Source organism: Streptomyces mashuensis (genome assembly GCF_014654785.1).
Classification (GTDB): domain Bacteria; phylum Actinomycetota; class Actinomycetes; order Streptomycetales; family Streptomycetaceae; genus Streptomyces; species Streptomyces mashuensis.
In genome coordinates this window covers 115,344-230,686 of the sequence record NZ_BNBD01000002.1, presented here as the reverse complement: position 1 = coordinate 230,686, position 115,343 = coordinate 115,344, and the positions used below count along the sequence as shown (strand labels likewise).

The 115,343-nt window shown below is 72.9% G+C and carries 99 protein-coding genes and 1 pseudogene (2 of these 100 cut by a window edge); 41 read left to right on the top strand and 59 right to left on the bottom strand.

Features of this window, described 5'->3' with window-relative positions; all coding sequences use genetic code 11:
- The 10 genes from IE305_RS06175 to IE305_RS06130 form a co-directional block, all read left to right on the top strand.
- On the top strand, positions 1-2 hold a 2-nt sliver of the coding sequence (locus IE305_RS06175; protein ID WP_190128413.1) for a hypothetical protein. Its footprint begins 403 nt before the window's first position; a 2-nt sliver of its 405-nt coding sequence is all that appears in the window; its start codon lies beyond the left edge, outside the window; the stop codon is cut by the window's left edge — 2 of its three bases fall inside, at positions 1-2.
- A 255-nt stretch (positions 3-257) separates the two neighbouring features.
- Positions 258-1,889, top strand: coding sequence for a hypothetical protein (locus tag IE305_RS06170; protein ID WP_190128412.1), 1,632 nt, complete (start codon positions 258-260; stop codon positions 1,887-1,889).
- 139 nt (positions 1,890-2,028) lie between these two features.
- The gene (locus IE305_RS06165) at positions 2,029-2,451 is read left to right on the top strand and encodes a hypothetical protein (RefSeq protein ID WP_190128411.1); all 423 of its coding nucleotides are present in this window, start codon (positions 2,029-2,031) and stop codon (positions 2,449-2,451) included.
- A 75-nt stretch (positions 2,452-2,526) separates the two neighbouring features.
- Entirely contained in the window at positions 2,527-3,039 is a 513-nt protein-coding gene (locus tag IE305_RS06160) for a hypothetical protein (RefSeq protein ID WP_190128410.1), read from the top strand.
- A 71-nt stretch (positions 3,040-3,110) separates the two neighbouring features.
- Positions 3,111-3,668, top strand: coding sequence for a hypothetical protein (locus tag IE305_RS06155; RefSeq protein ID WP_190128409.1), 558 nt, complete (start codon positions 3,111-3,113; stop codon positions 3,666-3,668).
- A gap of 106 nt (positions 3,669-3,774) precedes the next feature.
- Entirely contained in the window at positions 3,775-4,395 is a 621-nt protein-coding gene (locus IE305_RS06150; RefSeq protein WP_190128408.1) for a hypothetical protein, read from the top strand.
- A gap of 84 nt (positions 4,396-4,479) precedes the next feature.
- Entirely contained in the window at positions 4,480-5,409 is a 930-nt protein-coding gene (locus tag IE305_RS06145) for a hypothetical protein (RefSeq protein ID WP_190128407.1), read from the top strand.
- A gap of 167 nt (positions 5,410-5,576) precedes the next feature.
- A complete protein-coding gene (locus IE305_RS06140) occupies positions 5,577-5,981 on the top strand; it encodes a hypothetical protein (RefSeq protein WP_190128406.1) in 405 nt (134 codons plus the stop codon).
- 81 nt (positions 5,982-6,062) lie between these two features.
- Positions 6,063-6,356: a hypothetical protein gene (locus IE305_RS06135; protein WP_190128405.1), complete on the top strand. Its 294-nt coding sequence runs from the start codon at positions 6,063-6,065 to the stop codon at positions 6,354-6,356.
- A 79-nt stretch (positions 6,357-6,435) separates the two neighbouring features.
- Entirely contained in the window at positions 6,436-7,491 is a 1,056-nt protein-coding gene (locus tag IE305_RS06130; protein WP_229890639.1) for a phosphoadenosine phosphosulfate reductase family protein, read from the top strand.
- Between the two features lie 87 nt (positions 7,492-7,578).
- Here the strand turns inward: IE305_RS06130 and IE305_RS06125 are convergent, their stop codons facing one another.
- The 4 genes from IE305_RS06125 to IE305_RS06110 form a co-directional block, all read right to left on the bottom strand.
- Positions 7,579-8,307, bottom strand: coding sequence for an alpha/beta hydrolase (locus IE305_RS06125; RefSeq protein WP_229890637.1), 729 nt, complete (start codon positions 8,305-8,307; stop codon positions 7,579-7,581).
- A 160-nt stretch (positions 8,308-8,467) separates the two neighbouring features.
- A complete protein-coding gene (locus IE305_RS06120) occupies positions 8,468-9,646 on the bottom strand; it encodes an MAB_1171c family putative transporter (protein WP_190128403.1) in 1,179 nt (392 codons plus the stop codon).
- Complete coding sequence (locus IE305_RS06115) at positions 9,643-10,158, bottom strand: hypothetical protein (protein ID WP_190128402.1); 516 nt, start codon at positions 10,156-10,158, stop codon at positions 9,643-9,645. Before IE305_RS06115 ends, IE305_RS06120 begins: the two co-directional genes overlap by 4 nt.
- Before the next feature lie 183 nt (positions 10,159-10,341).
- A complete protein-coding gene (locus IE305_RS06110) occupies positions 10,342-10,941 on the bottom strand; it encodes a hypothetical protein (protein ID WP_190128401.1) in 600 nt (199 codons plus the stop codon).
- 195 nt (positions 10,942-11,136) lie between these two features.
- On the opposite strand from IE305_RS06110, the gene IE305_RS06105 reads away from it, so the two are divergent.
- The 3 genes from IE305_RS06105 to IE305_RS06095 all read left to right on the top strand — a co-directional run bounded on the left by IE305_RS06105 (position 11,137) and on the right by IE305_RS06095 (position 15,277).
- Complete coding sequence (locus IE305_RS06105) at positions 11,137-11,622, top strand: hypothetical protein (RefSeq protein WP_190128400.1); 486 nt, start codon at positions 11,137-11,139, stop codon at positions 11,620-11,622.
- Between the two features lie 1,770 nt (positions 11,623-13,392).
- Entirely contained in the window at positions 13,393-13,602 is a 210-nt protein-coding gene (locus IE305_RS06100) for a hypothetical protein (RefSeq protein WP_190129016.1), read from the top strand.
- Positions 13,603-13,813: 211 nt separating this feature from the next.
- Positions 13,814-15,277: a flavin-containing monooxygenase gene (locus IE305_RS06095; protein ID WP_229890635.1), complete on the top strand. Its 1,464-nt coding sequence runs from the start codon at positions 13,814-13,816 to the stop codon at positions 15,275-15,277.
- A 67-nt stretch (positions 15,278-15,344) separates the two neighbouring features.
- Here IE305_RS06095 and IE305_RS06090 read toward each other — a convergent pair whose 3' ends face one another.
- The 3 genes from IE305_RS06090 to IE305_RS06080 form a co-directional block, all read right to left on the bottom strand.
- Entirely contained in the window at positions 15,345-16,919 is a 1,575-nt protein-coding gene (locus tag IE305_RS06090; protein ID WP_190128399.1) for a long-chain-fatty-acid--CoA ligase, read from the bottom strand.
- Positions 16,920-16,981: 62 nt separating this feature from the next.
- A complete protein-coding gene (locus tag IE305_RS06085; RefSeq protein ID WP_373311526.1) occupies positions 16,982-21,559 on the bottom strand; it encodes a type I polyketide synthase in 4,578 nt (1,525 codons plus the stop codon).
- Positions 21,556-21,843, bottom strand: a complete 288-nt coding sequence (locus IE305_RS06080) for an acyl carrier protein (RefSeq protein ID WP_229890631.1) — start codon at positions 21,841-21,843, stop codon at positions 21,556-21,558. Before IE305_RS06080 ends, IE305_RS06085 begins: the two co-directional genes overlap by 4 nt.
- Positions 21,844-21,987: 144 nt before the next feature.
- Here IE305_RS06080 and IE305_RS06075 point away from each other — a divergent pair, with 144 nt between their 5' ends.
- Complete coding sequence (locus IE305_RS06075; protein ID WP_190128397.1) at positions 21,988-23,451, top strand: CoA transferase; 1,464 nt, start codon at positions 21,988-21,990, stop codon at positions 23,449-23,451.
- Between the two features lie 43 nt (positions 23,452-23,494).
- Positions 23,495-24,067, top strand: coding sequence for a carboxymuconolactone decarboxylase family protein (locus IE305_RS06070; protein WP_190128396.1), 573 nt, complete (start codon positions 23,495-23,497; stop codon positions 24,065-24,067).
- 68 nt (positions 24,068-24,135) lie between these two features.
- Here the strand turns inward: IE305_RS06070 and IE305_RS06065 are convergent, their stop codons facing one another.
- The gene (locus IE305_RS06065; RefSeq protein WP_190128395.1) at positions 24,136-24,915 is read right to left on the bottom strand and encodes a thioesterase II family protein; all 780 of its coding nucleotides are present in this window, start codon (positions 24,913-24,915) and stop codon (positions 24,136-24,138) included.
- Positions 24,916-25,050: 135 nt separating this feature from the next.
- Complete coding sequence (locus IE305_RS06060) at positions 25,051-25,629, bottom strand: hypothetical protein (RefSeq protein ID WP_190128394.1); 579 nt, start codon at positions 25,627-25,629, stop codon at positions 25,051-25,053.
- Between the two features lie 187 nt (positions 25,630-25,816).
- Between IE305_RS06060 and IE305_RS06055 the strand changes: the two genes are divergently transcribed.
- The 3 genes from IE305_RS06055 to IE305_RS06045 all read left to right on the top strand — a co-directional run bounded on the left by IE305_RS06055 (position 25,817) and on the right by IE305_RS06045 (position 29,789).
- On the top strand, positions 25,817-27,316 hold the full coding sequence (locus tag IE305_RS06055) for an alkaline phosphatase D family protein (RefSeq protein ID WP_190128393.1): 1,500 nt from the start codon (positions 25,817-25,819) through the stop codon (positions 27,314-27,316).
- A gap of 107 nt (positions 27,317-27,423) precedes the next feature.
- On the top strand, positions 27,424-28,749 hold the full coding sequence (locus IE305_RS06050; RefSeq protein ID WP_190128392.1) for a multidrug effflux MFS transporter: 1,326 nt from the start codon (positions 27,424-27,426) through the stop codon (positions 28,747-28,749).
- Between the two features lie 23 nt (positions 28,750-28,772).
- Positions 28,773-29,789, top strand: a complete 1,017-nt coding sequence (locus IE305_RS06045; protein ID WP_190128391.1) for a small ribosomal subunit Rsm22 family protein — start codon at positions 28,773-28,775, stop codon at positions 29,787-29,789.
- 19 nt (positions 29,790-29,808) lie between these two features.
- On the opposite strand, the gene ddaH is transcribed toward IE305_RS06045, so the two are convergent.
- The gene (ddaH, locus tag IE305_RS06040; RefSeq protein ID WP_373311525.1) at positions 29,809-30,633 is read right to left on the bottom strand and encodes a dimethylargininase; all 825 of its coding nucleotides are present in this window, start codon (positions 30,631-30,633) and stop codon (positions 29,809-29,811) included.
- A 282-nt stretch (positions 30,634-30,915) separates the two neighbouring features.
- Between ddaH and IE305_RS06035 the strand changes: the two genes are divergently transcribed.
- Entirely contained in the window at positions 30,916-31,647 is a 732-nt protein-coding gene (locus tag IE305_RS06035; RefSeq protein WP_190128390.1) for a bifunctional DNA primase/polymerase, read from the top strand.
- Positions 31,648-31,663: 16 nt separating this feature from the next.
- Here IE305_RS06035 and IE305_RS06030 read toward each other — a convergent pair whose 3' ends face one another.
- The 6 genes from IE305_RS06030 to map all read right to left on the bottom strand — a co-directional run bounded on the left by IE305_RS06030 (position 31,664) and on the right by map (position 37,838).
- Positions 31,664-32,683, bottom strand: coding sequence for an SCO2278 family lipoprotein (locus IE305_RS06030; protein ID WP_190128389.1), 1,020 nt, complete (start codon positions 32,681-32,683; stop codon positions 31,664-31,666).
- Positions 32,631-33,527: an iron uptake transporter permease EfeU gene (gene efeU, locus IE305_RS06025; protein WP_190128388.1), complete on the bottom strand. Its 897-nt coding sequence runs from the start codon at positions 33,525-33,527 to the stop codon at positions 32,631-32,633. The genes IE305_RS06030 and efeU overlap by 53 nt, the downstream gene beginning before the upstream one ends.
- Before the next feature lie 31 nt (positions 33,528-33,558).
- Complete coding sequence (gene efeB / locus IE305_RS06020) at positions 33,559-34,824, bottom strand: iron uptake transporter deferrochelatase/peroxidase subunit (RefSeq protein WP_190128387.1); 1,266 nt, start codon at positions 34,822-34,824, stop codon at positions 33,559-33,561.
- A gap of 19 nt (positions 34,825-34,843) precedes the next feature.
- The gene (gene efeO, locus IE305_RS06015) at positions 34,844-35,977 is read right to left on the bottom strand and encodes an iron uptake system protein EfeO (RefSeq protein ID WP_190128386.1); all 1,134 of its coding nucleotides are present in this window, start codon (positions 35,975-35,977) and stop codon (positions 34,844-34,846) included.
- Positions 35,978-36,151: 174 nt separating this feature from the next.
- On the bottom strand, positions 36,152-36,829 hold the full coding sequence (locus IE305_RS06010) for a biliverdin-producing heme oxygenase (RefSeq protein WP_229890629.1): 678 nt from the start codon (positions 36,827-36,829) through the stop codon (positions 36,152-36,154).
- Between the two features lie 151 nt (positions 36,830-36,980).
- Positions 36,981-37,838, bottom strand: coding sequence for a type I methionyl aminopeptidase (map, locus tag IE305_RS06005; protein WP_190128384.1), 858 nt, complete (start codon positions 37,836-37,838; stop codon positions 36,981-36,983).
- 55 nt (positions 37,839-37,893) lie between these two features.
- On the opposite strand from map, the gene IE305_RS06000 reads away from it, so the two are divergent.
- A complete protein-coding gene (locus IE305_RS06000; RefSeq protein ID WP_190128383.1) occupies positions 37,894-38,130 on the top strand; it encodes a hypothetical protein in 237 nt (78 codons plus the stop codon).
- Between the two features lie 46 nt (positions 38,131-38,176).
- Here IE305_RS06000 and IE305_RS05995 read toward each other — a convergent pair whose 3' ends face one another.
- Positions 38,177-39,508 (bottom strand): MFS transporter, encoded by a 1,332-nt coding sequence (locus IE305_RS05995; RefSeq protein ID WP_229890627.1) that lies wholly within the window; start codon positions 39,506-39,508, stop codon positions 38,177-38,179.
- 103 nt (positions 39,509-39,611) lie between these two features.
- Positions 39,612-40,226, bottom strand: a complete 615-nt coding sequence (locus IE305_RS05990) for a hypothetical protein (protein ID WP_190128382.1) — start codon at positions 40,224-40,226, stop codon at positions 39,612-39,614.
- A gap of 102 nt (positions 40,227-40,328) precedes the next feature.
- On the opposite strand from IE305_RS05990, the gene npdG reads away from it, so the two are divergent.
- Entirely contained in the window at positions 40,329-41,033 is a 705-nt protein-coding gene (gene npdG / locus IE305_RS05985; RefSeq protein ID WP_190128381.1) for an NADPH-dependent F420 reductase, read from the top strand.
- A 74-nt stretch (positions 41,034-41,107) separates the two neighbouring features.
- A complete protein-coding gene (locus tag IE305_RS05980) occupies positions 41,108-41,296 on the top strand; it encodes a hypothetical protein (RefSeq protein ID WP_190128380.1) in 189 nt (62 codons plus the stop codon).
- Here the strand turns inward: IE305_RS05980 and IE305_RS05975 are convergent.
- Positions 41,286-42,116, bottom strand: a complete 831-nt coding sequence (locus tag IE305_RS05975; RefSeq protein WP_190128953.1) for a site-2 protease family protein — start codon at positions 42,114-42,116, stop codon at positions 41,286-41,288. The genes IE305_RS05980 and IE305_RS05975 overlap by 11 nt on opposite strands.
- Before the next feature lie 118 nt (positions 42,117-42,234).
- Here IE305_RS05975 and IE305_RS05970 point away from each other — a divergent pair, with 118 nt between their 5' ends.
- The gene (locus IE305_RS05970; protein WP_190128379.1) at positions 42,235-45,750 is read left to right on the top strand and encodes an AfsR/SARP family transcriptional regulator; all 3,516 of its coding nucleotides are present in this window, start codon (positions 42,235-42,237) and stop codon (positions 45,748-45,750) included.
- 35 nt (positions 45,751-45,785) lie between these two features.
- Here IE305_RS05970 and IE305_RS05965 read toward each other — a convergent pair whose 3' ends face one another.
- The 3 genes from IE305_RS05965 to panB form a co-directional block, all read right to left on the bottom strand.
- Positions 45,786-46,613, bottom strand: coding sequence for an ABC transporter permease (locus IE305_RS05965; protein ID WP_190128378.1), 828 nt, complete (start codon positions 46,611-46,613; stop codon positions 45,786-45,788).
- Positions 46,610-47,659: an ATP-binding cassette domain-containing protein gene (locus IE305_RS05960; RefSeq protein ID WP_190128377.1), complete on the bottom strand. Its 1,050-nt coding sequence runs from the start codon at positions 47,657-47,659 to the stop codon at positions 46,610-46,612. The genes IE305_RS05965 and IE305_RS05960 overlap by 4 nt, the downstream gene beginning before the upstream one ends.
- Positions 47,660-47,832: 173 nt before the next feature.
- Complete coding sequence (gene panB / locus IE305_RS05955) at positions 47,833-48,723, bottom strand: 3-methyl-2-oxobutanoate hydroxymethyltransferase (RefSeq protein WP_229890626.1); 891 nt, start codon at positions 48,721-48,723, stop codon at positions 47,833-47,835.
- A gap of 203 nt (positions 48,724-48,926) precedes the next feature.
- Between panB and IE305_RS05950 the strand changes: the two genes are divergently transcribed.
- Together IE305_RS05950 and IE305_RS05945 are read left to right on the top strand one after the other, a co-directional pair.
- Complete coding sequence (locus IE305_RS05950) at positions 48,927-50,564, top strand: MFS transporter (protein WP_190128376.1); 1,638 nt, start codon at positions 48,927-48,929, stop codon at positions 50,562-50,564.
- Between the two features lie 348 nt (positions 50,565-50,912).
- Positions 50,913-51,827: an endonuclease/exonuclease/phosphatase family protein gene (locus IE305_RS05945; protein ID WP_373311544.1), complete on the top strand. Its 915-nt coding sequence runs from the start codon at positions 50,913-50,915 to the stop codon at positions 51,825-51,827.
- 198 nt (positions 51,828-52,025) lie between these two features.
- Here the strand turns inward: IE305_RS05945 and IE305_RS05940 are convergent, their stop codons facing one another.
- Positions 52,026-52,490 carry a peptidoglycan-binding domain-containing protein gene (locus tag IE305_RS05940; RefSeq protein WP_190128374.1) on the bottom strand — a complete coding sequence of 155 codons (465 nt, stop codon included), beginning with the start codon at positions 52,488-52,490 and terminating at the stop codon, positions 52,026-52,028.
- Between the two features lie 338 nt (positions 52,491-52,828).
- Here IE305_RS05940 and IE305_RS05935 point away from each other — a divergent pair, with 338 nt between their 5' ends.
- On the top strand, positions 52,829-53,074 hold the full coding sequence (locus tag IE305_RS05935) for a DUF2277 domain-containing protein (RefSeq protein ID WP_190128373.1): 246 nt from the start codon (positions 52,829-52,831) through the stop codon (positions 53,072-53,074).
- A gap of 29 nt (positions 53,075-53,103) precedes the next feature.
- On the opposite strand, the gene IE305_RS05930 is transcribed toward IE305_RS05935, so the two are convergent.
- The 4 genes from IE305_RS05930 to IE305_RS05915 all read right to left on the bottom strand — a co-directional run bounded on the left by IE305_RS05930 (position 53,104) and on the right by IE305_RS05915 (position 58,134).
- Entirely contained in the window at positions 53,104-54,033 is a 930-nt protein-coding gene (locus tag IE305_RS05930) for a hypothetical protein (protein WP_190128372.1), read from the bottom strand.
- Between the two features lie 162 nt (positions 54,034-54,195).
- Positions 54,196-55,950, bottom strand: coding sequence for an NAD+ synthase (locus tag IE305_RS05925; RefSeq protein WP_190128371.1), 1,755 nt, complete (start codon positions 55,948-55,950; stop codon positions 54,196-54,198).
- A 27-nt stretch (positions 55,951-55,977) separates the two neighbouring features.
- Entirely contained in the window at positions 55,978-57,621 is a 1,644-nt protein-coding gene (locus tag IE305_RS05920; protein WP_190128370.1) for a multicopper oxidase family protein, read from the bottom strand.
- 66 nt (positions 57,622-57,687) lie between these two features.
- Entirely contained in the window at positions 57,688-58,134 is a 447-nt protein-coding gene (locus IE305_RS05915) for a DUF6153 family protein (RefSeq protein WP_190128369.1), read from the bottom strand.
- 194 nt (positions 58,135-58,328) lie between these two features.
- Between IE305_RS05915 and gadC the strand changes: the two genes are divergently transcribed.
- The 4 genes from gadC to IE305_RS05895 all read left to right on the top strand — a co-directional run bounded on the left by gadC (position 58,329) and on the right by IE305_RS05895 (position 65,425).
- Positions 58,329-59,837 (top strand): glutamate/gamma-aminobutyrate antiporter GadC, encoded by a 1,509-nt coding sequence (gene gadC / locus IE305_RS05910; protein ID WP_190128368.1) that lies wholly within the window; start codon positions 58,329-58,331, stop codon positions 59,835-59,837.
- Positions 59,838-59,872: 35 nt separating this feature from the next.
- Positions 59,873-60,772 carry an alpha/beta fold hydrolase gene (locus IE305_RS05905; protein ID WP_190128367.1) on the top strand — a complete coding sequence of 300 codons (900 nt, stop codon included), beginning with the start codon at positions 59,873-59,875 and terminating at the stop codon, positions 60,770-60,772.
- A 175-nt stretch (positions 60,773-60,947) separates the two neighbouring features.
- The gene (gene glnA2, locus IE305_RS05900) at positions 60,948-62,309 is read left to right on the top strand and encodes a gamma-glutamylpolyamine synthetase GlnA2 (RefSeq protein WP_190128366.1); all 1,362 of its coding nucleotides are present in this window, start codon (positions 60,948-60,950) and stop codon (positions 62,307-62,309) included.
- A gap of 23 nt (positions 62,310-62,332) precedes the next feature.
- The gene (locus tag IE305_RS05895; protein ID WP_190128365.1) at positions 62,333-65,425 is read left to right on the top strand and encodes a bifunctional [glutamine synthetase] adenylyltransferase/[glutamine synthetase]-adenylyl-L-tyrosine phosphorylase; all 3,093 of its coding nucleotides are present in this window, start codon (positions 62,333-62,335) and stop codon (positions 65,423-65,425) included.
- A 48-nt stretch (positions 65,426-65,473) separates the two neighbouring features.
- Here the strand turns inward: IE305_RS05895 and IE305_RS05890 are convergent, their stop codons facing one another.
- From IE305_RS05890 to IE305_RS05865, 6 genes are all read right to left on the bottom strand, one after another.
- Positions 65,474-66,331: a phosphatase PAP2 family protein gene (locus IE305_RS05890; protein ID WP_190128364.1), complete on the bottom strand. Its 858-nt coding sequence runs from the start codon at positions 66,329-66,331 to the stop codon at positions 65,474-65,476.
- A gap of 131 nt (positions 66,332-66,462) precedes the next feature.
- Positions 66,463-67,485: a LacI family DNA-binding transcriptional regulator gene (locus IE305_RS05885; protein ID WP_190128363.1), complete on the bottom strand. Its 1,023-nt coding sequence runs from the start codon at positions 67,483-67,485 to the stop codon at positions 66,463-66,465.
- A 34-nt stretch (positions 67,486-67,519) separates the two neighbouring features.
- Positions 67,520-69,166, bottom strand: coding sequence for a glycoside hydrolase family 13 protein (locus IE305_RS05880; protein ID WP_190128362.1), 1,647 nt, complete (start codon positions 69,164-69,166; stop codon positions 67,520-67,522).
- Between the two features lie 80 nt (positions 69,167-69,246).
- Positions 69,247-70,107 (bottom strand): sugar ABC transporter permease, encoded by an 861-nt coding sequence (locus IE305_RS05875; protein WP_190128361.1) that lies wholly within the window; start codon positions 70,105-70,107, stop codon positions 69,247-69,249.
- Positions 70,104-70,985, bottom strand: coding sequence for a carbohydrate ABC transporter permease (locus IE305_RS05870; RefSeq protein WP_229890724.1), 882 nt, complete (start codon positions 70,983-70,985; stop codon positions 70,104-70,106). Before IE305_RS05870 ends, IE305_RS05875 begins: the two co-directional genes overlap by 4 nt.
- Before the next feature lie 123 nt (positions 70,986-71,108).
- Positions 71,109-72,410, bottom strand: a complete 1,302-nt coding sequence (locus IE305_RS05865) for an extracellular solute-binding protein (RefSeq protein ID WP_190128359.1) — start codon at positions 72,408-72,410, stop codon at positions 71,109-71,111.
- 405 nt (positions 72,411-72,815) lie between these two features.
- On the opposite strand from IE305_RS05865, the gene IE305_RS05860 reads away from it, so the two are divergent.
- Both IE305_RS05860 and pulA read left to right on the top strand, forming a co-directional pair.
- The gene (locus IE305_RS05860) at positions 72,816-74,162 is read left to right on the top strand and encodes an alpha-amylase (protein ID WP_190128951.1); all 1,347 of its coding nucleotides are present in this window, start codon (positions 72,816-72,818) and stop codon (positions 74,160-74,162) included.
- 220 nt (positions 74,163-74,382) lie between these two features.
- Positions 74,383-77,019 (top strand): annotated as a pseudogene (pulA, locus tag IE305_RS05855) (pullulanase-type alpha-1,6-glucosidase); the annotation flags it as partial.
- On the opposite strand, the gene IE305_RS05850 reads toward pulA, so the two are convergent.
- The gene (locus IE305_RS05850; RefSeq protein WP_229890623.1) at positions 77,007-77,732 is read right to left on the bottom strand and encodes a TetR/AcrR family transcriptional regulator; all 726 of its coding nucleotides are present in this window, start codon (positions 77,730-77,732) and stop codon (positions 77,007-77,009) included. The pseudogene pulA and the gene IE305_RS05850 sit on opposite strands and share 13 nt — an antisense overlap.
- 66 nt (positions 77,733-77,798) lie before the next feature.
- Positions 77,799-79,760, bottom strand: a complete 1,962-nt coding sequence (locus IE305_RS05845) for a hypothetical protein (protein WP_190128357.1) — start codon at positions 79,758-79,760, stop codon at positions 77,799-77,801.
- Between the two features lie 129 nt (positions 79,761-79,889).
- On the opposite strand from IE305_RS05845, the gene IE305_RS05840 reads away from it, so the two are divergent.
- Complete coding sequence (locus IE305_RS05840) at positions 79,890-80,774, top strand: NmrA family NAD(P)-binding protein (RefSeq protein ID WP_190128356.1); 885 nt, start codon at positions 79,890-79,892, stop codon at positions 80,772-80,774.
- Positions 80,775-80,809: 35 nt separating this feature from the next.
- Here the strand turns inward: IE305_RS05840 and IE305_RS05835 are convergent, their stop codons facing one another.
- The 3 genes from IE305_RS05835 to sph all read right to left on the bottom strand — a co-directional run bounded on the left by IE305_RS05835 (position 80,810) and on the right by sph (position 83,638).
- Positions 80,810-81,607, bottom strand: coding sequence for a tyrosine-protein phosphatase (locus IE305_RS05835; RefSeq protein WP_190128355.1), 798 nt, complete (start codon positions 81,605-81,607; stop codon positions 80,810-80,812).
- A 134-nt stretch (positions 81,608-81,741) separates the two neighbouring features.
- Positions 81,742-82,341 (bottom strand): winged helix-turn-helix domain-containing protein, encoded by a 600-nt coding sequence (locus IE305_RS05830; protein ID WP_190128354.1) that lies wholly within the window; start codon positions 82,339-82,341, stop codon positions 81,742-81,744.
- A 295-nt stretch (positions 82,342-82,636) separates the two neighbouring features.
- Complete coding sequence (gene sph / locus IE305_RS05825) at positions 82,637-83,638, bottom strand: sphingomyelin phosphodiesterase (protein ID WP_229890622.1); 1,002 nt, start codon at positions 83,636-83,638, stop codon at positions 82,637-82,639.
- A 169-nt stretch (positions 83,639-83,807) separates the two neighbouring features.
- On the opposite strand from sph, the gene IE305_RS05820 reads away from it, so the two are divergent.
- Positions 83,808-85,079 carry a flavin monoamine oxidase family protein gene (locus tag IE305_RS05820; RefSeq protein WP_190128352.1) on the top strand — a complete coding sequence of 424 codons (1,272 nt, stop codon included), beginning with the start codon at positions 83,808-83,810 and terminating at the stop codon, positions 85,077-85,079.
- Between the two features lie 13 nt (positions 85,080-85,092).
- On the opposite strand, the gene IE305_RS05815 is transcribed toward IE305_RS05820, so the two are convergent.
- Positions 85,093-85,848, bottom strand: coding sequence for an ArsR/SmtB family transcription factor (locus tag IE305_RS05815; protein ID WP_190128351.1), 756 nt, complete (start codon positions 85,846-85,848; stop codon positions 85,093-85,095).
- Positions 85,849-85,913: 65 nt separating this feature from the next.
- On the opposite strand from IE305_RS05815, the gene IE305_RS05810 reads away from it, so the two are divergent.
- Positions 85,914-87,353 carry an MFS transporter gene (locus IE305_RS05810; RefSeq protein ID WP_190128350.1) on the top strand — a complete coding sequence of 480 codons (1,440 nt, stop codon included), beginning with the start codon at positions 85,914-85,916 and terminating at the stop codon, positions 87,351-87,353.
- On the opposite strand, the gene glnA is transcribed toward IE305_RS05810, so the two are convergent.
- A complete protein-coding gene (gene glnA / locus IE305_RS05805; protein ID WP_190128349.1) occupies positions 87,350-88,759 on the bottom strand; it encodes a type I glutamate--ammonia ligase in 1,410 nt (469 codons plus the stop codon). The genes IE305_RS05810 and glnA overlap by 4 nt on opposite strands.
- Positions 88,760-88,963: 204 nt before the next feature.
- On the opposite strand from glnA, the gene IE305_RS05800 reads away from it, so the two are divergent.
- On the top strand, positions 88,964-89,431 hold the full coding sequence (locus IE305_RS05800; protein ID WP_190128348.1) for an RDD family protein: 468 nt from the start codon (positions 88,964-88,966) through the stop codon (positions 89,429-89,431).
- Between the two features lie 97 nt (positions 89,432-89,528).
- Here IE305_RS05800 and IE305_RS05795 read toward each other — a convergent pair whose 3' ends face one another.
- The 4 genes from IE305_RS05795 to lipB form a co-directional block, all read right to left on the bottom strand.
- Positions 89,529-90,212: a DUF4191 domain-containing protein gene (locus tag IE305_RS05795; protein ID WP_190128347.1), complete on the bottom strand. Its 684-nt coding sequence runs from the start codon at positions 90,210-90,212 to the stop codon at positions 89,529-89,531.
- Between the two features lie 10 nt (positions 90,213-90,222).
- On the bottom strand, positions 90,223-90,483 hold the full coding sequence (locus IE305_RS05790; protein ID WP_229890620.1) for an SCO2195 family GlnR-regulated protein: 261 nt from the start codon (positions 90,481-90,483) through the stop codon (positions 90,223-90,225).
- 304 nt (positions 90,484-90,787) lie between these two features.
- A complete protein-coding gene (lipA, locus tag IE305_RS05785; protein ID WP_190128346.1) occupies positions 90,788-91,747 on the bottom strand; it encodes a lipoyl synthase in 960 nt (319 codons plus the stop codon).
- Between the two features lie 118 nt (positions 91,748-91,865).
- Entirely contained in the window at positions 91,866-92,825 is a 960-nt protein-coding gene (lipB, locus tag IE305_RS05780; RefSeq protein WP_229890618.1) for a lipoyl(octanoyl) transferase LipB, read from the bottom strand.
- A 259-nt stretch (positions 92,826-93,084) separates the two neighbouring features.
- On the opposite strand from lipB, the gene IE305_RS05775 reads away from it, so the two are divergent.
- A complete protein-coding gene (locus IE305_RS05775) occupies positions 93,085-94,536 on the top strand; it encodes an NsdA family TPR-like regulatory protein (protein WP_190128345.1) in 1,452 nt (483 codons plus the stop codon).
- 26 nt (positions 94,537-94,562) lie between these two features.
- Here IE305_RS05775 and IE305_RS05770 read toward each other — a convergent pair whose 3' ends face one another.
- The 3 genes from IE305_RS05770 to IE305_RS05760 form a co-directional block, all read right to left on the bottom strand.
- A complete protein-coding gene (locus tag IE305_RS05770; RefSeq protein ID WP_190128344.1) occupies positions 94,563-95,885 on the bottom strand; it encodes an NAD(P)/FAD-dependent oxidoreductase in 1,323 nt (440 codons plus the stop codon).
- A 178-nt stretch (positions 95,886-96,063) separates the two neighbouring features.
- Positions 96,064-96,963, bottom strand: coding sequence for a TIGR01777 family oxidoreductase (locus IE305_RS05765; protein WP_190128343.1), 900 nt, complete (start codon positions 96,961-96,963; stop codon positions 96,064-96,066).
- Positions 96,960-97,478, bottom strand: coding sequence for a DUF4240 domain-containing protein (locus IE305_RS05760; RefSeq protein WP_190128947.1), 519 nt, complete (start codon positions 97,476-97,478; stop codon positions 96,960-96,962). Before IE305_RS05760 ends, IE305_RS05765 begins: the two co-directional genes overlap by 4 nt.
- Positions 97,479-97,665: 187 nt before the next feature.
- Between IE305_RS05760 and IE305_RS05755 the strand changes: the two genes are divergently transcribed.
- Positions 97,666-98,607: an SDR family oxidoreductase gene (locus IE305_RS05755; RefSeq protein ID WP_190128342.1), complete on the top strand. Its 942-nt coding sequence runs from the start codon at positions 97,666-97,668 to the stop codon at positions 98,605-98,607.
- 40 nt (positions 98,608-98,647) lie between these two features.
- Here IE305_RS05755 and IE305_RS05750 read toward each other — a convergent pair whose 3' ends face one another.
- The 6 genes from IE305_RS05750 to IE305_RS05725 form a co-directional block, all read right to left on the bottom strand.
- Positions 98,648-99,661, bottom strand: coding sequence for a helix-turn-helix transcriptional regulator (locus tag IE305_RS05750; protein ID WP_190128341.1), 1,014 nt, complete (start codon positions 99,659-99,661; stop codon positions 98,648-98,650).
- 269 nt (positions 99,662-99,930) lie between these two features.
- Positions 99,931-100,563 (bottom strand): GntR family transcriptional regulator, encoded by a 633-nt coding sequence (locus tag IE305_RS05745; protein ID WP_190128340.1) that lies wholly within the window; start codon positions 100,561-100,563, stop codon positions 99,931-99,933.
- Positions 100,564-100,702: 139 nt separating this feature from the next.
- Entirely contained in the window at positions 100,703-102,475 is a 1,773-nt protein-coding gene (gene sucB, locus IE305_RS05740) for a 2-oxoglutarate dehydrogenase, E2 component, dihydrolipoamide succinyltransferase (protein WP_190128339.1), read from the bottom strand.
- Positions 102,476-102,523: 48 nt separating this feature from the next.
- Positions 102,524-103,912, bottom strand: coding sequence for a dihydrolipoyl dehydrogenase (lpdA, locus tag IE305_RS05735; protein WP_190128338.1), 1,389 nt, complete (start codon positions 103,910-103,912; stop codon positions 102,524-102,526).
- A gap of 331 nt (positions 103,913-104,243) precedes the next feature.
- The gene (locus IE305_RS05730; protein WP_190128337.1) at positions 104,244-105,773 is read right to left on the bottom strand and encodes a leucyl aminopeptidase; all 1,530 of its coding nucleotides are present in this window, start codon (positions 105,771-105,773) and stop codon (positions 104,244-104,246) included.
- A 222-nt stretch (positions 105,774-105,995) separates the two neighbouring features.
- Entirely contained in the window at positions 105,996-106,793 is a 798-nt protein-coding gene (locus IE305_RS05725; protein WP_190128336.1) for an adenosylcobinamide-GDP ribazoletransferase, read from the bottom strand.
- Positions 106,794-106,905: 112 nt separating this feature from the next.
- Between IE305_RS05725 and IE305_RS05720 the strand changes: the two genes are divergently transcribed.
- Positions 106,906-107,643, top strand: a complete 738-nt coding sequence (locus IE305_RS05720) for a hypothetical protein (RefSeq protein ID WP_190128335.1) — start codon at positions 106,906-106,908, stop codon at positions 107,641-107,643.
- On the opposite strand, the gene IE305_RS05715 is transcribed toward IE305_RS05720, so the two are convergent.
- Genes IE305_RS05715 through IE305_RS05700 form a run of 4 tightly spaced genes read right to left on the bottom strand, consistent with a single transcriptional unit; the run spans position 107,610 to position 112,420 of the window.
- Positions 107,610-108,329 carry a hypothetical protein gene (locus IE305_RS05715; RefSeq protein ID WP_190128334.1) on the bottom strand — a complete coding sequence of 240 codons (720 nt, stop codon included), beginning with the start codon at positions 108,327-108,329 and terminating at the stop codon, positions 107,610-107,612. The genes IE305_RS05720 and IE305_RS05715 overlap by 34 nt on opposite strands.
- Positions 108,326-110,092 (bottom strand): phosphatidylglycerol lysyltransferase domain-containing protein, encoded by a 1,767-nt coding sequence (locus IE305_RS05710; protein WP_190128333.1) that lies wholly within the window; start codon positions 110,090-110,092, stop codon positions 108,326-108,328. The genes IE305_RS05715 and IE305_RS05710 overlap by 4 nt, the downstream gene beginning before the upstream one ends.
- Positions 110,093-110,144: 52 nt before the next feature.
- On the bottom strand, positions 110,145-111,191 hold the full coding sequence (cobT, locus tag IE305_RS05705) for a nicotinate-nucleotide--dimethylbenzimidazole phosphoribosyltransferase (RefSeq protein WP_190128332.1): 1,047 nt from the start codon (positions 111,189-111,191) through the stop codon (positions 110,145-110,147).
- Between the two features lie 29 nt (positions 111,192-111,220).
- Positions 111,221-112,420: a bifunctional adenosylcobinamide kinase/adenosylcobinamide-phosphate guanylyltransferase gene (locus IE305_RS05700; RefSeq protein ID WP_190128331.1), complete on the bottom strand. Its 1,200-nt coding sequence runs from the start codon at positions 112,418-112,420 to the stop codon at positions 111,221-111,223.
- A gap of 109 nt (positions 112,421-112,529) precedes the next feature.
- On the opposite strand from IE305_RS05700, the gene IE305_RS05695 reads away from it, so the two are divergent.
- Entirely contained in the window at positions 112,530-112,742 is a 213-nt protein-coding gene (locus IE305_RS05695; RefSeq protein ID WP_190128330.1) for a hypothetical protein, read from the top strand.
- Between the two features lie 507 nt (positions 112,743-113,249).
- On the opposite strand, the gene IE305_RS05690 is transcribed toward IE305_RS05695, so the two are convergent.
- Together IE305_RS05690 and IE305_RS05685 are read right to left on the bottom strand one after the other, a co-directional pair.
- Positions 113,250-114,005, bottom strand: coding sequence for a class I SAM-dependent methyltransferase (locus IE305_RS05690; RefSeq protein WP_190128945.1), 756 nt, complete (start codon positions 114,003-114,005; stop codon positions 113,250-113,252).
- Positions 114,006-114,034: 29 nt separating this feature from the next.
- Positions 114,035-114,631, bottom strand: coding sequence for a DUF3043 domain-containing protein (locus IE305_RS05685; RefSeq protein WP_229890614.1), 597 nt, complete (start codon positions 114,629-114,631; stop codon positions 114,035-114,037).
- Between the two features lie 202 nt (positions 114,632-114,833).
- Here IE305_RS05685 and IE305_RS05680 point away from each other — a divergent pair, with 202 nt between their 5' ends.
- A protein-coding gene (locus tag IE305_RS05680; protein ID WP_190128329.1) for a PspA/IM30 family protein crosses the window boundary here: on the top strand, positions 114,834-115,343 show its 5' portion. It continues 288 nt past the right edge of the window; the window shows 510 of its 798 coding nt (coding positions 1-510); the start codon lies at positions 114,834-114,836; its stop codon lies off the right edge, out of view.

Genomic DNA, 115,343 nt, shown 5'->3' with positions numbered 1-115,343 from the left:
GACCCGCTGAATGCCGGCCCCGCCCGCCCCCTAGCTGGGGGTCGGGTGTCGGCCACCTTGCACAGTTCTCCCCGCGCGCCGCCAGAGACCCCCCATAGGCTCTCTGACCTGCGCGCGGGGCCCTTCCGACTGGTCTGGTCACGTGCCAGGCCCCACCCGCCCGTGAGGTTCCGTTGAGTCCACCTGCCAGCACACTCGCCCATCGCTCCGTATTCGCCGTGCCAGAGGCGGAGACACTGCTTGACACCGTCCGAGGGGTGTCGGGGGCGTGGCTGAGGAAGAAGTTCCCGCGCGCGACCGTGCAGCTCGGCACCGGGCAGCACACGCTCGACCGGTCGTCCCTGCTGCTGTCGCAGGCCGCATACGACGACGATGGTGCCGAGTACGCCACCCGTATCCAGCTCCGCGAGGACAAGACGGAGGCGACCTGGCGCACCACAGTGACGGCGGTTCGCTCCAGCACGGGCGGCACGGTGAGCGTCGACCTGGAGTGCTTCCCGAACAGCGCGCAGACCTTGCGCACCGGCAAACCCCGGCTCATCCGCGACCTGGTGGCGAAGCTGGAACCGCGCGACGGCATGGCGAGGCTGAGCGTGAACGCGCTGCGCGTCCCCCACGACCGCGTGCACTTCCTTGTCGACGTGCTGCGCGACCCCCAGCGGCAGACGCCCACGGTCGTTGCCGCACGGCCCACCCAAGCCGATCCGCTGTGGTCGGAGCGCGTGGCCGGCACGATGCGGCAGCTCGCCGGGGACGCGTCCATGTACCTGCTATGGGACCTGGCCACGGTCGACGCCTTCCGGGAAGAGATCGGCCACGACCATCGTGTCGGCCCTGGCTGCGTGCGGACATTCCTGCCGCTGGTCGATCCGGCCTGGGCGCCGGATGCCGCCCGTCACCGGTTCATGGGCCCCTCACGGTTGACCGATCCGGCTGACCAGGCGTGGCGCGGCATTGCCCGCCGTATTTACGCCCTCGCTCTGGAACGCCCCCTGCCCCCGCAGCTTTCCGCCGTGGCGTTCCCCGACCGCTTCGCCGAGCAGCAACGGCAAGAGCGCCGCGAAACCATGGACAAGGCCCGGCTCCTGACCTCCGTACCGGCGCAGCGGAAGGGCGAGCACGACGAAGAGCTGCGCGTCGAGGTGACCCTGCTGAACGGTCTGCTGGAGCAGGCCGACAAAGAGCTGTCGGAACTGGGTCGTACCGTCGAGTTGGCAGAGCGAACGAACACGTCCATGCAGGGCCAGCTCCAGGCCGTCATCGTCGAGCGGGACAACGAGATCGAGGACCACCTGACGACGCTTGACGCGTTGCAGCGGGCGCGGGCCGAGGCGGACCGTCTCCGGCTTCTGTTGCTGCGCCAGGGCCGCTCCGAGGAGGTCGCCGAGGCGGCCGAGAGCTTGCCGGGCGTTCCCTCGTCGTTCGAGGAGCTGTGGGAGCGCCTGGCGGAGCTCGAGCACCTGACAGTGACGGCGGATCGGCGGATTACGTTCGGGCTCGACGAACACGCCATGTCGCGCACCTGGGCGGCGAAGTGCTGGACGGCGCTGGTATCGCTCGACTCGTACGTCGCGGCGGCGAAGGCCGGATTCAACGGTGGCTTCTACCAGTTCTGCACGACCACGCCCCCAGGCGCGAAGGCGTACCCGTTCCGGCAGGTCGCGATGACGGAGACCGGGCAGACGATGGCGCAGTACGGGCATGAGCGGCAGTTCCCGGCCCTGGACGGCGGCCGTGTCGGGATGCAGGCGCACCTGAAGCTCGCCACACGGGGCATCGCTCCGCGGGTGTACTTCCTGGACGACGTAAAGGGGACGCAGGGCTGGAGTGCCGGCCGTCTGGTCGTCGGGTATATCGGGCCGCACCTGACCAACACGAGGACCAACTAGATCGGCGCAGCGCGTGGCGCGGCGGGGGTGGGTGGCTCGAATTTCCGGGGACCACTATCGCCCCACGTGACGTGTGCTGTAGTATTTCTGGTGTTGGCGGAGAGCAACCGCCACAGACCCAAACCGAAAGGGGACCATCGTGTCCTTGACCCTGACCCTGCCCACCATGGACGAACTCACCGCCCGGTGCGGGCCCCTGCGCACCGTCCTCGCCGACTCCGGACCCGTCGACATCCAGGCCGAGCACGATGCCGTGTACTCCCTGGAGATCCTGGGCGGCAAGACGCTGCGCGAGTCCGTCATCAGCGACAAGGCCCGGCCGGTCCTGATCATCCGACTCGTTGAGTACCGCGACCCGGTCACCCACACCACGCGGTACGGCGTCGAGAAGTGGAGCGCCGTCGGCTTCCGCACCGTCGACCACACGGTGCGCCTGGTCTCCGACGCCGAGTACGAGCGTCAGGTCCGCGCCGAGCGCTCCGAGCCGAGCCTCGCCATAGGCCGGGAGCGGTCCACCGGCGGCGGCCTGGCCGCCTTCTACGACGTCACCGACGTCATCTGACCACCAGCCCACACCGGGGCGCAAGGCGAACACATCTTGCGCCCCGCCCCTCGGCACCGAAGGACCACCATCACCATGGCCACCGCACACAAGCCCCCGGCCCCCGCACTCAAGATCCCCAAGACCCCGACCCCCGCACACCGCCGCGCGCTGCTCGCCGCACTCGCCGACGACAAGGGCCGCGTTCCGCAGAGCACGGACACCCGAGTCCTGGACGCCATCTGCCTCGCCTGCTGGGTGACCGCAGTGACCAACACCGGGCGCGCCGCTGCCAGCGCGCGCTGGGCCGGGTACGACGGGCCGGTCTTCCACGCCCTCAACAGCCGGGGCCGCCGGGCGCTGCTCACCGACGCCGGGAACACCGCGCTCCGAAGCGCCGGCCCGGACGGGCGCCTGCCCGAGGACACCTCGCGGCCGACGGTGAAGACCCTTCACCGTGACGGCCTGGTCGAGTTCCGTGACGGGGACGGCACCACGCGCCCCAACAACGGCGATGACGGCGTACGAGGTCCACTGCACGCCCCCTACGTGACCGAACTGGGCCGCCGACTGATCACGGGCTTCCCTCAGTCCTACCGGTCCGCCTGACGTCCTTCCCAGAGCCGCGCCGCCCACACCGGCTGTGCAGCCTGCCCGCACACCGAATGGAGACACCAACGATGAAGCCCCTCGACGCCGACGCCGCGCTCGCCCTCGTCCGCGCCAAGGCCGCCGAATGGCAGGAGAACGCCGCCCGGACCCGCACGCTCGGCGCGGACGAGTCCCTGGGCTGGCACGTCGACCGCATGGGCGAGCGCGACGACATGGCCATGGAACTGATCGAGACGTGGCGGATCCTCGACGAGACGATGACCCGCAACCACGGCCTGGACCGGCCCGAGGCGTGGCACGTCCCCCAGCTCACCGACGAGCAGTTCGCCCACGCGTTCGCCGACTGGCCGGAGCTGGCTGTGTTCGGCAAGGACCTGGTCAAAGACCTGTGCCGCCACCACGGCATCCGGTACGTCCGCTGGCTGGCGCAGTGCGCCGTGAAGAACGCCCCCGCGCTCGCCGCCCCGAGCTCCAGTGCTGACGAGGACGCGTGCACCTGCGTCACCCACTGCGACGAGGCGGAGGGCGGATGCAGGCTGGCCGGGCGCCGCCACGTCCACCCCCGCACTCGCACCGGGCAGTACGGGCCGTGCCCTGAGCACCCCGATGCCCCCGGCGACTTGTAGCCCAGCCCACGGGAGCGCCCGCTGCGGCGCCCCGGCACCGCCTCACCCCCCCCCGGCGGAGAGCAACCGCCGACAGACCCGAAGGAAGAGAACCATCAGCATCCGCATGTTCAACGCCATCGCGCTTGGAGCGCTCACCGCTGCCGGCATCCCCGCTTTCCTCGACAAGGAGGAGGGACTGCTCATTGCGCACCCCACCGACGTCCCGCAGGATCAAGCGACGACCGGTCATCACGTCACAGTGGCCTCCCTCCCGTACGGGGGCGGCTACTGGGCCACGGCGTGGGAGTGCGCTGGCAAGTCCGACTTCATCGAGGTCGCCACCGTGTTCAAGGCGGAGGACCTGGCCTTGTGCGTGCAGGCCGTCGCCGAGTGGTTCACCACGCCCCGCCCGACCGCCGGGGCCGTGTTGCTCGCCGCGCTCGCCAAGTGGGGCATCACCGCGCACAGCGACGACATCGGCATGAGCTACGCCATCCCCGTGGACCAGACGACCCCCGCCGCGGACGCCCGCAACCGCCCGCACCTGTCGGTTGGCGATCGTTCCCCCTCCATAGAGCACGTCCCCGCCGCGCACACCGGCTGGACGATGTTCCTCCACGACGAGAACGGCGAGCCCATCGGCGAGCCGCTGTACATCAGCGGCAAGGGGGGCCCGGTGGACTGCGACACCGACTCGGCGACCATCGCCGAACTCATCGCCGACATGGTGACCTACCCGATCTGACCGCACACTGGGGCGTAGCACGCGCTGCGCCCCGGCCTCCCTCGGCGGAGAGCAACCGCCGGAAGACCCGAACCGAAAGTCCCCATGCCCCCCGAACTCAACCTGTCCTACACCACCCAGAAGATTCCGAACGGACAGCGCCGCGCCATACTCGCCGCCATCGACACAGGTGGCTACCTGCCCACCCGCACCCCCCGCCGGGTCCTCAACTCGCTCCCCGAGGAATGGGCCCGCACCGATCCCCGGACTGGGTTGCGACGGCTCACCGACGCAGGATGGGGCGCGCTGATGACGGTCGACCGCTTTCATGCGCTGAGGCGCGCCAACCCGGAGACGGGTGTCGTGCCGGGCCTCAACTACGCCGAGGGACGCGGCCTGAGCCGTGACGGCCTGGTCGTCTTCCGTGACCGGACTGGAAAAAGCGTGGAGGCCACCGACCGGTGGCGCACTGGTGCCAGCGCGTACATCACCACACGCGGCCGGAAGCTGGTGGGCATGCCGCTCACGGGCCCGGCGTTCGCCACGCGGCTTCCGGTGAACTCCCGGGGCATCTGGAAGCGCCCCGGGCAGCCGGACACGCGCGTTCAGATCAACGGCTGGCCTATGGCTGACGGCAGCGTGCGCGTGTGGCCGCTCACCGGGGCATGGGCGGCCAAGCGCGAGCGCGAGGTGCCCGCGGCCGAGCTGCGGCCCGAACCCCGCCGGATCCGTGGCCTTCTCACGCCGTCCCCTGCGGGCAGGCCGGTCAGGGCCGCCCGTGCCCGCTTGGCCCGCACACACAGCACGGCCATTCGCAGCCGGCACCCCTACCTGCGCACGATGGCGCTCCGTGGCGAGTTGCGGCACAGCGCTCAGGAAGCCGCCATCAGGGATTTCGGCGTAGGTGACGCGACCGCGAGGCGCAGCGGCGCATACGGCCGCCCCGTACCGCGTCCGCCCGTTGACCGCTCCGCGCTCCCTCGGGAGAAGCGGACGGGCACCGCTCGCCAGATCGGCCGCCCCGGTCGCCCGTAAGCGTCCCAGTCCCACCGCCAGGGCGCAGCCGAGCCGCTGCACCCTGGCCCGTTCCGGCGGGAGAGCAACCCGCCGTAGAGTAGACCCAAGGCGACGCGTGCTGTAGTATTTCCGTTGTTGGCGGAGAGCAACCGCCGACACAGACCCGAACCGAAGGACCCAGCGCCATGACCACGCCGTTCCTGTCCACGTTCCTGCCCGACACCACCCGCAACCGTGAAAGCCTCGCCGCCGCCTGGCTGCGGATGCTCGAACTCGGCTACACGCCCCGTACCACTCCGGTCACCGAACCCGAAGGCTGCACCCGCACCCGGTGCGCGGGCGTCCACCACGGCTACCCGGGCAGCGAGCACCGTTGGGCCCTGACCGACCTGCTGTGCGGCGAGGACATCGACGTCTTCTACAGCCACATGCGGGAGCGGAAGGGCGTCAAGCCCGCCCCGCCGCGCCGCCACAAGGGCTGCCCGTACTCCGGGCCCGGCAACGCCGCCAAGCGCGCCGCCCGCTACCTCGAACTCGGCCTCGCCGTCCCCGACTGGGACACCGACGCCCGCGCCGCGCTCGCGGCCTGACCACCTCCCGACGGGGCGCGACGCAGACCGCCGCGCCCCGGCACCCTCACCGCCACTCCACCACGACATCGCGAGGTAGTCATGATCACCACTCCCAACGTCACCGTGAAGGACTCCAGCCAGCTCGCCGAGGGCGACATCGTCCTCACCCACGGCATGCGGGTCCGGCTCGATTCCTGCACCACACGCAAGGACTCCGGGTGCACCGTCTTCACCTGGTCCGGGACCGTCCTGAATCTCGACGAGGTCCGCGAAGAACGGCACGTGCCCATGCCCTGGCTGCGCACCTGGAAGGGCGGGCTCGTCGACCGCGAGGACGCGTGGACGATCCAGGGCAACAGGTTCGCGAACTGGCTCGTCGAGAACCCCTCGTAGCGCTCCCCGCCGGGGGCGCAGCCACCACGCCCCCGGCCCCTCTCCACCTTCCGTCCCTCATTTTCCCGACGAGGACACTGTGAGCGCCCAACTGACCCTGTTCGCCGAGACAGCCCCCGCCCCGAAGAAGCGCGCCCGCCGTACCCACCCCTCCGTGCCCGCAGTGCCGGCCACGACCATCCCGACGGCGCTGCTGCGCGCCGCCGACTGGATACTCCTGAACTCATCCGGTGGGAAGGACTCGCAGTCGATGGCCTCCCACGTTTGCCGCCTGGCCGCGAAGCTGGGACTGCTCCACCGTGTTGTGATCGTTCACGCCGACCTCGGCGACGTGGAGTGGGGCGGCACCCGCACGCTCGCCGAGGAGCAGGCCCGCCGCCTCGGAGTCCGCTTCGAGGTGGTCAAGGCCGAGGGCGGCGACCTCTTGGCGCGCACCGTTGCCCGGTTCTTCAAGCTCAAGGCGAAGGCTGAGGAGGAAGCCCGCGACGAGGGCCGCGACCCCGCCACTGCGAAGGTCGCTCCGGCTTGGCCTTCGAGTACAGCTAGGTGGTGCACTTCGGATTTGAAGCGGGGGCCGATCCGGAAGCTGATGACGCGGCTCGTGGCCGAACTCGGCGATCTGGGGCGCCCGGTGCGCATCCTGAACTGCATGGGCCAGCGGGCCGCCGAGAGCGCGCCGCGCGCCAAGCTCGCGGCCGTCGAGATCGACCGCCCGGCAAGCAACGGCAAGAGGCATGTCACGACGTGGCGGCCCATTCACGGCTGGACGGATGCCGAGGTCTGGAAGGAGATCGCCCGCTCCGGCCTGCCGTACCACGAGGCGTACGACTGGGGCATGAGCCGCCTGTCCTGCTCGTTCTGTGTCCTCGGGTGTGAGGCGGACGTCGTCCTCGCCGCGCGGCTGCGCCCGAGGAAGGCCGCCCAGTACGTCGCCGTCGAGAAGAAAGTCGGCGCCGACTTCAAGAACGGCCTGTCCGTGCGGACGATCATCGAGCGCGCCAAGGCCCTGGACGCCGAGTACGGCGAACTGCGCCGACCCCCGCGAGGGACCGCGCTCTCCGGCTACGTCGGCAAGAAGGCCACCCGCACGTACCTCGATCGCCTCGAACGAGGGCGTCTCGACCTGGCGGCCTGACCCGCCGCCCACAGTGGGGCCCAGGCGTAGAACTACGCCTGGGCCCCACTACTGTCGATGCTCCCGGTCCGCTCGAGCGGCGGACGACTACTTCGTGGCCGCCCCGGTTTCGGCGGCGAGAATGAGGGACTCCGCCGTGACTCGGCCTCCCTCGACGGCCGACGGGGATGCCGTCGGGACGCACCGGTTCAGCTCCAGGTTGTACTCGGTCATGATGACGCCAGCATGGTCGGTGGCGACTTCATCCAGGTGAACGGGCCAGCCGCGAGCCACCAGCGCCTCAGCGAAGTCACGGGAATTCTGCACGTCCAGGATGATGTCGCCCCTGCCATGGACCAGCCGGATCGGAACCGGGTCCGCACTCGTGGCCGCGAGGTCGTCCAGGGGCGTTTCGCCCGTCGTGCGGGCAGGGAGCTCGTAGTGGCCCGCGATCCCCACCGCGGCAACAGGCCGCCACCCGTCGAGCAGCTCGGGCCGCAGCGCAACGCTTATGGCGGCCCCGGCGCCGGCAGACCAGCCAGCGAGCACGAAGTGCTTGGGGTCGCCGCCGAACGAGGCCGCCTGTGCGAGCACGAAGCGAATCGAGTTCAGGAGATCGGCGCGGCCGCCATCCGGAGCATCGGAGCGCCAGTCGGAGGCGAATACGACGGCCCCCCGCGCCACGACCTCCTCGGCGAGCGGCTGCAGGATGTCCCGTTCATCAGGGCCGAGGCCGTGCCAGATGAGGATGACAGGAAGTGGCCGCTCGGGGCGCTCGCCCGGCTGGTAGACGTCGATGAGCTTGCCGCTCTCGCCCTTGGCGAGCGTCTTGATCACAGGAACGTGGGAGGGCATATGGGGATCTCCTGGAGCATCGGTTCAAAGCTCACACCGTAGGGGCCGGGCAGGCTTGGGTCCCGGCTGCCCGAGCGCACCGGCCTGTCTGCCTGGAGCGCGCCAGCGGCCAAGGTGCACGTCACCTTGGCCGCAGCGTCCGTCAACTAGGTACAGGCGTTGTGACCTGCGCCGGCGGCGGCGTGAAATACCGGGCAATGCGCAAGAGGAGGTGCTTGTCCTCGTCGGTGGTCTCGGGGCTGACCCGCGCGTCGGCGTACTCAGTCAGCTCGACGGCCGCCTGCTTCTGGCTGTGACTGGCGAGAGCCTGCCGGATCTGTTCTGCGACGACTGCCGCCGCCAGGTCCGGGTCCTTGAGACCCTGCGTGCCGTGCCGGTGCTCCGCCTCTTCCCGCACGTCGGCGTGGAGATACGGACGAAGCTCGATCATGCCGTCCCGGATCTCGGTAATGCGACGGTACAACGAGAAGCTGATGGGCCGAAGCTGCACGAGCGACCGGAGCTGAGACTCGGCCGGAACCGCCGCGATCGAAGGGGTCGCGGCGTAGAGGGCCTCCCACAGAGGGGCGAGCCGCTTGTACACGTAGTGGTCGTTCGCCCACCCGTATACCCCGCGCGCCCGGTCAACCAGGGTCGGGAGGAAGTAGCCGAGGAGGGTCAGCAGGGCCCCGGCGTCGCCGCAAAGCCACGCAAGGGCCAGCCAGCTGTCGGCGCTGGACCCGAAGGCGTCTGCAACCAGGTCGGCAGTGCGGATGACGCTCTGCCCCACGGTGATGACCGCACCCACGGTGATGATGCGCAGGCTCGCAGTGACCCAGGAATTTACAGACCGGCGCGCCTGCTGCCAGCACTTCACGGCCAAGTACGTCTGCGCGAGCGTGTATGCGGCGATGTAGATGCCGAGGTACGCCTTATAGAAGGTGCCCCGCACCAGGAAGTGCGAGAAGTCGTCCGGATCAATCTGGGAGAACGTCGCGAACAATCCGGCGATAGCAGCGGCACCGGCGATCCCGAATATCTTGGACCTGCGGCGGGCCTCGGCCGGCGGGAACGCCCAGTAGGCAACCACGCTCGTCTGGAAGACCAGAACCAGCATGACGCAGCTCTGCGCGAGAGGGACCGCGATGCTGGGTACGCCGAGTGCAGCGTCAATCTGCTTCCAGATGGGAGGCAGGGCAATGATGAAGCTGAGAGCTGAGGAGAGGAAGACCAGACTCAGCAGGACGAGGGCCCGGTCTTTCCTGTTGTTCTTCAAGTCCCGTAGAAGAAAGAGGAATCCCATACTCGCGATGACGAGACATATGGGGTGCAGTTCACTCACGGACTTGGCCTTCGGCGTAGAAATGTTCTTGCAACCCGATCGGACTCCGTTTCGTCGGAGATCGCGACCTGGTACTTCTGGTGATGGTGGACGTGTGCCTGGAGGTAGGTTCCTACCAGCTCGGCTTCGAGCTCTTCCGCATCGTCGTACTGCGCACGGCCGAGCACCGACTGGATCAGTTCCGGGTCCAGAAGGGTCAGGAGCCCCTCGGTTGCCTCGACCGGCACCTTCCTCTGGCCCTGGTGACGCTTGAGGATGTGGGCTACCTCGTGAGCAATGATGTGGTCCTGATGCGCGATGCTCGTTCGCGGGTCGTAGAAGATGTAGTGCGTCTCCGCAGTCGCGACCCACATTCCGCAGGGGGCTGACCATCCAACCTCAGCCGGTTCAAGCTTGACAGCCCGCTGCGTTCGGCGCTCAACCTCCGGCAGGAGGTCCCGAATTCCAGTGACCGAGGGGAGGCTCAGGCTACGCACGAAACGCTCGCTGGCCCGCTGTACAGATGCAGACACGAAAGCACCCCTCCCTAATTGATCAAGGAAACTTGAACCCGCAGAGCGCCTTACAAGATCAAATAAGGCCCCTGACGGCTGAAGACTCGCAATAGCATAATGAATACAGACGCGCGAGTAACAACCCAGGGGCCGGTTCCTGCGCTAGCGGTCGGCATTTCCCAGGCGGGTGCGGGTGAGATCTTAAGACTCGGCCGGCAGTCCTTCGAGTCGGCGAACCTGGTCGATCATGGCCGCGGCCGCGGTGAGGCCCTTGTCGGACAGACCAACGGCTCTCATCGCAATATCGGTGACCCGCGCATCCTGCAAGCGCTTCAACGTGGCTGCGGTCACACCCGCCTCTTGCAGCCGGATCAAGGTCTGCAACTGCTCATCCAACGCCTCCGGAGCAACTCCTTGGCTCATCAGCTTCGTAAAGGATCTGAGCTGCCGGTGGAGCTGCTCAGGGTCGGCGCCGGACTCCTTGAGCTCATTAAGGCGGGTGATCATGCTGTTCACGGTGGTGGCGGTACCGCGGTTGGACCAGTAGTCCTGAGGCACGGCAAAGAGGTCGGCGAGGGCGTCCATGTGCTTCTTGGTCGGGTTGTCCGCCCGTCCGGTTCGAAGCTGCCACATGTACGTAGACGACGGGGCGGGCAAGCCCCGCTCCTCGAGCATCCGTACGACCTGCGGGTTGGTGAAGGGCCCCCGCGGGTCGTGAGTGCACAGGAAGTCGAGCCGATCCGCGAAGCTGCCCCCCACTGGCTCGTCCTGCGGAGCTTCGCTTCCGTGGGCATGGGTCACGGCAGCGTCCCCCCTCTCTGTCTCGCGGGCGTTAATCTCAGTTGATCCAAGCGGAACTATGGATTCCACTTGGCATACGATAGCAACTCAGATTGCTCACCCCGGCTTCGGCGAGGTGGGCTACGAGGCATGAGCAGGGAAGTTTCTTCTGGTGATCAGGGCGTAGTCGAACTAGAGTTCGGTCACGCTCGAGCGATGGGACGGGTAGACGTGACGCTTTCTTCCACCGAGCGCGACTCACTTGGTGAGCTGCTGCCGTCGCTGGCTCCATGGCGACAGTTGGCGATGAGCCGTGAGATCACCTTCTGTCTGGGGACGAGCACCGCGCCGGCCAGCCCGATGGAACGCGCGGCAGCGTTCGCTCGCCGGACCCTGCCGATGCTGCTGAAAGGCGCCCCAGCCGCCCAGGCGGCCAGTGACGACGTGATCTCAGTGGTCCGCGAACTCGTCGACATCGCCAGCCGGGATCGGCACGGCCCGGACATCCTCGGGCGCATCGTGTTCGACGGCACGCACATCACGGTCTCCGTAGGGGAGAAGCAAGGGCCGCTCCCGCAGCCCGACGACGAGCCGGGCCTGTACCTCGTACGCCGCCTCACCGACGACATCGGGCAGTACCGCGGCGACAATGCCGGGTACGTGACCTGGGCGTCCGTGCCAGTTCAGCCGAACGTTCAGTAACCCGAATACGACCCTGCAATTTCTCCGGTCGTCGTTCAGAAAGCTCGGGGCAACCGACCTCCGAGGTCGATCGCAACCTTGAGCACCGAGGCGAGCCTGCCCTGCGGCCGGACGCGCTCCCGAGCGTCGCCGCAAGCGCACGCCCAAGATCGATTCGCCATCAATCCGCCCCTCGGCCCGCCCCACAGGAATCCCTGTTGGGTATACCTCGACCGAGGTGAATTGCCGCCTGGGGCGGCCCCGGCTCCGACTCCCGAAGCGCCTTCGCGCAGAAATTCCGCCGGGCGCAGGCCGCTATGTGCATGTGATGTAGATCACTCGCACTGTCCACATGTTGGACTCGCCTAGGGTGGGCTGACGCCTTCGCGGCCGCACCTGTACCCCTGCTCCCCGAGAGGCCCGGCGAGCCGAAGCCCTCGGCGGTGCTGAGCCGAAGCAGGGCCTTGTCCAGGCATGGAGCGGGACGCGAAACGTAGGTAGCCTTTTAGGTAGCCGCGGAGGCGGCTCCCTCGCACGTTTGTGCAGGTCAATAGCGTTGCGGCGACTCTCCCCGGCGTACAGGCCGACTCGTCCGCCTCACACCCCTCTGACCTGCGCAAACGTGGGGCGGAGGGGTTTCTTTTTGCCTCGTGGGGGGTTTCTGGGGAGTTTCGGCCCGAGCGCTCGCCAGGGCGCGCCACCCAGAACTAGGGGTACGCCAGGTGGTCGCGCGCTGAGCCGACCCGATACTTGACGTGAAGGGCTCCTCCGGTGATGCCGGAGGCCACACGGCATCGCGGCCGGGGCTCTGGGTGCCACCAGAGCCCCGGCCCGGCGTGTGGGCGTTGGGGCGGGGCCGGCCGATCATGTGCCGGTCGGGCCCGCTTCACGCAGGCCGCGACTGTGCCGTCCGGTGCCCCTCACAGTTCCGCGCCCGCGTTCACCGCGCGAACTGAGCCACACACCCTGCAACCGCAGTGACTGTGCCGAGCACCGCGATGATCAGCTGGGCTCGGGTTGCTGGATCGAGCTTGCTTCGCTCTTGCTTGCTTCGGTCCGGTGTCTTCGTCCTGAACCACTTCCGCATGTCCACCTCCCCTCCGGTGAGAGCGACTTGGTCGGCACGCCCAGTCGGCACTTGGGACGGCTACGACATACATCACACCGGATGGGAAGTGGCACGCCATCTGGCGGGCCCTGGCGAACCCTGGCGAATATTTCCCAAATGTCGGCTGACCAGGCAGTTCGCACCTGGAGCTCCGGCATGTGCGCAGCCCTCGCCCCGAGTGACTGAAGCGCGTTCGCTGCCCACATCCGGAAAGGGGGCAGTCAGCCGTGAAACGGGTCGACCCCAGGTATGCCGAGATCGTCGAAGTGACGGGGAGGACCCGGCGCCTCGCGGCCGAAGAAGGCACCGATCGGCCGGTGCGAGGGTTCATCCTCCCGAGAGAGGACGACAACGCGGGCTGACGGCGGCAACTGCCGGTGTCGCCCGGGCGCGTCGACGGGTACCACGCGCCGCCTGGTTCGCGCTGTTGCGCCCGAGTGTCAGAGCCCCTCGATACGATGTTCCCATCCACTGCTGCTGCCAAGTGGCTGGCGTTGAGAGAGGAGTTGCGCGTGCAGGGAGCCGTACCGTCCGTGCCTGCGGCGGGCGATCTGGGAATCCGCTATCCCAGCGGGTTCCTGCATCTACGCCCACAGTGCGTAGGCGTCGGCTGGTCGGCCTTTCTCAGCATGGGAAGGGTGCCCGACCTCCGGTGAGATCGCACGCATCTCGGAGGAACCCTCTTGTCCACGCCCACCCCGGAGTGCAACCACCGCGTCTATGAGGTCCTGATCGTCTCCCTGGTGTCGGTCGTCGCCGGCCTCGCCACCGGGTTGCTGTTCACGGCCTGTGGCACGTCACCCCTCACCGCCGCCGGCTCCGGCGGCGCCGCCCTGGCGTTCTGCTTCACCGCCGGCATGAGCGTCGTCACGTACATGAAGAAGGAGCGGTAGCACTCGCACAGGGCAGCCCTTCGGGGCTGCCCCCATCAGCTCCGGATCAGCCCCGGATCAGCCCCGTGTCAGGCCCCTGCGGCATCGTCGGCGTACCGACGGCTTGTCGTGAATCGTGGCGGGATGCCGGGGCGGCCGGGGTGGGGGTCCGGTGGGCCTCGTTTGGGGGCGGTCCGCGCGGGCCGTGCCACTTACGAGGCTTGGAGTTCCATTGCAGACCGAGTTCAAGACCGTGATCATCGGCGCCGGTATGTCGGGGCTGGCCATGGCGGCGCGGCTGAAGCTGGCCGGGGAGACCTCCTTCACCCTGCTGGAGAAGGCCGGTTCGCTCGGCGGTACCTGGCGGGACAACACCTACCCCGGCGCCGCCTGCGACGTGCAGTCGCACCTCTACTGGTTCTCGTTCGGCGACCAGCCCGACTGGAGCCGCGTCTACGCCGCCCAGCCCGAGATCCTGCACAACATCGAGCTGTTCGCCGAGCAGTATGAGCTCGAGCAGTTCATTCAGTTCGGGGTCGAGGTTGCCGAGGCGTCGTGGTGCGACGAGCGGCAGTGCTGGGTCGTGCGGACCTCCGACGGCCGCGAGATCCGCGCCCAGGTCCTCATCACCGCCTGGGGGCAGCTCAACCAGCCCTCCTACGGTTCCATACAGGGCCGCGAGTCCTTCGCCGGTACCTCCGTGCACACCGCCCGCTGGCCCCGCGACCTCGACCTCGCCGGTAAGCGCGTCGCCTGCATCGGCAGCGGCGCCAGCGCCGTGCAGCTCGTTCCCGCCATCGCCGGGCAGACCGCCCACCTCACGGTCTTCCAGCGCTCGCCCAACTACCTCCTGCCCCGCCAGGACCGTGCCCTCGACACCGGCGAGCGGCAGGCCCTCCGCGACGACCCCGCCCGCTATACCGAGCTCCGCGAGTCGCTGTACCGCGAGCGCGACGGATGGGCCGCCGGTCTGGCTCTCGACGGCAACGACGTCCGCGAGCAGTTCGAGAAGATCTGCGCCGACTTCCTGGAGAGCCAGGTCCCGGACCCCGAGCTGCGCGAAAAACTGCGGCCCGCCTACGAGTTCGGGTGCAAGCGCGTGCTCATCACCGACGACTACTACCCCGCCCTCATGCGCGACGACGTCGACCTCGTCGACGAGCGCATCGACCGCGTCGAACCCGGCGGCATCCGCACCGCCGACGGGCAGTTGCACGAGGTCGACGTCATCGTCTACGCCACCGGCTTCCGCACCCTGGAGGTCACCGGTGGCGTCACCATCACCGGCCGCGGCGGCCGTCCGCTCCGCGATGCCTGGGGCGACGGGCCGCAGGCGTACCTCGGCATGACCGTCAGCGGCTTCCCCAACATGTTCATGCTCTACGGCCCCAACACCAACCTCGGCCACCACTCCGTCCTCTTCATGGTCGAGTCCCAGATCGACTACGTCCTCCGCGCCGTCGAGGCCCTGCGCGAGCAGTCCGCCGCCGCCTTCGACATCCGCCCCGAGGTGCTGGCCGAGTACAACGAGACCATCCAGCGCCAGCTGTCGGCCACGGCCTTCGCCGGCAGCTGCACCAGCTGGTACAAGACCGCCACCGGCCGCGTCGTCAACAACTGGCCCGGCAGCATCGAGGACTACCGGCAGGCCACCAAGGATTTCGTCCTCGAGCATTACGAGGTCCTGGGCAAGTAATAACAAGTAGTAAGGCGAAGGGCCCGGGCGCACGCTCCTCCGGCCGGGCCCTTCCTCTCACCTCACCTCAGCTCGCCGCCGCTGCCGGCGCCAGCTCCCTCCGTACGTCCCGGCGGAGGATCTTGCCGCTCGGGTTCCGCGGCAGCCGGTCCGCGAAGTCGTACGTCGTCGGGATCTTGAAGTCCGCGATCTGGCCCTTCAGGAACACCAGCATCTCCCGCACCGTCAGCCGCTGCCCCGGCGCCAGGACCAGGCGTGCGTGCACCGACTCGCCCCAGCGCTCGTGCGGCAGGCCGACCACCGCCGCCTCCGCCACCGCCGGGTGGCGGGTCAGGGCGTTCTCGATCTCCGTCGGGTACACGTTCTCGCCCGCCACGATGATCATGTCGTTGACGCGGTCGTTGACGTAGACGTAGCCGTCCTCGTCCACGTGCCCGGCGTCGCCCATGTGGATCCAGCCGTCCACCACCGTCCGCGCGGTCGCCTCCGGCAGACCCCAGTAGTCGATCATGCCGGCGGGGGTGCGGACACAGATCTCGCCGGTCTCGCCCGGCGGCAGCGTCCGCCCCTCCCGGTCGACGATCTTCACCTTGATACCGGGGTACGGCCGGCCCGCCGCCTTCAGCCGCGGGCTGCCCGGCACGTGGTCGGCCGGCGGCAGGCACACCGCGAAGTTGCCGGTCTCGCTGCTGCCGTAGATCTGGAGGAAGTCGCAGTCCATCCGCTCCAGGCACAGCGCCAGCAGCGTCTCCGTGATCGGCGAGCCCCCGTAGACGACCTTCCGCAGCGACGCGAGGGCACCGCGCGCCGAGGCCGGCTCGGACAGCATCATCTGGAGCATCGCCGGCGCCACGATCGCCGTCGTCACGCCCAGCGCCTCGATCAGCCGCACCGCGTCCGAGCTGATGAACATGGGCATCGACACGACCGTGACGCCCGCGTTGAAGCCCTGCATCGCGTACGACAGGCCGCCGATGTGGAAACCGGGCAGGCCCAGCAGGCTCTTGTCGCCCTCCTTCCAGTCGAGCCAGTCCAGGCCGTGCGACTCCATGGCCTCCGCGACGTTGAAGAAGGCACGGTGGGCCAGCACCACGCCCTTCGGCAGGCCACTGGTGCCGCTCGTGTAGATCTGCGCCACCGGCGTCTCGCCGTCGCTCGTCGCCGGCAGGTCGGCGTCGGGACAGCCGGCCTTCCGGGCGGTCAGCCCGCCCGGTGCCGCGCCCGCCGGGCCGACCGGCACCACGGCCCGCAGCTTCGGCAGGCGCTCCCGCACCTGCTCGGCGACCGGCAGGTGCTCCTCGTCGACCAGCAGCAGCTCGGTGTCCGAGTCGCGCAGGATGTGGTCGACCTCCTCGGCGGTCAGCCGCCAGTTGACGGGTACGAGCACGGTGCCGGCCTTCGCGCAGGCGAACGCCGCCTCCCAGTACTCCTCCGACTCCTTGCCGAGGAACGCCACACGCGCACCGGGGCCGAGGCCGGCCGCGCGGAACGCGTGCGCGGTGCGGTTGCTCTCCCGGTGCAGCCCGGCGTACGTGACGGTGCGGCCCTCGCAGACGACGGCCGCCTGGCCGGGCCGGGTGCGGGCCTGGTGGGCGATGACGCCGTCCAGCGTCCGCGGGCGGTGGGGGGCCGCCGTGTCCATGGTCGTCTCCTTGTCCGGTTCCTTGGTTGCCTCAGCGCTTGCCTCAGCGCTTCCTTCAGCGGTCATGCGGCTTTCCCCTCCGCTTCCGGGCCCGGGCCCAGCAGCCGGTCGATGTACTCCGCCAGCAGGTTCACGCTCGGCTGGTCGAAGGCGATCGACACCGGCAGCGTCACCCGGAACGTCGCCTCCAGCGCGTTCCTCAGCTCCACCGCGTTGAGCGAGTCGAGGCCGAGGGCCGCCAGTTCGGCGTCCGGTTCGACGTCCTCGGCGTCGAACCGCAGCACGTCCGAGATCCGGGCCCGTACGGTCCGGTTGAGGGCGGACAGGCGCTCCTGTTCCGGGGCCGTCAGCAGGTCCGCCAGGTCCAGGACGCCACCGGCGCCTGCACCCGCCGCCGTACCGCCCGTACCGTCCCCACCGGCCGTGCCGAGCGACGCGTAGAGGGCGTTCTCGGGGCGCCGGGCGATGAACCGGTCCCAGTCGCACGCACCCACCATGAGGTGGGGGCCCGCGCCGGACAGCAGGGCGGGCAGCGCGTCCATGGCGTCGGATGGTTGCAGGAAGCGGATGCCCTGGGCCTCCCAGCTGCGGATCAGCGAGGTGCTGAGCCGGCGCTGCGGGTCGTCGGAGGCCCACGGGCCCCAGTTGACGCTCAGCGACGGCAGGCCGTGGGCGTCGCGCCACGCCATCAGGTGGTCCAGGAACGCGTTGCCGGCGCACGCGTTGGTCTGCGCGGTGGCGCCCAGCACGGACGCGGCCGAGGAGTAGCCGACGAAGAAGTCGACGTCCGGCAGCGCGGCGGTCGCCTCGTGCAGCAGCCAGGCGCCGAACACCTTCGTACGGAACACCGCCTCGACGGTCTCCCACGTCTGGTCGGGCACCGGCGCGTCGGCCACCGTCCCGGCGGCGTGCACGACGCCACCCACCGGGTGCTCGCCCGCGGCCAGCGCCGCGAAGGCCGCCGCCACGTCCTCCGGCGCACCGATGTCGCAGCGAAGGGCTACCACCTGTACGTCCGAGCCCAGCCCGAGGGCGGCCGGCGAGACGTCCTCGGCGCCGCCACGCGTGAGGAACGCCAGGTTCCGGGCGCCCAGCGCGACCAGCCGCCGCGCCGTGGCCAGGCCCAGCGCGCCCAGGCCGCCGGCGATCACGTACGTACGGTCGGGGCGGACGGTCACGGGCCGCTCGCGCTGCGGCCGCTCGGCGGGTACGCAGCGGCGCAGCCGCCGCACCCAGCGCTCCCCGTCGCGGCGGGCCAGCTGGCCCTCGGCGTCGCCGGCCGCCAGCCACTCGTCGACGAGCGCCTCCTGCCCCGTGCCGTCGGCTTCCAGGTCGACCAGGGTCACCTGGAAGCCGGGGTACTCGACGGCGAGCGCGCGGCCGAAGCCCCACAGGGTGGACGCGGCGGGCACCCGGTCGCCGGGCTTCTCGCCGGGCAGCAGCTGCGCGCCCTGCGTGACCAGCCACAGCCGCTGGTTGCGGCCGAAGCGCGCGTCACCGAGCGCCCGTACGACGTCCAGCAGCTCGCGGTAGTTGGCCTCGGACGCGGCCCGCAGGCCGGCCACCGGGTCCTCGGTGGCTTCCGGCTCGCGCCAGAACCAGCACAGGTCGGTCGGCGGCTCCTCGCGCAGCGCCGCCTCCAGCTCCGGGACCGACGCCGCGAAGGCGACCCGTACGTCCGCCTCGGCGGCGCGCCGCAGCAGGCCGGGGCAGTCGGCGGCCGTGGCGTTCAGGACCAGCGCGCGGCGCCCGGTGCGGCGGGTGTCCGGCAGCGGCTGCGGCTCCCAGTGCGCCTCGTAGAACAGGTGCCGCTCCTGCTCCCGCGCCGCCTCCGTGGTCTGCTCGGCGCGCCATGCCTCCTCGGCCGCGCGGCGCTGGGGCGTCGGCAGCCAGTACGGCTTGCGGTCGAAGGCGTACGTGGGCAGCGGGGCCTTGGCGCCGGGGCGGCCGCGGTGGTAGCCGGTCCAGGAGACGGGCAGGCCGGCCGAGTAGAGCTGGGCCAGCGAGCGGCGGATGCGGTCGGCGTCCTGGTCGCCCTTGTACGTGCTGCTCAGCCACAGGTGGGACGGGTCGGTGGCGCAGTTCCTGGCGAGGGAGGTCAGCGCGCCGGACGGCCCCACCTCCAGGAACGCGTGGCGGCCGCGCTTCTCCACGGCGGCGATCCCCGCCTCGAAGTTCACGGTCGCGACGAGGTGCCGGACCCAGTAGTCGGGGGTGGCGATCTCCGCGGCCTTGGCGACCTGCCCGGTGACGTTGGAGATCAGCGTCATGGTCGGGGTCTGGAAGCGGACGGTCTCCAGCACCGCCCGGAACTCGTCGAGAATGCCGTTCAGCAGCGGCGAGTGGTACGGCACGGCCGACGGCAGGACGGTGTACTTGACGCCCTTCTCCGCGAGCTCGCGGCCGAGCGCCTCCAGCGCGTCGCGCCCGCCCGACACGAGGCACTGCGTGGGGCCGTTGATCGCGCCGATGCCCAGGTCGGGGTACGGCTCCAGGAGCGGGGCGATCTCGTGGGCGGGGGCACCGACGGCGGCCATGCCGCCGGGCACCGGCACGGACTGGCTGAGCCGGCCGCGTTCGGCCACCAGCCGGGCGGCGTCCTCCAGCGGGAACAGCCCGGCCACGGCGGCCGCGGCCACCTCGCCGAGGCTGTGGCCGATGAGCACGGAGGGCCGCAGCCCCCAGGACAGCCACAGCTGCGCGAGCGCGTACTCCAGGCTGAACACGGCGGGCTGGGCGTAGCGGGCCTGGTCGATGAGCGCCGGCTCGCCGGGGGATCCGCCGCCAGGGGTTCCGCCGCCGGGGGCTGCGTCTCCGGGGGCTGCGGCGCCGGGCGCTTCCTCGCCAGGCGCCCCGCCCAGCATCAGGTCGCGTACGGAGAGGCCGAGCAGGGGCGCGAAGAGCGCGTCGCACGTGTCCAGGGCCTCGCGGAAGACGGGGTACCGGGCGTAGAGGGCGGCGCCCATGCCCGTGTACTGCGAGCCCATGCCGGTGAAGAGCAGCGCCACCTTGGGAACGCCGCCGCCGGCCGGGGCGTCGCCCTGCTCCAGCAGGGCGAGGTGTTTGTCGAGCAGCCGCACGATGTCGCGGTGCTCGCGCACCGGGGCGGCGATGCGGTACTTGAAGTGGGCGCGGCCGGTGTTGGCCGTACGGCACAGGCCGGCGACGGCGGATGCGGCACCCGTGCCGCCCTCCAAGTAGCGCTTGTAGCGCTCGGCCTGCGCGCGCAGCGACTTGCGGCTCTTGGCGGAGAGGGTGAAGATCCCGCCCTCGGGCTCGTCGGCGGCCTGCGGCACGGGCTCCTCGGCCGGGGGCGCCTCCTCCACGACGACGCTGGCGAGCGTGCCCGTCACGCCGAAGCCGTTGACCAGCGCGCGCCGCGTTTCCGCGGCCGGCCACGGCCGCAGCTCGGTGGGGACGGTCACCGGCGAGGACGCCCAGGCGATGCGGCGGGACGGGGTGGTGAAGTTGAGGTGCGGGAAGATCTCGCCCTCGCGCACCTGGAGGACGGCCTTGATGATGCTGCCGACGCCCGCCGCGCCCTCCATGTGGCCGATGTTGGTCTTGAGCGAACCGACCACCACAGGAGCCGACGGACTGTGGGAGCCGGCGAAGACGTCGCTGATGGCGCCCATTTCGGTGGGGTCGCCCAGGGCGGTGCCGGTGCCGTGCGCCTCGACGTACTGGATGTCGCCCGGCTCCAGACGGGCCCGGCCGAGCGCGGCGCGCAGCACGGCCTCCTGCGCGGCGCCGTTGGGCGCGGTCAGGCCGGCGCTCTCGCCGTCCTGCCCCACCGCCGTACCGGTGAGCACGGCGTGGACGGTGTCGCCGTCGCGCCGTGCGTCGGACAGCCGCTTGAGGACGAGCACGCCGCAGCCCTCGGCGCGGCCGTAGCCGTCGGCGCTGTCGTCGAACGACTTGCACCGGCCGTCGGGGGCCAGCATGTTGCCGGCGCGCAGCACGCTGTCGCCGAGCGCGTTGTGGATGACGTTCACGCCGCCGCACAGCGCGATGCCGCACTCGCCGCCGCGCAGCGCCTGCACGGCGAGGTGGGCGGCGGCCAGCGAGGACGAGCAGGTGGTGTCGACGGTCATGCTGGGGCCGCGCAGGCCCAGGAAGTACGACAGCCGGCCCGAGACGCCGCTGTGGCTCAGGCCCGGGGCCAGGTAGCCGTTGACGTCGGCGGGCTCCAGGTCGGTGGCCTCGAAGATGTAGTCCAGCGTGGTGACGCCCATGTACACGCCGGTGGTGCCGTGGCGCAGGGCGGTGGGGTCGATGCCGGCGTGCTCCAGGGCCTCCCAGGCGGTCTCCAGGGCCAGCCGCTGGTGGGGGTCGACGTAGACGGCCTCCTTGGGGGAGATGTTGAAGAATGCGGCGTCGAACCGGTCGATGCCGTCGAGAAAACCGCCGACCGGCCGGTCCGCGCCCTGCCCCGGGTCGAGGTGCCGGCGGTCGTCGGGCAGCGGGCCGACACCGGACTTCCCCGCGCGCAGGAACTCGGTGAAACCGGGCACATCGGTGTTTCCCCCGGGAAAGCGCAAGCCCATCCCCACGACGGCGACGGGCTCGTACTTCTCACGCATCAACTCCCTGATCAGCCGGTCTTTCTCGTCCATTTCGGGGGTGCGTGACACGTTCATTCTCCGCTCAGGTAGTCGATCAGCTGGCCGACCGTGGGCCTGCGGAACAGCACCGCGATGTCGATCTCCTGCTGCAGGCGGGTCTCCAGCACCTGCTTGATGTCGCTCAGCCGCAGCGAGGTCAGGCCCAGGTCGAAGAAGCCCACGTCGAGCGGGAGCTCCTCGTCCTCGGTCATGTACAGCGCGGTCCGGAACTCCTGCGCCACCAGCGCCTCGACCGCCTTCCGGAATTCGTGCGGCGGCAATTCGCGCAGCTCTTCGACTGTCGCTCCAAGATATTCCACGGATAACTCCCCGACATCATCGGACATGTGTGTGCCGGTAAATCCAAACATGGGTCGCTGACGGCCGTCTGACGCCTTGCTGACATGTGGTACAAGCGGCCGCGGCCCCCTTTTGGATCAGGTCGCCGGTGTTATCGTTGCCGCATGAAAGAAGATTTCTTCGACCCGATCGGCGAACTCGACCGGGTGCTCAAATTAGTGGGTCTTTCCCGTGATCCGGCAGTATCCGAACTACGGATCACCGGCCAGGACCCGATCCTTCCGTCCACGCTCCGCATGGGTTCCGCGATAGGAATTTCCCTGCTTTCGGCCGCCGTCGGGGCGGCCCGGATCTGGCACGAACGCACCGGCCGCGACCAGCGCCTCGAGGTCGACCTGGCGCAGGCCCTGCACCGCATCACGCCCTACCTCGGCGGCGGCACCCGGCTCAACGGCTACGGCGCGAACATGGGCTCCGTGCTCGGGGGCGACGGCACCGTCGCGCCCGCCGTCTGGGACTTCTACCGCGCGGGCGACGGCCGCTGGGTCATCCCCATCGCCTGCTACCCCCGCACCCGCGACGCGCTGACCGCGCTCCTCGGCACCGCCCACACCCGCGAGCACTTCGCCGCCGCCATCGGCCGCTGGAACGCGTGGGAGCTGGAGGACGCCGCGGCCGAGCAGGGCATTCCGATGGCGGTCGTCCGCACCCGCGAGGAGTTCCTCGCCCACCCGCAGGGCCGGGCCGTCCTCGCCGAGCCCGTCGTCAGCGTCGAACGGATCGGCGACGCCCCGCCGCGGCCCCTGCCGGCGGCCGGCCCGCAGCCGCTGTCCGGGCTGCGCGTCCTGCAGTTCACCCACATCTTCGCCGGCACGGCGGCCGGCCGGGCCCTCGCCGAACACGGCGCCGACGCCCTGCACGTCTGCGAGCCCAACGCCTTCGACCACGACCTGTGCTGGAACGAGTGCGGCATCGGCCTGCGCTCGGCCCGCCTCGACCTCCGCGACCGGGACGGCGGCCGCGCCGTCTTCGACGAACTGCTGCGCACGGCGGACGTCTTCGTCCACAACCACCGCGCGTCGAAGATGGCCCGGCTCGGCCTCGGCCCCGAGGACTGCGCCGAGCTGGCGCCCGGCATCATCCACCTCTCCGTCAGCGCCTACGGCACCACCGGGCCGTGGCGCGACCGCGGCGGCTTCGACCAGCAGGCGCAGGCCCTCACCGGCATCAACTGGAACGAGCGCGAGGGCGACGAGCCCCGCATGCCGCCCGGCCGGATGCTCAACGACTACCTCGCCGCGAACTTCGCCGCCGCCGGCGTCATGGCCGCGGCGCTGCGCCGCGCCCGGGAGGGCGGCAGCTACCGGGTGCGCGTCTCGCTCGCCGGGGTCGCCAACTGGGCCTGGGAGCTGGGCACGTTCGACCGGTCGACGCTCGGTTCGCCGCGCCCCGAGCCCGTACTGCCGGAGCCGGAGTGGCTGGTCCACGACACGCCGCTGGGCGAGTTCCGGCACGTCGCCCCGCCGGTGCGGCTGAGCGGGACGCCGAGCGGCTGGACGGACACGGTGCTGGTGCCGCGCGGCTCGTCCAAGCCGCGGTGGCGCGACCGCCCGCCGGTCGCCGCCTGATCCCACCCCCATCCCACACCCGATCCCCTACCAGGAGTCCCTCATGGTGCGCATGCCGTACAAGGACGCCGGCGACCTGCCGGAGTCGATGAAGTCCCTGAGCCAGGGCAGGATCATCAACGTGTACCGGACGCTGCTGCACTCGACGCACACCGTCGAGCAGGTGGCCCGGCTCGGGGCGGTGCTCTTCGCCCCCGGCGCCGCGCTCGACCCCGTCGACCGCGAACTGCTCATCCTGACGTTCGGGCTGCACTACGAGGCCGAGTACGAGTGGGCGCAGCACGTGCCCATCTCGGCGGCCGTCGGCATCACCGACGAGCAGCGCGTGGCCCTGCGGAACGGCGACACGGACGCGGACGTCTTCACGCCCGCCCAGCGCGCGCTGCTGCGCTTCGCGGGCACGGTGGCCGACGGGCCGACCGTCCCCGACGACCTGTACGCGGCCGTCCGCGCCCACTACAGCGAGGAGCAGGTGGTGGAGACGCTGGTGCTGGCCGGCTTCTACTTCCTCCTCGGCCGGGTCTGCACGGTCCTCGACGTCGACATCGACGCGTCGGACGCGGACGCGGCGGAGGTCGTCCGGCAGGCGCAGCGCCTCCAGACGCAGGGCGGATAGCCCCGTACGTGCCCCCGGGGGCCGGGGACGGCGTCACCCGGCCCCCGGGGAGACCCGGGCCGGCGGGCTCAGGCCCCGGCGGCCAGCCGGCGCCGCAGGTGCCGGTCGAGGCTGTTCTGCACGGCGAGGGCGTGCTCGAACAGGTAGAAGTGGTCGCCGGGGAACTCCGTGGCCCCGAGGAACTCCGGCGTCCGGCCGGCCCACGCGTCGAGGGCGCCGGGGCCCAGCGTGGGGTCGTCCGTCCCGCCGTACGCGGCGACGGCGCAGGAGACGCCGGCGCCGTCCTCGGCGTAGTCGGAGGCGACGACGAAGTCCCCGCGCAGCGAGGGCATCACGGAGGCCAGCATGTCGCGGCCGACGCTCAGCTCGTCCGGGACGAGGCCGAACTCGGCGACCCGGGCGAGGATCTCCTCGTCGCTCATCTCCGCGACGCCGTCGAGCTGCTTCGACGCCTCCAGCCCGGGCGCCCAGCCGGACACACCGAGCAGCTCGGGGCCCTGGCCGCCCTCGCGCTCGATCTCCACGGTCAGCCGGTAGGCGAGCAGCGCGCCGAAGCTGTGCCCGAACAATACGTACGGCCGCCCGTCGAGCTCGGCCTCCAGCGCCTCCCGCAACCCGTCGAGCAGCGGCCCGAGCCGCGTGAACACGGGCTCGTCCAGCCGCTCCTGTCGCCCGGGCAGCTGAAGGGCCCGGCACTCGGTGTGGGACGGCACGGTGGCGGCCCAGTTCCGGTAGGTCAGCGCGGTGCCGCCGGCGTGCGGGAAGAGGAAGAGCTGCGCCTGGGCGTCCAGCGAGGGATCGGCGGCCGAGAACCAAGGGGCCCGCCGCGGCCCTGTGCCCGTGGTCATGTGGATCTCCGTTCGTCAGTGATGCGCCGGCCCCGGCCGGCGGACCGCGGGCGCGGACGCCCCGCCGGGCGAGTGAACCAGCCACCACTGACGCGGCGCTGATGATGGGCGGCGCCGTGCCGAACCGGCCCCTGCCTACTGCGTGAACGTGAAGGCCGAGTTCTGGACGTCCAGCGTGTTCTTGGCCTCGTCGTAGAGGCCGACCCGGATCTGCCAGTGGACGTTCGGGTGGATGACGATGAACGTCGGGTTCCAGGTGGTGGCGTCCGAGGTGATGACGGGGGAGTTGAAGTCGCTGACGCCGCCCAGGGGTTGCTTGGACGTGTCGTCGTAGACGTACCACATCACCGTGCAGGTGTGGCCCTTCATGCCGGTCATGCCGACGTCCAGCTGGACCCGGACGGCCGTGGTGGTGACGTTCTCGCCGCGGATGTTCGTGATGCGGGCCGCCGGGGCGCGGGCCGGGGTGGGGTCGTTCCGGGTGTCCGGTGACGGGGGTGGTGCCGGGGCCGTCGTGGCCGGGCCGGGGACCGGGACCGGTGGGGCCGGGGAGGGGGTCTGGTCGAAGGGGCCCGCCTTCAGGAGGGCGGTGATGAGGGCCACGAGCACCAGCGCCAGGCCCGCCGTGAACCAGTAGAACTTCACCCGCGACCAGAACGGCGCATTCGGTGGTGGAGGTGGTGGTTCCGGTGGTGATTCCCCCGTCAGGCTCACGCAGCCACCCCCCTGGCGTCACCGTGACTCCCTGCAAGGCGTATCCCAGGACGCTACACCGGAATCAGCCATTCAGGCCGCGGTCACGGCCCGGTTCGGGGCGTGCGCCCACGTCGTGCGCCCCACCAGCGGAACACCCGCCCCCAAGGGCCTTCACAGGCGCGTCCCCCGCGCGCACTCTGACCGCATGACCCCCAACACCCCCACATCACTGTCCGAGAACCCCTTCACCCTCGGCGTCGCCTCCGGCGACCCGCTCCCCGACTCCGTCGTCCTGTGGACGCGCCTCGCCCCCCGCCCCTTCGAGCCCGGCAACGGCATGCCCACCGAGGGCGCCGTCGACGTCCAGTGGGAACTGGCCGACGACGAATCGTTTCGCCGCCTGTTACGCACCGGCACCACCCCCGCCCCCGCCGCCGACAACCACACCGTCCACCTGGAGCTGACCGGCCTGGAGCCCGGCCGCTTCTACTGGTACCGGTTCCGCACCGGCCCCTGGATCAGCCCCACCGGCCGCACCCGCACCGCCCCCGCCGCCGGCTCCGACCCCGCCGCCGTCACCTTCGGCCTGCTCTCCTGTCAGCAGTACGACGAGGGCTACTACACCGCCCTCGCCCACCTCGCCCGCGAGGACCTCGACGCCGTCTTCTTCGTCGGCGACTACATCTACGAGAACGCCATCAACGCCCAGGCGGGCGCCCGCAACTACACCGGCACCCACCAGCTCCCGGCGTTCTTCGACCACTGGACCTGGAACCTCACCGACTACCGGCTGCGTTACGCCCTCGGCAAGTCCGACCCCGACCTCCAGGCCGCCCACGCCGCCCACCCCTGGTTCGTCACCTGGGACGACCACGAGGTCGAGAACAACTACGCGGGCCTGATCTCCCAGAACAACGACCCGGTCGACGTCTTCCGCGCCCGCCGCGCCGCCGCCTACCGCGCGTACTGGGAGAACATGCCGCTGCGCGCCGACCGCCGCCCCACCGGCCCCGACATGCCCCTCTACCGGCGCTTCCACTACGGGCGGCTGGCCCAGTTCGACATCCTCGACACCCGCCAGTACCGCGACGACCAGGCATACGGCGACGGCTGGAAGTACCCGGGCCCCGAGTCCGAGGACCCCGCCCGCACCCTCACCGGCGCCGCACAGGAACGCTGGCTGATCGACGGCTGGCAGGCCTCCACCGCCCGCTGGAACGTCGTGCCGCAGCAAGTGGCCTTCTCCCGGCGGAAGAACACCACCGCCGACCGCTCCCCGCTGTCCATGGACGCCTGGGACGGCTACCCCGCCTCCCGCGACCGCGTCCTGGCCGGCGCCGCCGCCGCGCGCACCGAGAACCTCGTCGTCCTCTCCGGCGACGTCCACGTGCACTACGCGATGGACATCAAGGAGGACTTCGACGACCCCGACAGCCGCACCCTCGGCGTGGAGCTCGTCGGCACCTCCGTCTCCAGCGGCTTCGACGGCGAGGAGCGCCCCGACGACTGGAACCTCCAGCTCGCCGCCAACCCGCACATGAAGTACTACGACGGCCGCCGCGGCTACGTCGTCGTCCGCCTCGACCGCACCTGCCTCCAGGCCGACTTCCGCACCCTCACCGGCGTCCTCACCCCCGGCGCCCCCGTCACCACCGCCGCCCGCTTCGTCTCCGAGGCCGGCAACCCGGGACTCAGCCCCGCTTAGGGACCAACGAGACGCACATCACCAGCAGTAAGGGGTCACGGCCGGAATGACCGATGACACCATGGTCGTTTCCACTCGCGGAACCCACCCCCGATCTGGAGCGACGCATGACGGACCACGGTCCGGGCCCGCGGAACGACCGGACGGTCCCGGCCACGGCCCCCGGCACACCCCGCCGTACCAGCCTGATCGTCACCCTCGTCCTCGGCGGCCTCACCGCCCTTCCCCCGCTGTCCATGGACATGTACCTCCCGGCGCTGCCGGAGGTCACCGACGCGCTGCACAGCCCGGCCGCCACCGTCCAGCTGACCCTCACGGCCTGCCTCATGGGCATGGCCCTCGGGCAGCTCGTCGTCGGCCCCATGAGCGACAAGTGGGGCCGGCGCCGCCCCCTGCTCACCGGCATGGTCCTGTACGTGCTGGCCACCGCCATCTGCGCACTGGCCCCCAGCGCGCCCCTGCTCATCGCCTTCCGGCTGGTCCAGGGCCTGGCCGGCGCCGCCGCGATCGTCATCGCGCGCGCCGTGGTCCGCGACCTCTACGAGGGCGTGGCCATGGCCCGCTTCTTCTCCACCCTCATGCTGATATCCGGCGTCGCGCCCGTCGTCGCGCCCCTGGTCGGCGGCCAGGTGCTGCGCGTCACCGACTGGCGCGGCGTCTTCGTCGTCCTCACCGTCATCGGCGTGCTGCTCACCCTCCTGGTCCACCGCCGCCTGGAGGAGACACTGCCGCCGGAGCGCCGCCAGCCCGGCGGGCTCGGCCCGGCGCTGCGCACCATGGGCGGGCTGCTCACCGACCGCGTCTTCACCGGCTACATGCTGGCCGGCGGCTTCGCCTTCGCCGCGCTCTTCGCCTACATCTCCGCCTCGCCCTTCGTCGTGCAGGACATCTACGGCGCCTCGCCGCAGACCTTCAGCCTGCTGTTCGGCCTGAACTCCGTCGGCCTGGTCCTCGCGGGCCAGATCAACGGCAAGCTGCTGGTCGGCCGGGTCAGCCTGGACAAGGCGCTGGCCACCGGCCTGACCGTCATCACGCTGGCCGCCGCGGCGCTGCTGGTGATGACCTCCGGCGTCGCCGGGAAGGCGGGCCTCGCGGCCGTCTCCGCGGGCCTCTTCGTCCTCATGTCGGCGATGGGCCTGTCGATGCCCAACGCCAGCGCGCAGGCGCTGATGCGGTCCAAGAACGCGGCCGGCTCGGCCTCGGCGCTGCTGGGCACCTCCACCTTCCTGCTCGGCGCGATCGCCTCCTCGTTCGTGGGCCTCGGCGGCGAGGGCACCGCCGTGCCCATGGCCACCGTCCAGCTGATCTGCACCCTCGCGGCCGTGGCGAGCTTCCTGGGGCTCTGCCGCCCCTGGCAGCGCACGGGCGGCACGGAGGAGGCGGCGGTGGAGGTCCCCGAGGCCGCCGACGAATCCGTCACACCGCCCGCGTAGGAACGCCACGTAAAATCCACGGAATGCACGTCTCCGCCCCCGCGCCGACCGGTGAGAACCTGCGCACCGCCCTCGCCGGCCTCCTCGACGGCCTGCCGCCCCGCCAGGCGGCCCAGGCCGTGGAGCGACTGATCGCGCACTACCGGGGGCAGACCCCCACCCACACGCCCGTGCTGCGCGACCGCTCCGACGTGGCCGCGTACGCCGCGTACCGCATGCCGGCGACGTTCGAGGCCGTACGGGCGGCGCTGGAGGCGTTCCGCGACCGGCTGCCCGGCTGGGTGCCGGCCTCGCACGCCGACATCGGCGGCGGCACCGGCGCGGCCACCTGGGCCGTGGCGGCGGCCTGGCCGGAGGGCGGGCGGACGACCACGGTCCTGGACTGGGCCGAGCCCGCGCTCGCGCTGGGCGCCGAGCTCGCGCGCGCCGCGCACGACCCCGCACTGCGCGCCGCCACCTGGCACCGCCAGGCGATAGGCCGCGACCTCGCGCTGCCCGCAGGCACCGACCTGGTGACGATCTCGTACGTGCTCAAGGAGCTCACCGACGCCGACCGCCGCTCGGTCGTCGACGCGGCGGCCGCCGCGGCCCACGCCGTGGTCGTGGTCGAGCCCGGCACCCCCGACGGCCACCTGCGGATCACCGAGGCCCGCGACCGGCTCGTGGCGGCCGGCTTCCGCGTCGTGGCGCCCTGCCCGCACAGCGCCGCCTGCCCCATCGCGCCGGGCACCGACTGGTGCCACTTCGCGGCCCGCGTGAACCGCTCCTCGCTGCACCGGCAGGTCAAGGGCGGCTCGCTGCCGTACGAGGACGAGAAGTTCTCGTACGTGGCCGCGGTGCGCCCCGGGGCCGGCGACGCCACCGGCGAGGGCGGTCGCGTCATACGCCGGCCCCAGACCCGCAAGGGCCAGGTCCTGCTGGACCTGTGCACCGACGGCGACGGCCTCACCCGGGAGACGGTGACGAAGCGGCACGGCGCGCTGTACCGCGCCGCGCGCGACACCGACTGGGGCGACGCCTGGCCGCCGCCGGCCGAGTAGCACCCCGGCCCCGCAGGAGCTACTCCCGCAGCTCCTGCGTGCAGCACTTCACGCTGCCGCCGCCCTTGAGCAGCTCGCCCAGGTCCATGCCGACGGGCTCGAAGCCGCGCTCCCGCAGCGGCCCGAACAGCCCCACCGCCGCCTGCGGCAGCAGCACGTGCCGGCCGTCGGAGACCGCGTTGAGCCCGAGCGCCGCCGCGTCGTCCCCGGTGGCGATCAGCGCGTCCGGGAACAGCCGCCGCAGCACCTCCCGGCTGCCCGGCGAGAAGGCGCCCGGGTAGTACATGATCTCGTCGCGGGCGTCGTCGAGCACGCACAGCGCCGTGTCGAGGTGGTAGTAGCGCGGGTCGACCAGGTCGAGGCCGATCACCGGGCGGCCGAAGAACTCCTGCGCCTCCGGGTGCGACAGGGGGCTGCTGCGGAAGCCGCGCCCGGCCAGCAGCCAGGTCGCCGTCACGGCGAAGTCGCCCTCGCCCTCGTTGATGTGCTGCGGCTCGCGCACCTGCGCGTAGCCGTGGGAGCGGAACCACTCCAGGTGCGCCGTGGCCTCCGCCCACCGCTCCGGGTGGGCGAAGCGGGCGCCGAGCACCTTGCCGTCGACGACGGTGGCGCCGTTGGCCGCGAAGACCATGTCGGGCAGGTCGGGGCGCGGCGCGAGCTCCTCCACGGTGTGGCCGAGGGCGCGGTAGCGGTCGCGCAGCTCCTCCCACTGGGCGAGCGCGAGAGGCAGGTCGACGGGCTTGCCCGGGTCCATCCACGGGTTGATCGAATACGTCACCCGGTAGTACGTGGGCGGGCACATCAGATAGCGGCGGCGGGTGGATGCACGCGGGACGCTGGACAAGTCGCGCTCCTCACACTGACGTTGCGAACGTGCGTGGTGAACGTACGGTGCCCAAATGGTCCACGGTGCGCGACATCCGCGCATGAACCGTACGGGTGGTTTGACGCGGCCCGGGGTGACCAGCGGTAACAAGACGATACGTCGCGCCTCAGCTCTGGCCCGGGCCCCGGCGGCCGCCGCCCGGGCGGCCGGTCTCACACCCCCCGGCTGCGTCCGGCGGTCACACCAGGAGCAGGATGGTGGCAGCATTGACCGGAGACCGCGGTCGAAGTGAGGGGATAGATGGAACGCAAGAGCAGGTTCTCCCGATGGCTGCGCCGCTCCGGAAGCGGGGCGGACACCGGCACGGGCACGGGGGCGGCCGCCGGAGCCGCCCGCGAGGAGCTGCTCCTGGCCGCGGCCGCGGCGGGCTTCCCCCTGGCCCCGGCCGCACATCCCGCCGGCTACGGCTGTTCCTGCGAACGCATCGGCTGTCCCACCCCCGGCCGGCACCCCGTCTCCTTCGCCTGGCAGACCCTCGCCACCACCGACGCCGACAAGGTCACCGCCTGGCTGCGCACCCAGCCCGAGGCCAACTTCGTGACCGCCACCGGAATGGCCCACGACGTCCTCGACGTCCCCGCCGAGGCCGGCCGGCAGGCCCTGGACCGGCTGCTGGCCGCCGGCGTCGACGTCGGCCCCGTCGCCACCGTCACCCCCGACGACCGCATGCTCTTCTTCACCACCACCCGCGGCACCCCCGACGACGAGGACGAGTGGTGGCCCTGCGAGCTCGACTGCCACCCCGAGACCATGGACGAGCACCCCGGCCTGCGCTGGCACTGCCGCGGCAGCTACGTCCTGCTGCCGCCGTCCCTCCTGCCCGGTGACGAGCGCGTGGCCTGGCTGCTGGGCCCCGAACGCCCGCTGCCCGACCCGCTGACCCTGCTGGAGGCGCTCACCGACGCCTGTGCCCAGTACGCCGGCGCCCGGCAGGACCACGAGCCCGCCCACCCCTGGCCCATCGGCCGCTGAACCGCGGACCGGCGGGCTACTCGCCCTTCACGGCGGTCAGCGACTCGATCCGGCTGAGGAAGACCACCTGCCCGCGGGTGTCCGGCACCAGCACCGCCGACTCCGACACCCGCGTGTACGTCACGGCCCGGTTGAGGTTCCCCTGGAGCAGCGCCTTCGTGCGCGGCTCCGTCACCGACGGCCGCATGCCCTGCGCCATCGTCCGCTTCTCGTGGTGGTGCGCCGTGAAGAAGGCCACCGTCCCGCCGTCCGCGGCCCGCAGCGCCGGCACGGGGAACGCCGGCGCCTTCGCCGCCGTGTCGGCGTACTCCGTCCAGAACGTGGGCGTACGGGCCAGCTTGGCGCGCTCGTCGCGCAGCTCCGTCGTCGCGCCGCCGGGCGCGAACAGGCCGCCCCCGCCCGTGCGCAGGTACGTCGCGTACGCCGCGCTCAGCGCGCCGGGCTCCGCCACGGGCCGCGGGCCCTCGTCGCCGGGCACCGGCACCGCCCGCGCGTACCCGTCCGCGTCCAGCGCGAACCGCGGCACCTTGCCGTCGGGCAGCAGCGACAGGTAGGCCGCCTTCCACGGCGCGTGCGCGCCGTCCCGCGTGAACACCACGACCCAGCGGTTGCGGTCGCGGTTGCTGCGGGTGTCGGCGACGAAGAACTTGGGCCAGCCGGCCATCTTCGGGATCGTGAACCGGGCGTCGTCCAGCACCAGCGGGGGATAGCCCGGGTTGCCGCCGGGCGTCACCGCCCGCTGGGCGGCCAGGTCGGCCCGCCCGATCTCGGCCAGCGCACCCGTCTCGACCCGGTCCACCAGGGCCGGGTCGAGCTTGCGGTACGCCTCGTTGTAACCGTCGGTGAAGTGCCGCAGGACCCGGGCGGCCTCGGCCTTCTCCGGCAGGGCCGGAATGACCGCCCGCTCGCCGTGCACCGTCACGCACCCCGTCGCCGCCGCCAGCAACGGCAGCGCGAACAGGGCCCGGAGCGCCCGCGGTGCCTTACGCGGTCCGGCCGTCCGACGGGGCGACCGGCGTATCGGCGGGCGTCTCATCGCGCTTCGACTCCTGGGTGACTGCGGGTGACGGCGCCACCCTACCCGCACGCCCCGGCGCGAAGAACACCAGCAGGGTCGGCACCAGATAGAGCACCCACACCCCCACCTGGAGCCAGGTCGGGTCCGGCTGGAAGTTGAACACGCCCTTCAGCAGCGTGCCGTACCAGCTGTCCGCCGGCACCTGGTCGCTGATGTCGAACGCCCTGCTCCCCAGCCCCGGCAGCACACCGGCCTCCTGGAGGTCGTGGAAGCCGTACGCGAGCACACCCGCGGCCACCACGATCAGCATCCCGCCGGTCCACGTGAAGAACTTCGCCAGGTTGATCCGCAGCGCGCCGCGGTAGAACAGCCAGCCCAGCACCACGGCCGTCAGCAGCCCCAGCACCGCGCCCACCAGCGGCCGCACACCGTCGTCCGTGGCCTGCACGGCCGTCCAGATGAACAGCGCGGTCTCCAGGCCCTCCCGGCCCACGGCCAGGAACGCCGTCACGACCAGCGCCGTGGTGCCCATCGCCAGCGCCGCGTCCAGCTTGCCGTGCAGCTCCTTCTTCAGGTGCCGCGCGGTGCGCCGCATCCAGAACACCATCCACGTCACCAGACCCACGGCGATCACGGACAGCGAACCGCCGAGCATCTCCTGCGACTCGAACGACATGTTCTGCGAGCCGAACTGGAGCAGCGCGCCGAAGCCCATGCTCAGCAGCACGGCGACGGCGATGCCGGCCCACACCGGCCGCAGGGCGTCCCTGCGGCCGGTCTTGACCAGGTAGGCCACCAGGATGCAGACGACCAGGCTGGCCTCGAGGCCCTCACGCAGGCCGATCAGGTAGTTGCCGAACACGCGGCCTCCCCTTTCCGGTTACGACCACTGCTCACGCGAAGAGGGCCCGGCCCCACCAGTCGTCCTTGTCGCGGACGCCCGGCGGCACGGCGAAGACGGCCGACCCCACGTGCTGGATGTACTCGTTGAGCGCGTCGTTGCGCGCGAGCTTCTGCTGGAGCGGGACGAAGCCGTTGCGTACGTCCCGCTGGTAGGCGATGAAGAACAGGCCCGCGTCCAGCCGGCCCAGCCCGTCGGTGCCGTCCGTGAACGAGTAGCCGCGGCGCAGGATGCGGATGCCGCCGTTGCTGTCCGGGTGGGCCAGCCGGACGTGCGCGTCGTCCTTCATGGCCTTCAGGTCGGGCTCGTCGTGCTCGCGCTGCTTGCCGACGGGCGCGCCCTGGGCCTTGTCGCGGCCGAAGACGTCCTCCTGCTCCTTGAGCGAGGTGCGGTCCCACGTCTCGATGTGCATGCGGATGCGGCGGGCGACCAGGTAGGAGCCGCCGGCCAGCCAGGCCGGGCCGTCCTTCTCCCCGACCCACACGTGCTTGTCGAGGGCGGCGGTGTCGGTGCCGGCTATGTTCCGGGTGCCGTCCTTGAAGCCCATCATGTTGCGCGGCGTCTGGGCGTCGGGCGTCGTCGAGGACGTCTTGCCGAAGCCGAGCTGCGACCAGCGGATGGCCACCTTGCCCATGCCGATGCGGGCGAGGTTGCGGATGGCGTGCACGGCGACCTGCGGGTCGTCGGCGCACGCCTGCACGCACAGGTCGCCGCCGCTGCGGGCCGGGTCCAGCTTGTCGCCGGGGAAGGCCGGCAGGTCGATCAGGGCGGCGGGGCGGCGGTCCTTGAGGCCGAAGCGGTCCTTGCCGTCCTTCTCGAACAGGCCCGGGCCCACGCCGAAGGTGAGGGTGAGCCGGGACGGCTTGAGGCCCAGGGCCTCGCCCGTGTCGTCCGGCGGGGCCTCCGGCAGGCCGCCGTAGGCGCCGTCGCCGACCTCGTGCCCGGCGGTCATCGCCGCGGCCGCGGCCGTCCACTCCTTCAGCAGCTTCACCAGCGCCGCGCGGTCGGTGGTCGTCACGTCGAACGCGGCGAAGTGCAGCCGGTCCTGCACCGCGGTGGCGATGCCGGCCTGGTGCGGGCCGTGGAAGGGCACGGCCTCGCCGGCGGCGGCCGCCGGCTGGGCGTCGGAGGAGCCGGTGCGCAGCGCGGCGGCGGTGCCGCCGGCGGCCACGGCGCCGAGCGCCAGCCCGGCACCGCCCCAGCCCAGCAGGGCGCGGCGGGAGGGCGCGGCCTTGGTCCCGTTGGTGCTCTCGCTCATGATCGTCCGGTCCCCCTCGTCACTTCGCGACGGCGCCGGCGAGCTTGGACAGCGGCTCGGCGAGGGCGTTGACCGCGTCGGACAGCTTCTTGCGGTCGTCCGCGCCCACGCCGTCGTACGCCTTGAAGCCGTCGCCGTCGCGGTAGTTGCCGAGCAGCTGCTCCAAGGCGCCGAACTGCTTGTCCAGCTCCTGCGTCAGGGCGGCGTCGTTCTTGCCGGCGACGGGCTTCAGCAGCTCGTACGCCTTCCTGGCGCCCTCGACGTTGGCCTGGAAGTCGGCCAGGTCGGTGTGGCTGTAGCGCTCCTCCTCGCCGGTCACCTTGCCGGTGGCCACCTCGTCGAGCAGCTCCTTGGCGCCGTTGGCCATGCTGGTCGGGGTGATCTCGGCGGTGCCGACGCGCTTCTGCCAGTCCTTGAGGTCCGTCATCAGCTGGCCGGCCAGCTGCTTGTCCTCATCGGTGATCTTGTTGTCGGCCCAGAGGGACTTCTCCAGCTTGTGCCAGCCGGTCCACTTCTGGTCCTTCTCCAGGCCGTCCTCGCGGACGTCGACCTTCGGGTCGATGTCGCCGAAGGACTCGGCGACCGGCTCGGTGCGCTCCCAGCCGGTGCGGGAGGGCGCGTAGAGCTTCTTGGCCTCGTCGACGTCGCCGTTCTTCACGGCGTCGGCGAACTTCTGAGCGGCCGGGATCGTCTCGTCGGCCTGCTGCTGGACGTACTTGCGGTATTCGGCCACCGCCTTGTCCAGCTCCGGATTGCTCTTCTCCGCCTTGTCGTTGCCGGTGACGGTGATCTTCTGGCGGATGCCGTCGCCCTTCATGCCGGGCTTGCAGGCGATTTCGTAGCTGCCGGCCTTCTTGATCGTCGCGGTGATCTCGGCCTTGGTGCCCGGGCCGATGTTCTCCCGCTCCGTCACGATCCGGTCGCCGGCGGCGTAGACGTAGACCTCGGTGACCTTCGAGCCCTTGTTCTGGACCTTGAAGGTCACGTGCCCGGCGGGGAACGACGTCTTCGAGACCTCGCACGCGTCGTCGCTCGCCTTGACCGTGATCGCGTCGGAGTCCTTGCCGTCCGATTTCCCGGAACAACCGGACACGGCGGTCAGGGCCGCGGCCACCGCGACGGCGGTGACGGCGGAGGAGCGGAGGACGCGCATGGGGGCTCCAGGGTGGGTCGGACGGCAACGGATGAGGCTGGCCGAAAAAGAACGGCCAATTAGGCGGCCCTAACTTATCTGAGGCTTGCCTACCCTGTTCCCCGTTCGGTGCGTGATTCTGCTCTCACGAGGCAAAATCTCGCCCCCACCCCTTGATCCAAATGATCTTTACTCTTAGGCGGTCCGCGGAAAGAGGCGTCCCAATTCGGCGAATACCGCCGTATTGAGGGCGAAAGCCCGGCGGCACTCGTCGACCACCCGCTGCTTCTCCAGGTCGTCCACCGGCAGCGCGTCCAGCAGCTCGCGGTACTCGCGCTTGAAGGCGGCCGGGTTGCCGATGCCCTCGAAGACGTAGAACCGCACGCCGTCGCCCTTGCGGGCGAAGCCCCAGGTGCGTTCCGCGGTGCCGCGGATGACCTGGCCGCCCGAGAGGTCGCCCAGATAGCGGGTGTAGTGGTGGGCCACGTAGCCGGCGGGCCAGGTGCGGGCGCACTCCTCGATCCGGGCCGCGTACGCCGCCGTGGCCGGCAGCGGTGCGAGGCCGGTCCGCCACTCCGGCCCGCCCAGGTGGGCCAGGTCCCGCTCCAGCTCGGCGCGGCGGGCCAGTTCCGGCCGTATGAACGGACCCGCCACGGGGTCGGCGGCCAGCGCCTCGGAGCCCGACTCCAGGGCCCGGTAGACGAACCACAGTTGCTCGGTGTAGCGCCGGTAGGCGGCGACCCCGAGCCTGCCGCCCAGCATGTCGCTCATGAAGGACGAGTTCTCGGCCTCCGTGTGCTGCGCATGGGAGGCGGTGCGGATGAGCACGGAGAACGGGGTGGGCTGGGCGGCGGGTGCGGCGGGCGAGTCCAAGGCGGGCCTCCGGTGGCCGGGTGGCGGGACGGGCGGTCGGGACGGACGGGCGGGCTGCGTACCGCCCATCCTTCCGACTTAGGTTTGCCTAAGTCAATGCCTTCCCGACAAGCTGTCGGTAAAAACCCGGTGCGGGGCCGTCCTCCGGCCGCTACGGCAGCGTGAGGATCTCCGCTCCGGTGTCCGTCACCACCAGGGTGTGCTCGAACTGCGCGGTCCGCTTCCTGTCCTTCGTGACGACCGTCCAGCCGTCGTCCCACATGTCGTACTCGTGGGTGCCCAGCGTCAGCATCGGCTCGATCGTGAAGGTCATGCCCGGCTGGATGAGCGTGTCGTGGTGCGGGCTGTCGTAGTGCGGGACGATCAGGCCGGAGTGGAAGGACGAGTTGATGCCGTGGCCGGTGAAGTCGCGGACCACGCCGTAGCCGAAGCGCTTGGCGTACGACTCGATGACGCGCCCGATGATGTTGATGCGGCGGCCCGGCTTGACGGCCTTGATCGCCCGGTCGAGCGCCTCGCGGGTCCGCTCGACCAGCAGCCGGGACTCCTCGTCCACCTCGCCCACCAGGTAGGTGGCGTTGTTGTCGCCGTGCACGCCGCCGATGTAGGCGGTCACGTCGAGGTTGACGATGTCGCCGTCCTTCAGGACGGTCGAGTCGGGGATGCCGTGGCAGATGACCTCGTTGACGGAGGAGCACAGCGACTTGGGGAAGCCCCGGTAGCCGAGGGTGGAGGGGTAGGCCCCGTGGTCGCACATGTACTCGTGCGCCACCCGGTCCAGCTCGTCCGTGGTCACGCCGGGCGCGATGTGCTTGGCGGCCTCGGCCATGGCCCGCGCGGCGATGCCGCCCGCGATCCGCATCTTCTCGATCGTCTCGGCGTCCTGCACCTCCGGCCCGGAGTACGGGGTGGGGGCGGGCTTGCCGACGTACTCGGGCCGCGGGATCGAGGCGGGTACGGGGCGCGTGGGGGAGACTCTCCCCGGGACAAGAAGTGACTGGCCAGACATGTCAGCGAGTGTAGCCAGGCGGCCCCGGCGGCCCGCCGGGCGAGAGGAGACGGCGATGGCCCTGTTCAAGCGGCGCCCGGCCGGCAAGCCGGGCGAGTGGTACTACTGCATCCGGCACGGCACGGTCGAGGAGGGCCCCGAGTGCCGCGCGGCCGACCGCCTCGGCCCGTACGCCACACGCGAGGAGGCGGGGCACGCGATGGAGACGGCGCGCGAGCGGGACGAGGCGTGGCGCACGGACCCGCGCTGGAACGACGAGGGCCGGGACGACAAGGGGGACGGCGGGGCGTGAGACGGTCCCGGTGGCGCCGCCCGGCGCCACCGGTCCTCCTCCGGCTTCAGGCCGCCTCCGCCACCGCCGTCCTGGCTGCGGCGCGGCGGCGGGCGGCCTCGGCGTGTTCGTCCGTCCGCACGTCGTACGACATGAGCCGGGGCAGGCACACCGCCAGCAGGCCGACGGACGCCACGCACGCCAGGCCGCCGGACCAGATGGACGCCCGGACGCCGGTGAGCGAGGCCATGCCGCCGGCCCGGACCTGGCCGAGCTGCGGGCCCACCGAGTACGACAGCAGCTCGATGCCGGCGAGCCGGCCGCGCAGCTCGTCGGGGATCGTCTGGTCCCACATGGCGGCGCGGAACAGGCCGCTCACCGTGTCGCAGGCACCGGCCGCCGCCAGGAAGACGAGCACCAGCCAGACGTTGTCCATCCAGCCCGCGACCGCCATGGCCAGGCCCCAGCCCGCCGCCGCGAGCACCACCATCCGGCCGTGCCGGTGCACCTTCGGCACCCAGCCGCTGGTCAGGCTCACCAGCAGCGAGCCGATCGCGGCCGCGCTGTACATCAGGCCCAGCGCCCAGGTGGCGTGCAGCTCGTCGGCGAGGAACGGGAAGACCGCGTTGGGGAAGGCGAAGAACATGGCCGCCATGTCGATGGCGTACGTGCCCAGCAGCTCCTTGCGGCCCCACGCGTAGCGCGCGCCCTCCAGGATGCCGCGCAGCGACGGCTTCTCCGCGTCGTGGGCGGCGGGGGAGGGGGCCAGGCGCACCGAGAGGGCCACGGACACGGCGTACGACAGGACGTCGAGCCCGTAGGCCCAGGGCAGCCCGGCGAACGCCACGATGATGCCGGCGAGCGAGGGGCCGGCAATCGCGCCGGCCTGCCAGCGCAGGGAGTTCAGGGCGGTGGCGGCGGGCAGGTGCTCGTGCGCCACGACGCGCGGCAGGATCGCCTGGAGCGCCGGGCGCTGGAGCCCGGTGAGCGCGCTGACCAGCGCGGCGACCACGTACAGCGGCCAGACCATGGGGTGCGGCAGCACGGTGTTGAGCAGCAGCAGGGCGCTGAGCAGGCCCAGGCCGGCCTCGGTCCACAGGATGAGCTTGCGGCGGTCCATGGCGTCGGCGAGCGCGCCGCCGTAGAGGCCGAAGACGATCAGCGGGACGAGCTCGACCGCGCCGATCGCGCCGACCGCGAGCGCGGAGCCGGTGAGCTCCTTCAACTGGAGCGGCAGGGCGACGAACGTGAGGAAGGTGCCGAACGTGGTCACCAGGCCCGCCAGCCACATGCGGCGGAAGTCGGCGGAGGCCCGCCACGGGGTGAGGTCGGGCAGGAGAGCGCGCAGGCGGGAGCCGCCGGAGCCGGGCGTGGGGGAGGGGGGATCGGGATCGGTCACGGGGGACCATGGTGAGGGCGGTGCCGAGATCAGGCAAAACGATTTTTTCCGGTCACCGTGCGGTCACTGTCCGGTCGGTGGCCGGTCGGTGGCCGCCGACCGGTCACCAGCGGTGCGGCGGTGCCGCCGAGAGCTGCTCGGCCAGGCGGGAGAGCCGGTCGTAGAAGCGCCGGCCGCGCGGCTGCGGCGGCGCGTTCTCCCCGGCGGCGGCGCTGACCAGGTGCTGCACCGTGTCGAGGTCCAGCTCCGCGGAGTCCGGCACGGCCAGCGCGTCGTGGGCCAGGCCGGCGACCTCCGAGGACTCCGTGCCGTCGGCGCTGCCGTCGAGGGCCAGCACGGTGGCGCCGCCGCGGCGGGCGTGGTGCACGCGGTCCAGCAGCTCCCCGCCGGGCGGGTCGTCCGTCACCAGCAGCAGCGTCTCGCCGCGCCCGGCCGCCTCCAGCCGGCCGAGCCCCACCGACAGATGCGCGGGGGCGCCGGGCGGTACCCGGTGCCGGACGAGGGTGGGGGAGAGCCCGGGCAGGCCGGACCAGGCCGCCTCGTCGTCGAGGTGGGCCGCCAGGTGCCACGGCTCGTACCCGGCCGTGCCCACCAGGAGGAGCCCGCCGCCGTGTCTCTCCACGGACGTCCGCAGCGCGCCGGCGAAGCGGCGCGTGTCCTGAAGCCATGCGGTTCCGGCGAGCACCTCGCGCAGGAGCGCGACCCGTACGGCGTCCATGGGCCGCATCCTGCCCAACGGGTGCGGGGCCATGCGGAGTTGCCGGTTCCGTCACCCGTCCGGGCGCGGTGCGGGTGAGGGACGCGTGACAGTATCCCTGTCATGACTACTTCTGATGAGGTGAAGAAGGCCCCGGCGAAGGACCCTTGGGACCTTCCGGACGTCTCCGGCCTGGTGGTCGGCGTGCTCGGCGGCACCGGCGACCAGGGCCGCGGCCTCGCCTACCGGCTCGCCAAGGCCGGCCAGCGGGTGATCATCGGCTCGCGCGCCGCCGAGCGGGCGCACACCGCCGCCGAGGAGCTCGGCCTGGGCGTGGAGGGCGCCGACAACGCCGAGTGCGCGCGGCGCAGCGACATCGTGATCGTCGCCGTGCCGTGGGAGGGTCACGCGGCCACCCTGGAGGCGCTGCGCGAGGAGCTCGCCGGCAAGCTGGTGATCGACTGCGTCAACCCGCTCGGCTTCGACAAGCAGGGCGCGTACGCGCTGAAGCCGGCCGAGGGCAGCGCCGCGCAGCAGGCCGCCGCGCTGCTGCCGGAATCGCGGGTGACCGCCGCCTTCCACCACCTGTCCGCCGTGCTGCTGTCCGACCCGGACGTGGCCGAGATCGACACCGATGTGATGGTGCTCGGCGACAAGCGCGCCGACACGGACCTGGTGCAGGCCCTGGCCGGCCGCATCCCGGGCATGCGTGGCGTCTACGCGGGCCGGCTGCGCAACGCCCACCAGGTGGAGTCGCTCGTCGCCAACCTGATCTCCGCGAACCGCCGCTACAAGGCGCACGCGGGTCTGCGCGTCACGGACGTCTGAGCCACCGGGCCGCGGTGCGGCAGGGGCATGGGGGACAATGACCGGGCTCGTACCGGTACGGACAGGAGTCACCCATGCCCCGCCTCGCCCTCTACGCCCTCGCCGTCTGCGTCCTCGCCACGGCGGCGGCCGTCGTGTCGTTCGTGGAGGGCAGCTGGCTGGGGATCGTGTGGATCCTGCTGGTGGGCGTCTCGTCGAACATGGCCTGGTACTACGTGCGCAAGCAGCGGGACGAGCAGCGGGACGACGCCGTCAGCGGCTGACGATGGTGTAGAGCCCGTCGGTGAAGTCGCTGCGCGGCGGTATGTCCGGGGTGCCCTCCCAGAAGCGGAACAGCTCGTAGCCGTGGTAGGTGTCCCACTGGCTGATGCCGAGGGTGTCCAGCACCGAGTTGATCATGTCGAAGAAGACGTGGTTGACCTCGGGGATCCACAGGAAGCCGAAGACGGCCAGCAGCCCGAAGGGCGCGAACGGCGCGATCTGCTGCCGGATCCTCGGCGAGAGCCAGGGCTCGACGACACCGAAGCCGTCCAGGCCGGGGACGGGCAGGAAGTTGAGGATCACCGCCGTGACGTGCAGCTGGACCATGAACGCGAGGGCGTAGCAGACGTTGTCCGGCAGGCCGTCCAGTGCGCCCAGCAGGAAGGGGACGCCGAGGGCGGCGGCGAAGACGGCGTCCGTCAGCGGGCCGGCCGCGGACATCAGGGACTGCTTCCAGCGGCTGCGGATGCGGTGCCGCTCGATGAAGACGGCACCGCCGGGGAGGCCGATGCCACCCATGATCACGAAGATCACGGGCAGGCCGAGACTCAGGAGCGGGTGGGTGTACCTCAGCGGGTTGAGGGTGAGGTACCCCTTGTCCCGGACGGTGAAGTCACCGCCGTGCAGGGCGGTGCGGGCGTGCGCGAACTCGTGCAGGCAGAGGGAGACGACCCAGCCCGACACGACGAAGAGGAAGACGGCGAACCCCGGGCTCGCCGAGAAATTCGTCCACACCGCCCATATGGAGACCGCCATGATGGCGACGAGGGCGAGGAAGACGGGACTCACGCGTCGTTCGCCGCGGGTCGCGAGGGATGACATGTCGATGCGCTCCTGGGGATGGTGCTGGGGGGCGAGTACCGGCTGACGGTACTTGGTCGTCACGGGGAAGGCGTAGGCGCGGTCCGGGGGCCCGGGCGCGCGGGGGGAGAATGGGTCGGTGCGCTACGGGATTCTCGGCACCACACAGGTCCACACCGCCGACGGCCGTCCGACGGCCCTCGGCGGCGCCCGGCTGCGCGCGCTCCTGGCGGCGCTTGCGCTGCATCCCGGGCGGGTGCGGACGGCGGAGGCGCTCATCGACGACGTGTGGGACGGCGAGCCGCCGGCCGACGCGACGGGCGCGCTCCAGGCGCTGGTGGGCCGGCTGCGGCGGGCGGTCGGGCACGCCGTGGTCGACTCGGTGGCGGGCGGCTACCGTCTGCGGGCCGAGCCGGAGGACGTCGACCTGTGCCGCTTCGAGCGGCTCGCGGACGAGGGCGGGCGCGCCCTCGCGGACGGCGACCCGCTGAAGGCGGCGCCGCTGCTGGACGACGCGCTGGCGCTGTGGCGGGGCCCGGCGCTGGCGGACCTCCCCGGCGACCGCCCGGAGGCGGCCCGCCTGGAGGCGCGCCGCCTCGCGGCACGCCGGGACCGCCTGGCGACGTCCCTGGCCCTGGGCCAGGCCGCCCGCGCCCTCCCCGACCTGGCCGAACTCTGCGACGCCCACCCCCTGGACGAACCCCTCCACGCCCTCCGCCTCCGCGCCCTCCACGCGACGGGCCGCCCGGCGGAGGCCCTGGCGGCGTACGAGGCGATCCGCCACACCCTGGCGGAAACCCTGGGCACGGAACCGGGCCCGGAACTCCGCGCCCTGCACGCGGAGCTGCTGCGGGGAGAGCCGTACGGCGCGGGCGCGGCGGAGGCACGGGCGGAGGGCGCCGGGGGTGCGCACGGCCCCGGGCGGGACGGGGCGGCCGCCGGCGCGCCGGCGAGCGGCACCTGGGCGCCCGGCGCGGGTGCGCCCGAGGGCGACCCCGGGCGCGGTGCCGCTGCGTCGTACGGCACGGCAGGCGCTGCGGCGCCCGGAACTGCCCCCTCCGCGCCGCCCTCGGCAGGCGCACCCGCGCCCGGCACCGCAGCCGCCGCCCCCGTAGGCGCCCCCGGCGCTCCCGCCACCCCCGCCGGAAACCTCCCCGCCCGGCTCACCTCCTTCGTCGGGCGGGAGGGCGACATCGGGCTCATCCGGCAGGATCTGCGGCGGCATCGGCTCGTCACTCTGCTCGGGCCCGGTGGGGCCGGGAAGACGCGGTTGTCCGTGGAGGCCGCCGACGGGGCCGGGCCGTGGGCGGACGGGGTGTGGTTCGCCGAGCTGGCTCCCGTGGACGATCCCGCGACCGTGCCCGAGGCCGTGCTGACCGCGCTCGGGGCGCGGGAGACCGTGGTGCGGGGCACCGCCGCCGAGGGGTTGCGGGCCGCCGCCGACGCCGGGGCGCTCGATCCGCTGACGCGGCTCGCCGAGCACTGCGGGCGGCGCCGCATGCTCATCGTCCTCGACAACTGCGAGCACGTCGTCGACGCCGCCGCCCACCTCGCGCAGACCCTCCTCACCCGCTGCCCCGGCGTCACCGTCCTCGCCACCAGCCGCGAGCCCCTCGCCGTGCCCGGCGAGCTCGTCCGGCCCGTGGAGCCGCTGCCCGACCCCGTCGCGTTGCGGCTGCTCGCCGAGCGGGGCGCGGCCGCACGGCCCGGGTTCCGGCTGGAGGACGACCCCGAGGCGTGCGCCGAGATCTGCCGGCGCCTCGACGGCCTGCCGCTCGCCATCGAGCTCGCCGCCGCCCGCCTGCGCATGCTCACGCCGCGCGGCCTCGCCGACCGCCTCGACGACCGCTTCCGGCTGCTGACCTCCGGCAGCCGCACCGTCCTGCCCCGGCAGCAGACCCTGCGGGCCGTCGTCGACTGGTCCTGGGACCTGCTCGGCGACGAGGAGCGCGCCGTGCTGCGCCGGCTGTCCGTCTTCGCCGGCGGCTGCGACCTCGCCGCCGCCGAGGCCGTGTGCGCCGACGACGGCCTCGACGTCGCCCCCGTCCTCGGTTCGCTCGTCGACAAGTCGCTCGTGGTGGCCGCGCCCGCCCCCGGCGGCGAGATGCGCTACCGGCTGCTGGAGACCGTCGCCGAGTACGCCGGCGAACGGCTCGACGAGGCCGGGGAGCGGGCGGCCGTGGAACGCCGCCACCTCGTCACGTACCGCGAACTCGCCCGCACCGCCGATCCCCTGCTGCGCGGCCCGAGCCAGCGCCGCTGGCTCGACCGGCTGGAGCTGGAGCACGACAACCTGCGCACCGCCCTGCGCCGCGCCGTCGCCGCGCGCGACGAGCAGGAGGCGCTGTGCCTCGTGCTGTCGCTCAGCTGGTTCTGGCAGATGCGCGACCACCGCAGCGACGCCCTGCACTGGGCCCAGGCCGCCGCCGCCCTCGGCCCCGACCCGTTCGCCGAGCCCGTCGAGATCGCCCCGCCGCTGTACGTCAGCTGCACCGAGCAGCCCCCGCCCATGCCGCCCGACCTGCTCGGCGAGGCCCGCCGCGGCGTCCGGCTGATCGCCCTCACCCACGTCGAGTCCGACATGGGGGCGATCAACAGCCCGGAGACACAGCGCCTGCTGCGCGCCGTGATCGCCGCGTACGACGGCGGCCGGCCGCAGAACTGCCGGCTGCCCGGCATGACCTGGTTCTTCGCCATCCTCCTCACCGGCGCGTCCGACGACCTGTACGCCGTCCTCGACGACGCCGTCGACCGCTGCCGCGAGCTCGGCTACACCTGGGAGCTGGCCAACGCCCTGCAACTGCGCGCCAAGGTGCTCAACGACCACCCCGAGGGCCAGGGCCGCGGCATCCGGGACGCCGACGAGAGCCTGACGCTGTTCCGGCGGCTCGGCGACTCCTGGGGCGTCGCCGAGGCCCTGTCCGGCCGCGCCGAGGCGTACGAGAAGCGCGGCGAGCTGACCGCGGCCGTCGCCGACTACCGCGAGGCCATCGCCACCGTGGAGGACCTCGGCTCCACCGGCCAGGTGCCGCTGCTGCGCGCCCGGCTCGTCGAGATGCTGCTGGAGTCCGGCGAGACCACCGTCGAGGAGGCCATGCCGGAGCTCCGCGCCCGCATGGCGGAGGCCGAGCGGCACAGCCCCGACGCGGCCGCCTTCATCCGCGTCCAGTTCGGCATCTGCTCCGCCCGCACGGGGCGGACCGCCGAGGCCAGGGAACAGTTCGAGATCCTGGCCGAGGACTTCCGTGCCCGCGGCATCGGCGTCTTCATGGGCATGGTCGGCGGCCTCCTCGCCTGGCTCGACGTCCTCGACGGCCGCCCCGCCGACGCCCTGCCCCGCCTCCGGCAGGCCCTGGCCGACTGCGAGGACCGGTTCACCGACCTCGTCGCGCCGCAGCTGCGCACCATGCAGCTGGTCAACGCCGCCCACGCGTACGCCGCCCTCGGCGGCACCGAACACGCCACCACCGCCGCCCGCCTGCTCGGCGCCGGCATCGCGCTGCGCCCCGCGTCCTTCTACATCCCCTCCGTGGAGCGCGAGACCCGGCAGGCCGCCGAGCAGCTGATACGCGCCGTGCTGGACCCGGCCGCGTACGAGCGGGCGTACGCCGAGGGCAGCGGCCTCTCCCTCGCGGAGGCCGCTGCCCTGGTCTGACGCGGTGACAGCCCCGCCCGTCGGCGCGGTGCCCGTCAGGTCTTCTTGCGGAACTTCGCCACCGCCAGCGGCGCCGTCACCACCGTGATGGCCACCGCCCACCCGAGCGTCATCCACACCGAGTGCGCAACGGCACCGCCGTTGATCAGCGCACGCGAGGCGTCGGCCAGGTTGGCCAGCGGGTTGTAGTCGGCGAACGCCTTCAGCCAGCCGGGCATCGTGCTCGTCGGGGCGAAGATGGAGCTGGCGAACTGCAGCGGCATCAGCACGAGCATGGCCACCCCCTGCACGGCCTGGGCCGTCTTCATGGTCAGGCCCACGAGGATGAAGATCCACATCAGGGAGGCGCCGAAGACCAGGCTGAGCGCCACCGCCCCGAGCAGGTGCAGCCACGACGTCCCGATCGACAGGCCCAGCGCGAAGCCCATGCCCAGCTGGATGGCCGTGGCCACCAGCATCCGGCCGACCTCCACGATGATCTTCGCGACGAGGACCGAGGAACGGGCGATGGGCATCGTCCGGAAACGGTCCATCACCCCCTTCTTGAAGTCCTCGTGCACACCGGAGCCGACCGCCATGGCGATCTGGATGCCGGTCATCGCCATCAGGCCCGGCACCAGGTAGTTGACGTACACCTCCTGGTTGCCCTTGCCCGCCACCGCGCCGCCGAAGACGTACACGAACATCAGCGTGAAGATGATCGGCATGGCCACGGCGTCGAACATCGACTCCGGGTCCGCCTTGATCTGCAGCAGGTTGCGGCGCGCCAGGGCGCCGATGTGCCGGCAGTGGGCCCGCAGGCCGATGCGGCTGTCGGGGTTCTGCGCCGCAGCGGGCGGCGCCATGGTCGTCGCCGCGCTCATACCGCGACCTCCTCGCGTGCGTCGGTGCCGGCCCCGCCGGCGCCCTCGGCCCCGTCGGCCCCGGCCACGGGGGTGGAGGTCTTCTGGCCGGTGATGGCCAGGAACACCTCGTCCAGGCTGGGCAGATGCGTGCTGATGCCGGCGACGGTGAAGCCCTCCCGGGCCAGCAGCCCCACCACGGCGGTCAGCTGCTCGTCGCTCACGATCGGCACATTGACCAGGCCCTCGGCCTCGTCGGCGGTGGCGCCGGAGACGCCCGCCGGACCCGAGCGCGCGATCGCGCCGGCCATGGCGCGGACCGCGTCGCGGTCCGCGGGGCGTATCTGGAGGGTGCGCCCGCCCACCTTGGCCTTCAGCTCGTGCACCAGGCCGCCGGCGACCACCCGGCCGCGGTCCACGACCGTCAGCTCGTCGGCCAGCTGCTCGGCCTCCTCCATGTACTGCGTGGTGAGCAGGACGGTGGCGCCCTCGGCCACCATGCGCTGCACCTCGGCCCACACCTCGTTGCGGGTGCGCGGGTCCAGGCCGGTCGTGGGCTCGTCCAGGTACAGCACGGACGGCGAGCCGATCATCGAGGCGGCCAGGTCCAGCCGGCGGCGCATGCCGCCCGAGTACTGCGCGGCGGGCCGCTTGGCGGCCTCGGTCAGCGAGAACCGCTCCAGCATCTCGTCGGCGCGCCGCCACGCGTGCTTGCGGGACAGGTCGAGCAGCCGGCCGATCATGTACAGGTTCTCGCGGCCGGAGAGCTTCTCGTCGACCGAGGCGTACTGCCCGGTGAGCCCGATGACCCGGCGCAGCTGCCGGGGCTGGGCCACCACGTCGTAGCCCGCCACGCGGGCCGTGCCCGCGTCGGGGCGGAGCAGCGTGGACAGACATCTCACCAGGGTGGTCTTGCCCGCGCCGTTGGGGCCGAGGACGCCGAGGACCGTGCCCTCGCGTACGTCCAGGTCGACCCCGTCCAGGGCCTTGGTCGCGCCGAAGTGCTTGACCAGCCCCCGTACTTCCACGGCGTTCCCGCCGCGCTTCGGGGTGTCGTTTCGCGTCATGCCCACCACGATGCCGGAGGCCACTGACAACGCCCCGGCAGACCACCGACAGGCGTAGGCCGCCGCCGACGGGCCACCGACAAGCCACCGACAAGGCACCGACAGGAGGAAAAAAGGGGGACGCCCGGGGGTGCGCGTGCACCCCCGGGCGTCCCTTCGGTCTCTCTCCGCTCCTAGTGGAACGAGTGCTCCTCCGCCGGGTACGCGCCGCCCACGACGTCCTCGGCGAACGCCTTCGCCGCGTCGCCCAGCGACTCCCGCAGCCGCGCGTACTGCTTGACGAAGCGCGGCATGCGGCCGGCCGTCATGCCGGCCATGTCGGTCCACACCAGCACCTGCGCGTCGCACTCCACGCCCGCGCCGATGCCCACCGTCGGGATGTGCAGCATGCGCGTGACCTCGGCGGCCAGCTCCGCCGGGACCAGCTCCAGGACGACGGCGAACGCACCCGCGTCCTGCACCGCCTTGGCGTCGCGCAGCAGCTGCTGCGCCGCTTCCTCGCCGCGCCCCTGCACCGGGTAGCCGCCGTAGGCGTTCACCGACTGGGGAGTGAGGCCGACGTGCGCCATGACCGGGATGCCGGAGCGGACCAGCAGCTCGATCTGGTGGGCGGAGCGCTCGCCGCCCTCCAGCTTGACCGCGCCGACGCCCGCCTCCTTCACGAGCCGGGTGGCGCTGCGCAGGGCCTGGACGGAGCCCTCCTGGTACGAGCCGAACGGCAGGTCGCCGACGATCAGGGCGCGCTTGGTGCCCCGTACGACGGCCGCCGACAGCAGCAGGACCTCGTCCAGGGTGACCGGGACGGTCGACTCGTAGCCGAGGTGACAGTTGCCCATGGAGTCGCCCACGAGCAGGACGGGGATGCCCGCCTCGTCGAAGACGGACGCCGTCATGGCGTCGTAGGCGGTCAGCATGGGCCACTTCTCGCCGCGCTCCTTGGCGGCGGCTATGTCGCGGACGGTGATGCGCCGCGAGGTCGTCCCGCCGTACAGCGCCTTGGTGCCGGCCTTCGGGGCGGCCGTGCTGCCGGGGCTGCTGTCGGGGGTCTTCAAGGCATGCGTCATTGCCGTGGCTCCTGTGTGTCGTCTCGAGGCGCCCTGACGGCGTCCCCGGATCCCCTCCATGCTGACACGCCGCCGCGGGGCGGGGAAGCGGCGGGTCGCGCCCGGAACCGGAACCGTGCGGTACGAGGTCGTAGGACAGCAAATCGTGTAAAACTTCGCCCTACGCGACCGACCCGTACCGGAATCCCGCCTAGGGTGTGTCCATGGCAACACGCGCAGTGTCACCGGTGCCGGCGGCGGGCGCGCCCCGCCAGATCCCCGAAGCCGTCCACCGCAGACGGTGGGCGATCCTGGCGGTGCTGCTGTGCAGCCTGCTCGTGGTCGTCCTGGGCAACTCCGTCCTCAACGTCGCCATGCGGACGATCTCCGCGCCGCCCCCCATCGGCCTCGGCGCCACGCAGAGCCAGCTGGAGTGGGCGATCAGCGCCTACACGCTCGTCTTCGCGGGGATGCTGTTCACCGCCGGCCTGCTGGGCGACCGGCTGGGCCGCAAGAAGGTGCTGCTGGCCGGCATGGCCGTGTTCGGCACCGGTTCCGTCCTCGCGTCCATGGCCGCCTCGCCCACCGAGCTGATCGGCTACCGCGCGCTGATGGGCCTGGGCGGGGCGCTGGTCATGCCGTCCACGCTCGCCATCATCATGAACGTCTTCGACCGCGCCGAGCAGCCCAAGGCCATCGGCATCTGGGCCGGCGCGGTGGGCCTGGCCATCGCCATAGGGCCGGTCACCAGCGGCCTGCTGCTCGCCCACTTCTGGTGGGGCTCGGTCTTCCTCATCAACGTGCCCGTCGTCGCCTCCGCCGTCGTCGCCATGACCCTGCTCGTACCGGACTCCAAGGACCCGGACCCCGGCCGCCTGGACCCCGTCGGCGTACTGCTGTCGGTGATCGGGCTGGTGCTGCTGGTGTACGGCATCATCACCGGCGGGCGCCTCGCCGACTTCACCGAACCCCGGGTGTACGGGACGGTCGGCGGCGGGCTGCTGGTGCTCGTCCTCTTCGTGGTGCACGCGCGGCGCAGCGACCACCCCGCCATCGACGTCCGCCACTTCCGCAACCCGGCGTTCTCCGCCGCCGTCTCCTCGCTGGCCCTGGTCTTCTTCGCCCTGCTGGGCGTGACCTTCTTCATGGCCTTCTACACGCAGAGCGTGCGCGGCTTCACCCCGCTGCAGAGCGGCCTGCTGATGCTGCCGCTCGCCGTGGCGCAGATGGCGTTCGCCCCGCGCGCCCGGCTCGTCGTCGACCGCTTCGGCGCCCGCGCCGTCTGCACCGCGGGCATGACCCTCATGGGCCTGACCATGGCCGGCTACGCACTGCTGGACGAGCACACCCCGCTGTACGTGCTGGAGCTGCTGTTCTTCTTCCAGGGCACCGCGATGGCCCACATCACGCCGCCCGCCACCGTCTCCGTGATGCAGGCCCTGCCCCGCGAGAAGGCCGGCTCGGCCTCCGCCGTGAACAACACGTTCCGGCAGGTGGGCGGGGCGCTCGGCGTCGCCGTGCTCGGCTCCGTCCTCTCCGCCTCCTACCGCGACCGCATCGACGACCGGCTCGCCGCCGTCCCCCACCTGCCCGCGGGCGCCCGGCACGAGGCGGGCGAGTCCATCGAGGCCACCCTGAACACCGCCGCCCGGCTCGGCCCCGCCGGCCACGACCTCGTGCGCTCCGCGCACGCGGCGTTCGTGCACGCCATGCACCTCACCGTCCTCGGCGCCGCCGGCGTCGCCCTGCTGGGCGCGGTCGTCGCCGCGGTCTTCCTGCCCGGCCGGCCGGCCACGGGCGCCGCCGGCGGGCCGGTGCGCCCGGACGCGGAGAAGGAGCCGGCGACGGAAGCGGGCCAGTGACCGTTTTGCCTGCTGCGCCCGGGATCATGACGGCCTGATGCCCGCAAGGTGCCCGCAATGTGCCCGTTGTGTCACAGCCCCCCGCACCGGCCGAACCGGAGGAACCCGCTCCCGGGGGGCCGTCGTCCTCCACCGCGACGCCCCCGCCAGGGGCGTCCGGTCAGCCCCACCCTTGAAGATCACCTATCGTCGGGGGCCGGGGACGCAGTGCACGGAGCAGTGAGGACGAAGCGGATGCCGCAGGCGTACATGGAGCAGACGGGGCACGGGACGACCGGCCCGGAGGGGTCCGGAACCGGCGCCCGGCGCTTCCTGGGCCGCGGTGCCGGCGACTGGCGCGGCCCCGGCATGTGGCGGCGCGGCATCGTCCTCGCGGCCCTCGCGGCCGTCGTCGGCCTGCTGATGCTGCTGCACTCCGAGATCCCCAACGGCGTCGGCAACCTCGGCAGCCTCACCGAGACCTTCCTGCCGTGGCTGGGCCTGTTCGTACCCCTGCTGCTGGTCCTGGCGGTGCTGCGCCGCTCGGCCACCGCCCTGATCGCGCTGCTGCTGCCCGCCGTGGCGTGGGTCAACCTCTTCGGCGGCCTGCTCAGCGACAAGAGCGGCAAGGGCGGCGACTTCACCGTCGCCACGCACAACGTCAACGCCGAGAACCCCGACCCGGCCGCCACCGCCCGCGCCGTGGCCGCCTCCGGCGCCGACGTCGTGGCGCTGGAGGAGCTCAGCGACGCCTCCCGTTACGAGAAGGCGCTCGCCGGCACGTACCGCTACCACTCGGTGCAGGGCACGGTCGGCGTGTGGAGCAAGTACCCGCTGAAGGACGCCCGCCCCGTCGACATCCGCCTGGGCTGGACGCGCGCGCTGCGCGCCACCGTCGAGACGCCCAAGGGCCCGGTCGCGGTCTACGTGGCCCACCTGCCGTCGGTGCGCGTGAAGTTCCGCGCCGGCTTCACCGCCGGGCAGCGCGACCACAGCGCCGAGGCGCTCGGCCGCGCCGTCGCCGCCGAGCCCATCCGCGACGTCGTCCTCCTCGGCGACCTCAACGGCACCATGAACGACCGCTCCCTGGCCCCCCTCACGTCCCAGCTCCGCTCGGCGCAGGGCGCGGCGGGCGACGGCTTCGGCTTCAGCTGGCCGGCGGGCATGCCGATGGCGCGCATCGACCAGATCCTGGTCCGCGGCGCGAAGCCGGTCTCGGCGTGGACGCTCCCCGCGACCCCGAGCGACCACCTGCCGGTGGCGGCCCGCGTGAAGCTCGGCTGAACTGCCTGCCCAGGACTGGCGGCGGCGAACGCACCGGAGCCCGCCACGGTGTTGGTGGCGGGCTCCGGAGCCGGTTTCAGCGGCCGCGGCGGCTACGGTCCGGCGATCAGGCCCGAGGATGCTCCCGCAGCCGTATCCCGGCTGCCGCCCCGGAGAGCCTGTGCGGTGCAGACCGCCGCTGTACGCCGCGACGGATGGTCAGCACCAGCCTCCGCCGAGGTGGGAGAACGCCTTCCAGGCGGCCCTGGTCTTGCTTCCGGCTTGCCCGTCGACGCCGCCGGTGTCGTAGCCGAGGTCGACGAGAAACCTCTGGAGGGCCCGGATGGTGTTGCCACCGACGTCGCCGTCGACGGTTCCGGCGTTGTAATTGCGGTCGTTGAGGAAGAGCTGCCAGGCCTTCCAGCTCTTCTCGCCGAGCTGGCCGTCGATGGCGCCGGGGTTGTACTTACCGCGCGGTGCGGCATCCCGGACGTAGCACTGCACGCTCTTGCCTTCGGAGATGGAGAGGCCGAGGTTGTTGACGGCCTGGATGGTGACGGTCCGGGTGGGTGTCTGCTGGGCGGGGGCGGCGGCGGCTGCGGTTGCCCCGGCGAGGGCGCCGGTCAGGCCGAGGGTCAGGCCGGCGGCCGTGAGGGCGACAGCGGCCTTTGCGCGTCTGAACACGAATGTTCCCCTTCTTCCGATGGGACGGTTACCCGGGGTTGGTCATGCAGGCAGGTGCATACCAGCACTGTTGAAGGCGGGTCGAGCGCTGTGCGGAGGGTTGCCCATCAATCCGGCCCACCGCCGATCCGACCGATACCTCACACCTGCCCCGGGGCCGGTCCGGGGTGGTTCGGCAACCTGAGCACCGGAGTGGGGTCACAGCCAGGAGGTCACGAGCCGGGAAGCGCGTGACCACTTGTGGTGCACTGTGTACGCCTCGCGCTCGCGGAAATGGCGAGGAGCATGGGTCGGTCGCGACAACCGGTCGAAGGTGGTCGCGGGTGCACACTGGGAGCATGTGCCGCAGCATCAAGACGCTCAGGCCCCCGGTGACGCCGAAGGTGTCGGAGGAGGACGTCAGGGCGGCCGCCCTGCAGTACGTCCGTAAGATCTCCGGCTTCCGCGCCCCGGCCGCACACAACCGCGAGGTCTTCGACGAGGCGGTCGAAGCGGTGACGGAGGCGACGGCGCGCCTGCTGGAGGGCCTGGTGGTCCGCGGACAGCAGGGCGCCCCCACCGCCGGGACGTCGTCCCGGGAGTGAGGGCGCGGTTGCTGCTGTGCCGTACGGGGTCAGCCGACGAGCTGGACCTCGCTGTGGGTGCCGGTGGCGTCCACGTCGACGTAGTAGCTGAGGTTGCCGTCGGCCCAGCGGACGAGGAGGTCCTGGGCGGGGCCGCCGCCGAAGGAACCGGCCGCCATGATGTCGGCGTACTTCCAGGACGACCCGTGCTGGCGGAGGTCGACGCCCTCCACGAAATCACCGTTGGCCTCGAAGCTGCCCATGATGAAGGTCAGGCCGCTCTTCCAGCGGAGGAGGACGTCATCCCTGTCCTTGCCGGTGAACGGACCGGAGGTGACCACTGCACCCACTACATCCGGCGTCGCCTTCGTGATCTGGGTCTCCCTGGAGATGCCGTTGTCCCAGATGTCGATGTACGTGGAGATGGAGCCGTCCAGCCACACGACGACGAGGTCGTCCCGGAGGCCGTTGGAGGTGTGGCGGCCCACTGCGATGGACTTGGCGTTCTTCCAGCTGCTGCTGTAGGTCAGCGCCCGCTCCTCGCCGAAGCCGGCCTCGGAGGCCGTGGCGTACGTCGAGAGCTTGCCGGTGTTCCAGCGGACGGTGAGACCGTCGAGACCCTTGCCGTCCCGCTGGACGTTGGTGTTGCTGACAGCCTCGGCGTTCTTCCAGTAGCTGCCCGCGGGTGCGACCTGGACCTTGCTCGAGAACGGGGCCTTCGGGTCCTCGTGCGCCGACCCCTTGAGGATGCTGGCCGAGCCGTCGGTGAGGACGACGAAGAGGTCACGACGCTCGCCACCGTTCGGCGAGGTGAAGTTGCCGGAGACGGCGTGCGTCACCTTCTTCCAGTCGACCGACGCGATCACCGGGTTGGGCGCCGGGTTCGGCGCGGGCGCCGCGAAGCCGGGTGCCGCGGCACCCACGACCACGGCCGCGGCAGCCGCCGCGCCGACCAGGGTCGTACGCAGACGAGAAGTCATCAGAAATCCCCCCCAGGAGCTCAAAAACAACAGATGTGGACCGATGTCCCATCAGGTTGATCAAAACCTAGCACCAGGGTCGGACAGGCGGGCGAGGCATTTTTTCGCCCCAAAGCAGCGCCCAGATGGCGAAAAACCATGCAAACAACGGTCCGGCGGCCCTCAGACCCCCTCCCGCCACCTGTTCGTGATCGGGAGGCGGCGGTCCTTGCCGAAGCCCTTGGGGGAGATCTTGGTGCCCGGGGGGTACTGGCGGCGCTTGTATTCCGCCGTGTCGACCAGGCGGAGCACCCGGGTCACCAGGTCCGGGTCGAAGCCCTCGGCGACGATGGACGCGTGGCCGCGGTCGCGGTCGACGTAGAGTTCCAGGATGCGGTCCAGGACCGGGTAGTCCGGCAGGGAGTCCGTGTCGACCTGGCCCGGGCGCAGTTCCGCGCTCGGGGGCTTGGTGATGGAGTTCTCGGGGATCGGCGGCGTCTCGCCGCGTTCGGCCGCGGCCCGGTTGCGCCAGCGGGCCAGGCGGAAGACGCCCGTCTTGTAGAGGTCCTTGATGGGGCCGTACGCGCCCACCGAGTCGCCGTACAGCGTGGAGTAGCCGCAGGCCAGCTCCGACTTGTTGCCGGGGGCCAGGACGATGTGGCCCTCCTGGTTGGAGAGGGCCATCAGCATCGTGCCGCGCAGCCGCGACTGGAGGTTCTCCTCCGCCAGGCCCGTCAGGCCCAGCGCACCCATGTACGTGTCGAACATCGGCGCGATCGGCACCGTACGGAAGTGCAGCCCCGTGCGCCGCGCCAGTTCCTCCGCGTCGGCCAGCGAGTGCTCCGACGAGTACCGCGACGGCATCGCCACGCCGTACACGTGCTCCGGCCCCACCGCGTCGCACGCGATGGCCGCCACCAGCGCCGAGTCGATGCCGCCGGACAGGCCGATCAGCACGCTCCGGAAGCCGTTCTTCCGGACGTAGGCGCGCAGGCCCTGCACCAGCGCCGAGTAGACCTCCTCGTCGTCGCCGAGGTGCCGGGCCGGCCCGCCGCGGAACACCGGCTCGTAGGGCGGCAACGGGTCGGCGGACAGCGTCACGTGCTCGATCCGCAGCCCGTCGTCGACCACGCCCGACGGCACCTCGGCCGGCGCCTGCGGCAGGTCCAGGTCCAGGACGAGGCAGGTCTCCTCGAACTGCGGCGCCCGCGCGATCACCTCGCCGCCGGCGCCGACGACGATCGAGTCGCCGTCGAAGACCAGCTCGTCCTGACCACCCGTCATCGCCAGATACGCCGTGGTGCAGCCCGCCTCCTGGGCCCGCTTGCGCACCAGCTCCAGCCGCGTGTCGTCCTTCTCCCGCTCGTACGGCGAGGCGTTGATGGACAGCAGCAGCCCCGCCCCCGCGGTACGGGCGGCCGGCACGCGGCCGCCCTCCTGCCACAGGTCCTCGCAGATCGCGAGCGCCACGTCCACGCCGTGCACCCGCACCACCGGCAGCGTCTCGCCCGGTACGAAGTACCGGAACTCGTCGAAGACCCCGTAGTTCGGCAGGTGGTGCTTGGCGAAGGTGAGCACCGCCTCGCCGCCGTACAGCACGGCCGCCGCGTTGCGCGGCGCGCCCGCCGGGCGGCCCAGCCGCGGCCGGGCCTCCTCGCTGCGGTCCAGGTAGCCGACGACCACCGGCAGCTCCCCGAACCCCTCGTCCCGCAGCCGCACCGCGAGCGCCCGCAGCGCCGCCCGCCCGGCCTCGACGAACGACGGGCGGAGCGCCAGGTCCTCGACGGGGTACCCGGTCAGGGCCATCTCGGGGAACGCCACCAGGTGCGCCCCCTGCCCGGCCGAGTGCCGCGTCCAGCGGAGGATCGCCTCCGCGTTCCCGGCGAGATCACCGACGCAGGAGTCGATCTGGTTCAGGGCGAGACGAAGCTGAGCCACGCCGCCAGTGTATTCGTCTGACTGACGCTATGCGCCCTGGCGGCGGTAGCCCAGCACCGTCATCATGCCCGCCTCCGCGTGGTAGACGTTGTGGCAGTGGAGCATCCACAGGCCCGGGTTGTCCGCGTCGAAGTCCACCGCCAGCCGGGTGCCCGGCAGCACGATCGCGGTGTCCTTGCGCGGCCCGCCGTCCGGCAGCGCGAAGGTGTGGCCGTGCAGGTGCATCGGGTGCCACATCGTCGTGTCGTTGACGAACGTCAGCCGCACGCGCTCGCCCGCCGCCACCGGGTAGCGGTGGCCGTCCGCGTACGTCCGGCCGTCGATCGCCCAGTCGTACTTCTCCATCGACCCCGTCAGGCGGAGCGTGAGCTCCCGGTCCGGGCGCCGCCCGTCGAGCCGCACGCCCTCGGCGGCCTTCAGCCGGCGCGCGGTCAGCGGCGCGCTCTCCAGCTCGCGCGGCCGTACGTCCGCCGCCGGGGCCTCGCCCCCGCCCGTACGGAGCAGCGCGAGGGCGGTGCGGTCCTTGCCCTCGGCCAGTGCGGTCAGCGGGAACACACCGTCCTCGGCCCGCACCAGCACGTCGTAGCGCTCGCCCATGCCCAGCAGCAGCGCGTCCGTCTCCGTGTGCTCCACGGGGAAGCCGTCGGTGTGCGTGACGGTCATGCGGTGGCCGCCGAGCGCCACGCGGAAGGCTGTGTCGCCGCCGGCGTTGATCAGGCGGATGCGGATGCGGTCGCCCGGCCGGGCCGTGAACGTCCGCGGGTCCTCGGCGGTGCGGCCGTTGACCAGGTAGTGGGGGTACGCGACGTCACCGGCGTCACCGCCGAGCAGCTCGCTGGTCGCGCCCATGAGCATGCGGGAGGGGCCGGAGGGGGCGGGGGAGGAGGGGGACGTGCCGTGTTGCATCCCGCCCCCGTGCTGCATCCCTCCGTGGTCCGTCCCGCCGTGCTGCATTCCGCCGCCGTGCTGCATCCCGCCCATGCCGCGCCGGAGCTCGGCGAGGACCGCGTCCGGCGTGCTGCCGTCCACGCCGTCGACCCAGTCGTCGAGGACGACCACCCACTCCTTGTCGTACTGCAGCGGCTCCTTGGGGTCCTCCACGATCAGCGGCGCGTACAGGCCGCGGTCCTGCTGGGTGCCGGAGTGCGGGTGCAGCCAGTACGTGCCGGGGTGGGTGACGGTGAAGCGGTAGTCCTGCGAGGCGCCGGGCCGTATGGCGCGCTGGGTCAGGCCGGGGACGCCGTCCATGTCGTTGCGCAGGGCCAGGCCGTGCCAGTGGACGGAGGTGGGCTCGGGCAGGTGGTTGGCGAGGGTGAGGCCGAGCGTCTCGCCGGCGCGGAGGCGCAGCTCCTTGCCGGGCAGCGCGTCGTCGTACGCCCAGGTGGTGACCGTACGGCCGCCGCCCAGGTCGGCGCGGGCCGTGGCGGCGGTCAGCCGGAACGACCGCAGCGTGCCGGGCCGGCGCCGCGACTCGGCCGCGGCGACCTCGGGCCCGTCCGGGGCGACCCAGTCGGCGGCCCGGGCGGACGGCGACGAGCTGCCGCCGCCCTTGCCGGAGCAGGCGCTCAGCAGACCGGTGGCCGCGAGGGCGACCCCGGCACCCAGCACGCTGCGGCGGCCGGGAGAGGAAGGGGCGGAAGGGAAGGAGGGGAGAGAAGGCGTGGAAGACATGGGGCACCTCGGTGCTGTCGGTTGTCGGTGGGTCGCTGGCGTACGTGAGCGGGGCGCGGCGCGCTCCTATACGCGCAGCACCGACAACCGGGCGAGGGCTTTGTGCCGGGGCGGGGGAGGCCGGCACCACTGGGCACGGGAGAACCAGGCGCGGCCGCGGGGTGCGGAACCGCGGCCGGCCGTCGTCCGCAGCAGGACCAGGGCGGCGAGCGCGGCGAGCAGCAGCAGGACGGTGGCCCAGCCGGTGCCGAGCACGGCCAGGCACACGGACATGGGGTCCATGCCGCCGTGGGCGGGGGAGACGGCGCGCGGGCCGTCGTGCGCGGCGGGAGCGCCGTGGCCGGCCGCATGACCATCCGCATGACCGGCCATCGCCCCCATGGCCACGGTCGCCCTGTCCGTATCGTGATCGCGCGGGTGCCCGAGTGTGTGCATGGTCACGATGCCCAGCAGCAGCGCGGCGAGCAGCAGCAGACGGCCGCACCACGCGCCCGTGCCCCGCTCCCGCCGCATTCTCCGCCTCCCCCGGGCTCGTTGACCTCTTCCGCACCCTACCCCTCCCGGGTATGCGCGGCCCCAGCCGGTCCGGCACGGCCCCACCCCCACCCTTGATCGGGTGTGCGGCAAACGGCACCAAGGACCGATCATTGGGCGAAAAGAACCAGCGCGAACCACCCCGCACGGCCCTGAAGGACGCTCCTCCCCCCATGACCCTCTCGGAACAGGTACGGGACGAACGTCCCCAGGCCCCTGCCGCCACGCCCGCCCCTGCCGTCACCCCCGGTGCCACCGGCCGGCAGTTCATCTCCTGGGCCACCCTGGCGATGATGACCACGGCCTCCGTGGCGAACCTGCGGCCCGCGCCCTCCATGGCCCTCTACGGCCTGGCCGCCGTCTTCCTCTACCTCGTCCCGGCCGTGGTGTTCCTGCTGCCCACCGCCCTCGTCTCGGCCGAGCTCGCCTCCGGCTGGCCCGGCGGCGTCTACCGCTGGGTGAGCGAGGGCCTGTCGAAGCCGCTGGGCTTCCTCGCCGTGTGGTGCCAGTTCGCGATGACCATCGCGTACTACCCGAGCCTGCTGGCGTACGTGGCGAGCACGTTCGCGTACGTCGTCGACCCGTCGCTGGCCGGCAACGGCCTCTACGTCGCGCTCGTCATCGTCGTCGTCTACTGGGCCGGCGTGCTGATCTCCGCGCGCGGCACCAAGGCCGTCGCCGGGCTGTCCAGCGCGGGCCTGGTCGTGGGCACGCTGCTGCCCGGCGTCGTGCTCGTCGTCCTCGGCCTGGTCTTCCTCGCGCAGGGCAACCCGTCCGCCGCGCCCATGGACGCCGGGCACGTGCTGCCGCCGTGGACCGGCCTGGCCAGCCTCGTGCTGATCGTCGGCAACTTCCTCTCCTACGCGGGCATGGAGATGAACGCCGTGCACGTGACCTCGCTGCGCGAGCCCGGCCGGCAGTACCCGCGGTCGGTGTTCGCCGCCACCGGCCTCGTCCTGCTGATCTTCGTCCTGCCCGCCCTGGCGATCAGCTGGGTGATGCCCGGCGAGGACCTGAGCCTGACCGCCGGCGTCATGCAGGCGTTCCAGGGCTTCTTCGACCACTTCGGTGTGGGCTGGCTGACGAAGGTCGTGGGCCTGCTGCTGGTCGCCGCCGCCCTCGGCGGCATGCTGACGTGGCTGGCCGGGCCGTCCCAGGGCCTGCTCATGGTCTCCCGGCAGGAGGGCTACCTGCCGCCGTCGCTCCAGAAGCTCAACCGCAACGGCGTCCCGCGCACCATCATGGTGGCCCAGGGCGTGCTGACCACTCTCATCGCGCTGCTGTACGCCTTCGTGCCGAACGTCTCCAGCGTCTACTGGATCTTCTCGGTGGTCACCACGCAGATCTACCTCGTGGTCTACCTGCTGATGTTCGCCGCGGCCGTCCGGCTGCGGCGCACCCGCCCCGGCCACCCGCGCGGCTTCCGCGTGCCGGCGCTGCACCTGGTCGCGGGCACCGGTTTCGCGGCGTCCGTGGCGGCCATGTGCATCGGCTTCGTCCCGCCGGAGCAGTTCGGCGGCCAGCCGCTGTGGCGCTACCTGCTGATCGTCGGCGGCGGCCTGTTCACGCTGGGCTTCCTGGCGCCGCTGGCCTTCCTCGCCCTGCGCAAGCCGCACTGGGCGACGGCGGCGGAGGACGACCGGGAGACCGCCGGGGACGAGCGGCCCGCCGCCGTCCAGTAGCTTGTGCCCGCAGGCGCGAGCGACGGGAGACGGGGATGAGCGGAACGCACCGCCCGCCGGGGCGGATGCTGCGCGTCGGCGGGGTGCCGCTGCACGTGCTGTGCGAGGGGTCCGGCCCGGTGTGCGTCCTGAGCCCCGGGCTGGGCATGGGCTGGTTCGACTGGGACCCGGTCGTGCCGCTGCTCACGCCCAGCCGCACCGTGGTCCGGTTCGACCGGCCCGGCCTGGGCTACAGCGCGCCCGCCACGGAGCCGCCCACGGCCGCCGGGGAGGCGGACCGGATCGCCGGCGTCCTCGACGCGCTGGGGCTGGACGGCCCCGCCACCGTCGTGGGGCACTCGCTGGCCGCGTTCCACGCCGAGGCGTTCGCCCGGCTGCACCCCGAGCGCACCGCGGGCGTGGTCCTCGTCGACGGCAGCGTCGAGGAGGACGTACGCCCGCTGCCCGCCCGTGAGCTGCGCACCGCCGCGGCGCGGCTGCGCGGCCGGGCCGTGACCGGGGCCGGGCTGCCGTACGCGCTGGGGCCCGCGCTGCGCCGGTTCGCGGTCCGTACCTCGTCCGTACGGCGGGAGGACCCGGCGCCCGCCGCGCTGGTGCGCCGCACGTACGGCACGGGGCGGGTGGCGCGCGCCGTGCTGATGGAGAACGCCCGCTACCTGGACGTGGCCGCCGAGCTGGAGCGGCTGCGGGCCGCGCACGGCATGCCGCCGGCGCCCGTCACCGTGCTGGCCGCGTCGCCGGGCACCGGCTCGTGGCTGGAACAGCGCCGGCTGCGGCGGCAGCGGGGCCTCGCCGAGCGGCTCGACGCCCGCTTCGAGGCCGTCGCCCCGGCCGGCCACCTGCTGATGCACGACCGCCCGCAGGCCGTCGCGGCGGCCGTGCTGGCCACGCCGTACGTGCCGCCGCGGCCCAGCCGGACCGCCTCTCACGGGTGACGCCGCCGGGGCGGGCATCAGTACGATGCACCCACGGGGCACGGTCGTACGACGGCCGGAACGCCACCCGGACCACAGCCCGAAACCCAGCGGTAACCGGAACCCGCGACACTGGCCCCCAGGCCCTGCCCGCACCGGGTGAAACGAGCCGTCTGACCTGCAAGGATAGGGAGCTATGGATAAGCAGCAGGAGTTCGTGCTCCGCACGCTCGAAGAGCGCGACATCCGGTTCGTGCGGCTGTGGTTCACCGACGTCCTCGGGTACCTCAAGTCGGTGGCCGTCGCCCCGGCCGAGCTGGAGCAGGCGTTCGACGAGGGCATCGGCTTCGACGGCTCCGCGATCGAGGGCTTCGCCCGCGTCTACGAGTCCGACATGATCGCCAAGCCGGACCCGGGCACCTTCCAGATCCTGCCGTGGCGCGCCGAGGCCCCCGGCACCGCCCGGATGTTCTGCGACATCCTCATGCCGGACGGCTCGCCGTCCTACGCCGACCCGCGCTACGTCCTCAAGCGCATCCTGGCCAAGACCTCCGACCTCGGGTTCACCTTCTACACCCACCCCGAGATCGAGTTCTTCCTGCTCAAGGACAAGCCGGTCGACGGCAGCCGGCCCGTGCCCGCCGACAACTCCGGCTACTTCGACCACACCCCGCAGAACGTGGGCATGGACTTCCGCCGCCAGGCCATCACCATGCTCGAATCCATGGGCATCTCGGTCGAGTTCAGCCACCACGAGGGCGCCCCCGGCCAGCAGGAGATCGACCTGCGCTACGCCGACGCGCTCTCCACGGCCGACAACATCATGACCTTCCGCCTCGTGATGAAGCAGGTCGCGCTGGAGCAGGGCGTGCACGCCACGTTCATGCCGAAGCCGTTCTCGGAGTACCCGGGCTCCGGCATGCACACCCACCTGTCGCTCTTCGAGGGCGACCGCAACGCCTTCCACGAGTCGGGCGCCGAGTACCAGCTGTCCAAGGTGGGCCGCTCCTTCATCGCCGGACTCCTCCGCCACGCCGGCGAGACCTCCGCCGTCACCAACCAGTGGGTCAACTCGTACAAGCGCATCTGGGGCGGCTCCAAGCGCACCGCCGGCGCCGGCGGCGAGGCCCCCTCGTACATCTGCTGGGGCCACAACAACCGCTCCGCGCTCATCCGCGTCCCCATGTACAAGCCCGGCAAGACCGGCTCCACCCGCGTCGAGGTCCGCTCCATCGACTCCGGCGCCAACCCCTACCTCACCTACGCCGTCCTCCTGGCCGCCGGCCTGAAGGGCATCGAGGAGGGCTACGAACTCCCCGCCGGCGCCGACGACGACGTGTGGGCGCTGTCCGACGCCGAGCGCCGCGCCATGGGCATCGAGCCCCTGCCGCAGAACCTCGGCGAGGCCATCGAGCTGATGGAACGCAGCGAACTCGTCGCCGAGACCCTCGGCGAGCACGTCTTCGACTTCTTCCTCCGCAACAAGAAGCAGGAGTGGGAGGAGTACCGTTCGGAGGTCACCGCCTTCGAACTCCGCAAGATGCTGCCGGTGCTCTGACGACCAGCGGGAGGGCCCGTTCGATGACCATGCCCGAGGGGCGCCGCAGCAGCACGTACACCCGGCTGCTGCGGTACGGGTTCACCGATCCCGCCGCGGCGGAGCGGCTGCTCGGGGCGGCCGTGCCGGACGACCCCGTGCTCCTCGACGCGCTCGGCGGCACCGCCGACCCCGACCTGGCGCTGCGCGGGCTGGTGCGGCTCGTCGAGGCGCTGCCCGAGGGCGACGAACGGCGGGCACTGCCCGCCACCCTGCTCGGCGCCAAGCCGCTGCGGGACCGGCTGCTCGGCGTGCTGGGGGCCTCCGAGGCGCTCGGCGACCACCTGGCCCGGCACCCCTCGCACTGGCACGCCCTCGACAACTTCGACACCGCCGACCTGCGGCCCGGCGTGCCCGAGTTCGAACGGGCCCTCGCCGACGGCATGCGCGGCCACGCCGGGCTGCTGCCCGCCGACGCGCTGCGCGCCGCCTACCGGCGCTGCCTCCTCGCCATCGCCGCGCGCGACCTCAGCGGCACCACCGACGTCGCGGGCACCGCCGCCGAGCTCGCCGACCTGGCCACCGCCACGCTCCGCGCGGCCCTCGCCATCGCCGCCGACGAGCAGCCCGACGACGCCGCCGCCTGCCGGCTCGCCGTCATCGGCATGGGCAAGTGCGGCGGCCGGGAACTGAACTACGTCTCCGACGTCGACGTCGTCTTCGTCGCCGAGGCCACCGACGGCACGGACGAGGCCGCCGCGCTGCGCGCCGCCACCCGGCTCGCCTCCCGCATGATGCGCGTCTGCTCCGACGTCACCCCCGAGGGCACCATCTGGCCCGTCGACGCCAACCTCCGCCCCGAGGGCCGCAACGGCCCCCTCGTGCGCACCCTCTCCAGCCACATCGCCTACTACCAGCGCTGGGCCAAGACCTGGGAGTTCCAGGCCCTGCTCAAGGCCCGGCCCGTGGCCGGCGACACCGCGCTCGGACAGGCGTACATGGACGCGCTGTCGCCCCTCGTGTGGCAGGCCGCCGAGCGCGAGAACTTCGTCGCCGACGTGCAGCAGATGCGCCGCCGCGTCGTCGCCTCCATCCCCGCCGCCCACGTCGACCGCGAGCTCAAGCTCGGCCCCGGCGGCCTGCGCGACGTCGAGTTCGCCGTGCAGCTGCTCCAGCTGGTGCACGGCCGCAGCGACGCCACCCTGCGCCACGGCAGCACCCTCGACGCCCTGGCCGCCCTCGCCACCGGCGGCTACGTCGGGCGCGCCGACGCCAAGGCGCTCGACGCCGCCTACCGCTTCCTGCGCTCCCTGGAACACCGCATCCAGCTGTACCGGCTCCGCCGCACCCACCTCGTCCCCGAGGACGAGGCCGAACTGCGCCGCCTCGGCCGCTCCCTCGCCCGCTCCTGGGCCCGCGACGGCGACCGGGCCGCCGGCGAGGAGCCCGTCGCCGGGCTCACCCGGCAGTGGCGGCAGCACGCCCGCGAGGTCCGCCGGCTGCACGAGAAGCTGTTCTACCGGCCGCTGCTCGACGCCGTCGCCCAGCTGGAGCCCGGCGAGATCCGGCTCAGCCCCAAGGCCGCCGGCCAGCGCCTGGAGGCCCTCGGCTACGCCGACCCCGCCGCCGCCCTGCGCCACCTGGAGGCCCTGGCCTCCGGCGTCACCCGCAAGGCCGCCATCCAGCGCACCCTGCTGCCCGTCCTCCTCGGCTGGTTCGCCGACTCCGCCGACCCCGACGCCGGGCTCCTCAACTTCCACAAGGTCTCCGACGCCCTCGGCAAGACCCCCTGGTACCTGCGGCTGCTGCGCGACGAGGGCGCCGCCGCCGAGAACCTCGCCCGCGTCCTGTCCGCCGGCCGCCTCGCCCCCGACCTGCTGCTGCGCGCCCCCGAGGCCGTCGCCCTGCTCGGCGACCCCGGCGGCCTGCGGCCCCGCGGCCGCGAGGCCCTCGAACAGGAGGTGCTGGCCGCCGTCGGCCGCGCCGAGGACGCCGAGGCCGCCATCGTCGCCGTCCGCGGCGTACGCCGCCGCGAACTGTTCCGCACCGCCGCCGCCGACGTCATCGGCGCCTACGGCCAGCACGGCCGGGGCCGCAACCACGTCCACGCCTCCGGCGAGCACGGCACCGGCTCCCGCGGCGCCGCCGAGACCGCCGGCGCCGACCACGCCGCCCGCGTCGACACCGTCGGCCGCGCCGTCTCCGACCTCAACGCCGCCGCCGTCGCCGGCGCCCTGCGCGCCGCCGTCCGCGCCGAGTGGGGCGACACCCTGCCCACCCGGTTCGCCGTCATCGGCATGGGCCGCTTCGGCGGCCACGAACAGGGCTACGGCTCCGACGCCGACGTCCTCTTCGTGCACGAGCCGCGCGAGGGCGTGCCCGAGGAGGACGCCGCCAAGGCCGCCTTCGCCGTGGCCGGCGAGATGCGCCGGCTGCTCCAGCTGCCCACCACCGACCCGCCGCTCCTCATCGACGCCGACCTGCGCCCCGAGGGCAAGTCCGGCCCCATCGTGCGCACCCTCGCCTCGTACGCCGCGTACTACCGGCGCTGGTCGCTGGTGTGGGAGAGCCAGGCGCTGCTGCGCGCCGAACCCGTCGCCGGCGACGCGGACCTCGGGCGGCGCTTCCTGGAGCTCGTGGACCCGCTGCGCTACCCCGAGGGCGGCATCGGCGACGACGCCGTACGGGAGATCCGGCGGCTCAAGGCCCGCATGGAGTCCGAGCGGCTGCCGCGCGGCGCCGACCCCACCACCCACACCAAACTGGGCCGCGGCGGCCTGTCCGACGTCGAGTGGACCGTCCAGCTGCTCCAGCTGCGGCACGCCTGGGACGTCCCGGCCCTGCGCACCACCCGCACCCGCGAGGCCCTCGCCGCCGCCCACGCCGCGCACCTGCTCACCGCCGAGGAGACCCGCATCCTCGACGAGGCGTGGGTGCTGGCCACCAGTGTCCGCAACGCCGTCATGCTCGTCCGCGGCCGGTCCGGCGACACCTTCCCCGGCGACCCGCGCGAGCTGGCCGCCGTCAGCCGGTACCTGGGGTACGAGCCGGGCCACGTGGGGGAGATGCTGGACGACTACCGGCGCACCACGCGGCGCGCCCGCGCCGTCGTCGAGGACCGGTTCTACGGCAGCTGACCGGCAGTGGACCGGCGGCCCGAATCGTGGGCCCGCCGAAGCGCTCACTCAAGGATGCGCCTGGGCGCCGCCCACCGCCACATGGCGGGACAGCCGCGACGGCAGCCCGCCGTACCAGGCGGCCGAGCAGCCGAAGCCGAAGGCCAGGCAGAGCATGCCGCCCACCGCGTCCAGCCAGAAGTGGTTGGCGGTGGAGACGATCACGACGAGGGTGGCCACCGGATACAGCACCGCCAGCACCTTCAGCCACCGCCGCCGCACCAGCATCGCGACCGTGATGCCGCACCACGCGGACCAGCCGATGTGCATCGACGGCATCGCCGCGTACTGGTTGGACATGTCCGCGAGGTTGCCCGAGGCCATCGAGCCCCAGGTGTGGTGCTTGACCACCGTGTCGATGAAGCCCGTGCCGTCCATCAACCGGGGCGGCGCGAGCGGGTACAGGTAGTAACCGATCAGGGCCACGGCGGTGGTGGCGAACAACGCCAGCCGTGCCGCGGCGTAACGGCCCGAGTGCCAGCGGTACAGCCACACCAGCACGGCGACGGTCAGGACGAAGTGCAGCGTCGCGTAGTAGTAGTTCATCCCGACAATCAGCCACGTCACCGAGTCCACGGCCCGGTTGACGGTGTGCTCCACCGCGATGTTCAGGCTGTGCTCGGTGCGCCACACCCAGTCGGCGTTGCGCAGGGCGGCCGCGCGCTGCTCCGGTACCGCATTGCGCACCGCCGAGTACACCGCGTAACTCACGGCGATCAGCAGCACCTCGAACCACAGGCGCGGGCGCCGGGGGGCGCGCAGTTTCCGCAGGGCGCCGCGGACCGCCGGGGGCCGGTCCACCCGCTCCTCGGTGGGTGGCGGGGCGGCCGTCCGGCCCTCCCGGGTCCTCACTGTCGCTTCACCCATGGGCCCAGAGTCTGCCAGAACCGTCCCGTCGGCAGATCGTCCGGAGGTCGGGTCCACGCCACCTCCGGACCGGGTCCCACGGGGGATGCGGAGGGCCTCGGCCTCCCTCACGGGGGCGATCCGGGACGTTCTCAGCGCGCTGCGGGGGCCGACGCGGTCGAACCCCTGACGACCAGTTCGGGCAGGAAGACGAACTCGCTGTGCGGCGCCGGCGTACCGCCGACCTCCTCCAGCAGGGCCCGCACCGCGGCCTGACCCATCGCCCGCACCGGCTGCCGGATCGTCGTCAGCGGCGGGTCGGTGAACGCGATCAGCGGCGAGTCGTCGAAGCCCACCACCGAGACGTCGCGCGGGACTTCGAGGCCGTGCTGCCGTGCCGCCCGCACCACGCCCAGCGCCATCATGTCGCTGGCGCACACCACCGCCGTGCACCCCCGTTCGATGAGGGCAGCGGCCGCGGCCTGACCACCCTCAAGAGTGAACAGCGAGTGCTGTATCAGTTCCCGGGCCGACTCCTCCGGCGTGCCCAGCCGCTCCCGCATACTGCTCAGGAAGCCCTCGATCTTGCGCTGCACCGGCACGTACCGCTGCGGCCCCAGCGCCAGCCCGATCCGCCGGTGGCCCAGTGCCGCCAAATGGGTGACGGCCAGGTCCACCGCCGCCCGGTCGTCGGGCGACACGAACGGCGCCCGTACCTTCGCCGAGAAGCCGTTGATCAGCACGAACGGCACGCCCTGGGCCCGCAGCCGCTCGTAGCGCTGCATGTCCGCCGAGGTGTCCGCGTGCAGCCCCGACACGAAGATGATCCCGGCGACCCCGCGGTCCACCAGCATCTCCGTCAGCTCGTCCTCCGTGGAGCCGCCCGGCGTCTGCGTCGCCAGCACCGGCGTATACCCCTGACGCGTCAAGGCCTGGCCTATGACCTGCGCGAACGCCGGGAATATCGGGTTCTCCAGCTCCGGCGTGATCAGCCCCACCAGGCCCGCGCTGCGCTGCCGCAGCCGGACGGGCCGCTCGTACCCCAGCACGTCCAGCGCGGCCAGCACGGACTGGCGGGTGGAGGCGGCGACCCCGGGCTTTCCGTTGAGGACGCGGCTGACGGTCGCTTCGCTGACACCCGCCTGCGCTGCGATGTCTGCCAGCCGTGCGGTCACAGGAGGTGACTGTACCGGTCGCTTGGCGGGCATGTCAGACGGCCCACCACACGCAGGAATCGGCCGGGAGCAGCACCGTTCCGCCCGTACCGCCGGAGAACTCCAGCGCCGCCGTCGCCAGCAGCGGCCGGCCCGGCACCGGCAGCGCCACCTCGGTACCCAGCGTGTTCAGCGTGCACACGAACCCGGGCCGGGCGAACGCCAGCACGCCCTCCGGCGCGTCCTCCCACGTCATCGCGCCGTCGCCCAGCCCCGGCAGCTCCCGGCGCAGCGCCAGCGCCGACCGGTACAGCTCCAGCGTGGAGCGCGGGTCGCCCGACTGCGCCTCCACCGACAGCTCCCGCCACTCGTCGGGCTGCGGCAGCCAGCTGGCGCCCGGCCCGAAGCCGTACGGCGGGGCGTCGCCCGACCACGGCAGCGGCACCCGGCAGCCGTCCCGCAGCCCGTCCTGGCCGTCGCCGCGGAAGAACGCCGGGTCCTGCCGTACCTCGTCCGGCAGCTCCGTCACCTCGGGCAGGCCCAGCTCCTCGCCCTGGTAGACGTACGCCGACCCCGGCAGCGCCAGCATCAGCAGCGCCGCCGCCCGCGCCCGGCGCAGACCGAGTCCGGTGTCCCCGGCGCCGTAGCGCGTGGCGTGCCGCACCACGTCGTGGTTGGACAGCACCCACGTCGTCGGGGCGCCCACGGACGCCGTGGCCGCCAGCGACTCGTCGATCACCGTGCGCAGTGGGCCGGCGCCCCACTCCGCCGTCAGGAACTGGAAGTTGAACGCCTGGTGCAGCTCGTCCGGGCGCACGTACAGCGCCAGCCGCTCCGACGTCGGAGCCCACGCCTCGGCCACGCCGATGCGCCGCCCCGGGTAGGAGTCCAGCAGCTTCCGCCAGGCGCGGTGGATCTCGTGCACCCCGTCCTGGTCGAAGAACGGCAGCACCTGCGCGCCGATCAACTTGGCTTGTTCCGTACGGCCGATGTCGGGCAGCCCCGGCGCCTTGACCATGCCGTGCGCCACGTCGATGCGGAACCCGTCCACGCCCAGGTCCAGCCAGAACCGCAGCACCGAGTCGAACTCGGCCCGCACCTCCGGGTTGTCCCAGTTGAGGTCCGGCTGCTGCGGCGCGAACAGGTGCAGGTACCACTCGCCGGGCGTGCCGTCCGCGTCCGTGGTGCGGGTCCACGCCGGGCCGCCGAACACCGACTCCCAGTCGTTCGGCGGCAGTTCGCCGTTCTCGCCCTTGCCGGGCCGGAAGTGGTAGCGCGCGCGGGCCGTCCCCCCCGGGCGGTCCGCGAGCGCCTCCTCGAACCAGGCGTGCCGGTCCGAGGTGTGGTTGGGCACGATGTCGACGATGACCCGCAGCCCCTGCCGGTGCGCCTCCCGCACCAGGTCGTCGGCGTCCGACAGGTCGCCGAACAGCGGGTCGACGGCCCGGTAGTCCGACACGTCGTAGCCGCCGTCGGCCTGCGGCGAGGCGTAGAACGGCGTCAGCCACAGCGCGTCGACCCCCAGGCCCGCCAGGTACGGCAGCCGCTCCCGGACCCCGCGCAGGTCGCCGACGCCGTCGCCGTCGCTGTCGGCGAAGGAGCGCACGTACACCTGGTAGATGACGGCGCTGCGCCACCACTGGTCCGCGGTGGCGTCGGCAGGGTCGGCGGGGCGGACGGAGGGCGCGAGATCCTGGGTCATGTAGGTCCTGTTCGAGTCGGTACGGGTGCTGCTCTGCGCGGGGCTCGGCGCAGGGCTCAACGAGTGGCGCGGGCCGGAGGTCAGCCCTTGGTGCCGCCCGCGGTCAGCCCGGCGACCAGATGCCGCTGGGCGAGGAAGAAGACGAGCCCGGCCGGGACGGTGATGAGCACGGCGGCCGCGGTCATCAGGCCCCACTCGGCCTTCTGCTGGCCCACGAACGTCTGGAGGCCCACGGCGAGCGTGTAGTGGTCCTCGCTGCTCATGAACTGGCTGGCGAAGGCCACCTCGCCCCAGGCGGTGATGAACGAGTAGAAGCCGGTGACGGCCAGCCCGGGGCGGGCCAGCGGCAGGATCAGCCGCCAGAAGGTGCCGAACGGCGTCAGCCCGTCGACCCGCCCGGCCTCGTCGATCTCGGCGGGAATGGTGTCGAAGTACCCCTTCAGCATCCACGCGCAGAACGGCACCGACACCGAGCAGTAGGTGAGGATCAGGCCCGCGTAGGAGTCGAGGAGTTCCAGCTGGCCGAGGATGGTGTACAGCGGCACGATCAGCACCGCCATCGGGAACATCTGCACGACCAGGAACGTCCACATCAGCGGCCTGTGCCCGGGGAAACGCATCCGCGAGACGGCGTAGCCGGCGGTGGCCGCGACCAGCACGCCCAGGACGGTGGCGCCGAGCGCCACCACCACCGAGTTGCCGAACCAGGTCAGGAACGCCGTCTCGCCCAGGATGTGCGTGTAGTTGGAGAGGCTGAAACCCGACGCCCGGGTGGGCTCCTGCCAGCCGTCCCGGCCGCGCAGCGACACGTAGACGACGAACAGGACGGGGAACAGGGAGACCAGCGACGCGGCGATCAGCGCGGCGTGCAGCGCGACGGACACGCCCGCCGGCCGCTGCCCGCGCGGACGGGCCTTGAGCGCTGGGGTGCTGCTGCTCATCGGGTGGTCTCCTGTCGGTCGAGCATCCGGCGGTAGAAGACGGCGAACACGAGCAGCAGGGAGAGGATGAGGATGCCGTACGTCGCCGAGCCCGCGTAGTCGCGGACGCCCTGGAAGGCCAGCCGGTACGAGTACGTCACCAGGATCTCGCTGTCCGAGCTCGCGCCCTGCCCCACCAGCAGGTAGATGACCTGGAACATGTTGAACGTCCAGATGGTGCCCAGCAGGATCACCGTGCCGCTGACCGAGCGCAGGCCCGGCAGCGTCACGTGCCGGAACCGCTGCCAGGGCGAGGCGCCGTCCATCTCCGCCGCCTCGTGCAGCTCGGCCGGGATCGCCTGGAGACCGCCGAGGATCGCCACCATCATGAACGGCACGCCCAGCCACGTGTTGACCGCGACGGCCGACACCTTCTGCAGCGTGCTGTCGCCGAGCCAGTCGACGGGGTCCAGGCCGAGGCCCGAGAGGAAGGCGTTGAGCACGCCGTACTTCTCGTTGAACATCAGCCGCCAGGAGAAGGTGGCGACGAACGCCGGCACCGCCCACGGCAGGATCAGCAGCACCCGGTAGAGCCCGCGGAACCGCACCTTGCGGTTGAGCAGCAGCGCCAGGCCCAGGCCCAGCGTGTAGTGCAGGAACACGCAGGACGCGGTCCACACCACGGTCCAGCCGAGTCGGTCCCAGAAGTGGCCCTCCTGGCCGGAGAGCACCTTCCAGTAGTTGTCCAGGCCGACGAACCGGTACGTGGCGTCGATGTGGTTGACGCCGATGGTGCGGGCCACGTTGGCCTCGTTGGCGTCGGTGAACGACAGGTAGATGCCGCGGCCCAGCGGGTAGCCGACGAGCACGGCGAGCACCACCACGACGGGCAGCACCATCGCCCAGGCGTACCAGTGCGTGCCGAAGGAACGCCGGACGCGGGCGGTGAGGGAGGGCGCGGAGGCGGCCGGGGCGGCCGGGGCGTCCGGGGCGGAGGAGGCGGAGAGGGAGGACATGAGGGACTACTCCTGGATGCCGTAGTCCTTCAGGAGGGAGGACTGCCAGGCCTTGGCCGTGGCGTCCAGGCCCTCCTTGGGCTCCTCCTTCAGCGTGAGGATCTTGGTGTAGTGCTGGAGCCACTCGGTGAACAGGTCGCCGCCCTGCGGGATCGGCGGGCGCGGGTGGGCCTTGTCGAGCGCCGCGTGGAAGGCGCTGCGCACCGGGTCGGCCAGCACCGCCTTGGTGTAGGCGGACGTACGGGTCGGCAGCACGCCGATCTCGTTCGAGACCTGCTCCTGCTGCGCGGCACCGGTCATGAACTGGGCAAACAGGTACGAGGCGTCGAAGTTCTTGGAGCCCGCGTAGACGACGAGGTTGTGGCCGCCGACGGGCGCGCCCGCGGTGCCGGTGGAGCCGGCCGGGACGGGGGCGATGCCCAGGTTGTCGCGGGACTTGTACGCGTCGCCGCCGAAGATCTCCTTGGTCGCCCAGGGACCGTCGACCAGCATGGCCAGCTTGCCGTTCTTGAAGTCCGTCTTGAGGACGTTGTAGCCGTCGGTGCCCGCCGGCTTGGGCGCGGCGCCCGACTTCACCAGGTCGACGGCGGTCTCGATGCCCTTGCGGGACGCGGCGGAGGAGATCGTGATCTTCTTCTTCTCCGCGTCGACCATGTCGCTCTTCTCGCCGTACAGGAAGGGCAGCGAGTAGTAGCTGTCGGGGCTCAGGCCGATGCCGTCGGCGCCCGTCCTCTCCTTGATCTTCGCCGCGGCGTCCTTGACCTCCTGCCAGGTGGTGGGCGCCTTGTCGACGCCGGCCTTCTGGAAGAGCTCCTTGTTGTAGAGCAGGCCGAGGGTGTCGGTGACCTGCGGGACGCCGTAGGTCTTGCCCTGGTACGCCGCGTTCTTCAGCGGGCCGGGCAGGAAGTCGTCGCTCTTGTCGAGCGCGGGGGTGCCGGTGAGGTCCTTGAGGTAGCCGAGCTGGGCGAAGCCGGGGGTCCAGCCGACGTCGGAGCGGAGGACGTCGGGGGCGCCCTTGCCGGTGGAGGCGGCGGTCTTGAACTTCTGCTGCGCCTGGTCGAAGGGGACGTTGACGTAGTCCACCTTGATCTTCGGGTACTTGGCCTCGAAGTCCTTCACCAGCTTCTTGAAGGCCGGCGCCTCGTTGGTGGCGTCCGAGGTGTCCCACCAGGTGATGGTGCCGCTGACGCTGCCCGGGTCGTTCGCGGCCTTCGCGCCGTCGCTCTTGCTGTCGCCGCCACCGCCGCACGCGGTCACGGACAGGGCCAGGGCGCCGATGACGGCGGCGACCGATATGCCTCTTCGCATATGGATGCTCCTCTTTCATACGGCCGGCCCTGGGGGTGGGCGGAACGGCCCGAGCTGCGGAGGAAGCTAACAGGCTGAAAGCTCTTGCGAAAGACCTTGCAAGAGGGGAATCGGCAGTTTTCCGTGTCGTAACCGTCCTGTGTCCAGGAGATGGACGGGGAGAGACGGAAAGGGTTGACCGGAACGGGCGGGAACCGTACGGTCACGCGGCAAGCGTTTGCAGCGGCGCAGCGCGAACTTGCGGAAACGCCCCGGTCGTTCCTCCGGCGGCTCTTCCGGGGGCGACGTGCGTCTGCCGTGCGGAGGTGGATCCGCGCCGCGCACCCCCCACCAGGAGGACCCGTGCCTGCCCGACGACTGCGACTGCGGCGACTGCGAAGAACCCTTGCGGCGGCGGTGGCCGCCATGGCCGCCACCGTGCTTCCCGCCCCGGCGGCGGAGGCCGCCACCCCCGGCGACAAGGACGTCACGGCCGTCCTCTTCGAGTGGGACTACGCGTCGGTGGGCCGGGAGTGCAAGGAGACCCTCGGCCCCGCCGGCTACGGCTCCGTGCAGGTCTCCCCGCCCCAGGAACACGTCCAGGGCCCCCAGTGGTGGACCTCCTACCAGCCCGTGAGCTACCGCATCGCCGGCCGCCTCGGCGACCGGAACGCCTTCCGCACCATGGTCGGCGCGTGCCACGCGGCGGGCGTGAAGGTCGTCGTCGACGCCGTCGTCAACCACATGGCGGCCGGACCGGGCGGCACGGGCACGGGCGGCACGTCGTACACGAAGTACAGCTACCCCGGCACGTACGGCCCGCAGGACATGGACGACTGCACGGGCGTCGTCACGGACTACCGCGACCGCTGGAACGTCCAGCACTGCGAACTCGTCGGCCTCGCCGACCTCGACACCGGCGAGGAACCGGTGCGCGCACGGATCGCCGGCTACCTGAACGACCTGCTGTCGCTGGGCGTCGACGGCTTCCGCATCGACGCCGCCAAGCACATCGCGGCCGAGGACCTCGCGGCCGTCAAGGCCCGGCTGACCCGCCCGGACGTCCACTGGAAGCAGGAGACCATCTACGGCGCCGGCGAGGCCGTCCAGCCCGACGAGTACCTGGGCACGGGCGACGCCCAGGAGTTCCGCTACGCGCGCGACCTCAAGCGCGTCTTCCAGACCGAACGCCTCGCGTACCTGCGCAACTACGGCGAGGGCTGGGGCTACATGCCGTCCGGCAAGGCGTCCGTCTTCGTCGACAACCACGACACGGAGCGCGGCGGCGACACCCTCACGTACAAGGACGGCGCGTCCTACACCCTCGCCAACGTCTTCATGCTGGCCTGGCCCTACGGCACCCCCGACGTGCACTCCGGCTACGAGTTCACCGACCGCGACGCGGGCCCGCCGCGCGGCGGCGCGGTCACGGCGTGCTGGCAGGACGGCTGGAAGTGCCAGCACAAATGGCCGGAGATCAAGGCCATGGTCGCCTTCCGCAATGCCGTGCGGGGCACGGCGGTCGGCAACTGGTGGGACAACGGCTACCAGGCGATCGCCTTCGGCCGGGGCAACCGGGGCTACGTGGTCGTCAACCACGAGGGCTTCGCACTGACCCGCACGTTCGCGACGAGCCTGCCGGCGGGGGACTACTGCGACGTGCAGAGCGGCCGGACGGTGACGGTGGACACGGCCGGCCGCTTCACGGCGACCGTCGCCCCGAACACGGCCCTGGCGCTGCACGCGGGGGCGCGCGGCACCTGCGCGAAGTGAGCTTGCCCCGGTCCCGCCCTTTCTCCGTTTCCGGGGGAGTGCCCCCGACCCCCGGCCCGCGCTACCGCGCGGGTGTCCTCAAACGCCGGACGGGCTTGATTTCAAGCCCCGCCGGCGTTTGAGGCGCGGGGTCCGGGGCGGAGCCCTGGGAAACGGAGAAAGGGCGGGGCTGGGGTTCCTTCCCGTTCTGACCGCAACCCGAGGAGACCCGCACGTGAGACGCCGCCTGACCGCAATCGCGGCAGCCCTCGCCGCCCTGCTGCCCGCGGCGGCAGCCGCAACCGCACCGGCGCACGCCGACGAACCCCCGCCCCCCAAGGACGCCCGCGTCCAGTGGCTGGACGCACACACCCTCGCCTGGCCCAAAGACCTCGGCACCCCCACCCGCCCCCACCACCTCACCACCACCCGAGGCCGCTACGACCTCACCCGCATACCCACCGGCCTCACCCCCGCCCAGCGCGCCGCCCACCCCCACCTCGCCCGTGCCGGCTACGAAGCCTTCCTTCTCGACGCCCACGGCGCGGAGAAGGAACTACTCACCGGGGAGCTCCGGGCGGAGACCGACGACGGTGTCGCCACCGGTGTCCAGATCCCCGGCGTCCTCGACGACCTGTACGCGGCCGCCGCCGGCAAGAAGGCCCTCGGGCCCGTCTTCGACCACCGTGGGCGCCCCACCCTCTCCGTCTGGGCCCCGACCGCCCGCCACGTCGCCCTCGAACTCGACGACCGCACCGGCCCCACCACCATCCCCATGCACCGCGACGACGCCAGCGGCGTCTGGAGCGTCACGGGCCCGGCCGCATGGAAGGGCAGGACGTACCGGTACGCGGTGACCGTCCACGTCCCCTCCGCCGGGAAGACCGTCACCAACCACGTCACCGACCCGTACTCCACCGCCCTCACCGCAGACTCCGCCCACAGCGTCGTCACCGACCTCGCCGACCCGGCCCTGGCCCCGCCCGGCTGGCGGGAGTTGCGCAAGCCGAAGGCGGTGCCGTTGCGCGCCGCGCAGATCCAGGAGCTGCACATCCGCGACTTCTCCGTCGCCGACCGCACCTCCCGCCACCCCGGCCAGTACCTCGCGTTCACCGACCGCGACGCCGCCGGCCCCCGCCACCTGCGCGAGCTGGCCGCCGCCGGCACGTCGTACGTGCACCTCCTCCCGGCCTTCGACTTCGCCACCGTCCCCGAGAAGAAGGCCGCCCAGCAGGGCCCCGCGTGCGACCTCGCCGCCCTGCCCGCCGACTCCGACGCGCAGCAGAAGTGCGTGGCCGCCACCGCCGCCCACGACGCGTACAACTGGGGCTACGACCCGCTGCACTACACCGTTCCCGAGGGCTCGTACGCCTCCGACCCCGACGGGCCGCGCCGCACCCTCGAGTTCCGCGCCATGGTGCAGGGCCTCGCCGGCGCCGGGCTGCGGACCGTCATGGACGTCGTCTACAACCACACCGCCGCGGCCGGCCAGGACGACAGGTCCGTCCTCGACCGCATCGTCCCCGGCTACTACCAGCGGCTCCTCGACGACGGCGCCGTCGCCACCTCCACCTGCTGCGCCAACACCGCACCCGAGCACGCCATGATGGGCAAGCTGGTCGTCGACTCCGTCGTCACCTGGGCGAAGCAGTACAAGGTCGACGGCTTCCGCTTCGACCTCATGGGCCACCACCCCAAGGCCAACATCCTCGCCGTCCGCAAGGCCCTCGACGCCCTGACCCCCGCCAAGGACGGTGTCGACGGCCGGAGCATCGTCCTGTACGGCGAGGGCTGGAACTTCGGCGAGGTCGCCGACGACGCCCGCTTCGTGCAGGCCACGCAGAAGAACATGGCCGGCACCGGCATCGCCACCTTCTCCGACCGCTCCCGCGACGCCCTGCGCGGCGGCGGGCCCTTCGACGACGACCCGCGCGTCCAGGGCTTCGCGTCCGGTCTGTACACCGACCCCAACGGCGACCCCGTCAACGGCACCCCCGACCAGCAGCGCGCCCGGCTCCTGCACCTCCAGGACCTCGTCAAGGTGGGCCTGACCGGGCATCTCGCCGGCTACCGCTTCACCGACACCTCCGGCAAGGACGTCCGCGGCGCCGACGTCGACTACAACGGACAGCCGGCCGGCTACGCCGCCGCGCCCGGCGACGCCCTCAACTACGCCGACGCCCACGACAACGAGAGCCTCTACGACGCCCTCGCCTACAAGCTGCCCCAGGCCACCCCGGCCGCCGACCGCGCCCGCATGCAGGTCCTGGCCATGGCCACCACCGCGCTGTCGCAGGGCCCCGCCCTCTCCCAGGCCGGCAGCGACGTGCTGCGCTCCAAGTCCCTCGACCGCAACTCGTACGACAGCGGCGACTGGTTCAACGCGATCCACTGGGACTGCCACGACGGCAACGGCTTCGGCCGCGGCCTGCCGCCCGCCGCCGACAACACGGCCAAGTGGCCGTACGCGCGCCCGCTGCTCGCCGACCCCGCCCTGCGACCCGGCTGCGACGCGGTCACCGCCGCGTCCGCCGCCTACCGCGACCTGCTGCGCATCCGCACCACCGAGAAGGCGTTCGCCCTGCCCACCGCCGACGCCGTCCAGCAGCAGCTGTCCTTCCCGCTCGCCGGCCGCGACGAGACCCCCGGCGTCGTCACCATGCGCCTCGGCGGCCTGGTCGTCGTCGTCAACGCGACCCCCGCGACGCAGACCCAGACCGTCGCCGCCCTGGCCGGCACCCGCTACGCCCTGCACCCCGTGCAGGCCCGCGGCGCCGACCCCGTCGTACGGTCGGCGGCCTACGCGGCCGGCACCGGCACCTTCGCCGTACCGGGCCGCACGGTCGCCGTCTTCCGGCAGCAGGCTCAGGAGGGCTGAACCGGGGACGGCGGCGCCGGCGCCGCCAGTGCCGTCAGCCGGCCGACGAGTTCCGCGAAGGGGCCGTCGGCCGGTTCGTCGGCCAGCATGCGGCGCAGCACCACCGCCATGGCCTCGTCGAACGCCGCCGCCACGGCGGCCAGCGCCAGCAGGTCCTGCGCCAGCCGCACCTCCAGTTCCGCGCGCGGCACGCGGCGCCCGTCCAGCCACAGCAGTGCCGTCACCTCGGCCAGCGAGATCCACGACCGGAACGTCAGCTCGGTGCGCGGCGCCAGCGGCGCCGCCACGGCCAGGTGCCGCAGCAGCTGCTCGTACGCCGCCTGCCGCACCCCGTCGATCAGCGTGGCCGGCGCGCCGGGGCCGGGCGCGGCCGGGCCGCCGCGCAGCAGGGCCGCGAAGCCCGCCCCGTAGGTCTCCACGAAGTCGAAGAACCGGCCCATGACGTGCAGGACGCGGGTGCCGAGCGGGCCCTCGCAGGGCTCGGTGAGCAGCGCCGTCAGCTCGTCAGCGGCGCGGCGCAGCGCGGCCTCGTACAGGTCGCGCTTGCAGGGGAAGTAGTGATAGACGAGCGGCCGGGAGACCCCGGCCGCCGTCGCGATGTCGTCGAGGGACACGCTGTCCGGCGGGCGATGGCTGAACAGCTCCAGCGCGGTCGCGACGAGCTGTTCGCGCCGCTCCGCCATGCTCATCCTGCGCCGTCCCGCCATGATCATGGCGGTCATCCTAAAGCGTGCGAATCGCCCGGGGGAGCGGGCCGTTCGGCCCTCCCCCGAGCCGCCTCAGTGCAGGGGCAGCAGCTTGTCGCCGTCCGTCAGACGCGCCGTCAGGTCCGTCTGGGCCCCCTGCTTCGCCGGCAGGGCCAGCAGCGGGCCCTGCGCACTGCCGTGCACCTCGCCGGTGGCCGTCACGGAGGAGACCCCTCCGCCGGCCGCCGCCAGCGCGTACCACGTGCCGCCGTGCGACTTCCACAGCACGCCCGCCAGGACGTGCGGGTCACGGGCGCCGCAGGCCGCCGAGTCCTCGGCCCGCGCCACCACCGCGGCCTGCGCGCCGGGCCGCGCGCCGGGCACCTGGAACAGGGCCAGCACCCGGCTGCCCGCGCCCCGCCACGTCTCGGCGCGGGCGCACAGCCACTCCGCGGTCCCGGCGCCGCCGGGCAGCGGCTGCGACGCGTACGGCCACGCGTTCACGGTCCGTACGCCCTGGCCGCGCACCGACGTCAGCTGACAGGCGGTGTGCCCCCACGCGGTGCGCTCCGCGGACGTCGACACGTCGCGCGGGGAGGAGGGCGGTCCGGCGGTGAGCCGGGCCGGGACGAGTTCGCCGAGGTCGGTCACCAGGTGGGCGCCCAGCTGGAGGGCGGTCCACGACCGGCAGTCGTTGGAGGCGGCGGGGCTCGGCACCGGGTCGGTCACGCCGTCGGCGTCGCGGTGCAGCGGGTTGCCCTGGTCGCCCGGCGTCAGCAGGTCGCGCACGGTGGCCTGGTCCACCCAAGGGGCCGTCAGATAACGGACGTTGCCGTCGGTGCGGCCCAGCACGACGGCGGCCGCGGTGCCGGCGTCGGAGGCGTCGGTGCGGGCGAAGTCCAGGGCCGCCGAGCCGGTGTCGCCGTCGCGGGCCTCCGCGTACCGCACGACGCGCAGCCCGTCGTACAGCACGACCACCACCGCCGAGTCCACTGCACCGGCGTACAGCAGCTGCGGCGGCCCGGCCGCCGGGCCCGGCGCGGTACCCGGCGTCGCTGTGACCTGCACCTTCGGGCCGGGGCGGGCCCACACGGCCAGGGCCCGGCGCAGCAGCGCCCGGTCGCCGGTGCGGCTGCCGCGCGCGGGCCACGCCGCGAAGCCGGGCCGGTCGGCGCGCTTCCACGCGGTGGCCGGGGCCCGGGTGAGCCGGGCGGGGTCCAGGGCCTGCTGCGCCGACGCGTTCTGCGCGTACGGCGGGGCGGCGGCACCGCTCGGGCCCCAGCCGTCGCCGGGCACCGCGAGCAGCGTGCCGCACACGACGACGGCGGCCGCGGCGGCCAGCGCGGCACGGCTGTGCTGGCGGCGCCGCATCAGGTCGGTGGGGCGGGCCTGCACCGTGCAGGGGTCGAACTCCACGGACTCCAGCAGTGAACCGCCGCCCGGGCCGCGCCCGGGCAGGGCCCGCACGCCGTCGGCCTCGGCCAGCGCCGCCGCCGTGTCCTCCACGCCGGCGGCGGCCAGCAGCTGCCGTACGTCGTGCGGGGCGGGCAGCTCCAGCTCACGGAGCACGTACGCGGCCCGGCCCGGCACCGAGAGGGCGGCCAGCGCCTGGTCGAGGGCGAGCTCGTCGGCACCGCCCGAGCGCGGGAACAGCCGCAACCCCCACACCTGCGGCAGCACCGGCGGCAGCTGCGCGCGCTTCGGCAGCGCCCACCGCTTGCGCGGCGCCCCCGCCTCCAGCGCGGCCTGGAGCACCCGCTGCCGTACGTACGCGTAGCCCGGGTCGTCCGGGAAGCCGCCGCGGCCGCGCGGCGCGGGCACGGCGGCGGCCTCCGCGGCCACGTCGTCCCGGCGCCGCGGGAGGGCGCGCTGCACCAGCGCGTGCGCCGCCAGCACGCGCCGGCTACGGGGGAGTGCGGGCGGCAGCACGAGGTAGGCGAGCCGCACCAGGCGGGGGTAGTGCTCGATGAGGGCGGCCTCGGCCTGCTCGACGTCGACGGGGGCCGGGGCGAAGGGCCGGGGGGCTGCGGTCTTCGTCTGTGCTTGCTGCTCCACGTCCTTAGAACGAGTGAATGGTGCGATGGTCACTCGTGTGGGGCTGCCGGGGCGGGTGGGAATGGCGCGGTGTGGAGGGGCGGTTGGGACCGGGGACGGTAATGGTTCAGGGAAAGGTGAGTTGATCCGATGACGATTCTGGTCACGACGGCGAACGGTGGCGTGGGGCGCCATGTGACGGCGGCCCTGCGGGACCGCGAGGACGTGCGGTTCCTGGTGCGGTCGCAGGCGGGCGCGGAGGCGCTGGGACCGGTGCGCGGCGAGGTCGTCGTGGGCGACGCGGCCGACCCGGACACGGTGCGCCGGGCGGTGACCGGTGTCGAGCGGTTATACCTCGCGCACCCCTTCGCGACGGACCAGGCCGAGGCCGAGACGCGCCTCGCCCTCGCGGCGGCGGACGCGGGCGCGCACCGGGTCGTGAAGCTCGGTGCCCGCGCCTTCACCGGCCCCGGGACGGTCGTGGACGCCGTGACGGGCGTCCACCGCGTGATCACCGGGCGGCTGCGCGCGGCCGGCGTCCCCGGCCTGACCGTGCTGGCCCCCGACCGCTTCCTCCAGAACTTCGTGTTCTCGGCCGCGGAGATCGCCGCCGGCACCCTCGCCGACCCGGGCGGCGCGGAGAGCGCCCGCGGCTACGTCGACACCCGCGACATTGCGGAGGTGGCGCTGGCCGAGCTCCTGGCGGACCGCCCCGTGGGCGGCGAGATCGAGCTCAGCGGCCCCGAGGCCCTCACCCTCCCCGAGCTGGCCGCCCGCTTCGGAGCCGTCCTGGGGCGGCCGGTGCGGTTCGTGGAGGTGCCGCTGGACGAGGCGTGGCGCGCACCCCTGGAGCCGCGCGGCGCGCACGTGGTGGACGGCCTGCACGCGCTGTACGTCAACTACCACCGCGAGGGCGTGGCGGGCCTGGGCGACGGGGTCCGGCGGGTCCTCGGTCGGGCGCCGCGGTCGGTGGACGACTTCGCCCGGGAGGTGCTGGCACCGGCGATACGGAGCGCCGCAGAGCACGCCGGCTGAGGGGGCCCCGGGGGCCTGCGCTTCCTTGCCGGCCGTCAGGCCACGTAGCGTGCCCGGATGCGGTCCACCGCCGCGTCCGGGACGCACAGGCCCTCGCGCACGTACGCCGAGACGTCGCCGTACGCGCGCCGCATCTCCTCCAGCGCAGCCGCCAGGTACTCCGGGCGCACCCCCAGCACCGCGTCGACGATCTCCGGGGCGCCGCCCGCCGCGGCGAAGCGGTCCGCGAGCGGGGCGAACGCCGCACGGACCGCCGGGGCCACCGCCAGGTACTCGCGCTCGACGACCGCGTCGTCCGCGCCCAGCAGCATGAGGATCACGGCCGCCGCCCAGCCCGTGCGGTCCTTGCCCGCCGTGCAGTGGAACAGCACCGGGCCGCAGTCCGGCTCGGCGAGCGTCGTCAGCAGCGAGCCGTAGGCCCGGCGGGCGCCCGGGGCCGTCACGAACGACCGGTACAGGTCGCCCATCAGCTTCTCCGCCTTGCCGCCGCCCAGGTGCTCCTCCGCCGCGGCCGGGCTGCCGAGCACGTCCTCCACCCGCACCGGCACCTCGCCGTCCCGGCCGGGCGCCGTGCCGGCCAGGACGTCCGCGACGATCAGCCGGGCCCCCGCGGGCAGCCGGTCCGGGCGGTGCTGCCGCTCGGCCTCGCTGCGCAGGTCGACGACGGTGTGGATGCCCAGCGCGGCGACGGCCGGGTCCACGGCCGGGTCCAGCCGGTCCAGCTGGCCGGAGCGCAGCAGCAGCCCGGGACGGACGGCGGAATTGCCGGCGAGCGCGATGCCGCCCAGGTCCCGGAGATTGATGATCGTCGAGGCGTCGAGCTGCTGCGGCATGGGGCCGCCTCCCTGGTCGTACGGGGTCGGGCGCGGTGCTTTCATCCCTCATTGTGAGGAATGCGGGGAAAGTCCGCGACGCCGGCCCGGGACCCGGCCCCGGACCCGGCCCGGACCCCGGCCCCGGACTCCGGTCAGTGGCCGGCCGGAGGCGCGTACTTGTAACCCACGCGCCGCACCGTCACGATCGACGACCGGTGCTCCGCGCCCATCTTGCGCCGCAGCCGTGCCACGTGGACGTCGACGGTCCGCCCGTCGCCCACGTGCCCGTACCCCCACACCGTCGTGACCAGCTGGTCGCGCGTGTGCACGCGGTGCGGATGGGCGACGAGGTGGGCCAGCAGCTCGAACTCCAGGTAGGTCAGGTCCAGCGGCGCCCCGTCGACGTACGCCACCCGCTCCTCGGCGTCGATGCGCACGGGGCCCGCGGCCGTGGGGGCCGGGGCGGCCGGGGTCGTTACGGTCGGTTCCTCGGGGGCCGGCACCAGGACCAGGTAGCCGATCATCGGCGGCCGGCCCGGCAGCGCGGGCAGGGAGTGCGCCGGGGCCGGCATCCACGTGGCCTGCGGGTGCAGCAGCTCGGCGGCGGGCGGCACGGTCCGCAGGGGCGGCAGCTCGTCCGGCTCCACGGCACGCAGCCGGTGGCGCGGCGGGGCGAGGGTCGCCGAGGCCGAGGCCGAGGCCGAGGCGGAGGCGGGGGACGACGACGCGGGGACGGTACGGAGGTTCGTCATGAGCTCAGCTCTTTCGCGCGGTGGTACGTCGAAAGTGACGTGCAGGGCGCGGGCCGCTTGGCCGGCGAACGGATGCCGGCGGCTGACTTCGACGTGGGGTCAGCGGAAGGAGAGGGCCTGCGCGAGAGCCGCGCGACAACACACTCGGTCGAAGTCGTGGTGCTGGCGGGAAGGCCAGAAGGGCTCGAGGTCGCTGCGACCCGTCGCGGAGTTCTGGTAGCCGGCCATGCCTCTATTGAAACACGGCCCGCGACGGGGCAGCAGACCCCTGCGGCCTACCCGTGGTAAGGGCCGGTCAGCCGGCCGAGGCGACCAGCGGGTAGTGGTCGGAGAGGTCGGTGTAGGTGTACGTCCGGCCCCAGCTGGAGACCGTCCACGGCGCGCTGCTCTCCTTGATCACCGCGTTCTGCCAGCGCGTGGGCCGGGCGTGGCCGCGGCGGTGGAGGACGTGATCCAGGTCCTCGCGGGGGTCGGTGGGGTAGCGGAAGGAGGCGATCGAGTTCTCCTTCGTGTCGAAGGAGTACGGGTGGCCGGTGCGCGCATCGGCCGGCTCCAGGTCGCCGTCGGTGAGCATCGAGGCGTACTCGGGGCCGCGCGAGTCGATGTTGAGGTCGCCGGCGACGATCACCTGCTCGGCGGCCGGGATCTTCTTCGCGTCGAGGAAGGCGTCGATCTGCTTCAGCTGCCGGGACCGGTCCGCGGCGGCCTCACCGGCCGCGCACCCGCTGTCGGTCGACTGCAGGTGCGTCCCCACGACGTGCACACGCGTGCCCGCCACGTTCAGCACGACGTACGCGAACCCCTTGTTGGACCACCAGTCCGAGCCGCACGCGTCCTTGTAGATCACCTGCTCCTTGCGCAGCACCGGCCACTTGCTGAGCACGGCCACGCCGCCGTCCTCGGGCGAGGTGGCGGAGTAGTTCCCGCCGGTGGCGTCCCACCCGTCCTTGCCCCGCCCGACGACGGGCGTCTGGTACGGGTACTCGGCGGCGGCCCGCGCCTTGAGCGTGTCGGAGGCGCCGTTGTCGAACGCCTCCTGGAGCACGACGACGTCGTTGCCGCGGAAGAACCCGGCGGCGGGTATCTGCTGCGCGCGGTACTGCTGGCCCCAGTTGGGGTAGAGGTTGGTGCTCATGAGGAAGGTGTTGTAGCTGAGCACCTTCAGGGCGGGGGTAGCCCCGGCTGCGCCGTCCGCCGCGCTCGCGGGCTGCACGGCGAGCCCGCTGACGAGCGCGCCGGTGAGGGCGGCGAGGACGAGGGATCTGACGGCCTTCTGGCGACGGTTCTGCTTCTGCACTGGGTGACTCCCGGGGGACGGAACGGGAACGGGACGGGGGCGGAACGGGTGGAACACCATGTGAGGCGCCTCGGGTGACGAGGAGTGAGATCTGCGGCGAACCGAGGCTGACGAATGCAGAGACGCGTATGGGGCGGGTGTGGGTGAGCCGGCGTCGTATGTTGGACGAATGCGTACACAGGCCACCACTCTTGTCGTCGGCGCCGGTGTCGCCGGCCTGGCCGCCGCGCGGGAACTCGTGCGCGGCGGGCACACGGTCACGGTCCTGGAGGCCCGCGACCGCGTCGGCGGGCGGGTGTGGAGCGAGGTGTGGGACGGCGTCACCGTCGACCTGGGGGCCTCGTGGATCCACGGCGTGACCGGCAACCCCCTGACCGCGCTGGCCGAGGAGGCGGGCGCGCGGACGGTGGTGTTCAACGCCGGGACGCTCGCCGTGGCGGCCCCGTCCGTCGTCTTCGGCCCCGACGGCGAACGGCTCGGCCCCGACGCCGTGGCGCGCCGCGCCGCCGGACGGACCGCGGCCTACGAGCGGGCCGCACACGCCGAGGCCACCGGGCCCACCTGCTCCGTGGCCGACGTGGTGCCCGACCCGGAGGCGCTCGCGCACGTCAGCCGCATCACCGAGGACGACTGGGGGGCCGGTGCCGCCGAACTCGCCCTGTGGGGCCTGCGGCTGGGCGAGGACTTCGAGGGCGACGAGGCCGTGTTCCCCGGCGGCTACCAGCAGCTCGCCGAGCACCTCGCGCGCGGCCTCGACGTCCGGACGGGCCACCCCGTCACCCGCATCGAGCACGGGACCGGCGGGGTCACCGTGCACGCGGCCGGCCGTGCCTTCCCGGCCGGCCGCGTCGTCGTCACCGTCCCCCTCGGTGTCCTGAAGTCCGGTGCCGTCGCCTTCGACCCGCCGCTGCCCGACGGCAAGCGCGGCGCCGTGGACCGGCTCGGCATGGGCGTCTACGACAAGCTGTTCCTGCGCTTCCCGCACGCCTTCTGGCCGGACGGCGGCGGGAGCGGCAGCGACGTCATGGCCTTCGACGGCACGCCGGACGGGGAGTTCGCGTACTGGTTCGACCTGCGGCGGGTCACGGGCGCGCCGGTGCTGGTGAACCTGTGCGGCGGCCCCGTCGCGCGCCGCATGGAACGGCTCGGCGACGCCGCCCTCGTCCGCGCGGCGCTGGACCGGTTGCGTACGGCCTTCGGTGCGGCTGCCGTGCCCGACCCCGTCGCCCACCGCCGTACGCGCTGGGCCGCCGACCCGTGGGCGCGCGGCTCGTACTCGTACCCCGCCACCACCACGCGCCCCGGCGACCACGAGCTGCTGGCGGAGCCGGTCAGCGACCGCGTGTTCTTCGCGGGCGAGGCGACGACGGCCGGCCACAGCAGTACGGTGCACGGCGCGCTGCTCTCGGGCCTGAGGGAGGCCCGCCGCATCCTGGGATGAGCCCGGTGAACTGTCACACGGCCAGGCCGAACGTCCGGGCCAGGCCGGTGACCCCTTCGGGGGTGGGGTGGACGACGCGGGGGCTGGCGCCGTGCCGCAGCCAGCCCAGCGCGAAGAGACGGCCGGTCAGGGCCGCGCCCAGGCCGCCGGCGAGGTGGTGACGGTGCTCGCTCCAGTCGACGCAGTAACGGACGGCGGGGCGGCGCCGGGGGAGGCCGTCGGGGTCGACGCCGAAGTCGAGGAGGACGGCGCGGCCGGCGGGGGACAGGCGGTACGTCACGTCGTGGCCGTAGGCGGCCGGCCGGTCGCGCACGGCGGTGGCGGGGACGTGCGAGCCGTCGTGGCCGGCGAGGACGCCGCGGTCGAGCAGGGCGTGCAGGAGGTCGGTGCCGAGGCGGCCGGCGAGGTGGTCGTAGCAGGTGCGGGCGCGCTGCAGGGCGTTGGCGATGCTGCTCTCGCGCAGGGAGGACACCGGCAGGGGCGGCGCGATGAGGGCCAGGGCCTCCAGCGCGGCGACGACGTCGGGGCCGGCGAGGCGGTAGTAGCGGTGGCGGCCCTCGCGGTGGACGGTGACGAGCCCGCCGTCCATGAGCCGGGCCAGGTGGGCGCTGACGGTGGGCGCGCCGACGCCGGCCTCCGCCGCCAGGGTGCCGGCGGGCAGGGCGCGGCCGTCGCACAGCGCCTTGAGGATCCGGGCGCGGGACGGGTCGGCGACGAGGGCGGCGGCACGGGCGATGTCGGGCTGACGTGCGGCGGCTGAGGCGGTCATGACGAGCACGGTAGTGCGGCGACACTTCGACGGCCGGCGAAGCGTCCGGCTTCCAGAATCGGCACATGACGCCGCCACCGCGCCTCGCTCTCAGACCCTTGACCGCCCTCAGCCTCGGCTATTTCCTCGTCATGCTCGACGTGACCGTCGTGACGGTGGCCGTGCCGGACGTCCGTGCCTCGCTGGGGGCCGGGCCGGCGGCGATGCAGTGGATCGTCGACGGCTACAGCACCGTCTTCGCGGGGCTGTTGCTGCTCGGCGGCGGGCTGGGCGACCGGCTGGGCCACCGGCGGGTGTTCATGGGCGGCCTCACGGCGTTCGTGGCGGCGTCCGCGGTGTGCGGGGCGGCGGGTTCGCCGGCCGTCCTCGTCGCGGGACGGCTGGCACAGGGCGCCGGGGCCGCCTTCCTGGTGCCGGCCTCGCTGGCCCTCCTCCAGGCCGCCTACCCGGACCGGGCGGTACGGGCCCGCGCGATCGCCCTCTGGGGCGCGATGGCCGCCCTCGCGTTCGGCGCGGGGCCGGCGGTGGGCGGCCTCCTGCTGGCCGGCCTGGACTGGCGGGCGGCGTTCTGGGTGAACCTGCCGGTGGGGGCGCTCGCGCTGTGGCTCACGGCGCGGCACGTGAACGGGTCCGGCCGGCGTACGGGGGTCGCCGGCCGGACCGATCCCCTGGGCCAGGCCCTGGGCGTGGTCTCCCTGCTGGCCCTGGCCGGCGCGCTCAACGAGGCGGGCGGCCGGGGCTGGACGTCACCGCTGGTGCTCGGCGCGGCCGCGCTGGGCGCGGCGGGACTCACCGTCTTCGTCCTCGTCGAACGGCGCCTGGAACGCGGCATGGCCGCCCCGGGCGCCCGGCAGCCCCTGCTGCGGCCCTCCCTCTTCCGGAACGGCGCGTTCTCGGCGACGGCGGCCGTGGGCCTCCTCATCAGCCTGGGCTACTACGGCATGCTCTACGTCACCACGCTCCACTTCCAGCAGGAACGCGGCCTCGACGCCCTCGCCACGGGCCTGGCCCTGCTGCCGTCGGTCTGCATGGGCCTGCTCGCCGCCCCCCTCCTCAGCCGCCTCGTCCCCCGCACCGGCCCCTACGCCCCGATGACCTGCGCCCTCTTCCTGGGCGCCGCGGGCTTCCTCACCTGGCTCCTCACGGGCCCGACCCCCCTGGCCCTGGCGGCCACGGGCCTGGGCCAGACCACAGCAGCCCTCACCGCAACAACGGCGATCATCGACACAGCCCCACCGGAAGCCGCCGGCCTCTCCACCGCCCTCTTCAACACCGCCCGCCAACTGGGCAGCGCCCTGGGCGTAGCCCTCTTCGGCACCCTCACCACAACCCAGGGCCTCACCCGGGGCCTCCACACGTCGGCACTCCTGGCGGCTGTGGCTTTTGCGGTGGCGGGTGTGCTGTCGCTCCGGGGGTGGAAGAGCAGCCGGTCGCACCGTGCGGGGACGGCGAAGGCCGCCGCCCGCGAGCGGGGCGACGGCCTTCGTGAGGAAACCGCGGCTTAGATGTCGAAGTACAGCTCGAACTCGTGCGGGTGCGGGCGGAGCTGCATCGGGGCGATTTCGTTGGTGCGCTTGTAGTCGATCCAGGTCTCGATCAGGTCGGACGTGAAGACGCCGCCGGCCTGGAGGTACTCGTTGTCCTGCTCCAGGGCGTCCAGGACGGCCGGGAGGGAGGTGGGGACCTGGGGGACGTTGGCGTGCTCGTCGGGGGCGAGCTCGTAGAGGTCCTTGTCGATCGGCTCGGCGGGCTCGATCTTGTTCTTGACGCCGTCCAGGCCGGCCAGGAGGAGGGCCGAGAAGGCGAGGTAGGGGTTCGAGGACGGGTCCGGGGCGCGGAACTCGACGCGCTTGGCCTTCGGGTTCGAGCCCGTGATCGGGATGCGCATCGCGGCCGAGCGGTTGCGCTGCGAGTAGACCAGGTTGACCGGGGCCTCGAAGCCCGGGACCAGGCGGTGGTAGGAGTTCACCGTCGGGTTGGTGAAGGCGAGCAGCGAGGGGGCGTGCTTGAGGATGCCGCCGATGTAGTAGCGGGCGGTGTCCGAGAGGCCCGCGTAGCCCTGCTCGTCGTAGAAGAGGGGCTCGCCGTCCTGCCACAGGGACTGGTGGACGTGCATGCCGGAGCCGTTGTCGCCGAAGATCGGCTTGGGCATGAAGGTCGCGGTCTTGCCGTTGCGCCAGGCGACGTTCTTCACGATGTACTTGAAGAGCATCAGGTCGTCGGCGGCGGCGAGCAGCGTGTTGAACTTGTAGTTGATCTCCGCCTGGCCGGCCGTGCCCACCTCGTGGTGCTGGCGCTCGACCTGGAGGCCGGCCTTGTCCAGCTCCAGGGAGATCTCGGCGCGCAGGTCGGCGAAGTGGTCGACCGGCGGGGCCGGGAAGTAGCCGCCCTTGTAGCGGACCTTGTAACCGCGGTTGTTCTCCAGCGCGCCCGTGTTCCAGGCGCCCGCCTCGGAGTCGATCTCGTAGATCGAGCGGTTCGCGCTGGTCTCGAAGCGGACGCTGTCGAAGATGTAGAACTCCGCCTCCGGGCCGAAGAACGCCGTGTCGGCGATGCCCGTGGAGGCGAGGTACGCCTCGGCCTTCTTCGCGATGTTCCGCGGGTCGCGGCTGTACTGCTCACCCGTGATCGGGTCGTGGATGAAGAAGTTGATGTTGAGCGTCTTGTCCCGGCGGAACGGGTCCATCCGGGCGGTGGAGAGGTCGGCGCGCAGGGCCATGTCCGACTCGTGGATGGCCTGGAAGCCGCGGATCGACGAGCCGTCGAACGCCAGCTCCTCGTCCGGGTCGAAGGCCGAGGCCGGGATCGTGAAGTGCTGCATCACGCCAGGCAGGTCGCAGAACCGGACGTCGACGAACTTGACGTCCTCGTCCGCGATGAACTTCTTGGCCTCGTCGGCGTTCTGGAACATCCAACTCCTCCTAGCCCGGCCGACAGGCGGTCGGGGATTGCACCGGTGCGCGACCCGTGGCGCAGTCACGCTGCCGCCGACCCTAGAGAGACGGGATTTCCCGGGCATGACCCGATTGTTTCGCCGAGGTTAATCGGCTCGTCGGCCGTCCGCCGTCCCGACCCGCTCCCCAGGGAACGTATGCGGTCACAGTACGGTGGATGGGTGGACAACAGGCAAGCAATCGGCTCATGGCTCTCCGGCCCCCGCGCGGCCGCCGAGGACATGGGCGTCGAATTCGGTCACCGGGGGGAGCGCCTGGGGCTGCCCGAGAGCGGGCCCGGCTCCGTCGCCCCCGTCGGGCGGCGCATCGCCGCGCTCCTCGTCGACTGGGCGCTCTGCATGCTCATCTCCTACGGCTTCCTGGCCGGCGGCGATCCCCAGCGGGCCGGGAACTGGTCCCTGCTCGTCCTCCTCGTCCTCAGCGTCCTGACCGTCGGCACGGTCGGCTGCACCCCCGGCAAGCGCCTGCTCGGCCTCCGCGTCGTCGCCGCCGGCGGCGGGCGGCTCTCCCTGCCCCGCGTCGTGCTGCGCACCGTGCTGCTGCTCCTGGTCATCCCCGCCGTCGTCTGGGACCGCGACACCCGCGGGCTGCACGATCGTTTCGCCGGGGCCGTCCAGGTGCGGATCTGAGCAGAGACAGACACGAAGAAGAGAGACATGAAGAAGGGCGGGCCGGCCCCCTTACGGGGGCGGCCCGCCCTTCCATGGCGTCGGTGGCCTGCTGCGGTCAGCGGCCCTTCGGCATCCGCATCTTCTTGGGCATCGGGCCCTTCGGGATCGGCATGTTCGCGCGGGCGTCGCCCATCGCGCGCAGCCGGTCGTTCGTCTCGGTCACCTTCGGGCCCTGGACGGTCCGCGGCAGGCGCAGCAGGTGGCGCTGGAGCTTGCCCAGCGGCACCTGTCCCTCGCCGTCACCGACGAGGAAGTCGTGCACCGGGACGTCCGACACGACGCGTGCCACACGCTTCTTCTCGGCCACGAGCAGGGCCTTCACCCGGTTCGGGTTGCCCTCGGCGACCAGCACGATGCCGGCCTTGCCGACCGAGCGGTGCACCATGTCCTGGTGCCGGTTGATCTGCACCGCCGGCGTCGTCGTCCAGCCACCGCGGCGCATGTTCTCCAGCACCGCGGCCGCGGCTCCCGGCTTGCCCTCCATCGTCCCCCACACGGCGCGCTCGGCGCGCTTGCCGAAGACGATCGCCATCGCGAGGAAGGCCAGCAGCAAGCCGAGGATGCCCAGGTAGACCGGGTGGTCGAGCAGGAAGCCGATGGCGAGGAGCACACCGAAGGTGACCACGCCCACAGCCGCGACGACAGGGCCGACCTTGGGGTCGACCTCCTTGGTCATCTTGTAGGTGAGGGCGATCTGCTTCAGTCGCCCAGGGGTTTCGGATGAGTCCTTCCTCGCCATGTGGCGCAGTCTACGTGGCCTGGGGGCCCGGGGCCTCCAGGGCCTCCAGCACGTGCTGGGCCGCCCGGCGGTCCCGGGCGCGGCGGCGGTCCTCCAGGACCGCGGTCCAGGCGTTGCGACGGGCGGTGCGCTGCCCTCCACGCAGCAGCAGCCCCTCCAGTGCGCGCAGGGCCCCGGTGACGGACGGGGGCCGTACGGTCAGCGTGGTCGGCAGGGCGGAAGTGGCGCGGGTGGCGGTCGCCGTGGCTGCGGTACCGGGCGCGGCCTGCATGTCGGTGTCCCCTCGGAAACGAAACGCTGGTACGTGCGGAAGTGGAGGGTGTGGGTCGTGCGGGTGGTGCGCGTCGTGCTCGGCAGTGGTACGCAATCGTGATGAACAGCCGGTGGGGCACCTGGTGGAACGGTCCGTTCCCTGCTGCGGTGCGTACCACCATCGTCACTCACCGGTGTTACCAATGAGTGACCTGTTGGTCAAACGCCTATGAAACGTTGACGCGGCCGGTACCAGGGTTCCGCACCCCGGTACCGGCCGCATAGTGCCGGACGGCCCCGCCGGCCGCCAGACCGCCGTACGGTCAGGCCGCCGAGCCGGCCTCGTTGCGCGCCTCCATCGCCTGCTGGAAGAGGCGGCCCGCCCGGTAGGACGAACGGACCAGCGGGCCCGACATGACGCCCGCGTAGCCGATCTCCTCGGCCTCCTCCTTGAGCTCCACGAACTCCTGCGGCTTCACCCACCGCTCCACCGGGTGGTGGCGCACGCTCGGGCGCAGGTACTGGGTGATGGTGATCAGCTCGCAGCCCGCGTCGTGCAGGTCCTGCAGCGCCTCGCTGATCTCCTCGCGGGTCTCGCCCATGCCAAGGATCAGGTTGGACTTGGTCACGAGGCCGTACGCGCGGGCCCGGGTGATGACGTCCAGGGAGCGCTCGTAGCGGAAGCCGGGCCGGATGCGCTTGAAGATCCGCGGCACCGTCTCGACGTTGTGCGCGAACACCTCGGGGCGGGAGGCGAAGACCTCCTCCAGCAGCTCGGGCACCGCGTTGAAGTCGGGGGCCAGCAGCTCGACCTTGGTGTGGCCGCCCTCGCGGCCGGCGGTCTGCTCGTGGATCTGGCGCACGGTCTCCGCGTACAGCCAGGCGCCGCCGTCCTCCAGGTCGTCGCGGGCGACGCCGGTGATGGTGGCGTAGTTCAGGTCCATCGCGACCACGGACTCGCCGACGCGCCGCGGCTCGTCACGGTCGAGCGCCTGCGGCTTGCCGGTGTCGATCTGGCAGAAGTCGCAGCGCCGGGTGCACTGGTCGCCGCCGATGAGGAACGTGGCCTCGCGGTCCTCCCAGCACTCGTAGATGTTGGGACAGCCCGCTTCCTGGCACACCGTGTGCAGGCCCTCGCGCTTCACCAGGCCGTGGAGCTCCTTGTACTCGGGGCCCATCTTGGCGCGGGTCTTGATCCACTCGGGCTTCCGCTCGATGGGGGTCTGGGCGTTCCGGACCTCCAAGCGCAGCATCTTGCGTCCGTCGGGTGCGACAGCGGACACGTCCGGCTCCCTATGACTTCGATTCCTCGGCGAACACCAGGGTACGCCCGTTGTTTCTTAGCTCTTGCCTCAGCGCCTTGGGCAACTGATCGCCGCCCGCGCGCATTCCCGCCGGGCCTCAGCCCGCCGGGACCGCCGTGGCCGCCGGGGCCGCCCCGGCCGTCTCCACCGCCCGCGGCTGCGGGCGCTCCTCCGCGAGGACGTCCCGCAGGTGCTTCTCCACCAGCGGTACGACCTCGGTCACCGTGACCCGGCGGCCCAGCTCGTTGGAGAGCGAGGTCACACCCGCGTCCCGGATGCCGCACGGCACGATCTTGTCGAAGGCCGTGTTGTCGGGGTCGCAGTTGAACGAGAAGCCGTGCATCGTGACGCCCTTGGCGATGCGGATGCCGATCGCCGCCAGCTTGCGGTCCTCGCGGCGCTGGCCGGCGTTGGACGGGGCGTACTCCGGGCCGTTCAGCCGCGGGTCGAACTCGTCGTCCGTCAGCCGCGGGTCGAAGTCCAGGTTCAGGCCGGGGATCGCGGGGCGCTGCTCCCCTCCCTCGGTCGCGCTCCGCCTCGATTCCGCTTCGGCCGAGTGCCCCTCCCTCGTTCCTCGGTCGGGACCCTCAGCCTGCGCTGCATCTCGGCTGCGCTGCTTCAGCGGGTCGCCCAGCACCCACACGCCACTCCGGCCCTCCACGCGCGTGGTCTCCAGGCCCAGCTCCGCGCACGTGCGGATGAGGGCCTCCTCCAGGCGGCGGACGTGCGCGATGACGTCGACCGGGCGCGGCAGCTTGAGGATGGGGTAGCCGACGAGCTGGCCGGGGCCGTGCCAGGTGATCTTGCCGCCGCGGTCCACGTCGACGACCGGGGTGCCGTCCAGGGGGCGCTCGCTGTCCTCCGTGCGCCGTCCGGCCGTGTAGACCGCCTGGTGCTCCAGCAGCAGGCAGGTGTCCGGGATCTCGTCCGCGAAGCGTGCCGCGTGCACGGAGCGCTGCTCGTCCCATGCCGCCCGGTACTCCACGGCGTCGGCCCCGAAGCCCAGGTGGACGAAGCGCAGCTCGTACGGCTCGCGCGGCTCACACGGCTCTATCACGGCAGCTCCTGTTCGAACCCGTCGGTGGCCCGCCGTCGGTGCCCGGCGCGCCCCTGCCACTGTACGGCGGCGTGCGCGGGACGGGCCGCGGGGGTGGCGACCGGTGGACCTCCCGTGCGCCTCCTGTGGATCTTGTGTGACCGATTTGGCCTGTCCTCACACGATCGGATGAATGCGGGGCGAAGGTGGCGATCGGGGCGGCGGGGGCCGTTAAGTTCACGCCGTTCCAGGAACAAAGATCAGGGAGACCGGCAGGCTGATGACGGAACGACCCCCCCAGCGCATGCCCAACCGTCAGCTCGCGGCGCTGATCGCGGAAGCCGGCTTTTCCAACGCGGGCCTGGCCCGCCGCGTCGATCAGCTCGGCCTCGAGCACGGGCTCGACCTGCGCTACGACAAGACCTCGGTGACCCGGTGGCTGCGCGGCCAGCAGCCGCGCGGCACGACGCCCGCACTGATCGCCGAGGTGTTCACCCGGCGGCTGGGCCGCCGGCTGTCCGCCCAGGACCTCGGGCTCGACGCGTGCGCCCCCGTGTACGCCGGGCTGGAATTCGCCTCCTCGCCGGAGGAGGCCGTTGACATCGTCAGCGGGCTCTGGCGCAAGGACTCCGGCAGCCACACCGAACTGCGCAAGATCGCGTTCACTCCGGCGGGGCTGGTGGTGCCCAGCCGCGACTGGCTGATCGGGCGCGCGGACGAACGGGTGGCGCGCGGACCGAACCCCGCGCCCTCCACCGAGGGCGCGCGCGTCCCCGCGCAGACGCGCGGCGCCCCGGCGCAGCGCCAGCGCCCCGCCGAGCGCGCCCCCGGCAGCCGGGTGACGACGGGCGACATCGCCGCCCTGCGCTCGGTGGGGGAGCTCTTCCGCACGATCGACCACGCCTACGGCGGCGGCCACGCCCGCCAGGCGCTCGTGCGCTACCTCGAACACGAGACCGAGCCGATGCTGCGCGGCACGTACGGCGAGACGACGGGCCGGCGGCTGTTCGCGGCCGCCGCGGACCTCACCCGGCTCGCCGGCTGGACCTCGTACGACATCGCGGCGCACGGCCTCGCCCAGCGCTACTACGTGCAGGCGCTGCGGCTGGCCCAGGCGGCCGGTGACCGGGCCTACGGCGCGTACGTGCTGGTCACCATGAGCCGCCAGGCCGTCTACCTCGGGCACGGCCGCGAGGCCGTCCAGCTGGCGCGCGTCGCCCAGCAGGGCGTCGGCTCCGGCGCGGCGCCGGTGGTGCAGGCGCTGCTGCACGCGGTGGAGGCGCGCGGCCACGCCGTCCTCGGCGAGGTACGCGCCTGCTCGGCCTCGCTGGCCCGCGCCGAACGGGCCCTGGAGTCGGCACGCCCCGGCGACGACGTCCCGTACTGGGTGCGGTACTTCGACGAGGCGGAGCTGGCGGACGAGCTGGCGCACTGCCACCGCGACCTCCAGCAGTACCGGGCCGCGGCCCAGCACGCCGAACGCTCGCTCCAGCTGCGGGCCGCGGCGTACGCCCGCAGCCGGCTGTTCTGCCGGGTGGTGCTGGCGTCCGCGCGGCTGGGCCTCGGCGAGCTGGAGCAGGCGTGCCAGCTGGGCGCGGAGGCGGCGCAGCAGGCGTCCGAGATGCGGTCGGTGCGGGCGCTGGAGTACGTACGGGACTTCGAGCGGCGGCTCGAACCGTACCGCGACGCGAGCGCGGTGCGGGCGTACCGGGAGAAGGTCGCCGCCCTGTAGGCGTCACCGGTGCGCCCCCGGCGTGCCTACGCCGCCCGGAGCGTCGCCGTCCCGTAGCCCGGGCGGATGCCCAGGTCGTGGAGGACCGCCTGGGCCGCCCGGCGGCCGGAGAAGAGGGCGCCCTGGACCGTGCTCGTGTCGCGGTGGTCGCCGCAGACGTAGAGGCCCGACAGGAGCCGCACCGGGCGGCGGACGTCGTGCGGGGCCGGCATGGCCGGGACCGCGTCCGGGTCGTGGTGCGCGCCCAGCAGGCGCCAGCCGCCGGTCGGCGTGTTGTAGACGCGGGCCAGCTGGGCGCGGGCCGCGCGGTCCAGCTCGGCCACGGGCAGCGAGGCCGCGGCGCCCAGGACCGTCGACGTGATCAGTACGTGGCCGGCCGGGGCGCGGTCCGGGTCCACCTCGCTGGCGACCGTCGTGTGCGCCACCGGGCCCCGCCGCGCCGCGGTGAGGACCAGCGAGGCGTCCCGCAGCGGCGGCTCCGGCGCCGTGTGGTGCAGGACGGTCACGGGGTGGAAGCCGGGCAGGCGGAGGCCGGGGATCAGTTCGGCGGCGGCCCGCGCGCCGGTCGCCACGACGACCGAGCGGCAGGTGAAGGTGCCGTGGTCCGCGGTGACCACCGCGGTGGTGCCGATCGACGTGGCGCGCACGCCCGTCCGGATCGTGCCGGGCGGCAGCTGCCCGGCCATCAGCGTGGGCAGCACGCCCGCGCCGCCGGCCGGCAGGCACAGCCGGCCGCGGGCGTAGCCGCGCAGCACGATGTCGGCGCACCGGCTGGACGTCGTCAGGTCCGGGTCGGACAGCAGCGACGTCAGGAGGGGGCGCAGGAAGCCGTCGACGGTCCGGGCCGGCAGGCCGCGGGAGGCCAGCGTGGCGGCCGTGGGCCGGTCGGGGCGGGCCAGCATCCGGTCCATGGGCAGCGCGGCGAGCCGGTTGAGGGCCGCGCCCAGCCGCGCCTGGTCGAGGCCGGAGCTCCGCGAGGCGCGGGCCGCGGCGAAGGCGCGGGCGGTGGTGAAGGCCCGGCGGGCGCCGCGCAGTTCGCCGGCGCGCTGGTTGCGCCCGTCGGCGTGGACCAGCACGCCCGGGGTGAAGGGCCGCAGCTTGAGGCCCTCCAGGCCGGGGGTGCGGACCAGCTCGGGGAACGAGGTGTTGAGCAGCTGGCCCGTGCGGTCGAGCCGGAAGCCGTCGACGTCGTCGGTGGTCATCCGGCCGCCGGCGCGGGGGGCCGCCTCCAGGACCACGACGGTGACCCCGGCGCCGGTCAGGTGCTGAGCCGCCGACAGGCCGGCCAGGCCGGCTCCCACGATGACGACGTCGGCGTGGTGTGCGGTGTGGGGTGCGCTGTCGAGCACGTGCCCTCCCGGAATCGGTCCGCTCTCGCTCGGGGGCCTGATGCCCCCAACCGGGGGCACCGATGCGCGAGTCAGCCTCGACCGTAGAGAGAAATCCGGTCAATAACAGTCGCGCACGGACCGGGCACGGTCGCACAGCGGTCGCACGGCGGGCACGGGGACGGGCGGCGCGGCGGGGTCAGGCATCGGTCAGCGCCGCACGGACGGCACTGTCGAGGTCGGGGTGGGCGAACGTGAAGCCCGACTCCCGCAGCCGCCGCGGCACGACCTTGTTGCTGACCAGGAGTTCCCCGGCCATCTCGCCCAGGGCCAGGCGGAGCGCCGGGGCGGGTGCGGCGAGCGGCGCCGGACGCCGCAGCGCGCGCCCGAGCGCCTCGGTGAACTCCCGGTTGGTGACCGGGCGGGGCATGGTCAGGTTCACGGGGCCCGAAACATCGGGGGAGTTCATGAGGTGGCGCACGGCGGCGACGTGGTCCCGCAGCGCGATGCAGCTCCAGTACTGACGGCCGTTGCCCAGCCGCGCGCCCAGCCCCAGCCGGAACAGCGGCAGCACCTTGCCGACCGCGCCGCCGCGCCGGGACAGCACGACGCCGGTGCGCAGCAGCACGGTGCGGATGCCGGCCTCGCGGGCGGCGCCGGTGGCCTCCTCCCAGTCCACGCAGAGGCCGGCCAGGAAGCCGCGGCCCGGCGGCGCGTCCTCGTCGGCCTCGCGGTCGCCGGTGTCGCCGTAGAAACCCGTGGCGCTGCCGCTCAGCAGCACCCGGGGCGGCTCGGCGAGGGAGGCCAGCGCCTCGGCGAGCGCGCCGGTGCCGTGCACCCGGCTGTCGCGGAGCTCCTTCTTGTACGCATCGGTCCAGCGGTGCCCGCCGATGTTGGCGCCGGCCAGGTGCACCACGGCCTCGCAGCCGGCCAGCCCCGCGGCGTCGACCCACTGCCGCGCCGGGTCCCACCGCACCTCGGCCGGGGTGCGGGGCGGGCGGCGGACGAGGGTGAGCACCTCGTGGCCGTCGGTGCGCAGGGAACGGACGAGCGCCGACCCGATGAGGCCGGACGCCCCCGTGACGGCGACCCGGGTCATTCCCGGAACCGGTCCCACAGCTTCGGCAGCCGCTCGGCCAGCGCGGCGTCGTCCTCCGGGTCGAGCGGGGCGCCCACGGGTTCGGGCGGCGGGTCGGGCAGGCCCAGGTCCGGGGTCTCCAGGCCGGTCAGCTGCTCGTACGCCTCGTCGGCGGCGAAGCCCAGGTCCTCGCCGTCGCCGTCGGCCTCCTCGTCGAAGTCCTCCAGCAGGTCCGCGAGGCTGTCGGGGTCGTGCACCGCGCCCTCGAAGACGTGCCGCCCCTGGCCGATGAGCCAGCAGCGGAAGGAGTCGAAGACGTCGTCCGTGGCGCCGTCGAGCAGCACCGCCGCCGCGCCCCACAGGTCCCACAGGTAGGCGCGGTTGTAGCGGGCCTCGAAGTGCCGGGCGAAGTCCAGCACGCTGTCCGGGTCGAGCCGCGTCAGCGACTCGACCAGCACGTCGGCCTGTTCCGCGGGGTCCCCCTCGGCGGCATCCCGCGCGCTGTCGATCAGCTCCCAGAACTCCGTCTCGTCCATCACGCCACCAGCATCGGGCCTCCGGCAGGGCGACGCACCCCGAGGGGCCGGGATGCGGCCGTGTTGTTACCGGGGCGTCCGGGGTCCGCGGATGCGGACGGAAACCGCGCCGATACCCGACAGAAGATGTCGGGTATCGGCGCGAGGGTCTTCCCGACCGGCAAGTGCAGGGAAAGAGAGGAACCACATGACCGCTCCGCGAACCGAGGAACGTCCGCTCACCGGCAAGGTGGCACTGGTGGCCGGGGCCACCCGCGGCGCGAGCCGGGCCGTGGCCGTGGAGCTGGGCCGCGCCGGCGCCGTCGTGTACGTCACCGGGCGCAGCACGCGCGCGCGGCGCAGCGAGGTCGGCCGGCCGGAGACCATAGAGGAGACCGCGGAACGGGTGGAGGCGGCGGGCGGCACGGCGGTCGCCGTGGCCGTCGACCACCTGGAGCCGCCGCGGGTCGAGGCGCTCGTCGCGCGCATCGAGGCCGAGCAGGGGCGGCTGGACGTGCTCGTCAACGGGTTGTGGGGCGGCGACCACCTCATGTCCGTGGCCGACTTCGGCAGGAAGAAGATGTGGGAGCAGGACCTGGAGGCCGGGCTGCGCATGCTCCGCCTCGGCATGGACTCCCACCTGATCACCAGCCGGTACGCGCTGCCGCTGCTCACCCGGCGGCCGGGCGGCCTGGTGGTCGAGGTGACCGACGGCACGGCCGCGTACAACGCGAGGTACCGCGGCCACCTCTACTTCGACCTGGCGAAGTACGCGCCGCTGCGCATGGCGGCGGGGCTGGGCGAGGAGCTGAAGGACCTCGGCTGCACGGCCGTCTCGTTCACGCCCGGCTACCTGCGGTCGGAGGCGATGCTCGACACGTACAAGAAGGTGACCGAGGAGACCTGGCGGGACGCGCTGGCGGACGATCCGCACTTCTGCATCTCCGAGAGCCCCACGTACAGCGGCCGGGCCGTGGCGGCGCTGGCCGCCGACCCGGACGTGGCGCGCTGGAACGGGCAGTCGCTGTCCAGCGGACAGCTGGCGCGTGCGTACGGCTTCACCGACACGGACGGGACGCGGCCGGACGCCTGGGGCTACATCGCGGCCCTGGAGGCGGGGGAGGAGCCACGGGAGGAGGACTACCGCTGAGCCCGGGCTGCGGGCGCGACAAGCCGCTACAGCGGTACGGTCACGCGTAAAGGGCCGCCATTCCCGCCGCCGCCCGCGCGAAGCGCGCCCGCAGCTCCGGCGGGCCGAGCACCTCGGACTCCGGCCCCAGCGCGAGCAACTGCTCGTGGGCGACGTCCAGGTTCTCCACCGGCAGCGTGATCGTGAGCCGGCCCTCCGCGTCCGGCGGCCCGGCCGAGGCGAGGGCCTCCCGGGCCGCGGCCGGATCGGTGACGTGCGGCAGCCGGCGCGTGCCCGCGGGTGTCAGGCGCAGCTCGACCCGGTCGCGCAGGATCGACCGGGCGAACCGCTCCGCGTGCTCGTCCCAGAACGCGGCCAGGTCGAAGTCCCCGGCCCGCTCGAAGCGCTCCTCGCCGACGGTGACGGCGGTGAAGCGGTCGGCGCGGTAGACGCGGTGCTGCGCGCCGCCGTCGGCGCGGGCGGCGACGTACCAGACGCCCGCCTTCAGGACCAGGCCGTACGGGTCGAGCTCGCGCTCCACCTCGCAGCAGGGCCGTGCGGCGGGGCCGCTCTGCCGGGGCAGGTGCTCGCACCGGCGGGCGTAGCGGGCGGTGACCCGGCGGTCGTCCCAGACGGCCTCGGCCAGGGCGGGCAGCAGCGGGGGCGGCTCGGTCTCCCGCCACCAGGCGGGCGCGTCCAGGTGGAAGCGCTGGGCGGCGCTGACGGGGGCGTCGCGGAGCTCGGGCAGGAGCGCGGCGGAGACCTTGAGGCGGGCGGCGGAGGCGACGTCGGCCAGGCCCATCTCGCGCAGGGCGGAGGGCACGCCGGAGAGGAAGAGCGCCTCGGCCTCGGTGCGGCCCAGGCCGGTCAGCCGGGTGCGGTAGCCGCCGACCAGGCGGTAGCCGCCGAAGCGGCCGCGGTCGGCGTAGACGGGGACGCCCGCCTCGGACAGCGCCTGCACGTCGCGGGCGACGGTGCGCTCGGAGACCTCCAGGCGCCGCGCCAGCTCGCCCGCGGTCATGGACGGCCGCGACTGGAGCAGGAGCAGCAGAGTGATCAGCCGGGCGGCACGCATGCCTCCCATCATGCCCGGAGCAGCATGCCGGGAACGGCGGAGTGCCGGGCGAGACGACAGGAACCCGTGCGTCAGCCAGGGCAGGTGGACGCGCGGGGCCCTGTCGTCACCCTGAGCCGTGCCGCGTCACAGGACAGGGCGGCGCGGTGCGGCTCCGGCGGAGACGATACGCCTACGATCGATGATCGATCAATCGGGAAACTGGTAGATCTTGTGCAGAAGTCGGTCAGGAACCGTTCAGATGCCGGTCAGCCCCGTGGGAACACGGCTCAGACCCGTGGCGCGCAGCCCATCACGTGGTCGTGCAGCAGCACGCCGATGCGCGGGTCCCGGTCCCGGAAGGCCGCGACGATGCGCGCGTGGTCCTCGGCGTGGGCCCGCGGCTCGGGGCTCAGCCAGCGGATCGAGAGCGTCGTCCACACCTCGATGCCCAGCGACTCCCAGGTGTGCAGCAGCACCGCGTTGCCGGAGGCCCGGACGATCTCGCGGTGGAACGCCACCGTGTGCCGGGCCTGGGCCTCGGTGTCGCCGGCCCGGTCGGCCTCCCGCAGCGCCGCCACCTCGCGCTCCAGCGGCTCCAGCGCCGAGGGGTCCGCGGCCAGCGCTTCCGCGGCGAGCTCCGCGGCCACCCGCTCCAGGCCGGCCCGCACCGGATAGCTCTCCTTGACGTCGGCGGCGGTCAGCTCGCGCACCCGCGCGCCCTTGTTCGGCGCGGACTCGATGAGCCGCAGCGACTCCAGCTCGCGCAGCGCCTCGCGCACCGGCGTCTGGCTCACCAGCAGCTCGGCCGCGATCCGGCGCTCGACGATCCGCTCGCCGGGCTGCCAGCGCCCGCCGACGATGCCCTCCAGGATGTGCTCGCGGATCTGCTCGCGCAGCGAGTGGACGACGGGCGGGGCCATGGGTGCTCCTTGAGCCGGGCGAGCGAGAACCACCGCCATTATCCCGGCGGGGTACGACAGGCCGAAGGGCGCGGCCCCGGCCCGTACGGATACGGGACCGGGGCCGCGCCCTTCGCCTGCAGGTGCAGGAGCTGCGGACTTACAGACCGATCTCGGTCTCGAACTCCGCGGCCTCCAGGATCTGCTTGACCGTGCTCAGGTAGCGGGCGGCGTCGGCGCCGTCCACCAGGCGGTGGTCGTAGGACAGGGTCACGTAGACCATGTCGCGGACACCGATGTTCGTGCCCTCGGCGGTCTCGATGACCACCGGGCGCTTGACCGTGGCACCGATGCCCAGGATCGCGACCTGGTTCGGCGGCACGATGACCGTGTCGAACAGCGCACCGCGCGAGCCGGTGTTGCTGATCGTGAAGGTCGCGCCGGAGAGCTCGTCCGGGGTGATCTTGTTGCCGCGGACCTTGCCGGCCAGCTCCGCCGTCTTCTTGGCGATGCCGGCGATGTTGAGGTCACCCGCGCCCTTGATGACCGGGGTCATCAGGCCCTTCTCCGAGTCGACGGCGATGCCGACGTTCTCGGAGTCGAAGTAGGTGATGGTGCCCTCGGCCTCGTTGATCCGGGCGTTGACGACCGGGTGGGCCTTCAGCGCCTGGACGGCGGCCTTGACGAAGAACGGCATCGGGGACAGCTTGACGCCCTCACGGGCGGCGAAGGCGTCCTTGGCCTTGTTGCGCATCCGCATGATCTTGGTGATGTCCACCTCGATCACGGACGACAGCTGCGCCTGCTCGTGCAGCGCCTTCATCATGTTGTCCGCGATGGCCTTGCGGATCCGCGGCATCTTGACGGTCTGGCCACGGAGCGGCGAGACCTCCAGGGCCGGGGCCTTCGGCGCGGCGGCAGCGGCAGCCGGGGCGGCGGCCGGGGCCGGCGCGGCCTTGGCGGCCTCGGCGGCGGCGATGACGTCCTGCTTGCGGATGCGGCCGCCCACACCGGTGCCCTGGACGGAGCCCAGGTCGACGCCGGACTCGGCGGCGAGCTTGCGCACCAGCGGGGTGACGTAGGCGCCCTCGGTCGCGGCGGCGGCCGCGGCGGGGGCCTTCGGGGCAGCGGCGGCCGGAGCCGGAGCCGGAGCAGCAGCCGGGGCCGGGGCCGGCGCGGGGGCCGGAGCAGCCGGGGCGGCGGCCGGAGCCGGAGCCGGGGCGGCCGGGGCGGCCGGAGCAGCGGCCGGGGCCGGAGCCGGAGCAGCAGCCGGGGCCGGGGCGGCCGGAGCCGGAGCGGCGGCCGGAGCGGCGCCGGCGGCACCGATGAGGGCGAGCTTGGCGCCGACCTCGGCGGTCTCGTCCTCGCCGACCAGGATCTGCAGCAGGGTGCCGGCGGCGGGCGACGGGATCTCGGTGTCGACCTTGTCGGTGGAGACCTCGAGCAGCGGCTCGTCGACCTCGACCGTCTCGCCGACCTCCTTCAGCCAGCGCGTGACGGTGCCCTCGGTGACGGACTCGCCCAGGGCCGGCAGCACGACGGCGGTGCCCTCGGCCTCACCGGCCGGAGCGGCCGGGGCCGCGGGGGCCTCGGCGGCGGGGGCCGGGGCGGCGGGCGCCTCGGCGGCAGCCGGGGCCGGGGCCTCGGCGGGGGCCTCGGCGGCGGCCGGGGCCGGAGCCTCGGCCGGGGCGCCGGAGCCGTCGTCGATGACGGCGAGCTCGGCGCCGACCTCGACGGTCTCGTCCTCGGCCACGTTGATCTTGGCGAGGATGCCGGACGCCGGCGACGGGATTTCGGTGTCGACCTTGTCGGTGGAGACCTCGAGCAGCGGCTCGTCGGCCTCCACTCGCTCACCCTCGGCCTTGAGCCAGCGGGTGACGGTGCCCTCGGACACGCTCTCGCCGAGCGCCGGCAGGGTTACGGAAACCGCCATGGTGCGGTTGCTCCTTACGAGTAGTGCGGATGGTGGTGCGCTCGGGACTCAGTCGTGCGAGTGCAGGGGCTTGCCGGCCAGGGCCAGGTGGGCCTCGCCGAGGGCCTCGTTCTGCGTCGGGTGCGCGTGGATCAGCTGCGCGACCTCGGCCGGGAGGGCCTCCCAGTTGTAGATCAGCTGGGCCTCGCCGACCTGCTCGCCCATGCGGTCGCCGACCATGTGGACGCCGACCACGGCACCGTCCTTGACCTGGACGAGCTTGATCTCGCCGGCCGTCTTCAGGATCTTGCTCTTGCCGTTGCCGGCCAGGTTGTACTTCAGGGCGACGACCTTGTCGGCGCCGTACAGCTCCTTGGCCTTGGCCTCGGTGAGGCCCACGGAGGCGACCTCGGGGTGGCAGTACGTGACGCGCGGCACGCCGTCGTAGTCGAGCGGCACGGGCTTGAGCCCGGCCAGGCGCTCCGCCACCAGGATGCCCTCCGCGAAGCCGACGTGCGCGAGCTGGAGCGTGGGCACCAGGTCACCGACGGCCGAGATGGTGGGCACGTTGGTCTGCATGTACTCGTCGACCAGGACGTAGCCACGGTCCATGGCGACGCCGGCCTCCTCGTAGCCCAGGCCCTGGGAGACCGGGCCGCGGCCGACGGCGACGAGCAGCAGCTCGGCCTCGAAGGTCTTGCCGTTCTCCAGCGAGACCTTGACGCCGTCGGCCGTGTACTCCACGCCGGAGAAGCGGGAACCGAGGGAGAAGTTGATGCCGCGCTTGCGGAAGGCGCGCTCCAGCAGCTTGGAGCTGTTCTCGTCCTCGACCGGCACCAGGTGCGGCAGGGCCTCGACGATGGTGACGTCCACGCCGAAGGACTTCCAGGCGGAGGCGAACTCGACGCCGATCACGCCGCCGCCCAGGACGATCGCCGACTTCGGCACGCGGTCCAGGACCAGGGCGTGGTCGGAGGAGATGACGCGGTCGCCGTCGATGGTCAGGCCCGGCAGCGACTTCGGCACGGAGCCGGTGGCCAGGAGGACGTGGCGGCCGGTGATGCGCTGGCCGTTCACGTCGACGGAGGTCGGGGAGGACAGACGGCCCTCACCGGTGATGTACGTGACCTTGCGGGAGGCGACGAGACCCTGCAGGCCCTTGTACAGGCCGGAGATCACGTCGTCCTTGTACTTGTGGACGCCCGCGATGTCGATGCCCTCGAAGGAGGCCTTGACACCGAACTGCTCGCTCTCGCGAGCCGAGTCGGCCACCTCGCCGGCGTGCAGCAGCGCCTTGGTGGGGATGCAGCCGCGGTGCAGGCAGGTGCCGCCCAGCTTGTCCTTCTCGATCAGGGCGACGTCCAGACCCAGCTGGGCACCCCGCAGGGCAGCGGCGTAGCCACCGCTACCGCCTCCGAGGATCACTAGGTCGAAAACGGTGCTGGCGTCGTTCGCCACGTCACGTCCTCCATGCATGGGTACGCCGGAGCCGGTCACCGGTGACCGGGCGGCGGCTGTCGTTCGGCCGCTGTTGTGTCGGCCCTGTGCTTAACGGGGGCCCTGTCCTGCCGAGACAACATCTTCGCACTTGTTGACGGACGGCGGGACGCCGGGCCGGGGTCCGGGACGACGGATGCGTCACCCCCGGGGGGTTACTCGCGCGTACGCATACGTGTCTTCATGCGGTGTTCGTGTGACGTTCGGGTGGTTTCGTCCGTAGCGAACAACGCCGGACGGCGCCGCATGCCCGCGGCCCCGGGCACGCGCACCCGGGGCCGCGGGGACCGGCTCAGCCCAGCTCGCCGGCGGCGGTGCGCTCGGCCAGCCGCACCAGGGTGCGGACGCCGGAGCCCGTGCCGCCCTTGGGGGTGTAGCCGAAGGGGGCGCTCTCGTGGAAGGCCGGGCCGGCGATGTCCAGGTGGGCCCAGGTGATGCCCTCGCCGACGAACTCCTTCAGGAAGAGGCCGGCCGCCAGGCCGCCGCCCGCGCGCTCGCCGATGTTCGCCATGTCGGCGACCTGCGAGTCCATGGCCTTGCGCAGCTCGGCGGGCATCGGCATCGGCCACGCCTGCTCGCCGGCCTCCTCGGCCGTCTCGTACACCGCCGTGCGGAAGGCGTCGTCGTTGGCCATCACACCGAAGGTGCGGTTGCCCAGCGCGAGGACCATGGCGCCGGTGAGGGTGGCCACGTCCACGATCGCGTCCGGGTTCTCCTCCGAGGCGCGGACCAGGGCGTCGGCCATGACCAGGCGGCCCTCGGCGTCGGTGTTGAGGACCTCGACGGTCTTGCCGCCGTACATCCGCAGCACGTCGCCCGGACGGGTGGCGCTGCCGGAGGGCATGTTCTCCGCGAGGGCCAGCCAGCCCGTGACGTTGACCTCCAGGCCCAGCTTGGCGACGGCCGCGACCGCGGCGAGCACGGCGGCGGCGCCGCTCATGTCGCACTTCATGGTCTCGTTGTGGCCGGCCGGCTTGAGGGAGATGCCGCCCGAGTCGTAGGTGATGCCCTTGCCGACCAGGGCCAGGGTCTTGGCCGCCTTGGCGTGCGTGTAGGCGATGCGGACCAGGCGCGGCGGGTTGGCGGAGCCCTGGCCCACGCCGATCAGGCCGCCGTAGCCGCCCTTGGCGAGCGCCTTCTCGTCCATGACCTCGATCTTGAGGCCGAGCTCCTTGGCCAGGGCCTGGGCCTGGGTGGCGAAGGCCTTGGGGTCGAGGTCGTTGGACGGGGTGTTGATCAGGTCGCGGGCGCGGTTGACCTCGGCGGCGACCGTGGCGGCGCGCTCGGCGGCGGCCTTGAACGCCTTGTCGCGCGGCTTGGCGCCCAGGATCGCGGCCTCGCCCAGCGGGGCCTTGCCGCCGGCCTCGGCGCCCTTGCGGCCGTTGCCGCCGCGGTAGGCGTTGAAGGCGTAGGCGCCGAGCATGGCGCCCTCACCGATCGCGGCCGCCGACTCGGCGTCGTACACCGGCAGCGCGAAGCCGGCCTTCTTCGAGCCGGCCAGGGCGCGGGCGGCGGTGCCCGCGGCGCGGCGCAGCGCCTCCTCGGTGAAGCCGTCGTCCTCCTGCGGCAGCTCGCCGAGGCCGACCGCCAGCACGACCGGGGCCTTCAGGCCGGAGGGCGCGGGCAGCTTGATGGTCTCGCCCTCGCCGCCGGTGGCGCCGAGGGTCTCCAGGACGGCGGCCAGCTTGCCGTCGAAGGCCGCGTCCACGGCGTCGGCGCCCGGCGCGACGACGGGCCCCTTGGGGCCCTTCGCCACACCGACGACGATGGCGTCCGCGCGCAGCGTCGCCGCGCTGGAAGTGCTGAGAGTCAGAGCAGTCACGGTGGTGGGTGTCCCTACTTCCGTCGAGTTCCTCGGCCGATGGTGTGGGCCGGCCGCACCCTTTGCGCATCGTATGTGCCGCGCCTACGCCTCCCGGTACGCGGGCGTGGCCGGGCGGACCGCCCGGGGACCGGGACCGCCCGCCGCCGCCGGGCCCGTGCCGTCCGGCACGCGAGAGCGTATCCCGGCGGGCCCTGCAAGCCCAGTGGTTATGACGCGGCGTCAGCTCACGGTCCAGGCAAGGAGGGCGCAGGTCGCCGCCGTCTCGGCGAGGGCGCCGAACACGTCGCCGGTGACCCCGCCGAGCCGGCGCCGGCAGCGGCGCAGCAGCAGCTCGGCCGCGGCCAGGCCCAGCAGCACGGCGGCGGCGCCGCGCAGGGCGCCGCCGGGCCCGAGGGCCGCGCCCGCGCCGGCGGCGGCCGGCACGGTGAGCGCGGCGACGGCCAGCGCGGCCGGTACGGGCAGGGCGCCGGCGACCACGGCGCCCAGGCCGTCGGGGCGGGCGGCGGGCACGCCGGCGCGGCAGGCCAGGGTCAGGGCGCAGCGGGCGGCGAGCGCGGCGGTCAGGGCGGCCAGGGCGCCGGTGCCGGGGCCGTGGGCGAAGGCGCGGGCGAGGGCGGCGGTCTGGGCGAGGAGGACGAGCAGCAGGGTGACCACGCCGAAGGGGCCGATGTCCGACTGCTTCATGATCCGCAGCGCATCGCCCGCCGGTTTGCCGCTGCCCAGGCCGTCGGCGACGTCGGCCAGCCCGTCCAGGTGCAGCGCGCGGGTGAGGACGGCGGGGACGGCGACGGCGGCGACCGCGGCCAGCAGGGGCCCGGTGCCCAGCAGCAGCGCCGCGGCGCCCGCGGCGCCGGCGCAGCCGCCGACGGCCAGCCCGGCCAGCGGGGCGGCGGCCATGCCGGCGCGGGCCGTGGGCCGGTCCCAGCGAGTAAGCGGCACCGGCAGGACGGTGAGCGTGCCGAAGGCGAAGCGCAGCGCGTCGCCGGCGGTGGGCCGGGCGGAGGTCGTGTCGGTCATCGCGGGCAGGCTACCGGCCGCTTCCAGCGGTTACTTTGGCCGAGGGGGCGCCGACCCCGGCGGGCACGCCGGGGGACGCGTACGGGCACTGCACGGGACACGGGGCACGGACATGGGGCACTGGCTGTCACGGAACATCGTCGAGCCGGGGAAGCTGCCCCTGCTGCTGGCGCTGGGCGCGTTCGTGCTGACGTTCCTGGTCACCCGGGTCATCACCCGGCTGATCCGGGCGGGCCGCGGCCCGTTCCGCAACATCCGCCCCGGCGGGCTGCACGTGCACCACGTGGTGCCGGGGGTGGTGCTGATGGTGGTGGGCGGCTTCGGGGCGGTCGCGGAGGGCCGGCACGGCTTCGGGGCGGCGCTGAGCGCGGTGCTGTTCGGCATGGGCGCGGGGCTGGTGCTGGACGAGTTCGCGCTCGTGCTGCACCTGGACGACGTGTACTGGACCGAGCAGGGCCGCAAGAGCGTGGAGATCGTGGTGCTCACCGCGGCGCTGGTGGCGCTGGTGCTGTGCGGCTTCGCGCCGTTCGGGGTGAACGAGCTGACGCCGGACGAGCTGCAGAACCGGGGCCTGGTGGTGGTCAACACGCTGGCGAACTTCCTGCTGGCCCTGGTGGCCCTGGCCAAGGGCAAGCCGCGGCTGGCCCTGATCGGCGCGGTGGTGCCGCTGGTGGCGCTGGTCGGGGCGGTACGGCTGGCCCGGCCCGGTTCGCCGTGGGCGCGGCGCTTCTACCGGTACCGGCCGCGGGCGCGCCGCCGCGCACGGGTGCGGGCGTACCGGCACGACGCCCGCTGGGCGGCCGTCCGGGACCGCGTTCACGATCTGCTGGCCGGCGCCCCCGACCGGTGAGCGTTCTCCCGGTGGGCGTCGCGGCGCGGCTTGCGGCGGTGCAGCGCCTCCTGGGAGCCGCACAGCGCGAGGACGGTCACCACGGCGGCGATGTGCTCCTTGCCGGCCAGGTTGGGCTTGGCGAACACCTCGGCCACCATGGCGAGCACCACCGCGCCGAAGGTCCACCAGGCCCGGAAGCGCCACGCCACGTACAGGGCCAGGCCCACCACGGCGGCCGACGGGCCGGTGTCGACGACCCGCGCCGCGTGCGGCGGCAGCCCCAGCGGCGAGCCGGGGCCGATGGCGACGGCCAGCCGGGCGTACATGGTCCCGGCCAGCGTGGCCAGGTAGGCGACGGCCAGCGTGCGGCGCGGACCCAGCGCCGCCTCGGCGATGCCGAAGACGACCAGCACCTGGGCGAGCGCGCCCCACACCGGCAGGTCGAGGGCGGGCACGAACAGCGACAGGGGGGTGCGCAGCAGCGCCAGCCACCAGGGCAGCTGCGCCTGGACGGAGCCGACGAGCTGGACGGGCCGGAAGCCCCAGGGCTGGTTCTGGACGAGCTGGAAGGTGGCGGTGAGGGCGACGGCGAAGAGCGTCAGCGGGAACGCGCCGAGCCGGCGGCGGACGACGGTCCCCCACACGGCCGCGTACAGCGGACCCCACTCGGTGCGCGCGGCGCGGAGCAGCGCCGCGCGCGTCATCGCCGGGACTCCAGGTGCTTGCGGTTGAGCCACTTGGGCAGGCCGGGGGCCTCCAGGAAGCCCTCGGCACGAGCACAGGCGAGGCCGATGCGCAGCAGGTCACTGCTCTTCTCGAACAGCATGAACCGAGGTTCCCAGATGGGGCGGTATTTCGCATTTGCTCGGTACAGCGACTCGATCTGCCACCAGCGCGAGAAGAAGCTCAGCAGCGAGCGCCACAGCCGCAGCACCGGGCCCGCGCCCAGCCGCGAGCCGCGCTCGAAGACCGAGCGGAACATCGCGAAGTTCAGCGACACCTGCTGCACGTCCAACTGCGGGGCCCGCTGGAGCAGTTCGATGACCATGAACTCGACCAGGCCGTTGTCCGAGGCGCGGTCCCGGCGCATCAGGTCCAGCGACAGGCCGCGCCGGCCCCAGGGCACGAAGCTCAGCAGAGCGCGCCGCTTCCCCTCCGCGTCGTGGCACTCCATCATCAGGCAGCGCCCGTCGGCAGGGTCGCCCAGCCGGCCCAGCGCCATCGAGAAGCCGCGCTCGGTCGCGCCGTCCCGCCAGTCGTCGGCGCAGCGCAGCAGCTCGGCCATCTCCTCGTCCGGGATGTCCTCGTGCCGCCGGACGGTGACGGTGTAGCCCACGCGGCGGATCCGGTTGTACGCCTGCCGGACCGTGCGCATGGCCCGGCCCTCCAGGGTGAACTCGCCGGTGTCCACGATGGCCTCGTCGCCCAGCTCCAGGGCGCCCATGCCGTGCCGCGCGTAGACCGTGCCGGCCTCCTCGCCGGCGCCCATCACGGCCGGGATCCAGCCGTGCTCGCGCGCCTCGGCCAGCCACGGCTCGATCGCCCCGGGCCACGCCTCGGGGTCGCCGATGGGGTCGCCGGAGGCCAGCGAGACGCCGCCGATCACGCGGTAGGTGACGGCCGCCTTGCCCGAGGGGGACCACAGGACGCTCTTCTCGCGGCGCAGCGCGAAGTAGCCCAGCGAGTCGCGGTCGCCCCAGCGGTCGAGCAGCCCGCGCAGCCGCTCCTCGTCGCCGGCGGTCAGCGGGTCGGTGGCGCGGCGCGAGCGGAAGGCCGCGTACGCCACGACGATCAGCAGCACCGTGCTCATCACGTTGATGACCACGTTGACCCAGCCGGGCGGGGCGATGCCCGCGTACCGCTGGTCGTCGGCGGCGATCCACGCCAGGCGCATCAGGCCGTAGTGCCAGCGGTCCAGGAACGTCGAGCGCTGCTCGTCGGTGGACTCGTTGGTGAGCGTCACCAGGCCGGCCGCGATGAGCGAGGTGACCAGCAGGCCCAGCGCCGCGACGGCGACGGCGAGCTTCGGGTTGGAGCGGTCGCCCTTGGCGTAGAACTCGCGCCGGCCCACCAGCAGGGCCAGCACGAACAGGGCCGTGACCACCAGGGAGAACCAGTTCAGCGGGTGCCGGCGGAACTCCGGGAAGAACATCACGAAGACCAGGAGCAGCAGGAGCAGCCCCGCCAGCACCAGGTTGGCGATCCACGCCGCCCGCTTGCGCCGGCGCATGGTGATCGCCAGGAACAGCGAGACCACCGCCGGCGCGAAGCCCGCCGAGAGCAGGTACGGCGTGAAGAACTCCTCCACGTTGTGGCGCCTGATGCCCGCGCCGAGGGAGACCCAGACGGCGCCCAGCAGGTTGACGAACGTGACGGCACGCAGGTACCACACGGCGAAACCGGCGGCCCTCCGCCGCCATACGGTTCCGCGCGCGCTCTCATCCGGAGTCAAGCGGACATCTCCCATGAAAAGTGATCATATGGGGCACCGTCTGCGGCGGATCCGGACGCGCGCTCCGTCAGGAACGCTCCGGGAGCTCCGCCGCCAGGGCCGCCGCGGCCTGCACCAATGGCAGGGCCAGCAGCGCCCCTGTCCCCTCGCCCACAGTGACGCCGTGGTCGAGGAGAGGGTTGAGCGCCATCCGGTCCAGCGCCTTCGCCTGCGCCGGGTCCCCGCTCGCCTGCCCCGCCACCCACCAGTCCGGCGCCCGGAACGCCACCCGCTGGGCCACCAGCCCGCACGCGGCCGTCACCACGCCGTCCAGGATCACCGGCGTCCGCCGCACCGCGCTCTGCAGCAGGAACCCCGTCATCGCCGCGAGGTCCGCGCCACCGGTCGCCGCCAGCAGCGCCAGCTGGTCGCCCAGCACCGGCCGGGCCCGGCGCAGCGCGTCCCGGATCGCCGCGCACTTGCGCATCCACGCCAGGTCGTCGATGCCGAACGCGCCACGGCCCGTCACCACCGACGCGTCCGTGCCGCACAGCGCGCCGATCAGCGCCCCCGCCGCCGTCGTGCCGCCCACGCTCAGATCGCCCAGGACCACCAGGTCGGTGCCCGAGTCGGCCTCCTCGTCGGCGATCGCCATCCCCGCCCGGAACGCCTGCTCCGCCTCCTCGGCGGTCAGCGCGTCCTCCCGGTCGATCCGGCCCGAACCACGCCGCACCCGGAACCGGGTGACCTCCTCCGGCAACTCGCCCGGGTCGCAGTCCACCGCCATGTCCACCACGCGCAGCTCCACCCCGGCACGCCGCGCCAGCACCGCGCCGCAGCTCGTGCCGTCCAGCGCGGCCCGCACCAGCTCCACGGCCCCGCCCGCCGGCCCCCGGGACACGCCCAGCTCCGCCACGCCGTGGTCGCCGGCGAACACCAGCGCCTTGGGGCGGTCCACCGGCTTCACCGGCACCGTGCCCTGCGCGGCGGCCAGCCACTCGCCCAGCTCGTCCAGCCGGCCCAGCGCCCCCGCGGGCGGGCCCAGCCGCGTCCGCCGCTCCTCGGCGTCCCGCCGTACGCCCGGGTCCGGGCGCTCGATCAGCGTGGCGAAGTCATCAAGATTCAGACCGCTCATCCGCCACACACTACCCGCGGGTGCGGGCCTTATCCCCGGAGCAGCAGCGCCTGCCCCGCCACCACCAGCACCACCTGTTCGCACTCGCCGGCCAGCGCCGCGTTGAGCCGCCCCAGCTCGTCGCGGAAGCGGCGGCCCGACGCCGTCGCCGGCACCACGCCCGACCCCACCTCGTTGCTCACCAGCACCACCGTGCGGCGGGTCGCCCGCACCGCCGCCACCAGCTCGGCGGTCCGCTTCGCCAGCGCGTCGGCGCCACCGCCGGTCCACGTCGCGTCGTCCCAGGCACCCACGTCGTCCATGGCGCCGGTCAGCCACAGCGACAGGCAGTCGATCAGCAGCGGCGGGCCCTCCGCCGCCAGCAGCGGCACCAGGTCGCACGTCTCCGCCGTCCGCCACGACGCCGGCCGCCGGTCGCGGTGCGCGGCGATGCGCCGTGCCCAGTCCGGGTCGCCCTCCCGGCCGCCGCCGGTCGCCACGTACAGCACGTCCGGAAACGCCTCCAGGCGCCGCTCCGCCTCGTACGACTTGCCCGACCGGGCCCCGCCCAGCACCAGGGTGCGGCGCGGCACATCCGGTACGGCGTGGTAGTCGCCCACCACCAGCGTCGTGCCGTCCGGCACGGTGCGCGCCCCGGCCGCCGCCAGCCGCCGGTGCAGCTCGCGGCCCGGCGGCACGTCGTGGTCCAGGTGCACGGCGATGACGTCCGTCGTCGGGCCCGCCGCGCCGGCCTCCCGCAGCCGCGCCAGCGCGTCCGGCCGCCCCGTCACGTCCAGCACCACCATGTCGTACGGGCGGGCCGGCGCCACGAGCCCCGCCGGGGCCGCGCCCGGCGGCAGGTACAGCAGCCGCTCGCCGTCGGGCGAGCTCACCTCGTAGCCCGTGCCGGGCGTGTCCAGGGCCAGGGCGCGGACCCGGTGCCCGCTGATGACGGACAGCTCCCGGCCGTCCGGCACCCTGCCCGGGGCGGGCAGCCCCGCCGGGAACTCCACGGCGGGCCCGTTGGCCGGGTGCGACAGCAGCACCTGCCGCACCCCGGCGATCGACCGCCCCGCGCGGGCGGCGGCGAACGCCGGCCCGGGCGTCAGGTCCAGCAGGATCGCGTCGTCGACGAGCAGCGAGGTCGCCGCCCGCGCCTCGTCGCCGACGGCGGCGGCACAGGCGGCGCAGGGACAGCCGGGGCGCGGCAGCCCCTCGGGGGCCCCGGTGCCGAGCAGAGTCAGTTCCACCCCCTGATCGTCTCGCGCCGCCCGCGCACGGGCGCGCGGGGCTCACCTTTACGCGCACGGGGCGCGTAGGCTGCGCTTCCCAGGACCCGGAGCCGAGGAGGCTTGTCACATGGCGTGGACGTGGCGGTTCGAGAAGTCCGACGGCACGGAGATCCCCCCGTCGGTGGAACCGGAGGAATTCGGCACCCAGGGCGACGCGGAGTCCTGGCTGGGCGAATACTGGCGCCCCCTCCTGGACGGCGGCGTCGACCACGTCTTCCTCTACGAGGACGACACCCGGATCTACGGCCCGATGAGCCTCCACGAGGCGGCGGAGGCCTGACGCGTCTCACGGCGGGGGCCGTGGGGGTCGGGTTGCGCCCCGCGGTGCCGTCGCGCTGCGGCGCGGGCCGGCCGCCGCTACGGGTGGCGGGGCGCGCCCCGCGACGCCGGCGCCCCGCGGTGCGGGCCGGCCGCCGAGGCACCGGCACCCCTGCGGTGCGGGCCACGCTCCGCGGCGGTGCCGGCAACCCTCGTCCCGCCGCGACGGCGATCAGTTGGCGCGGCGGAGTCCGGCGGTGCCGGGCGTTGCGGTGGGTTCGGCACCGCCGGTGAGGTTTGCCGTGGTTGCGCGCCGTTGCGGCGGGATGGGGGTGGCTGGTCGCCGCCCCCATGCCCCCGCCCCGGGGGGCAGGGGTGCGGGCCGCGTGCCCGTCGGGGGTGTGGGGTGGCGGCTCGGCCGTCGATGACCCCGCCGGTCATGTGCCGGCAGCCTTCATCCCGCCGCGACGGCGATCAGTTGGTGCGGCGGAGCCCGGCGGTGCCGAACGCCGCGGGCGTGGGCCCGGGGCTACGAGCCGCCCCGTACCCCGCATACGTGCAGCAACGCTGCCACCGCGCGGTACGGGTCCGTGCGGCCCGCGCGTTCCTCGGCGCGGAGGATGCGGTCGAGCTCCGCCGCAGGCGGCGTCGTGTCGGAGTCCGCCAGGTCCGTGAAGACGCGGACGCCGTACCACGCCGCCACGGGCGCGCCGATGCCCGCAAGCGTGGCGGTCAGGGTCTCGCGGCGGTCGGCGCGCACGCGGAGGCCGAGGCGGTTGGTGTACGCCGGCGAGTCGAACGCCGCCAGCGCCGTGTCCCAGTCACCGGACAGCCCCGGCCGCATGGCCAGCGCGTCCGCGTTGCGCACCAGCAGCGACAGCACCCCGCCGGGTGCCAGGACCCGGGCCAGACCCGCCAGGAGGGGGTCCGGCTCCGGCACGTACATCAGGACGCCGTGGCAGAGCACGACGTCGAAGGAGCCCGGCAGGAAGTGCGCGCCGGTGTCGCGGCCGTCGCCCTCGACGATCCGTACCCGTTCGCGTATGCCCTCCGGCTCCGTGGCGACCGCCTCGCGCAGGGCGGCGACCATCGCGGGGTCGCTCTCCAGCCCGGTCACCTCGTGACCGGCCCGGGCCAGCCGCAGGGCCTGCGTGCCCTGGCCCGGCCCCACGTCGAGGACGCGCAGCCGCCGCCCGACGGGAAAGCGGGCGGCGATCCGTTCGTCGACCTGCCGTGCCACGAGCTCCTGACGGACGGTGTTCCGCAGCCCCCCGAGCCCGCTCAGCCACCCCTGCACGCCCGGCGCGAAGCCGGTCAGGGCCGCTCCCCGCGCGCGACCTTCGGCTTGGGCAGGCGCAGCCGCCGCATCTGCAGCGTGCGCATGATCGCGTAGGCGACGGCGCCCCGCGTGTTCTCGTCCGGGAACTTCTGCTTCAGCGCCCGCTTCAGGCCGAAGCCCGTCACGGCCGAGTTCAGGACGATCGCGAGGATCACGATCATCCAGGCCAGCAGCACGTACGTCTGGAACGCGCCACGGTTGATCATGCTCAGGATGAGGATCAGCACGGCCAGCGGCAGGAAGAACTCCGCCACCGAGTACCGGGAGTCCACGTAGTCACGGGCGAACCGGCGCACGGGGCCCTTGTCGCGGACGGGCAGGTAGCGCTCGTCGCCGTTGGCCAGCGCCTCGCGCTGCCGGGCCAGGTCGGCCCGCCGCGCCTCGCGCGCCTGGCGGGTGGCCGCCTTGCGGTCCGTCGGCGTCTTGGCCAGCGCACGGCGCTGCGCGGTGGCCTCACTGCGCTTGGGGGTCGGTCGGCCCTTGGGGGCCTGCGGGTCACGGGGCTGCTTCGGCTGGTCCGCGGTCACCTGGACCGTCGCGGACTGCTCTTCCTTGGAACGGCTTCGGAACACGGGACCCAAGGGTACGGGGTCCCCGAGGGGCCTTCTACTCCTTGCGCGGGAGGCGGCCGCACCCGTGATCGTCCTGCAGGAGGAGCGCATCACGGCTCGGACGGTGCGGTAATGGAAGGAGGGCCCGTACTGTGGGTTCTGAAAGATGTGCTGGTGCCGAAGCCCGCAAATCAAGTCGGTCAGAAGGGGGCGCGCGAGGCCCATGAGCGGTGTCATGAAGCGGATGGGGATGATCTTCCGCGCCAAGGCCAACAAGGCGTTGGACCGGGCGGAGGATCCCCGCGAGACCCTCGACTACTCGTACCAGAAGCAGCTCGAGCTGCTGCAGAAGGTGCGCCGCGGCGTCGCGGACGTCGCGACGTCCCGCAAGCGCCTGGAGCTCCAGCTGGGGAACCTCCAGAGCCAGTCGGCCAAGCTGGAGGAGCAGGGCCGCAAGGCGCTCGCGCTGGGCCGCGAGGACCTGGCGCGCGAGGCGCTGACCCGGCGTGCGGCTCTCCAGCAGCAGGTGAGCGACCTGGAGACGCAGCACCAGACCCTCCAGGCGGAGGAGGAGAAGCTGACGCTCGCCTCGCAGCGCCTCCAGGCCAAGGTGGACGCCTTCCGGACGAAGAAGGAGACCATCAAGGCCACCTACACCGCCGCCCAGGCCCAGACCCGCATCGGCGAGGCGTTCTCCGGCATCTCCGAGGAGATGGGCGACGTCGGCCTCGCC

Coding starts and splice junctions, on each gene's coding strand:
- IE305_RS06160 (WP_190128410.1), top strand. CDS start 2,527: ATGGCCACCGCACACAAGCCCCCGGCCCCCGCACTCAAGATCCCCAAG.
- IE305_RS06155 (WP_190128409.1), top strand. CDS start 3,111: ATGAAGCCCCTCGACGCCGACGCCGCGCTCGCCCTCGTCCGCGCCAAG.
- IE305_RS06150 (WP_190128408.1), top strand. CDS start 3,775: ATGTTCAACGCCATCGCGCTTGGAGCGCTCACCGCTGCCGGCATCCCC.
- IE305_RS06145 (WP_190128407.1), top strand. CDS start 4,480: ATGCCCCCCGAACTCAACCTGTCCTACACCACCCAGAAGATTCCGAAC.
- IE305_RS06140 (WP_190128406.1), top strand. CDS start 5,577: ATGACCACGCCGTTCCTGTCCACGTTCCTGCCCGACACCACCCGCAAC.
- IE305_RS06135 (WP_190128405.1), top strand. CDS start 6,063: ATGATCACCACTCCCAACGTCACCGTGAAGGACTCCAGCCAGCTCGCC.
- IE305_RS06105 (WP_190128400.1), top strand. CDS start 11,137: ATGGGACGGGTAGACGTGACGCTTTCTTCCACCGAGCGCGACTCACTT.
- IE305_RS06090 (WP_190128399.1), bottom strand. CDS start 16,919: ATGGACACGGCGGCCCCCCACCGCCCGCGGACGCTGGACGGCGTCATC.
- IE305_RS06085 (WP_373311526.1), bottom strand. CDS start 21,559: ATGAACGTGTCACGCACCCCCGAAATGGACGAGAAAGACCGGCTGATC.
- IE305_RS06075 (WP_190128397.1), top strand. CDS start 21,988: ATGAAAGAAGATTTCTTCGACCCGATCGGCGAACTCGACCGGGTGCTC.
- IE305_RS06070 (WP_190128396.1), top strand. CDS start 23,495: ATGGTGCGCATGCCGTACAAGGACGCCGGCGACCTGCCGGAGTCGATG.
- IE305_RS06065 (WP_190128395.1), bottom strand. CDS start 24,915: ATGACCACGGGCACAGGGCCGCGGCGGGCCCCTTGGTTCTCGGCCGCC.
- IE305_RS06055 (WP_190128393.1), top strand. CDS start 25,817: ATGACCCCCAACACCCCCACATCACTGTCCGAGAACCCCTTCACCCTC.
- IE305_RS06050 (WP_190128392.1), top strand. CDS start 27,424: ATGACGGACCACGGTCCGGGCCCGCGGAACGACCGGACGGTCCCGGCC.
- IE305_RS06045 (WP_190128391.1), top strand. CDS start 28,773: ATGCACGTCTCCGCCCCCGCGCCGACCGGTGAGAACCTGCGCACCGCC.
- IE305_RS06035 (WP_190128390.1), top strand. CDS start 30,916: ATGGAACGCAAGAGCAGGTTCTCCCGATGGCTGCGCCGCTCCGGAAGC.
- IE305_RS06030 (WP_190128389.1), bottom strand. CDS start 32,683: ATGAGACGCCCGCCGATACGCCGGTCGCCCCGTCGGACGGCCGGACCG.
- efeB (WP_190128387.1), bottom strand. CDS start 34,824: ATGAGCGAGAGCACCAACGGGACCAAGGCCGCGCCCTCCCGCCGCGCC.
- efeO (WP_190128386.1), bottom strand. CDS start 35,977: ATGCGCGTCCTCCGCTCCTCCGCCGTCACCGCCGTCGCGGTGGCCGCG.
- map (WP_190128384.1), bottom strand. CDS start 37,838: ATGTCTGGCCAGTCACTTCTTGTCCCGGGGAGAGTCTCCCCCACGCGC.
- IE305_RS06000 (WP_190128383.1), top strand. CDS start 37,894: ATGGCCCTGTTCAAGCGGCGCCCGGCCGGCAAGCCGGGCGAGTGGTAC.
- IE305_RS05990 (WP_190128382.1), bottom strand. CDS start 40,226: ATGGACGCCGTACGGGTCGCGCTCCTGCGCGAGGTGCTCGCCGGAACC.
- npdG (WP_190128381.1), top strand. CDS start 40,329: ATGACTACTTCTGATGAGGTGAAGAAGGCCCCGGCGAAGGACCCTTGG.
- IE305_RS05980 (WP_190128380.1), top strand. CDS start 41,108: ATGCCCCGCCTCGCCCTCTACGCCCTCGCCGTCTGCGTCCTCGCCACG.
- IE305_RS05975 (WP_190128953.1), bottom strand. CDS start 42,116: ATGTCATCCCTCGCGACCCGCGGCGAACGACGCGTGAGTCCCGTCTTC.
- IE305_RS05965 (WP_190128378.1), bottom strand. CDS start 46,613: ATGAGCGCGGCGACGACCATGGCGCCGCCCGCTGCGGCGCAGAACCCC.
- IE305_RS05960 (WP_190128377.1), bottom strand. CDS start 47,659: ATGACGCGAAACGACACCCCGAAGCGCGGCGGGAACGCCGTGGAAGTA.
- panB (WP_229890626.1), bottom strand. CDS start 48,723: ATGACGCATGCCTTGAAGACCCCCGACAGCAGCCCCGGCAGCACGGCC.
- IE305_RS05950 (WP_190128376.1), top strand. CDS start 48,927: ATGGCAACACGCGCAGTGTCACCGGTGCCGGCGGCGGGCGCGCCCCGC.
- IE305_RS05945 (WP_373311544.1), top strand. CDS start 50,913: ATGTGGCGGCGCGGCATCGTCCTCGCGGCCCTCGCGGCCGTCGTCGGC.
- IE305_RS05935 (WP_190128373.1), top strand. CDS start 52,829: ATGTGCCGCAGCATCAAGACGCTCAGGCCCCCGGTGACGCCGAAGGTG.
- IE305_RS05930 (WP_190128372.1), bottom strand. CDS start 54,033: ATGACTTCTCGTCTGCGTACGACCCTGGTCGGCGCGGCGGCTGCCGCG.
- IE305_RS05920 (WP_190128370.1), bottom strand. CDS start 57,621: ATGTCTTCCACGCCTTCTCTCCCCTCCTTCCCTTCCGCCCCTTCCTCT.
- IE305_RS05915 (WP_190128369.1), bottom strand. CDS start 58,134: ATGCGGCGGGAGCGGGGCACGGGCGCGTGGTGCGGCCGTCTGCTGCTG.
- gadC (WP_190128368.1), top strand. CDS start 58,329: ATGACCCTCTCGGAACAGGTACGGGACGAACGTCCCCAGGCCCCTGCC.
- IE305_RS05905 (WP_190128367.1), top strand. CDS start 59,873: ATGAGCGGAACGCACCGCCCGCCGGGGCGGATGCTGCGCGTCGGCGGG.
- glnA2 (WP_190128366.1), top strand. CDS start 60,948: ATGGATAAGCAGCAGGAGTTCGTGCTCCGCACGCTCGAAGAGCGCGAC.
- IE305_RS05895 (WP_190128365.1), top strand. CDS start 62,333: ATGACCATGCCCGAGGGGCGCCGCAGCAGCACGTACACCCGGCTGCTG.
- IE305_RS05890 (WP_190128364.1), bottom strand. CDS start 66,331: ATGGGTGAAGCGACAGTGAGGACCCGGGAGGGCCGGACGGCCGCCCCG.
- IE305_RS05880 (WP_190128362.1), bottom strand. CDS start 69,166: ATGACCCAGGATCTCGCGCCCTCCGTCCGCCCCGCCGACCCTGCCGAC.
- IE305_RS05875 (WP_190128361.1), bottom strand. CDS start 70,107: ATGAGCAGCAGCACCCCAGCGCTCAAGGCCCGTCCGCGCGGGCAGCGG.
- IE305_RS05870 (WP_229890724.1), bottom strand. CDS start 70,985: ATGGTGCTGCCCGTCGTGGTGGTGCTCGCCGTGCTCGTCGGCTACCCG.
- IE305_RS05865 (WP_190128359.1), bottom strand. CDS start 72,410: ATGCGAAGAGGCATATCGGTCGCCGCCGTCATCGGCGCCCTGGCCCTG.
- IE305_RS05860 (WP_190128951.1), top strand. CDS start 72,816: ATGGCCGCCACCGTGCTTCCCGCCCCGGCGGCGGAGGCCGCCACCCCC.
- IE305_RS05850 (WP_229890623.1), bottom strand. CDS start 77,732: ATGATCATGGCGGGACGGCGCAGGATGAGCATGGCGGAGCGGCGCGAA.
- IE305_RS05840 (WP_190128356.1), top strand. CDS start 79,890: ATGACGATTCTGGTCACGACGGCGAACGGTGGCGTGGGGCGCCATGTG.
- IE305_RS05835 (WP_190128355.1), bottom strand. CDS start 81,607: ATGCCGCAGCAGCTCGACGCCTCGACGATCATCAATCTCCGGGACCTG.
- IE305_RS05830 (WP_190128354.1), bottom strand. CDS start 82,341: ATGACGAACCTCCGTACCGTCCCCGCGTCGTCGTCCCCCGCCTCCGCC.
- IE305_RS05820 (WP_190128352.1), top strand. CDS start 83,808: ATGCGTACACAGGCCACCACTCTTGTCGTCGGCGCCGGTGTCGCCGGC.
- IE305_RS05815 (WP_190128351.1), bottom strand. CDS start 85,848: ATGACCGCCTCAGCCGCCGCACGTCAGCCCGACATCGCCCGTGCCGCC.
- IE305_RS05810 (WP_190128350.1), top strand. CDS start 85,914: ATGACGCCGCCACCGCGCCTCGCTCTCAGACCCTTGACCGCCCTCAGC.
- glnA (WP_190128349.1), bottom strand. CDS start 88,759: ATGTTCCAGAACGCCGACGAGGCCAAGAAGTTCATCGCGGACGAGGAC.
- IE305_RS05795 (WP_190128347.1), bottom strand. CDS start 90,212: ATGGCGAGGAAGGACTCATCCGAAACCCCTGGGCGACTGAAGCAGATC.
- IE305_RS05790 (WP_229890620.1), bottom strand. CDS start 90,483: ATGCAGGCCGCGCCCGGTACCGCAGCCACGGCGACCGCCACCCGCGCC.
- IE305_RS05775 (WP_190128345.1), top strand. CDS start 93,085: ATGACGGAACGACCCCCCCAGCGCATGCCCAACCGTCAGCTCGCGGCG.
- IE305_RS05765 (WP_190128343.1), bottom strand. CDS start 96,963: ATGACCCGGGTCGCCGTCACGGGGGCGTCCGGCCTCATCGGGTCGGCG.
- IE305_RS05760 (WP_190128947.1), bottom strand. CDS start 97,478: ATGGACGAGACGGAGTTCTGGGAGCTGATCGACAGCGCGCGGGATGCC.
- IE305_RS05755 (WP_190128342.1), top strand. CDS start 97,666: ATGACCGCTCCGCGAACCGAGGAACGTCCGCTCACCGGCAAGGTGGCA.
- IE305_RS05750 (WP_190128341.1), bottom strand. CDS start 99,661: ATGCGTGCCGCCCGGCTGATCACTCTGCTGCTCCTGCTCCAGTCGCGG.
- IE305_RS05745 (WP_190128340.1), bottom strand. CDS start 100,563: ATGGCCCCGCCCGTCGTCCACTCGCTGCGCGAGCAGATCCGCGAGCAC.
- sucB (WP_190128339.1), bottom strand. CDS start 102,475: ATGGCGGTTTCCGTAACCCTGCCGGCGCTCGGCGAGAGCGTGTCCGAG.
- IE305_RS05725 (WP_190128336.1), bottom strand. CDS start 106,793: ATGACCGACACGACCTCCGCCCGGCCCACCGCCGGCGACGCGCTGCGC.
- IE305_RS05720 (WP_190128335.1), top strand. CDS start 106,906: ATGGGGCACTGGCTGTCACGGAACATCGTCGAGCCGGGGAAGCTGCCC.
- IE305_RS05715 (WP_190128334.1), bottom strand. CDS start 108,329: ATGACGCGCGCGGCGCTGCTCCGCGCCGCGCGCACCGAGTGGGGTCCG.
- IE305_RS05710 (WP_190128333.1), bottom strand. CDS start 110,092: ATGGGAGATGTCCGCTTGACTCCGGATGAGAGCGCGCGCGGAACCGTA.
- cobT (WP_190128332.1), bottom strand. CDS start 111,191: ATGAGCGGTCTGAATCTTGATGACTTCGCCACGCTGATCGAGCGCCCG.
- IE305_RS05695 (WP_190128330.1), top strand. CDS start 112,530: ATGGCGTGGACGTGGCGGTTCGAGAAGTCCGACGGCACGGAGATCCCC.